This is a genomic window from Nocardia sp. NPDC087230, from assembly GCF_044744725.1.
GTDB classification, from domain to species: Bacteria; Actinomycetota; Actinomycetes; order Mycobacteriales; family Mycobacteriaceae; genus Nocardia; species Nocardia canadensis.
The window spans coordinates 327,935-424,535 of the sequence record NZ_JBIUYV010000006.1; the positions used below are offsets into that span (position 1 = coordinate 327,935).

Sequence of the window (96,601 nt, forward strand, 5' to 3'; positions counted from 1 at the left end):
AGCCCCCCCCCCCCCCGCCGCGGGGGGGGCGCGCCCCCCCCCGCCCCCCCCCCCCCCCCCGGGGGGGGGGGGGCCGCCCCCCCCCCCCCCCCCCCCCCCCCGCCGGTGCTCAGTCGGTCAGCATGCGCCCGATCGTGGCCGCGACCGCCGGGTGCGCGAGGTACTCGGCGATATCGTGCGCCCGCTCCTTGGGGTTCTCGACGGGCAGATCGAGCAGGTCGGGTCCCCATGCCTGGCGCAGCGGGCAGCCGATGGCGATCGGGTCGCCGGCGTACCAGGTGTTGAGCCAGTCGCCGATCCGGTCCGGCCGGTGCGGCCCGCCGGTGAGCAGCTTGCCGTAGACCCCGTCCAGGCCCAGCGGACTGCCCGCGGTGACGAGCAGGCGCACGGTCAGCTCCCTGGGCAGCTGGGTGAGCAGATCCATCGCCACCACCGTGCCCAGACTGTGGCTGACCAGCACGAGCTCACCGCTGGTCGGCATGTCGGCGAGCACGGTGTCGAGTACTCCCTTGCGGACCCTCTCGTCGTCGAGATAGGCCGCGACGTCCTGGAAGATCGCCCCGATGAGCAGCGAGTCCAGGCCACTGCGCGCGGCGATCCAGCCGAGCTGGTCGCGCACCCGGCCGAGGACGACCGAACCGAACCCGAAGCCCTCCTGGGCCATCGGGTCGCCTGCCTGCGCGGCGGTCGGCATGCCGAGGCGCTGGGCGGTCTCGGCGACCAGGCTCTCGTAGAGCTCCGATCCGGTCGCCACGGCCGCTTCGCGGGCGCCCAGGCTCGCGACGAGCTGGTCACCGTAGAAGGGGAAGTGGACGTCGGCGGGATCGATCGGGCTCAGGTCCGCGAGAGTGAGGCCCTTGTTCAGGCCCGCGGTCCAGCTGCGGCGCAGCTCGGCCGGGTCGCGGCCCTCCTGCCTGCGACCGTGCAGGAACACGACGCTGCGGTTGCCACCGAACGCGCTCGGCCTGCCGTGCGGACCGCGCACGATCGTCTCCGCCACCGAATCCGGTGGTGGCGCGGCGGCTGTCGGGTCGACGACCACGGCGTCGGCCGCCAGGCATGCGGCGGGGCCGAGTTCGTCGAGCAGCGCGCGCTGCCCGGGATCGAAGGTGCGGGAGCCGAGATCGCGCAGCAGCACACTCACGCGGATGCCTTCGTTGGCGACCCAGCGGATGGCGTCGTCACCGTCGCCGCCCTGCCACGGCTTGCCGTCCTTGCGCAGTACCCGGCCCTTGTCGTCCTTCTCGGGCACGCCGGCGTGGTGCAGGGCGACGATCTCCCATTGATCGTTGAAGACCGGCGACCCGGAGTTCCCCGGCTCGGTGTCGGAGGTGTAGTGCAGGAAGTCGTCGAGCTGCAGATCGAGCCGGTTGTCGCGGATCGAGATCTCCTTGAGCCTGCCCAGCGGATGACCGACGACGTTCATCGCCTCCCCGATGACGATCTTGCCCGGCTTGGCGATCAGCGGGTTCCAGCCGAAGGTGTTCCCCGGGGCCGTGCCGTCGGCACCGGGCGCCACTCGCACGAGGGTGTAGTCCAGGTGCCGGTCGGTGACGAAGAAGTCGCCCGGCGCGAGATCGAAGCGCACCGTCTGGGTCGGCACATTGTCGATACCGGCTTCCGCCGCGAATTCGATGATCACCGATCCGGCGACATCGACGCTGGGCAGCACATGGTTGTTGGTGAGCAGCAGCTGCGGCGAGACCAGCGACCCGGTGCCGATCGGCACCCGGCGGCCGTGGTCGGACAGCGAGATCCGGGCGACGGCGGCGGCCGCGCGGGTGCCACGGGTCAGGAAGTTGACGGCCTGCAGTTCGTTGGCGAAGCCGATGACCCGTTCCAGTGAGCCGATGCTGTCGAGCGGGTCCTGCCTGCCCAGCTCGATGACCGCCTGGGCGGGCACCTCGCCATTGCCCAGCAGCCGGTCGGCGCGGGCGAGGATCTGTTCCTCGGTGTCGACGACATCGGATTCGGACGCCTCGCGTTTGCGGGTCACCTCGTCGCGCTCGGTCGCGCTGTCGGCGAACCGCCGCGACGCGGCGTTCATCTGCTCGCGCCATGCGGCGGTGCGGGTGTCGCTTTCGGTATCCATGGGTCACCTCGCCCGGAGAAGGATGCAGCTGGTTCCCTCAGCGTGGGCTGGTGATCCGGTGCCGGACACGAGTAGCCGACCACTCGATTTTCGGCCTACCGCGCCCACCGGGAGGAGCAAGGCGGCCGCACCACGAATCCGTTGATCCTGCGGACGCGGGCGACCATACTTCGAGAGTAGGCCGCGCGGCATGTCGCCCGGCCCAGCGTGGGCGCCCGACGTGCATCCGGATCGTCACGATCAGGGAGTTCTCATGACCACCAGCGCATCGTGCGGACGACGGTCCCGGCGGCGCACCGGCATCGTTGTCGCGGTTCTCGCCGCGGCCGCGCTCGCCGGGTGCGGCACCAGTACCGAACCGTCCGATCCGACCCGCCCCACCCCCACCCAGATACCGGAGATCGGCACCGCTGCCGCCGATCAGCTGTGCGACATGCTGCGCGCCGAGATCGACAACTGGCGGCAGCAGGGCACCGCCGTCGCCCGGGTGTCCTACAACGGCACCGTGCACAACTGGGCGTTGCGCAACGGCGCCATCAACACCGCGATCACGCTCAACCGCGGCGCGATCGACACCGTCACCATCCAGCGTTGCCCGGATGTCCGTGACCAGGTGCTGGCCACGCTCGACATCAGCGATCTCGCCTCCGGTCTGGCCGGATTCTGACTCAGACCGCGGCGCCGGTGCCGAACCACTGCTCGGCGAGCTCCGCGGAATCGGTGCCGAGCACGTGCCCGATCGACTCCCAGGACGCGCCCGTCGCGCGGACGAAGCGCACGGCCTCGACGAGCCGCTGACGCGCAGACTCCGAGTCCTGGAACGCCAGCCGCACCGGCATCAGCGCCCGCATCTCGAACTGATGGCACTCCCAGTCGTCGAGGACGAGCCGGGTCAGGGTGGGGTCGAGCCTGCCGGACGGGCTGTGCAGGCGGCGATCGGCGGGCGCGTGGCCGAGCGGATGCGCCGAGCGCCGCCAGGGCCGCCCACGCCATCGGCCGCAGGAACACTGCGCGCGCCAGCCGATCGGGTCGCGCGCGTCGTCGTCGACGATGTCGACGACCCATCCGTGATGACACTCGAACACAGCATTCATACCGACTCCGATGTCGATTCCTACCGACTCGGCCCACAGAATCCGACCGACTGGTGTGTGAGACTGGTCTTCCCAGGTACTCACCATCGACGTCTTCGCGGCACGGCGCAACCACCCCACCCCGATATTGGGACCAATCACACAACCGCGGGACCGGGCATGGGATCACCGGTACGATCCGGTCGCCGCACCGGCGGCACGGCGACCGGCCGCGGGATCAGCGCAGCGTGACGGTGGTCGGCAGCGCGGCGAAGCCCCGGTTGTTCGACGAGTGGATGCGCACCAGGTTGTCGGTGTCGATCTCGTAGTCGGCCACCGCGGCGACGATCTCCTGCAGCGCCACCCGCAGCTCCAGCTGGGCCAGGTTCATGCCCAGACAGTGGTGGCGGCCCGCGCCGAAGGCGAGCGAGGCGCTGGTATCGCGGTCCAGATCGAAGCTGTCGGGGTTGTCGAAGACCGCCTCGTCGCGATGCGCCGAGCCGGTCAGCAGCAGGATGCGGGCCTGGGCCGGGATCTCGACGCCGTGCAGCTCGATCGGCGTCGTGGTGGTGCGCAACTGGGCCTGGGTGGCCGGGTCGTAGCGCATGGACTCCGCGATCCAGTCGTCGACGCGGCCGTCGAAGGCGGCGCGGCGCTGATCGGGGTGCAGCGCGGCGCTGTGCCAGGCGTTGCCGAGGGTCAGCATGACCGTCTCGATGCCCGCCCCGACGAGCAGGATAAGCACCCCGACGATCTCCTCGGGCGTGAGCCGGTCGTCGCCGTCGGCGGCGTCGAGCAGACCCGAGAGCAGATCGTCGCCGCGCTGCTGACTGCGCGCGATGGTCAGCTCCGTGTAGTACCCGACCAGCGCCCCGATCGCGGCCATCGCCTCCGGCCGTAGATCGGTCGACTCGGCGTCGGTGTACATGATCTCCATGCCGAGCTTGCGCAGCAGTTCCCGATCCTGTTCCGGCACACCGACCAGTTCGGAGATGACGTCGGTCGGGAAGGGACCGGCGAACTCGGCGATCAGGTCGAAGCTGCCGCGCTCGAGCAGCGGCCGCAGGGTGCGCCGGGCGATCTCGCGCAGGCGCGGCTCGAGGCTCTGCACCCGGCGCTGGGTGAACGCCCGGACGACGAGTTCGCGCATCCGGGTGTGCTTGGGCGGGTCCATCGCCACGAACGAGAAGAACTTCTCCGCCTGCGGTCCCCAGAACGCCGGCTCCATCCGCAGGCCGTTGGCGCTCGAGAACCGCTCCGAATCGCGCAACGCCGCCCGGACGTCGGCGTGCCGCGACAGGGCCCAGAAGTCGTCGGTGTCGTTGCGGTAGACGGGGGACTCACTGCGCAACCTGGCATAGTACGGATACGGATCGGCATGGACAGCGAAGTCGTAGGGGCTGAACTGCAGGGGCATGGCCGTGCCTTTCGCGGCGGCGGGACCAGCCACGCCACCACCGGTCTCGAGTCGGGCTGACAGGGACGACCGTAGTCGAGAGAAGGGAAGTGCGCCGTGGACTTCGAGGCCGCTGCCGACCGGGTGGACGTCACCAAACCGCACCCTGCCCGCCGGTACGACTACTGGCTGGGCGGCAGCGCCCATTTCGAAGCGGACCGCAAGTCGGCCGACGCCGTCGCCGAGGCGTTCCCCTCCATCCATTTCGCCGTCCTGGAGAACCGCAGTTTCCTTCGTCGCGCGATTCCCTACCTCGTGCAGACGGTGGGCATCCGCCAGTTCCTCGACATCGGCACCGGACTGCCGACCGCGGGCAATGTCCACGAACTCGCCCAGGAGATCGCCCCGGAAGCCCGCGTCGTCTACGTCGACAACGACCCGATCGTCCTCTACCACGCCCGCGACCTGCTCGACAGCTCCCCGAGTGGCGCGACCGCCTACATCGACGCCGACCTGCGCGACCCCGCCTCGATCCTCGAGCATCCGGCTCTACACGGCACCCTCGACCTCGACCGGCCGGTGGCCCTCATGCTCTGCGCGGTGCTGCACTTCCTCACCGACGAGATGCACCCCTACGAGATCGTGCGCGAACTCTGCGCGGCCCTGCCCTCGGGCAGCTACCTCACCATGACCCACGCCACCGACGACCACCTGTCTCCCGAGGACCTCGCGGCGAACGTCGCCGCCAACGAACGCAGCGGCGTCCCGTTCCGGCTCCGCTCGACCGCCGAGTTCACCCGTTTCTTCGACGGCCTCGAGCTCGTCTCACCGGGCATCACCTCGGTGATCGACTGGCGGCCCACCGAATGGCGCCCGCACCCGCGCAAGGAAGCGGTCTCGATGCTGTGCGGGATGGCCCGGATCCCCTAGCTGGCGCGCGAGATCCACGCGAGGAGTTCGTTCTCCACCTCGTCGCGGTTGATCTCGTTGAGGATCTCGTGGCGGGCGTTCGGATAGACGCGATAGGTGACGTCGGTGAGCCCCGCGTCGCGATACCGCTCGACCTGCAGAGCACTCAGTCGCGCACCGACGGTGAGCGGATCGCGGTCACCGACCATGACATACAGCGGCAGGTCGGTCCTGATGCCGCGCGGCCGGGCCAGCCGTTCGGTGCCCGCCCTGGCCAGCAGCGCCATGTTCGCCGCGTCGATTTCGAATCCGCACCACGGGTGGGCCAGGTAGGCGTCGACCTGGGCCTCGTCGCGGCTGAGCCAGTCGGCGGTGGTGCGCACGGGCTGGAATTCCCGGTTGAACAGGCCGAGCAGATCGCCGTCGGCGGCGGCGATCTCGATGAACAGCTCGTCGACCGCGGTGGTGCCGCACAGGACGGCGGCGTCGACGAGCGCGTCGTGATCGAGCAGATACTGCTGGACCGCGAACGAACCGAGGCTGTGCCCGAACAGCACCACGCGGCGCCCGGGATGGGTCTCGCGCAGGATCGTGGTCAGCGCGGCCATGTCCTCGACGAGCAAGTTCCAGCCGTTGTCGCCCAGGTCACCGGGCACCCCGGTCATGCTGTGGCCGTGTCCGCGGTGGTCGGCGGCGTAGACCGCGTAGCCGAGCCCGGCGAGACGCTCGGCGAGATGGCTGTAACGCGCGGCGTACTCGCCCATGCCGTGCGCGATCTGGACCACGCCGGTGACGTCGTCCCCGGCGGGCAGCCAGGAGCGGACGTGGATGGTCGTGCCGTCGCTGCTGGTGTAGGTGAACATGGATCACTCCTGTGTGATGTGCGGGAAATGTGGTGCGGGAGCGGGTTTCACGGCCGGGCGATGGCGCGTTTGAGGATCTTGCCGGTCGGCCCGGTGGGCAGCGCGTCGAGCAGCCACACCTGGCGTGGGTACTTGTAGGCGGCGACCCGGACCCGGACGAACTCCTGGATCTGCGCGCCGGTGCTGGTCGCGCCCTCGCACAAGGCGACCGCGGCCACGATCTCCTCGCCCAGATGCGCGTCGGCGATGCCGATCACCGCCGCCTGGGTGATCTCGGGATGCTCGTAGAGCACCTCTTCGATCTCGCGCGGATAGACGTTGTAGCCGCCGCGAATGATCATGTCCTTCTTGCGGTCGACGATGTAGAGGTAGCCGTCGTCGTCGCGGCGGGCGAGGTCACCGGTGCGGAACCATCCGTCGGGAATCGCGGCGGCGGTGTCGGCGGGGCGGCCCCAGTAGCCGAGCATCACGTTCGGGCCGCGCACCGCGATCTCCCCGACCCCGTCGATCCGATCGACGAGCTCGACCTCCACATCGCGGATCGGCGTACCGATCGATCCCGGCTTGCGCACCCGCCCCGCGTGGTTGAACGCGACGACCGGACTCGTCTCCGACAGCCCGTAGCCTTCGAGAATCACACAGCCGAAACGCTTTTCGAAGGCGTGCAGCAGTTCCATCGGCAACGAGGCGCCACCGGAGACGCAGCGGCGCAGGGTCGACACGTCCGCCGCGGCGGCTCCGGCATCGTGCAGCAGCGCCGAATACATCGTCGGCACACCGGCGAAGACGGTGACGCCGTCGCGGGCGATCGCCTCGAAGACCGCGCCGGGCTCGAAACGCGGCACCAGCGTCAGGCAGGCGCCGCTGCGGATCGCGGTGTTCATCGCGCAGGTCTGGCCGAAGGTGTGGAACAGCGGCAGACACCCGAGGATCACGTCGTCGGCGCCGATGTCGAGCACGGTCACGGCGTAGACGTCGGCGTTGTGGATCAACCCGGCGTGCGACAGCGCGGCGCCCTTGGGCGTCCCGGTGGTGCCGGAGGTGTAGAGGATCACCGCGGGGTCGTCGGCGGCGACCGGGCGATCGTCGCGGTCGGGGGCGTGCCCGGCGAGCAGTTCGGCCAGGCCGTCGGTGTCGATGGTGAGCACCGCCGTCTGCGCCTCGCGCGCCCCCTGCGGCCCCTCCCCCGGACCGCCGGCCCAGTCCAGCAGCAGCACCGCGGCCGAATCCCGCAGGTAATAGGCCACTTCGCGCGCTTTCAGCAGCGGGTTCATCGGCACGACGACCGCGCCGGCGCGCAGGATGCCGTAGTACAGCACGACGAACTCCGGCACGTTCGGCAGCATCAGCGCCACCCGATCCCCCGGGGCGATGCCGCGATCGCGCAGGAACGCGGCCACCAGGGCGGTGCGTTCGGCGAGTTCGTCGTAGGTGAGCACGGTCGCGCCGGCGCGCAGCGCGGGACGGGTCGGATAGCGGTGCGCGCAGCGCAGCAGGTTCTCGCTCAGAGCGGGCGTCGGCATGCGAAAAATCGTCGCACCGCTGTGACGCCGATCCCATGGATCGCCGGACAACATCGCCGCGACACCGTTGTCCGCGGGAACAATCACACCCCCGGTAAGCTGCGGAAATGGTTCGAATCTCGCCTCCGGGCCCGATCGTCGACGTCGCCGCGGCACTGCTCGCGCGTATCGACGATCTCGGGCTGCAGCTGGCCCGGCGCTTCGTCGCCGAACTCGACACCTACCGCGACGAGAACCTGGTGCCGTTCGCGACCATCCACACCTCCTGCACCCGCAATCTGACGCTGATGGTGCAGCACTTCACCACCGACGAGCCGGTGGATCCCGAGCCGCCGAAGGAGACGGGCAGGCTGCGCGCCCAGCAGGGGGTGCCGCTGGCCGAGACCCTGCACGCGTTCCGGATCGGGTTCGAATTCCTGTGGTCGGAGCTGGTCGCCGAGGCCAGGCGGCATCCGGCGGTCACCGACGCGGTGCTGGTCGATCTGGGCGCCGAGGTGTGGGCGCTGGCCGGGGAGTACTCCGTCGCCGTCGCCGCCGCGTACCGGGAGAGGAGCTCGGAGCTCATGCTGCAACGCGAGCACGAGCGCTCGGTACTGGTGGAGGCGCTGTTCACCGGCGTCATCGCCGATCCGGCCACGCTCGGCGAGGCGACCCGCATCCTGGGCCTGCCGCCGCGCGGCCGCTACGTCGTGGTGGCCGCGGAGGTCAGCGCGGCGGGCCGGGAGGCGCTGCCCGGCATCGAGTCGACCCTGCGCCACGCCCGGATCACCTCGGCCTGGCGGCTGCAGCCCGATCAGCAGATCGGCGTACTGGCACTGCCCGCCGACCGCGAGCCTGCCGCGCTGGCCGCCCTGCGCAAACACCGGGCCCGCATCGGCATGAGCCCACCGTACGAATCGCTCACCGAGACCCCGCAGGCGTGGCACTTCGCGCGCTTGGCGCTGGTCGGCCTCGCCGATCGCGCGTCCGGTGTCGCCCGGTTCGACGACAATCCGCTGGGCATGGTGGTCGCGGCCGCGCCGGTGGAGGCCGCGCATATGGTCGACATGCGCCTGCGCGAGGTGCTGGCCCTTCCCAACGACGAACGCGGCCGACTGCTCGAGACCCTCGAAACCTGGTTCGCCGCAGGCGGTTCCGCGACCAGGACCGGCGAACGGCTCTATCTGCACGCCAATACGGTGCGCTATCGTCTGCGGCGCGTCGAGAAGCTCACCGGCCGATCCCTCGCCGATCCCGCCGCCGTCCGCGATCTCGGTGCGGCACTGCAGGCATGGCAGGTCCTGGCGACGGTGCGCGCGCAGCGCTGAGCCGCGCGCTACAGCGCTTCCAGGCGCGCGGGCACGTGCTTGTGCCACGGCGTGCCGGCGAAGGCGTCCTTGTGGGCGGTGCTGGTCAATTCGTTCGGTGACACCCCCGCGCTGGTCGTGGTGCCGTCGCCGGCGGGGAAGTCCAGACCGTGCCCGTTGGGCAGCGCGATATTGCCCGCGCGCATCATGTCGCTGATCTCGACGGTCACGGTGGCCGTTCCGGTCTCGGTGACCAGCCGGGCCCGATCTCCGTCGGACACGCCGGCCGCGGCGGCGTCGTCGGCACTGACGCGCAGGTGCCCCTCGCGGTCGCGGCGGCGCCAGTCCGGGTTGCGCAAGATGGTGTTCGCGGTGAAGGACCGGCGTTCGCCCGCGGCGAGGACCAGCGGGAATTCCGGTGTGGTCCACGCTGTCCGCGCGGTGGGCAGCGCGCGGACCTGGTCGAGCAGGGTGTCGACGTCGAGGGTGAACCGGCGATCCTCGCGTTTGACGTAGTGCCACACGTCGTCCCAGGTGTCCTCGGTGAACACCACCCCCGACGGCGATGCCAGGATCGTGTCGAACAGCTCGTTCCCCGGCGTGAGGCCGCCGCCGGTGAACCCGGCGCGGCCGACGGCCTTCGGATTCGACAGCGCGCACAGCTGGCTCACTCCCCACAGCACCGCGGCGCCGCGCACCGCGGGATCGAGGGTGGCCCCGAGCGTTTCGTAGAGCAGGAACGGCACGACCTTGCCCAGCGCGGGGTCGGCGGCGACGGTCGCCAGGAAACTCGCGCCGAAGGTGGCGCGGCCGGTCTCGGCCGCCCGCCGCAGCCGGGTGATGGTCGCGTCGTCGACCACCCGCAGCCGGCGCAGCAGCCGCGCGTAGATCTCCGGCTCGGGCAGCGTGCCCGCGAGTGGTTCCAGCAGCGGCTTGCGCAGGTGGAAGACGTTGCGCGGGAACTCGAAATTGAAGAACGTGGCCTCGGGCTTCTCGAACTGGCTCGCGGCGGGCAGCACGTAGTCGGCCTGCCTGGCCGTCTCGGTGAACGCCACGTCGATCACGACGGAGAGCTCGGTGGCTCGCATCGCGTCCCGGAAACGCCGCGAGTCCGGCAGCGAATGCGCCGGGTTCGACGAGTCGATCCACAAGGCGCGGAACCGTTTCGGGTGCTCGGTGAGGATCTCGTCGGCGATCGAGTTGCACGGCACCAGCCCGCCGATGATCTTGGCCCCGGTGACGGGTGTGACCCGGTTACCACCGCCGCCGCCACCACCTCCGGCGAGCAGGCCACCCGCCAGCGGCACCACGGCGTCGAGCAGCGCGGACGCGCCCGCCTCGACGCCGGGTCGCAGCGCGCCGACCCGGGCCAGCGCGGGCAGCGTCGTCCCGACCGTGGCCGCGACCGCGGTGACCGCGCGGGCCGTCGCCTTCTTGCGCAGCTTGTCCAGCGCGCTCGGCGGCTTGCGTGGGCCCGACGGCGTCCCCGAGCCGCCGGCCAGCAGCGCGAACGACGAGTGCAGGAACATCGTCCCGGGCCGCCCGAAATTGCCGGTGACGATCCACAGCAGCTTGTTCAGGTAGGAGACCAGGGTGGAGTTGGGTGCCTGCTGGATGCCGAGATCCTCGTAGACGCACACGCTCGACGCGGTCGCGATCCGGCGGGCGGCGGCCCTGATCCGGTCGACCTCGACGCCGCTGATCGTGGCGAAGGCGGGAATGTCGATGTCCAGGAACGCCGCCCGGACCTCGTCGTACCCGGCGGTGTGCGCGGCGACGAACTCGGCGTCGACCAGATCCTCCTGGATGATCACCGCGACCAGCGCCGCCATCAGCCAGGCATCACGACCGGGGGCCACCCGCAGGTGGAAGTCGGCCATGGCGGCGGTCTCGCTGACCCGCGGGTCGATCACCACCATCGACCGCGCCGGGTCGCCCGCGACCTGCTTGAGGATCGGCCGTGCCCGCGGGAAACTGTGCGACTGCCAGGGATTCTTGCCGACGAAGACCAGCACCTCGGCATGCTCGAAATCGCCTTTGGTGTGGCCGCCGTAGAGACGTCCGTCGACCCAGATCTCGCCGGTCTTCTCCTGCGCCAGCGCATTCGAGTGATACCCCGACCCGAGCGCGCCCCGCAGCGCGAGCGCGTTGGCCGAGCCCAGGTGATTGCCCTGTCCCCCGCCACCGTAGAAGAAGATCGTGTCGCCACCGTGCTCGTCGCGCAGTGCGGCCAGCCGCGCGGCGATCTCGTCGAGCGCGGTGTCCCAATCGATCTCGCGGTAGCTGCCGTCGGCCTGCCGCTTCAGCGGGGTGGTCAGGCGATGGGGGCCGTTCTGGTACAGGTCGAGGCGCATCGCCTTCTCGCAGGTGTAGCCCGCCGACGCCGGGTGGGTCTTGTCGCCGCGGATCTTCGTCAGCCTGCGCCCGTCCAGTTCGACGGTGATGCCGCAGTTGCATTCACACAGGACGCACGCGGTCGCCTTCGGCTGCGTTTCCACCATGGGGACATCCTTCGCCGCGGTGACAGAGGTCGCCGTCACACCCGAGTAGTATGCTATGCAACATAACATAGCGGTGGGGCGCTTACCATGACAGTTGCCCGACCCGAGATCGCCGAAGGAGACCGCACCCGTGGGAGCCCGCACCAACACCCGGCAGAAGATGCTCTACAGCGCCGTGGAACTGCTGCGTGAACGCGGTGCGGCCGGGGTGACCGTCGATGCCGTGCTGGCCCGCAGCGGCGCGCCGCGCGGGTCGGTGTATCACCACTTCCCCGGCGGCCGGGCCCAGATCATGACCGAGTCGCTCGCGCTCGCCGGTGACACGATCGGCACGATCATCGATCAGGCGGCGGCGCGCGGATCGCGCACGGCCCTGCGCAGCATCAGCGAGTTCTGGACCTCGATCCTGGCGGCCTCCGATTTCGAGGCGGGCTGCCCGGTGGTCTCCGTGGCGGTGGGCGGCTCCTCCGACGACCGGCATCTGCGCCCGGAGATCGCCGAGATCCTGCGCCGCTGGCATCGCGCGCTGGACGCGGCCCTCGCCGCGGACGGCGTCGAGCCTGCGCGCGCGAGCCGCCTGGCCACGATGGCGATCGCGGCCGTGGAGGGCGCGGTCATCCTCTGCCGGGTCGACCGCTCCACCGAGCCGCTCGACGAGGTCGTCGCCGAGCTCGAGACCATGCTCGGCGCCGCCACCGGCCACGCGCTCTCACAGGTCGAGGACGAGAGTTCCCCCGTCGCACCGTGATACGCACGCGAGAGTCTTGCCCTCGGCGCGCTCGGCGTCGGTGAGCACGGTGTCGCGATGGTCGGGGTCTCCGGCCACCACCCGGACCACGCAGGTCCGGCAGAAGCCCTGACGGCAGGAATAGGGCTGATCGGGCCGGGCGCGCAGAAGGGCGGCGAGCATGGTCTCCTCGGCACCCACGTCGACGACTTCGCCGCTGCCCGCCAGCCGCACGGCGAACGGCCTGCCGTCCACGACGGGCGCGGGCGAGAAACGCTCCGAATGGAATTCGACGCCGTCGCGCTGTCTGACCGCGTTCAGCAGGGCCGCGGTCATCACGGTCGGTCCGCAGCAGTAGACCGCGCTGTCGCCGTCGACGCCGGCGAGCAGTTCCGCGGCGGTGGGGACGCCGTGCTCGGCATCGGTGCGCACCGTGACACGGTCACCGAACTCGGCGATCTCGTCGAGGAACGGCAGGGTCGCGCGGGTGCGGCCGCAGTAGAGCATCGTCCACGGCACGCCGAGCCGGTCGGCGGCCCTGGCCATGGTCAGGATCGGGGTGATGCCGATGCCGCCCGCCACGAAATGCAGTCGGCGCGCGGTGGATCCGCGCCCGGGCGGGGCGAACGGGAAGGCGTTGCGCGGACCACGCACCGTCAGTTCCGCGCCGACCGGCAGCGCGTCGTGCACCTCGATCGACCCGCCACCACCGGTGGGGATGCGGCGCACCGCGATCCGGTAGCCGCCCCGGTCGGCCGGATCGCCACACAGCGAGTACTGCCGGACGCGTCCCGAGGGCAGTTCCAGGTCGATGTGCGCGCCCGGCTGCCAGCGCGGCAGGGCGCGCCCCGACGGTGACTCGAGGCGCAGGCTCACCACGTCGGCGTCGGCCGCGACGATCGTCCGCTCGGTCACCCGCATCGGCAAGCGCCGGTCGTCCACCCCGGATTCGAGCCTGCCCCGGTTGATCAGCGTCGACAGGCCCACCTTCGCGGTGGCGATCCGGTCGATCACTCGTGTGGTCGGATCGTGGGCGTGCTTGCCGTAGAGGTCCGGCGGCAGCGTGGCGGGGACGTCGGGCCGGGTCACCGGTGTGCCGCCCTCGCCGCGGGCGACTTGGCCAGATACGCGATCGCCTGCTCGGTCGACCCGACAGTGTTCGGCGAGTAGCGCGGGTTGAACGTCGACAGCGCGCTGATCGCGAGCGCGCGCAGGCGCGGCAGCGCCCCGCGCCGCATCGCGCCGAGGATCCGCCACAGCAGCATCGGATAGCCGATGTTCGGCATGCCGGGGTCCTGGTTGATCAGGTAGCGGGTGCCGCGCAGGATCAGCACGAGCAGGATCGGGATGACGATCATCATCATCACCGCGCGCCGCAGGTAGCCCGCGCCGAAGTAGATCGCCACATCGTGGGCGACATTGCGGTGTTCGACCTCTTCGGCGCCGTGCCAGCGGAACAGGTCGAGCATGCGCGGATCGGCGTGGTGTTTCTCCAAGTCGGCGTTGAGGATCCAGTCGCCGAGCCAGGCGAAGAAGTGCTCGAGGCTGGCGATGAAGGTCAGCCGCTCCACCATCCGCACCTCGGTCGCGGCGGTGCCCGCGTCCCGGGCGCCGAGGGTGTTGCGGAAGACGAATTCCATCTGCCGCACATACGGCGCGGTGTCGATGCCGTGCGCGGCCAGCACCCCGGCCAGCACCTTCTGGTGGGTCTCGGCGTGCATCGACTCCTGGCCGATGAAGCCGAGCATGTCCTCACGCAGCTTGGCGTCCTTCACATACGGCAGCGCCTCGGTGTAGGCCGCGCAGAACATCCGCTCCCCTTCGGGCAGTAGCAGATTCAGCGAGTTGACGACGTGCGAGGCGACCGGTTCGTCCGGCATCCACCGCAGGGCGGTGTCGGTCCAGTCGAACCGCACGTCGCGCGCGTGCAGCGCGACGTGCGCGGCCGGGGTCCGGCGGCGGCGAGACAACTTCATCGGGACTCCTCCGCGGACGCGGTGCGGGCAGCGGCGCCGGCGCGCAGGAAACTGCCGGTGCCCCAGGCGGTGCCGAGCCCGTCGGCGAGCGCGCCGCGCGCGAACACCCGCTTGCCGCCGACGACGGTGGCCACGACGGCGTCGTCGTTGCGGTTGACCATGCGGTCCAGCCCGAATTCCGGCAGCGGCGCCTCGTGCAGCTCGTGCACCCGGGCGTCGAGACCGGCGGGATCGAGGACGAGCAGGTCGGCGCGGTCGCCTTCGCGCAGGTGACCGGCATCGATGCGGAACCAGTCGGCCAGTTCACCGGTGAGCCGGTGCACGGCCCGCTCCACACTCAGGAACGGCGTGCCCGCTTCCTGCGCGCGCAGCACGCGTTCGAGCAGGCGCAGCGGATAGTTGTAGAAGGCCATGTTGCGCAGGTGCGCGCCCGCGTCGCCGAAGCCCATCTGCACGCCGCTGCTGGCGGCGAGCTTGTTCAGGTAGCCGGGCCGGTCGTTGGCGATGGTGGTGCGCCAGCGCAGCGCCGAGCCGTGTTCGACGACCAGGTCGAGGTAGGCGTCGACCGGATGCAGCCCACGGTCCTTGCCGACCCGGCCGATCGACTTGCCGACTACCGAGGCGTCGGGGCAGGCGATGATCTCGGCGTCGAAGAAGTCGCGGTGCCAGATACGCGGGGTGAACTTGTTGTCGTACTGGCGGCGGAACCAGCGCCGGTAGGACTCCTCGCGCAGCAGCGCGTTGCGCTCGACCTGGTCCTTCAGGTGCAGCGCGGCCGCGCCGGCGCCGAACTCCTCGAAGACCACCAGATCGATGCCGTCGGCGTACACCGTGAACGGCACCGGCAGGTGCTGCCAGCGGAAGTCGGTGCGTGCGAAGCGGTTCAGCAGCGGCGCGACCGTGAGCATGAACCACACCAGCGGCGGATAGGCCTTGGAGTCGGCGGCCGAGAGCAGCGAGGTACGCAGCGGGCGACGGCCGATTCCCGCGCTGGCCAGGAAGAACTTGGCGATGTTCGGGCGCAGGCTCACCGTCGGCGCGCTCTGCAGGATGCGGCGGTGGCGGCGCAGCACCCGAGTGAGCGCGCGCACCTCCTTGCCGCGCGCGTAGGTCGAGGGCAGCGAGCGCGAGCGGTACTCGTCGCCGTCGATCTTGTCGAGCGGGTTCGACATCGACGACAGACCGAGGAAGCCCGCCGCGATCGCCTCGCCGAGCAGTTCCTGCATCCGCTCGATCTCGGCGGCGGTCGGTTCGGTGTCGCGGGTGACGGCGCGACCGAGCCCGAGCACATGGGTGCGCAGATCCGAATGCCCCAGGAACGCCGCGATATTCGGCCCGAGCGGCAGTTCGTCGATCGCCTTGGCGTATTCGGCCGGACCCGACCAGGTCCGGACGCGGTCGAGGGTGTCGTAGACCGCATCGCGCGGCACGGCCTCGACCCGGCTGAAGATGTCGGCGCAGTCGGTGTTGGAGGCCAGCACCGTCGACAGCGAGCAGTTGCCGATGACGACGGTGGTGACACCGTGGCGCAGCGACTCCGACAGTTCCGGCTTGATCAGCACCTCGGCGTCGTAGTGGGTGTGCACGTCGACGAAGCCGGGCAGGACCCATTTGCCGTCGGCGTCGATCACCTCGGTGCCGGGGCCGACGGGCAGCGGCTCGGCCGACACCCGCCGCACCACACCGCCGGTGATGCCGAGGTGGCGCCGTCGCGCGGGCGCTCCGGTGCCGTCGAACCAGGTGCCGCCGGTGATGACGAGATCGAAATCGGTCATGGGAGAACTACTTTCCGGTGTCGATCGAGTGCGCCGTGATGAACTTGTCCGCGTAGTCCGCGATCGCGCCGGGGTCGGCGAAGGGCAGCCAGTGGCCGCGCGGCAGGTCGTGGCGGATCAGTTCGTCGGCCCAGTCCTCGTAGCCGTCGTAGCCGGCCGGGCGCACGGCGATATCGCGGGTGTTGACGATCAGCTGCACGGGCACCGCGGTGCGGCGGTCGCGCGGGGAGAACATCCGGGGCAGGATGTTGGCCTTGTAGAAGCGCAGGCCCGAGACCATGTCGCGGCGCAGGGTCGCGGCCACGGTGACCTGCTCGGGCCGGATGCCCTCGACCAGGCGCAGGAACAGCCGCCACATCCGCGCCGAGCCGGCGACCCGGAAGAACAGGCCGGGCAGCACCGGCAGCATGAAGAACCCGGTGTAGGCCGAGGACAGGCCCTGAGCCAGCGTGTTCCACACCGCGCGCGGGGTCGGCGTGCGCAGCGGCGCCCGCAGGAATTTGCCGAGATGGTCGAGATTGGGGCCGGAGATCGAGGTGAACGAGGCGACGAATTCGTCGGCGCCGTGCTCGCACACCGCCTCCCAGACCTGGACCGAGCCCCAGTCGTGCGCGACGACGTGCACCGGCTGTTCCGGGCTGAGCTGATCGACGACGGCGAAGAAGTCGGTCGCGAGCCGGTCGAGGCGATACGCCGACACCGCGCGCGGCGCGCTGGACTCGCCGTACCCGCGAGTGTCGTAAGCGAGCACGCGGTATCGGTCCGCCAGCAGCGCGATCACGCCGTCCCACAGGTGGTGGGTGTCCGGCCAGCCATGCACCAGTACCACGGGTACACCGTCCGGCGGTCCGTACTCGAAGACGGCGAGTTCGATGTCACCGTTGCCGACCCGATGCTGTCGCCGTGGTTCGGGTCGGACACTGGGCTGATGGTCGAGGTGAGCCGCCATGGGAATTCCTTCTGGACACGTGCGCCACTGCACGATGTACTCCGGGTTCTCTTTCACGGTACCGCCGGTACCGTCGGTGAGTTTCCAGGGCGGGCGGCGGTCCTGTCAAGGACGGCTGTGATCGCGGCGGGGTCGGCGCGGCTGGAACTGCCGGTATGCTGCCGATACGGCATCGGGCGACGCGGAGAGAACAAAGGACATGTCGATGACATCGGGGCGTTCGGCCGCGCGGATCCTCTCGCGCGACGATGTCGTCCGCGGGGCGATCCGCGCCATCGGCCGCGACGGCGCGCAGGTGACGATGGGGGCGATCGCGGCCGAAGTGGGCGTCGCGAAGCCACGGCTGTACCGGATGTTCACCGACAAGTCCGACCTCGACCGGGCGGTCGCGGACTGGCTGGTCGACCAGATCTACCGGGCGGTGGCGCCGGATCTGTCACTGATGATGCAGACCCGCAGGGCGACCGTGCACCAGTTCCTGACCGCCGCCACCGAGGTCGTGCTCACCCACCCGAACGTGTTCCGCTACGTCGCGATCACCCAGAGCATCCCGCCCGGCGACGGCTCGGCCCGCCCGCTCGACGTGGGCAGGCGGCTGTCCGGCGACCTCGCCGAACGCACCAGAACGCTCTTCGCCGCGGTCGGGCTGGACACCGACGGCGTCGATCACCTGGCCCGTGGCATCGTCGGCTTCCTCGTCGCGGTCACCGACCTGTGGCTCGACGTACCGGGCACCCCGGATCCCACCGCCACCCAGGAATTCATCGAGCGCAGCACCGACTCGGTCTGTCAGCTCCTGGACGGCTTTCTGCGCGGCAAGGGCGTCACCGTCGACCCGGATCAGCCCGTCGTCGAAACCCTCGCCGCGATCTCCCAGGGTCTCCCCCAGGCTTGATGCCGCGCTCAGCCGCGCTGGTGGCGGCTCTCGTAGGCGGCGCGCTCGGCGTCGGCGCGGCGGCGTTCGGCCTCGTCGGCCAGTTCCGGATCGAAGCCGTGGCTGACCAGACGGTGACGCCGGTAGACGTAGACCAGGGCGACGGTGAAGTAGACCAGCGGCAGATAGAGCAGGGCCATCATCGACAGCCCCATCCAGAGCGGGCCCGGGACCAGCAGGAACAGGCACAGGATCGGCAGGACGGGCAGCAGGAAGCGCATCAGGTAGCGGCGGGTGGCGCCGGGACCGGTCAGGTCGGCCAGGACCCAGTCCGACATCGAGGGCGGCAGGGTGCCGCCGGTGACGTAGCGCACGCGCTGCCAGAGATTGGGGGTCGAGGCGGTCATTGGTGCTCCCTCACGTCCGATGCGCGTCGCGCGGCCGCGTTGACCCGGCCGAGGACATCGCGCAATTCTTCCAGATCGGCCAGACTCACGCCCAGCCGGTCGACGACGGCGGGCGGGATCTGTTCGGCCTGCCGACGCAGGTCACGACCCGCGTCGGTGAGATCGATGTGCAGCGTCCGCTCGTCGTGCGGATCACGGCGGCGAGTGATGAGACCGGCCGACTCGAGCCGCTTGAGCAGCGGCGACAGCGTCGCCGAGTCGAGCTGGATCGCCTCGGCGACCGCCTTGACCGACATCGGCGCCTCGCCCCACAGGGCCAGCATCACCAAGTACTGCGGATGGGTCAGGCCGAGCGGTTCGAGCAGCGGCCGGTAGACCGCCAGCACCGATCGGTTGGCCACCGCCAGGGCGAAACACACCTGCCGGTCGAGCCGCAACGGGTCGTCGAGCTCCTGCATGGTCCACCGCCTTCCTTCGTCCACACACTATTGTGCCACTAATAGTTAGTGCAATAACTATTAGTGGCGTCACAGACCGTGCGGCCGAGGGCGCTGCTGGTCAGTCCTCGTCGACGAGCGGCTCCCCGGCGGCGGCGCGACGGACCTTCTCGCGGCCGTTGTCCTCCTCGGTGCGACCCTGGCGCCAGTAGCCGGTGAAGGTGATCGCGCGCTTATCGAAACCACGGTCGCGCACGAGGTTGCGCCGAGCGAGCTTCACCAGCTCGGCCTCGCCGGAGATCCACGCGTAGGGCACCGCCGCCGGAAGCTCGGCGGAGCACACCGCGTCCACCAAGGCCGCGCCGTGCGGGCGATCGCCGCGATGCACCCACTGGACGCGCACGTCACCGCGCGTGTCGAACCGCTGCTCGTCGGTCGGTCCGGCGACCTCGATGAACGCGCGCACCGACGCCGCGACGTCGAGGCGTTCGACGATCGCGCCGATGGCCGGAATCGCGGTCTCGTCACCGATCAGCAACTGCCAGGCGGGATCCGGCGGCGGAGCGTAAAGCGCGTGCGGCGGGCACAGCAGCCCGATCTCGTCGCCGGGCGCCGCGGTCGACGCCCAGTCGGAGGCGGGGCCGGCGTGCTCGGCGTGCAGCGCGAAATCGATGTCCAGCTCACCGATCTCGGGTCGTTGCGCCCGGATGGTGTAGGTGCGCATCGGCGGGCGGATCTCGTCGGGCATGGCGAGATACCGCTGATACCAACTCATCACGCTGCCGGAGTCGTCCAGCGGCGGCGGCACGACGGGGCGCGACTGGCCGGGCAGCGGGAAGAACAGCTTCGTGTACTGATCCGGCCCGGTGTCGCCGAGCGCGGCCGGATGCGCACAGCGGAGGGTGATGCGCACCATGCGCGGGGTCAGCCGCACCGTGCGGCACACCCGCAGCGGCGCGTAGACCATGGTCGGACGGGACACAGTCTCGATTGCCATTAGGCAAGGCTAACCTATCAAATGACAACCGGGCACTCCCTAGTCGATCGCGAGCCCCGAGATGAGCTGCTCGATGACCCCGCGAACGGCCGTCATGTCCTCCGCGTCGCCGGAATTCGCGAGGTACTGCGCCGCCTCGTCCAGCGCACCCACCACCACCAGCGCCAGTGGCCGCACCGGCTGCTCGCGGATCCGCCCGGCGGCCATCGCCCCGGCCAGCGCGTTCTCCACCAGCCCGATCGTGTGCCGCAACTCGATCTCGCGCCACCGGCTCCACCCGAGCACCGCGGGCGCGTCCAGCAGCGCGATCCGCTGCACCTCGGAGGTGGTCGAGGCCTGCAACCACGCCAGGCAGCCGACGATCAGGCTCGCGATCGGATCCGCTTCGCGCGCCGCGGCGACCGCGCCGGCGATCACCTCGACCAGACTGCGTTCGAGATCCTCGAAGACCGCTTCGAACAGATCCTTCTTCTCGGCGAACTGGTGATACAGCGCGCCACGACTGACCCCGGCGGCCTCGGCGACCGCGATGGTACTGACCGCGCCATAACCGTACTGCCCGAACAATTCTCGCCCGGCACGGATCACCGCGGCGCGCGTGGCGGCCGAGCGCTCGGCTTGGGTACGGCGATCAGGGTTCATGGCGACGTCGAAGTCTAGGGCAGCACGACGGCGGCGGCCGATCGAGGCCCTTCGCCCCTTGACCGGTCACCCACCGTCCGGGAACATACAGTCATCCTGTTTGTATCTTAGAAGGGGCCGGCCACCATGTCCGATGCCACCAAGGATCTGTTCGAGCGCTACCACGCCTGCTGGGCCGACCGCGACCCCGATCGCATCGTCGCCCTGCACACGACCGATTCGATCTTCCACCTGCATTCCGGCGGCGCGCCTGCGCACGGGCGGGCCGAGATCCGCACCGCCGCGGCACAAACCTTCGCCCTGGTTCCCGATCTGACGTTCACCCAGGTCGATCTCCGGGTCGGCGACGACTTCTGGGTGGTGCGCTGGAAGCTGTCCGGCACCTCCGTCACCGGCGGCACCGTCGAGGTGGACATCGCGGACATGGTGCTGGTCGAGGACGGCGCGGTGAAGGAGAAGCACACCTACGTGGACGGGGTCGCCATGCAGGCCGCTCTGGCCGCACCCGCCGAGATCTCCTGAGCCACGGGGTATTCGCCGGTGGGTCCGCCCCGCCGGCGACACTCGTCAGTGCTGCTGGTTCGCGTGCTCGATCGCCGAAAGCACCGCGGCGGTGACGGTTTCGGGGGCTTCCACCATGACCAGGTGCCCGGCGTCGTCGACGACGATGTCGCGCACCGGCCGCAGCGTCGTGTTCAGCCGCGCGCCCGCGGGGGCCGAGAGTACCCGGTTGCGCGCGCCCCAGACGGTGGTGATCGGCGGGAAGTCCGGCGGCGGGACGAACTCGTCGAGGATGGCCAGGCGCGGGATCTCCCGGGCGATCGCGGCGGTCACCATCAGCCTGCGCGGCTCGGTCCAGCTCGACCGCAGATGCCGGGCGGTCTCGTCGGTGTGCGCGCCGCCCGCGCCGAGTTGCTCGGCCACGATCAGCCCGGCGATCGGGCCGGGGATGCGCACCATCGACAGCAGCGAGTCCAGGCGTACGTGCTTGCCCACCAGCGCCGCCCAGCCGGTCCTGGTCGGTTTCACCGTGGCCGGGGTCAGCGGGCTGCTGAGCACCAGCGACCGCACCAGGTCCGGACGCGCCTGGGTGAACAGCAGCGACAGCGCGCTGCCGAAGCAGTGCCCGACCAGCGTGACCTCGCGCAGATCCAGTGCGACGAAGACCGCCTCGACCATGGCGAGGTAGTTCTCCAGGGTGTAGCCGTCGTCGGGGGCGTCCGATGCGCCGTAGCCGATCAGGTCGATCGCGACGACCCGGTGCGAAGACCGCAAGGCCTCGTACTGCGCCCGCCAGATGGTGCGATCGCCGCCGAGATTGTGCAGGAAGACGATCGCCGGACCCGATCCCGCCACGTCGTAGGCGATCGAGGTTCCACCGATATCGAGACGTGGCATCCGCGATGCCTCCTTCCCCACACCACATCGTCGTGGTGTGGTCACGGTAACTCGAGGCAGACGGCCGATTCGGGCGAACTCTCAGACCGGCAGCAGGCCGTCGGACACCAACTGATCACGGATGGCCTCGGTGAGCTGTTCGGTCAACGGGTCCAGCGGGGTCACCGGCAGCGGCAGCCCGTCCTCCACGCGCGTCTGGACGAGGGCGTGCGCCAGGGCGAGGAACTCCCCGGATCGGACCGTGCCCCAGGTCCTGGCCACGATCGCGCGGGTCGAGGGCGTCGGGTGCACGGGGCGCCGCCGCCACCGGTGCAGGTCGGTGTGAACCGCGGCATTGAGGCGACGGTCGGCCGCGAGGTACTCGACGCGGTGCCGCTCCGCGATCGCCTCGGGCGACACCCGCGGATAGAGGTACTCGCACAGCACGGCGTGGCGGGCGTCCTCGCGCGCGGTATTCCGCAGGGCGGCGACGGTGCGCGGCGACGGTAGCCCACTGCCGTGGACGGCACGCCAGTCGGCGCGCAGATCGTCGAGGATGCGGGCTTCGGCGACGGCCACGCGGCCGGTCAGTTCGGCGGCCTCGGCATCGATGCGGGCAGCGCGGGCGGAGGCCGTGAATTCGGCGCCGCCGAGCCAATTCTCGTGAATTCGGGCCACTTCGGACCGAATATAGGGGTCGATATTCCGGCGCGAGGGCCTCGGCCTGCATTCCTGCGCGGCTCTGTTCCGATGATTCTCCGGTGCGTTCATTGCGATTCCCCAGTAGTGCGTCGATCGATCCGGGAATCACCTTCCCAGGGCTCCACCATCGGTGCCCTCGTCCCGGACCGCACACGGTTCGGTGCAACGCTGTGGGCATTCACAGCGGACCACGCCGGAATTACGGCTTCGGCAGGCCCAGCTGCGCGCAGGCGCGCAGCGCCACCTCGATGTCTAGCCTGCGCTCGGCGAGCGGATGCCCCAGCAGCTCTTCGGCTTTGCGCACCCGGTAGTGCACGGTGTTCTTGTGCACGTGCAGCCGGGCCGCGGCGTCGGTGTAGCTGCCGCGCGCGTCGAGGAACGCCCGGACCGTTTCGCGCAGCCGCGCGGCCGCCTCGTCCTCGGCCATCAGTCCGCCCAGCACCCGGCTCGCCCACTCCTGCACCGCGGGCACGCGGTCGGTGAACAGTGCCGACAGCGCCACGTCGGCGTATCCGGTGAGCCCGTGCGTGCGGGTGGCCAACGCGACGGTGCGGGCCCGCTGCGCGTCCCGGCAGGTCTGGCGGAAGCCCTCCAGGCCGGTGGCCGGATCACCCAGGGCCACCGACAGGTTCGGGTGCGCGCGCAGATCGCGGACCAGGCCCTCGGTGTCGAGCACCGGCTTGCCCGCCGAGGAGATCCAGACCCACCGGCTGTAGTCGTCGACCTCGACGGTCATCGGGGTCTTGCCGGTGGCGGCGGCCACCAGCGCGGTCCCCGCGCGCAGGACCGCGCCGGGGTCACGCGTGCCCGGCGGGGTCCACAGCACCGCGAACTGCTGCCAGCCACGCAGCGAGACGCCCAGCATCTGCTCGGCCGAGGCCACATCCAGATCGTCGGCGTCGAGCACCGCGCGGACCTGAGCGGCGCGGGCGGCATCGGTGCGCGCGTCCCAGCGACGGCGTTCGCTCTCGTAGATGTCGATCAGGCCCTCGATCACCTGATCGATGTAGCCGTTGACGAGGTCGGCGATGCGGGCGGCGGTGGCCAGGGCGACGTCGGTGGGCGGGTTCAGTTCGGTCAGCAGGGTCATCGTCCACTGCACGAACATGTGCTCGCCGAGCCGGTAGGCGCGCAGCAGCGCTTCCAGCGACAGGTCGTGCTGGGCGAAGCGGCGCGCGTATTCGGCGGCGGCGGGCGGCACGGTGATGTCGTCGAGGCCGATGGCCAGGGTGAGCATGTCCAGGATCGCGGCGAGGTTGGACTCGGTGCTGGCCACCATCAGCCTGCGCACCTCGTCGTCGTGCCGGAATTCCGGGATGACCTCGACGAACATCGAGGTCATCGTCGGCGCCAGCCGGTCCAGGTCCGCCTTGATCCGGCCCGCCACCGCACGGACGAGGGGATCGTTGTCGTCGGCCATGGCCGCAGACAGTACCCCCGGCGGCCCACCGGACGGCGCTGTTTGTGCTCGTGGCACAACACCGCGCCGCAATGCTGGGCCGCGGGCCCGTAGGCGGCGCCGGATCCGGCCCCTACCTTGGGACATGTAATCCAGATCACATCCGTCACGGTGAGGAATCATGCGACACATCGCCGAATTGCCCGAGGTCAGAGCCACCACCGATCCGCACGGACACGCCGTGGCCGACGACGCGACCAGCCTGTCGAACGCGCAGTTCCACGCGCGGGTCGAGGCCGCCGCGTCGGTGCTGCACCGGGCGGGTGTGCGGGCCGACGACGTCGTCGCCGTCGTGCTGCCCAACCGGGTGGAACTCGTGGTGATCCTGTTCGCCGCCTGGCGGCTCGGCGCCGCGGTCACGCCCGTCAATCCCGGGCTCACCGATGACGACATCCGGTACCAGATCCAGGATTCGGGCGCCGAGGTCGTGATCGGCGAGCCCGGGCGGGCGGGTATCACCCTCGATGTCGCCGACCTCGCCCGGTCCGCGGGCCCGGTCGCCGTCGCGGCGCCCATCAACAGCCTGGCGTTGATCATCTACACCAGCGGCACCACCGGCAGGCCCAAGGGCGTGCTGCTCGGTCACGAGAACCTCGCCGCCATGTGCACGATGATCATCGGCGCGCTCGGCCTGGACGCGACCGACCACAGCCTGCTGATCCTGCCGCTGTTCCACGTCAACGGCATCGTGGTCAGCGTGCTGTCGCCGCTGCTGGCGGGCGGACGCACCACCATCGCGGGCCGGTTCTCCGCGTCCGGGTTCGTCGACACCGTCGCCCGGATCCGGCCCACCTATTTCTCGGCGGTGCCCGCGATCTACGCGATGCTGGTGGCCCAGCCCGACGGCGAGCACCCCGACACGTCCTCACTGCGGCTGGCGATCTGCGGCGCGGCACCCATGCCGGCCGAGCTCATCGATCGCTTCCAGCGGCGCTACGGCGTGCCGATCGTCGAGGGCTACGGCCTGTCCGAGGGCACCTGCGCGTCCACCCTGAATCCGGTGGTGGGACAGCGCAAACCGGGCACGGTCGGTCTCCCGCTGCCCGGTCAGACGGTGGCGATCATGGATCCCGAGGGCGCGCTGTCGGCACCCGGCGAACCCGGTGAGGTCGTCGTCCGCGGGCCGAATGTCATGCGGGGCTATCTCGGCAAGCCCGCCGAGACCGCGGCCACCGTCGTGGACGGGTGGCTGCGCACCGGCGATGTCGGCTACTTCGACGCCGACGGTTACCTGGTCCTGGTCGACCGGATCAAGGACATGATCATCCGCGGCGGCGAGAACCTGTACCCCAAGGAGATCGAGAACGCCCTCTACCGGCACCCGGCGGTCCACGAGGCCGCGGTCGTCGGGGTGCCCGACCCCGTGCTCGGCGAGGTGCCGGTCGCCCATGTGGTGGCCGCGCCGCGGGCCACCGTCACCGCCGAGGAGCTCACCGAGCACTGCCGGGCGGAGCTGGCCGCGTTCAAGGTGCCCGCCGCGATCGTGCTCACGGCCGAGATGCCGCGTAATCCGGTCGGCAAGATCGACAAGAAGCAGCTGCGGATACTCGCCACGCGCGGCTGAGCGCCACTGCGCCGCAATTCGATTCGAACGAAAGTCGGACTTTCGGTCGCGGTCCGCCGCGCCCGCGAGCAGAAGGAAAGGAACAGCGCCATGGGCTTCAAGACGGGAGATTTCCCGCCGGTGGATACCGAGACATTTCTGGATCTGCCATTGCGCGAACGTGTTCGGACGCTGGCGTTGCACTGGGCCGAATACGGCTTCGGCACGCCGAAGATGATCCACACCATCTACATCATGAAATTGCTGGTGCTCTACATGCTCGGCGGCGTCCTGGTGGCGACCGCGACGTCGGGCACCGGGCCGTTCTGGGATATCGCGCAGTGGTGGAACCAGCCGATCGTCTACCAGAAGCTGGTCCTGTGGACGGTGCTGCTCGAGGCGATCGGTGTCGCCGGTTCCTGGGGGCCGCTGGCGGGCAAGTTCAAGCCGATGACCGGCGGCGCGCTGTATTTCGCCCGGCGCGGCAGCATCAGGCTGCGGCCGTGGCATCGGGTGCCGTTCACCGACGGCAACTCCCGCACCCTGCTCGACGTGGGTCTCTATCTCGGCTTCCTCGCGTCCCTGCTGGTCGCGCTGCTGGCACCGGGCAAGACCACCGCGTCACTGCTGGAAGCCCTGCCGGACAACACGTCCGGGCTGGTGCGGCCCGCCCTGCTGATCGCGCCGATCGTGCTGTACGTGCTGTGCGGCCTGCGCGACAAGACGATCTTCCTGGCGGCCCGGGGCGAGCAGTACCTGCCCGCGCTGCTGTTCTTCGCGGTGCTGCCGTTCACCGACATGATCATCGCGGCGAAGCTGCTGATCGTGATCGTGTGGGTCGGCGCCGGGGTGTCCAAATTCGGCAAGCACTTCACCAATGTGGTGCCGCCGATGGTGTCCAACAGCCCGTCGATGCCGTTCCGGTCGATCAAGCGCGCGCACTACCGCGACTTCCCGCACGACATCCGCCCGTCGGGGCTGGCCTCGTTCATGGCCCACGTCGGCGGCACCACCGTCGAGGTGGTCACCCCGATCGTGCTGCTGTTCACCACCAACCACTGGCTGAACCTGGCCGGCGTCGCGATGATGGTGATCTTCCACCTGTTCATCACCTCGACGTTCCCGCTGGCGGTGCCGCTGGAGTGGAACATCCTGTTCGCCTACCTGACCGTGTTCCTGTTCCTCGGCTTCCCGAACTCGGCGGGCTACGGCGTGTTCGACATGTCCTCGCCGTGGCTGACGGTGGCGATCGCGGCGGGTCTCGCGTTCTTCCCGGTGCTGGGCAATCTGCGGCCGGACCTGGTGTCGTTCCTGCCGTCCATGCGCCAGTACGCGGGCAACTGGGCCTCGGCGCTGTGGGCCTTCTCCCCCGGCGCGGAGGCGAAGCTCAACACCATCGCGCACCGGCCCGCCGACAACCAGATCGACCAGCTGCTGGCCATGGGCTACCCGCCGGAGGTCGCCGAGATCACCATGCAGCAGACCATCGCCTGGCGGTCGATGCACAGTCAGGGCCGCGGCCTGTTCTCGCTGCTGTACAAGCACGTTCCCGCGCTGGACAGCTGGACGGTGCGCGAGGCCGAGTTCGCCTGTAACTCGCTGATCGGCTTCAATTTCGGCGACGGTCACCTGCACAACCTCGATCTGATCGACGCGGTGCAAGCCCGGGTCGGGTTCGCACCGGGAGAATGGATCGTGGTGTGGGTGGAGTCGCAGCCGATCCACCGCGGCACCCAGCAGTACATGGTGGTCGACGCCGCGCTCGGCGTGCTCGAGCGCGGTACCTGGGAGGTCGCCGACGCGGTGGCCGCGCTGCCGTGGCTGCCGGACGGCCCCATCCCGCACCGGGTGACCTGGCGACGCGAAGACGTCACCGGCACGATCACCCCGCAGCACGACACCGCGGCCCAGTCGGCCGAGTAGGAGAGGACGAGTCGATGACGACGGCGACAGTGGTCGGTAGCGGCCCCAACGGGTTGGCCGCGGCCATCACCCTGGCCATGGCCGGGGTGGCGGTGACGGTGCTCGAGGCGGCGGACACGATCGGTGGCGGTACCCGCTCGAGCGAGGCGATCGTGCCCGGTCTGCTGCACGACCACTGCTCGGCCATCCACCCGATGGCCGTGGGGTCGCCGTTCCTGCGGCGGATCGATCTCGAGCGATACGGTCTGCGCTGGGCGTGGGCCGACCTCGACTGCGTACATCCGCTCGACGACGGCAGCGCCGGGGTCCTGCACCGGTCGGTCATCGAGACCGCCGCCGGTCTCGGTGACGACGAACGGCTGTGGCGCGCCCTGTTCGAGCGGACGGTCGCCGGCTACGACGAGACCGGCGCGGACATCATGCGGCCGCTGCTGCGGCTCCCCCGGCATCCGTTCCGGCTGGCGCGCTTCGGCATTCCCGCGACGGCGCCCGCGTCCGTGCTGGCGCGGGCCTTCCGCACCGAACCCGGGCGGGCCCTGTTCGGCGGTGTCGCCGCGCACGCGTTTCATCCGCTCGAACGGCCGCTGAGCGCGAGTATCGGGCTCGGCATTCTGACCGCGGGACACCGCTACGGCTGGGCGGTGGCCGTCGGCGGCTCACAGCGGATCGCCGACGGCATGGTGGCCGTCCTGGCCGATCACGGCGGCAAGGTCGAGACCGGGGTGCGGGTGCGGTCGGCCGCCGACCTGCCCGCCTCCGACATCACCGTCTGGGATGTCGCGCCGACCGCGGTCGCCGAGATCCTCGGCGACCGGCTGCCCGTCCGGGTCGCCCGCGCCTATCGTCGATTCCGGTACGGCCCCGGCGCTTTCAAGGTCGACTTCGCCGTCGAGGGCGGCGTCCCGTGGACGGTCGAGGCGGCCCGCCGGGCGGGCACCGTGCATCTCGGGGGCTCGTTCGCCGAGATCGCGGCGGGCGAGCGCTACATCCACGCGGGCCGGATGCCGCAACGCCCGTTCGTCCTGGTCGGCCAGCAGTACCTCGCCGATCCGCAGCGGTCGGTGGGCTCGGTCCACCCGGTGTGGACCTACGCCCACGTCCCCCGCGGCTACACCGGCGACGCCACCGAGGCGATCATCGCCCAGCTCGAACGCTTCGCCCCCGGTTTCCGCGACCGGGTGGTCGGCTCCACCACCCGCACCACCACGGAGTTCGCCGACTACAACCCCAACTACGTCGGCGGCAACATCATGACCGGCGCCAAGGACATCTCCCAGCTGGTCTTCGGCCCACGAAAAACACTGCAGCCGTACGACATCGGTCTCCCCGGCCACTACCTGTGCTCGGCGGCGACCCCTCCGGGGCCGGGCGCGCACGGCATGTGTGGCGCCAACGCGGCCGAGCGGGCACTGCGCCGCCTCCGCTGACCGCGCGGCACTCCGATCGGCCTCCGGGCACGCCGGCGGCGGCGCAGGCCCCCACCTCCGACGAGTGGTCGGCCCAGTCCGCGGAGCCTTCCTTGTCGGACGATCGACCTGGAGTTCGGCAACCCTGGCGTCGACCGTTTCCGCAGGTGGTAGGTTCGGTTGCCAGCCCATAGCTGGTTGCCGATCCCACTCGGTCAGGAGGTGGTCAGCCGACATGTCCCGCGCATTCGCCGCGCGCTGGGCCGCGCAGCTACTCGCCGCCGCCGACGACACCGCGCCCCCGGAGCGGCTCGTGGCCGAGCTCGCGGCCTGGACCGATCGACTGCTGGCCGCCCTCGCCACCGGGCGTCCCGATCCCGCCGTCGCCGAGCGGGCCGGAGCCGCCGTGCACGACCTCGGCTGCGCCGATCCGGTGGCCATCGCCCGGTCGATGCCGATCCTGCAGGCCATGACCGAGGCGACCGGCGCCGATACGGCGGCGTTCGGCACCCTCGCGGGTGGATTCGGGCAGGGCTTCGCGCGGGCACTGGCACAGGCGGCCACGCCCGCTACCGAGGGGCTGGAGGCGGCGTTCCGGCACGCGTCCATCGCCATCTCCATCGGCGACGCCTACGGCAACATCATCAACGCCAATCCCGCCTTCGAGCGGCTGACCGGCAAGACCCTGGCCGAGCTCCAGGGCACCTCGGGCTTCGATCTGGCCGAGGAGGAGGTGCACCAGGCCAGGGAGCGCGTCCACGGCGAACTCGAACGCTCCGAGACCGGCACCATCCGGATCGAAGGCGAATACGTGCGCCCCGACGGTAGCGAAGGCTGGGCGAACTGGACGGTCACCCGGTGCGTCTCCGCCTCCGGCGGCAGCTACCTGCTCGGCTTCGGCGAGGACACCACCGAGCGGCGTACCACCACCGAACGCCTGCACTGGCAGGCCCACCACGACCCCCTCACCGCCCTGGCCAACCGCAGGCATCTGCTCGCCCAGCTCGACACCCTGATCACCGAGGCGGCGCCGGACGACATCGCCGCGGTGTGCGCGCTGGACATGGACGGCTTCAAGGAGATCAACGACGCCTTCGGGCACGCCGTCGGCGACAGCCTGCTCATCGAGGTCGCCGCGCGCATGCAGGCCTGCCTCGATCCCGAGACCGATGTGCTCGCGCGTATCGGTGGCGACGAGTTCATCGCGGTGCTGCCACCCCCGGCCGACGAGGCACGCATCCAGCGCACCGTCGATCTGCTCCACGCCGCCGTCGACGAACCCTTCGTGGTCGCCGAGCACGAGATCCAGATCACCATCAGCCTCGGCGCGATCTTCGCGCGGATCGCCGGCGCCGAGCCCCGCGACCTGCTGACCGCCGCCGACAACTGCCTCTACGCGGCCAAGGCACTCGGCAAGAACCGCTGGATCCTGCGGCACTGGGATCCGGTCGGCACCGGTTCCTGATCGATCCCCCAGAGGTGGTGCGGCGCAACGGGTCTGCGGGATCCGTCGGCCACACCACCGACACGAACACTATCAATAATGTTGCACAGCAACATAATTCGAGTTCGCGGGAAACGCCTCCCGGCTAGGGGTTCATGCGGTAGGCGCCGGCCAGCGAGCGGGCCTCGGTGAGCACCCGGTCGAAGCGCGCGTCGTCGACGACGGGCCGACGGACCAGGTCGAGCGCGCGGCGCTGCTGGGCGGGCGTCGCGGTGGGCTTGTTGTGCAGCGTCACCGCGTTCGCGGAGAAGGTGCGCACGAAGCCGTCGAAGATCTGGTCGAGCACCGAGGCGTCGGTGCCGTCGATGCGCGCCTGTTCCAGGATCAGCTGAGCGTAGGGCACCGCGGTGAACAACTCGCCGAGGGCGAACAGGAAGTCGACATCCTGGCGCTGCGCGGCCGTCGGCCCCGCCGCGGCCAGCAGGCCCTGCAGCGCGCGCACCTGCTCCAGGAACACCGCCACGTTCGGCACGTCGCGGAAGCCCTCGAAGACCGGCCGCCAGTCGGCGAAGCGGATCCGGCCGAGGCCACTGCTCGGACCCTGGCGGAACAGGAACTCGTCGTCGGCGGGGTCGCGCCGGGTCGGCACCGGAGCGTAGCCGGCACTGGCGAATTCGGCGCGCAGCGGCTTCACCACCGCGCCGAGTCGCGGCGCGAGCTTGCGGCTCGACCAGCTCAGCGCGTTGGTCACCGCCCGCGCGGCACCAGCGGGAGCCACCGCGGCGCCGGGAATCGATTGCAGCGCGGCCAGTCCCGCGTCGGCCGGGTGGAACATGTAGTTGGCCATGAACTTCAGCGACAGCGCCATGTTCACGTGCACGGTGCCCTCGAGCCGCGGCAGGCCGAACATGGCCGTCATCGCGACCGGGAAGTACATGTCGTTCTCGAAACCGCGCGCGGCGATGACGTCGGCGAGATCCTCGATGACGCGCTGCCCCTGCCGGGTCACCGACATCTTCTCGATGGCGTTGAACAGCAGGTAGCGACGATCCTGCGGCGAGGCCGAGCGCATGTAGTCGATCGCACGCTCGCTGTAGAGCTTCATCGCGACGATGCGCGCGTAGGAGTCGGCGATCAGCGAGCGCACCTGCGGAAACTCGGTCACCCTGTGCCCGAACAGGATCCGGTTCTCGGCGTGATCGATCGCCTCGTAGAAGGAGTGCTCACAGGCGCCGATGGCGCCGAAGCCGAGGTTGAACTTGCCGACGTTGACGGTGTTCATCGCCGCGTGGAAGGCGTCCTCACCACGATGCAGGATGTCGGCCTCGGCGACCGGGTAGTTGTCCAGCTCGAAGGCCGCGACGTAGATCTGGCTGTTGACCACGTTGCGCCGCAGCTTGTAGGCCGGGTGCTGGCTGTCGGCGACGAAGAACAGATACCCCTCGTAATCCGCTTCGGTCGGCTTGGCGGTCAGCGCCTCGGCGCTGTCGATGATCGGCTTGTCGGACCGGCGGCCGAACACCGAGACCATCGAAGCCAGGTTGCCGTTGCCGATGTAGTGCTTGGCGCCGGTGGCCGAGTACCCCCCGTCGGGCTGCGGGTCGACGATCATGTCGGTGGAGTACACGTCGGCGCCGTGCTCCTTCTCCGAGAGCCCGAAGGCGAAGATCTCCCCGGAGTCGAGCTGGGCGGCCGCCTTCTTCTTGGCCGCGGCGTTGCCGCTCTGCCAGATCGGCCCGAGGCCCAGGATGGTGACCTGCCAGACGTACCAGTAGGTCATGCCGTAGAAGCCGAAGATCTGGCTGAGCACGGCGTTGCGGCCGGTGTCCCAGCGCTTGTTCGGGTCGCCGTCGGCCTCGGCGGCCGGGGTCAGGAACGTCGCGAACAGGCGCTCGCGCTTGACGAAGTCCACGAAGTCCGCGGGCCAGACCTGTTCCTTGTCGTCCTGGAGCAGCCGGACCTTGCCGCGGGCCTCGAACCAGTCGACGACCGCGTGCAGCAGCCTGCGGGTCTCCGGGTCGAACTGGGCGAAATCGCAGCTCTTCGGGTTGAACAGGACCTGGGGCATCGTCGGCTCCTCGTGCGGGCGTCTAGCGTTGTCGGACGCTTCATTCATGAATGTAGCATTTATCTACACATGTGTAGGAAGCTGTCGGCGATTGCTATCGTGGTGCGATGGGTAGCGAGTCGGCCGTGCGGCGGCGAGAACGGGCGGCACATCTGGGTCCGGAGCGGCGGCGCCCCCAGGTCCTCGACGCCGCGCTGGCGATCGCGGCCGAGCAGGGTATCGCCGCGGTGACCATGGGGGCGATCGCCGAGCACATGGGCGTGACCAGGCCGGTCGTCTACGCCTGCTTCCCGGATCGGGTCCAGCTGATCGACGCGCTGATCGAGCGCGAGGAGGCCTTCCTCGTCTCCGGCGTGCTCGACGTCCTGCCACCGCGCGCGACCGACGCCGACGAGACGGTCTTCGTCGAGGGCTATCGCGCGCTGCTGCACAAGGTGGCGAGCAGGCCCGCCGCGTGGCGACTGCTGTACGGCAATCCCGATCCCGCGGTCGCCGCGTCCTTCGGCCGGGGCCGGACCCTGGCGATCGCGCGCTGCACCGAGTTGCTGCGCCCGACGCTGCACGCCTGGGGCACCGTCGATGCCGAACACAAGCTGCCCGCCCTGGTGGAGCTGTGGGTCTCGGCCGGCGAGGGCGCGGTGCGGACCCTGTTCACCAGCGGATCCGGCTGGGCGCCCGACGAACTCGGGGCCTTCGTCGGCGCGGCCGTCTACCGGGCCATGCGCGCCGCCTGAGCCTCCGCCCGTTCCCGCTCGGCGACCTCGGCCGCCAGCCAGGTGCCCATCATGCGGGCGGTCATCGTGATGGCGTCGGCCCGCTCCGCCGCGGTGACCTCGACCGCGGCGGCGCGCACGACGGCGGCGAACCCGGTGTTGATGAAGACGAAGGCCACCGTGTCGAGGTAGCCGTCGTCGGCGGGACCGAGCCCCTGGATCAGCACTGCACGCCGCCGATCAGGGCGCGCAGCAGCGCGGAATTCGCGACGAGGATGTCGCTGAAGATCCCGAGGATCTCACCGGCCACGCGCGTGCAGTACTCGGCCGAGGCCTCGCTTGCCGAGCCCGAGAATTCGAAAGCCCGGGCGGTGAAGCCGTGTTCGAGATCGGCCAGCAGGCGATCGAGCAGCTCGTCGACGATGACCGAGCGGCCGCGAAGTACCGGTACAGGGTGCCGATGCTGACCCCCGCTTCGGCCGCGATGCGATTGGTCGAGGTCTGCGCGACACCGTGCGAGCCGAACAATTCCGCGGCGGTGTCGAGAATGTGATCCCGAGTCTCTTTCGCGCGATCCTGGGAGGGCTGGCGGCGCGGCTGGCTCGGCTGCTTCCGCCGGCGGGTTGCTTTGGGCGGCATTCACTGACCTCCACATTTCACGCCCGGGACCTGAAGCGCTCCCCAGAATAGGAGAACCGTCCACCGCACGGCGGCGGCTCCGGCTGTTCCACGTGACAGATCGGCCGGGCCGCCATGGTGAATTCGTCCAACTCCCTGTGACGTTTCCCTCCCGCGACAGCCCGCGCCCTAGTGTCTGGACGGTGTTGGAACAGACCACCGACGGCAGCGAGGCCGGGTTCGATTTCGACGTGCTGATCGTCGGCTCCGGGTTCGGCGGCAGCGTCACCGCGCTGCGACTGGTCGAGAAGGGCTACCGGGTCGGGATCGTCGAGGCGGGCCGCCGGTTCGCCGACTCGGACTTCGCCGCGACGAACTGGGACCTGCGCCGCTACCTGTGGGCCCCGCGGCTCGGCTGCTTCGGCATCCAGCGCGTGCACCGCCTGCGCGACTGTTTCATCCTGGCCGGCGCCGGAGTCGGCGGCGGTTCGCTCAACTACGCCAACACCCTCTACAAGCCGGGACCCGCGTTCTTCGGTGACCGGCAGTGGGCCGACATCACCGACTGGGACGCCGAACTCAGCCCGCACTACGACCAGGCCCGCCGGATGCTCGGTGTGGTCACCAATCCGCATCTCACCCCCGCCGACACCGTCATCCGGGAGGTGGCCGAGGAGATGGGCGTCGGCGACACCGTCGTGCCGACGCCGGTCGGCGTCTATTTCGGCGAGCCGGGCCGCACCGTCGCCGACCCCTACTTCGGCGGGGTCGGCCCCGCCCGCACCGGCTGCGTCGCCTGCGGCGAGTGCATGACCGGCTGCCGCCACGGCGCGAAGAACACCCTGGTCAAGAACTATCTCGGACTCGCGGAGCAGGCGGGCGCGCAGGTACTTCCGCTGACCACTGTCGAAGCGATCCGGCCGCAGGCCGATGGCAGCTGGCGCGTCGACACCCACCGCACCGGCGCCTGGATCCGCAAGAACCGCACCACCGTGTCGGCTCGGCAGGTGGTCCTGGCGGCCGGCACCTGGGGTACCCAGAACCTGCTGTTCCGCATGCGCGACAAAGCTGTGCTGCCCGGTCTGTCGGACCGGCTCGGGGTGCTGACCCGCACCAACTCCGAGGCCATCCTCGGCGCGGGCCGGACCACCATCGACCCGGAGCGCGATCTCACCGCGGGCGTGGCGATCACCTCCTCGTTCCATCCGACCCCGGACACCCACGTCGAGCCGGTGCGCTACGGCAAGGGCTCCAACGCGATGGGGCTACTGCAGACCTATCTCGTCGACGGCGGTCACCGCACGCCACGGTGGGCCCGGGTCCTGCTCACCGCCGCGCGGCATCCGGTGCTGACCCCGCGGCTGCTGCGCACCGGCCGATGGAGTGAGCGCACGCTGATCCTGCTGGTGATGCAGAGCCTGGACAACTCGATCACCACCTACACCCGGCGCGGCCTGTTCGGCCGCCGCTTCACCTCCAAACAGGGCTACGGCGAACCGAATCCGTCCTGGATTCCGGCCGGCCACGAGGCCACCCGCCGGGTCGCCGACAAACTCGGCGCGACCGCGGGCAGCACCTGGCCCGACGTGTTCGGTGTTCCGGTCACGGCGCATTTCCTCGGCGGCTGTGTGATCGGAACGGACGCGGACACCGGTGTCATCGATCCGTTCCACCGCGTGCACGGTTATCCCACGCTGAGCATCGTCGACGGGTCGGCCATCTCGGCCAATCTCGGTGTCAATCCCTCGCTGACGATCGCCGCGCAGGCCGAACGCGCGGCGTCGCTGTGGCCCAACAACGGCGAGCCCGACCCGCGCCCACCGATGGGCGTGCCCTACCGGCGGATCGCCCCGGTGGCGCCCGCTCGTCCGGTGGTGCCCGCCACTGCCGCTGCCGCGCTGCGCCTGCCGATCTGGCCGGCGCACTGAATAGCAGCTCCCAGCAACACATTTCGATAGTCCGACACGGCACTGCTAGGGTGTCCGGGATCGCCGGACAGCGCAGGGCAACGAGCTCGGGCAGGAACCGAGTTCGCCCTTGTTCGTCTCGAAGGGTGCAGCGGTACAACCACTTCGGACAATGAGCAGCGGCGACGCGGCTCGCCGGAGAGACCGGCGGGATGCCGGCCACATGGGCTCTTCGGTCGGTGACGACAAAGGAACCGATGACTCCGACAATCGCGGTGCTCTTGTTCTGCCTTGCCACTCTGGTGCTCCTGGGAGCGGTGACGGTCGCGGTCCTGGCGCTGCGGAACGAACGCCGTGTCCGCCACCGCCTGGACGCGGCCGAACGCGAGCTCTACGCCCACGAGGAGGCGATGACGCGGCTGGCCGAGCTCACCCTGCCGCGCATCACCGACGAGATCCGCCGGCACACCGATCCGGTCGTCACCGCGGAAGTCCCGGCGCTGCTCCAGGATTCCCCGTTCGCGCAGAAGCTGGCCAGGATCGCGGTCACCCATGCCGCCGACCTGCGCCAGCTCCGCCAGGACACCACCACGGCCGTGGAACTGGCCGCCGAGGAGCGTGCCACGGCGCGGGTCGAGGCGGCGGAGGCGGCTGCGCGGGCACAGGTGGCGGCCGACGCCAGGGCAGCGACCAACAGCGCGGTCCGCGCGTTCGGCACCACCGTGGTCAGCCTCGGCGCCGATGTCGGCCAGGTGGTCAGCAACGCGTTGCGGGAGAACCGCAACGACGAGGTCTACGCGATCCTGAGCCGGATCGACCACACCGTGCAGCAGATGATCCGGCAGGCGCAGTCCTACGTCATCGTCTCCGGCGGCCTGCCCGGCAGGCGCTGGCCGCAGCAGACCGTCGACGAGGTGATCGGCGGCGCGACCAGCCGCGTGCGCGACTACCTGCGGATCCGGGCCGGCCACTGCGATCAGGTGATCGTCAGCCGGGCCGTCGAACCGCTCGTCCACACCGTGGCCACACTGCTCGACAACGCGCTGCGCTACTCGCCGCCCTCGTCGTTCGTCGACATCACCTTCCAGGAGGGCCACCACGGCGTCACGCTGATCATCGACGACGCGGGCGTGCGGATGAGCCAGGAGCAGATGGAGGAGGCGCGCCAGGTGCTCTCCGGCGAGCGCGTGGTCGACATCAACTCGCTGGGTCCCTCGCCCCGGGTCGGGTTCCCGGGCGTCGCCGCGCTGGCGCGGCGCTACGGCTTCGCGGCCTATGTCGACGGACCGAACATCTACGGCGGCACGCGGGCGATGGTCTTCATCCCGGCGGCCCTGCTCGTCGCCGCCGAGCCCGAGCCGCGCCCGATCGAGGCCGAACCCGTCGCGCGCGAGCAGGTCGCGATCACCGCCGAGGCCGAGTCGACCGGCAGGCACCGGCCCACGGCGGCACTGCCCGCCGCGCCGGCGCCGGACGACCTCGCCGACAGCCGGACCACCGGCGGGCTCCCCAAACGCAGGCGCAGGGACGTCGCCCCACCCGACGACCGCGCGAACGTTGCCGACACCCCGGGCAGGCCGGAACTCGCCGCCGCCTGGCACAGCGGTTCCCGACACGGCCGCGCCGCGGCCGCGCAATCGACGGAAGGGCAGGACATCCGATGAGCACTCCCCTCGCAGACAGCACCAACCGGCTCGCCTGGTTACTCGACGATCTCGAGCTCGACGGTGTGCGCTTCGCGGTGCTGCTGTCCGATGACGGACTGCGCCTGGCCCATTCCGCCGGCATCACCCGCGACGAGGCCGAGCGATTCGCAGCCGCCGCGTCGGGGCTGCGGTCACTGGGCAAGGCGCTCGGCGAGTTCTGCGGCACGGCCGGGAATGCGGTGCGCCAGAACATGACCGAGTACGAGGAAGGCATGGTGCTGATCACCGCGGGTGGCGCGGGTACCCTGCTCGGGGTCGCGACGACCAGCGACGTCGACCTCGCCCTGGTCGCGCACCGGATGAACGAACTGGCGGCACGGGTCGGGCGCGAGCTGGGGACGGCACCGCGGCGCAACGATCGGTCTCCCGCGTGACGGCCGACCCGACCCCCCTGCGCGTGCCATCGAGAGGAGAACACGCCGTGCCGCTCGACCTTCCGCTCGACCTCGATCCCACCCGCTGCCCGGTGTCACCGGACTCGCGGGACGGCCAGGATCGCGTGCCGTTGTACTCCCCGGAATTCGCCGCCGACCCGCAGAGCGCCTATCGCGCCATGCGGCATCGCTACGGGTCGCTGGTGCCGGTCGACCTGGTGCCCGGAGTCCCGGCCACCCTCGTGATCGGATATCGCACGGCGGTCCAGATCCTCAACGATCCCGACCATTTCCCGGCCGATCCGCGGATGTGGCAGCGCGACATCCCCGTGGATTGCCCGGTGTATCCGATGATGCGGTACCGCCCCAACGCGATTCGCACCAGCGGGGCCGAACACGTCCGGTATCGGCAGGTGACCGTGGCCGGTCTGGCCGGCGTCGACCTGTACCGGCTGCATCGCACCGTGGAGCAGATCGCGATGCCGGTGATCAACGGCTTCTGCGCCGACGGCACGGCGGATCTGCTGAGCCAGTATGCCTTTCCGGTGATCTTCGCGACGATCAACGCCATGCTCGGCGTGCCCGAGGAGATCGGCGGGCGGGTCGCCACCGGCATGGCGCAGATGTTCGAGGGCGGTGACACCGCGGTGCGCGGCGCGCAGATGCTCGAGGACGCGCTCTACGACCTGGTCCGGCTCAAGCAGGCCACCCCGGGCGACGACATCACCACCCGGCTCGTGCAGCACCCGCAGCAGCTCAACGACGAAGAGCTGATGAACCAGCTGCTGACGATGTACGGCGCGGGCATCGAGCCGATGCTCAACCTGGTGCTCAACACGATCCGGCTGATGCTCACCGATCACCGCTTCGCGGGCAGCCTGCTGGGCGGCAGCCTGTCCACCCGCGACGCGCTCGACGAAGTGCTCTACACCGATCCGCCGATGGCCAACTTCTGCACCACCTACCCGCGCCAGCCGATCCTGGTCGACGACGTGTGGCTGCCCGCCCATCAGCCGGTGGTGATCAGCATGGCCGCCTGCAACAACGATCCCTCGATCGGCAGCGGCGACTTCCTGGACAACCGGGCGCATCTGGCGTGGAGCACGGGCCCGCACGGCTGCCCGGCCAAGTCCCCCGCCTACCTGATCGCGCAGGAGGCGATCGATCAGCTGCTCGACGCGCTGCCCGAGCTGGAACTGGCGGTACCGGAGGCCGAATTGGTCTGGCGGCCCGGGCCTTTCCACCGCGCGCTGGCGGCACTGCCGGTGCGGTTCCCGAGGACGCCACCGCTCGCGGCGCCGACGCGATGAGCGTGGTCCCTGCTCGGCCGGCCGAGCAGGGACCCCTCGGGGCTACTCGCCGTGCACGCGCACCGGCAGGTGCCGGTGCCCGTTGGAGATGAAGCTGGGCACGGTGCCGAGTTCCTCGACCGGCGCTGCCAGGCTCATCGCCGGGAAGCGGTCGAACAGCGCGGGCAGCGAGACCAGTGCCTCGAGCCGGGCCAGCGGCGCGCCGAGGCAGTGATGCACGCCGTAGCCGAAGGCCATGTGGGACTTGTCGGGCCGGGTCGGATCGAACTCGTCGGCGGTCGCGCCGTGCCGCTTCGGGTCACGGCCCGCGCCGGCGTAGCTCGCCAGGATCGCCTCGCCCTGGCCGATGTGGACGCCGTCGATGTCGATGTCGGACACCGCGAACCGCAGCGGCAGGTGCGCGACCGGCGACTCGTAGCGCAGCGTCTCCTCCACGACGTCGGCCCAGGTGATCGCGCCCGCCCGGACCTCGGCGAGCACCGCGGGCCGGGTGAGCAGGGCGGTGATCGCCTGGTCGAGGAGGTTGACGGTGGTCTCGTGTCCGGCCGAGATGACCAGCAGCAGGGTGCCGATCAGTTCTTCCTCGGTGAGCGCGCCGCCCTCGTCCTCGTCGCGCTGGGAGATGAGCACGCTGGTCATGTCGTCGCCGGGGTGCTCGCGGCGGAAGGCCACCAGCTCACCCAGAATCCGGTACATCTCGAGATAGTTGGCCTGCGACTGTTCCGGGGTGAGGGTGGTGTCGAAGATGCCGTCGACGCACGTGCGCAGGCCCGGGTTCAGCGCCTCCGGCACGCCCATCAGCTCCGAGATCACCTGGATCGGCAGCGGATAGGCGAAGTGCTCCCGCAGATCGACGACCTCGCCGCGCGGGGTCGCGGCCAGCTGGTCGAGCAGATCGGTGGTGATCCGCTCGACCTGTTCCCGCATGGCCTCGGTGCGGCGGGCGGTGAACGCGGGCGCCACCAGGCGGCGCAGCCTGCGATGGTCGGCGCCGTAGGCGGTGAACATGTTCGCCACGGCCACCCACAGATACAGGGGCCAGTCGGCCGGGATCTCGCCGGCGACGAACGGCGGCCAGTGCTGCCCGGCGTCCTTGGAGACCCGTGCATCGGTGAGCAGCTTCTCCAGCAGCGCGACATCGGTGACCGACCACGCCTGCACCCCGCCGGGCAGCTCGACCAGCGTGGCCCGACCCTGCTCCCGGATGCGCGCGATCTCGCCCTGGATGTCCTCTCCCGTTGTATCGATTACCAACCGACTCGTCACCGATTCCACCATGAACCTCTCGATCACCGGTGTTTCCCGGACCCCAATGCAGGCGATCGCATCGAAACATACTGCTGGACTGAATCTTCCGATTCGGTTAGCGATGCTACCGGTCAGCGTGTCAGGTCGCAGGGACTCGGGGACAGCGGCATCGAGGCGACCGCCGGCCGGTCGCGCACGTAGGCAAAGACATTCGCGGGCCCTCCGGCGTCCTCCGCTGCGGGCTGACAGGCCCGCAGCCGGTCCAGCGCCGCGTCGAGGCGGTCGTCGGGGCCGTGCTCGGCCAGCAGCACGACGATCGCCTCCCAGGTGCGCCACCCGGGCTCGGGATCGGCCAGCAACTCGTCCAGATAGCGGTCCGGCTCGAGCAACCGCAGCGCCCGGCGCGCGTACACGTGCACCCGCCGGGGCAGGTCGGCGCGCAACGCCTCGATATCGGACGGGCGCACCTGCTGTCCGTCGACCGCGGGATCGACACGCAGCGACCACGGTTCGGTGAATTCGGCCGGTATGCTCCGCGCGTCGACGAGGCCCGGCCCGGTCGCGTCCGCCAGCATCGTGTGCGCGCGACCCGCCCGCTCATGGCACCAGTTGCCGAACTCCCACCACGCGGTCGGTGTGGCACTCACCTCCAGCCCGAAGCGGACCTCCTGCTGTCCGTCCGTCCAGCTCCGCTGGACCCGGCCGCGGCCGACCGACGCCACCCCACCCGCCGCCACCCGCACCCATCTGGCATCCGATCCATGGAAACCGTACGGCTGCAGCAGCTTTCCCACATCCCGCGTCAACCGGCGCAACGCCGAGTCCAGTCCGACCATCCCGGCAGGGTATCCACACCCACCGACAACCCCCCGTGGTCGTCGACGGCTAGGAGGCCTCCTCGACGAGGCCGGTGACGTCCTGGGCGCTCTCGATGCGCAGGGTGAAGCGGAAACCGCACGAGGATTCCAGCGAGGCGGTCCGGCGGTCGCCGCCGGGCGCGCTGCGGACGTCGATGCCGACGTCGAGATCCTCGAGGCCGACGTGGAAGCGCTCGGCCAGCCAGAATTCGGTGTGCCAGGCCGTCTGCCCGGCGAGGACGTCGCCGGCGCCGGCGTGGAAGTCGGTGCGGCGCGCACAGATCGGGGTGTAGCCGTCGGCGTCGGCGGGGAGGTAGAGGACGACCGGTCCGTGCATGGCGGTCAGCAGTTGCAGCACGTGGCGGGCGTCCTCGGTTGTCTCGATCGCGCGGTGACGGTGGCTCGCGGCACGTACGCGCGGATGCCGTTCACGGCGTCCGGACCCGGCTTGGTAAGGCATGGTGCGCTCCTCGGAGAATCTCGGTTGTCGGGGTCGCCAGACACTATGGGTGGGCAAGGTTGGTCCAGGGTTGGTGCCGATCGAATCTTGCGAAGCCGCGACCCGCCGGTGGAATCCCTCGCGACACGCGGCGTTGACATCGATATGACCCCGACACTCGAGTCGACTCGCCTCTCGATCCTGGATCGTTCCCGCGTCCGGCGCGGGCAGTCCCACGCCGACGCGCTGCGCGAGACCGTCGAGTTCGCCCAGCTCGCCGAGCAGTGGGGATTCCACCGGTTCTGGGTCGCCGAACATCACAGCGTGCCCGGTGTCGCGGGTACCGCCCCGACCGTGCTGGCCGCGGCGGTCGCGGCGGCGACCGACCGGATCCGGGTCGGGACCGGCGGGGTCATGCTGCCCAACCACCAGCCGTTGGTCGTCGCCGAGCAGTTCGGTGTGCTGCAGTCCCTGTTCCCCGGGCGGGTGGACATGGGTCTGGGCCGGTCGGTGGGATTCACCGACGGCGTCCGCCGGGCATTGGCCCACGACCGCGCCGATGCCGAGGATTTCGATGCCGACCTGGTCGAACTGCTCGACTACTTCGGCGCGGGCCGTGCCGGCGTGCACGCCGTGGCGGCGGAGGGCACCCGCCTGCCGACCTTCCTGCTGGCGACGAGTTCGGGCGCCGAGCGCGCGGCCCGGTTCGGGCTGCCGCTGGTCATCGCGCAGGTCGGGGGCAGGGCGGCCATGGTGCGGGCGATCGAGCGCTACCGGGCCGAGTTCCGGCCGTCGGCGTGGGCCGAGCAGCCGTATGTGATCGTCTCGGCGACGGTCATGATCGCCGACTCGGCGGCGCAGGCACACCGACTCCTGCTCCCGGAGGCGTGGTCGAGCGCGTATTCGCGCACCCGCGGGGAATTCCCCGCCCTCGTCTCTCCCGAGGAGGTCGATGCCACGACGATGACCGCCCGGCAGCGCGACCTGTTCGAGCGGGCGCTCGAGGAACAGATCCACGGTGCCGAGACGGAGGTCGCGGACGCATTGGGACACCTGATTACCCAGTCGGGCGCCGATGAAATCCTCGTACACACCAGTACTTTCGATCGCGCGGCACGGCTGGATTCGCATCGACGGCTGGCGCGCCTGGCCGGATTGCGCTCCCCGGCCCACTGACTCAGCCCACCGCGGCCTCGGTCCGGGCCCTGGCCAGGATCTCCTCGACGGTCTTCGCGGTGTCTGTTCGCAGGTGTAACGCCAGAGCCCGAGCCGGGGCGCGTGACAGCGCCGACCGTCGTCGAGGTTCCACCTTCGACGGCGCCCCGGGGCCGCGATGTCGTTCGCGCGGGACCTTTTCCTCTCGCGACAAACTTCACGGCGACCATTGTGCCCCGGCGACAAAAGGTGTGGCCCCGGCGATACATTCCATCCGGAGTTCCTTCGTGAGGTCCCTCACTCCGAAGCCTCGGCAATCCGGCATCCGCCTTGGCCGAGACATCGCGAAGCAGCGATAGCCACCCACTGCCCGTACGCCGTAAATGAATGCATCACCCCTGTACAGCCTCGCTTTTCCGGCGGTAGCCACATATCCAGCACTTCCGGTCACACGTAGGCTCGTCGATGGTTGTTCCTCGAATACCGGGCCCTCAGATCGTTTCCGGGCGAACGCAATAACTCAGGTAGGGTTCCGTCCCACCGACGGTCGGAAATGATCCCAGGCGCACTTACAGACGTTGGAGGAGTTCACGTGTTGCATTCACGTTTCGAGTCGATCGGCGCATATCTTCCGTCGAATATCGTGTCCACCGCGGAATTGATTTCCCGTTTGAAAGTTCCGCCCTCGTTCGACCTGGAGCGGATCACCGGGATCAAGGAACGCCGGGTGCGCGACACCGCGCCCGACCGCATGCAGGACTCGTTCGCACTGGCGATGAACGCCGCGCAGGACTGTCTGACCAGGTCCCGCTACGCCCCAGGCGAATTGGACGTGATCATCTCCTGTTCGATCACCCGCAGCAACCAGGGCACCCGGATGTACATGGAGCCCTCGTTCGCCTCGACGATCGCGCAAGCGCTGGGCGCCGACTCCGCGATCACCTTCGACGTGTCCAACGCCTGCGCCGGAATGCTCACCGGCACCTACATTCTCGACCGGATGATCCGGGCCGGCGTGGTGCGCAACGGCATGGTCGTCAGCGGTGAGTCGATCACCCCGATCGCCGACACCGCCGTGAACGAGATCTCCGAGAAGTACGACCTGCAGTTCGCGTCGCTGTCGGTGGGCGACTCGGGGTGCGCGGTCGTGCTCGACCAGGCCGTCGACGAGGCCGACATGATCCACTACGTCGAATTGTTCACCGCGTCCGAGCATTCCCACCTGTGCCTGGGCATGCCCAGCGACAAGTCGGCGGGCGTCGCGCTCTACACCGACAACCGCAAGATGCACAACGAGGCCCGGTTCATGCTGTGGCCGGACGCGCAGGGCACCTACCTCGAGCAGCGCGGACGCACCTTCGCCGACGAGAAGTTCGACTACATCATCCATCACCAGTTCGGCGCGGCCGCCGTGCCGTACATCAACGGTGTCGCCGCCCGCGAGTTCGGCACCCCGATGCCGCCGGATCTGAACGTGATCGAGAAGTACGGAAACACCTCGACCACCTCGCATTTCATCGTGCTGCACGACCAGCTGTCCGAGCAGAGCATCGAGGCCGGGTCGAAACTCCTCATGGTTCCGGCCGCCTCCGGCGTCGTCGCCGGCTTCCTGTCCACCACCATCTCTTCGCTGAAGGTCTGAGGTTCGTCATGGGCGTGCGTATCCGAGCCACCGGCGCCAGCAAGGCCGCCGACACTCACAGCATCGTCGAGCACAGCGGGCGCGCCGCGCGGCAATGCCTGCAGCGCGCCGAGATCCGGCCCGACCAGGTGGGCGTGCTGATCAACACCGGCATCTTCCGTGACTCCAACACGGTGGAACCCGCGGTCTCCGCGCTGATCCAGAAGGCGGCGGGCATCGGCCTCGACTACACCAGAGACGATCCGCGGACCTTCTCCTTCGACCTGATGAACGGCGCCGTCGGCGTGCTCGACGCCGTCCGCGTCGCCGGGTCGGTGCTGGCGACCGGCAGCACCGAGCATGTGCTGATCGTCGCGGGCGACACCCATCCGTCGCTCACCCGCGGCACCGCCGACGCCGCGTTCCCCTACGCGACCGCCGGCGCCGCGCTGCTGCTCGAACAGGTCGAGGGGCCGGAGGGGTTCGGGCCCGTGCACTCCGCGCGCTCGACAGGCAGTCCCGCCGAGGTCGCCTACGTCGACACCGCGACCATGGGCACGACCGGCCGCAGCCTGATGACCGTGGAACGCGACCCCGATTTCGAGGACCGGATCCTGGCCGTCGCGGACCAAGCGGCCCGCGCCGCCCTCGCCACGGCCGAGATCGACCCGGCCGGGCTGGTCTTGATCGCCTCGACGCCGACTCCGCACTTCCCGAAGCGGCTCGCCGACGCGCTCGGCATCGACCAGGACGCGGTGCGCACCCCCGACCTGACCGACGGCGACCCGCACACCGCCGCGCTGCCGCTGGCCTACGACCGCGCGGTCGCCGAGCGCTCGCTGACCGGCCGCACCCACGTGCTGTTCGTCGCGGCGGGCGCCGGTCCGGCCGCGGCCGCCACCGTGTACCGACTACCCGCGGAGACCACCGCGTGAGGACGGCGACCTACTGGCGGACCATCGACGACTTCCGGCGCTTCGCGCAGGCGGAACCGGACCGGGCCGCGGTGATCTACCCCGACGGGCAGACCGCCGCGGGTCTGCCCGACTACCGGCGGATCACCTACCAGGAGCTGGACCAGTGGTCGGACGCGATCGCCGAGCAGCTCCTGCGGTCCGGCGTCGGCAGTGGGACCAGGACCATCGTGCTGGTGCTGCCCAGCGCGGAGCTGTACGCGATCCTGTTCGCGCTGTTGAAGATCGGCGCGGTGCCGGTGGTGATCGATCCAGGCATGGGCGTGCGCCGGATGGTGCACTGCCTGCGCGCGGTCGAGGCCGAGGCGTTCATCGGCATTCCGCCCGCGCACGCCCTGCGGGTGCTGTTCCCACGCAGCTTCCGTCGCGTGCGCACCACGCTGACGGTGGGACGCCGCTGGTTCTGGGGCGGCCCGACGCTGCGGGCCTGGGGCCGCAGACCCTCGGGCGCCTTGCCCGAGCGGGTGCCCGCCGCACCCGAGGACGTGCTGATCATCGGATTCACCACCGGCAGTACGGGTCCGGCCAAGGCGGTGGAGCTGACGCACGGCAATCTGGCCGCGATGGTCGAGCAGGTGCACGCCGCCCGCGGGCACACCCCGCCGGAGACCTCGCTGATCACCCTGCCGCTGGTCGGTGTGCTCGATCTGCTGCTCGGCGCGCGCTGCGTGCTGCCGCCGCTGATCCCGAGCAAGGTCGGGTCGACCGATCCGGCGCACGTGGTGGACGCGATCGAACGTTTCGACGTCCGAACCATGTTCGCCTCCCCCGCCCTGCTCATTCCGCTGCTCGAACATCTGCGCGCGCATCCGGCCGAACTGAGCACCCTGTCGAGCGTGTTCTCCGGCGGTGCGCCGGTCCCGGACTGGTGCGTCGCGGGGCTGCGTGAGGTGCTGAGCCCCGACGCCGAGATCTACGCGGGCTACGGCTCGACCGAGGCGCTGCCGATGTCGACCATCGAATCCAGGGAACTGCTCGATGGTCTGGTCGAGCGCGCCCACCAGGGCGACGGCACCTGTATCGGCCGCGCGGCCGATCGGGTCGAGGTGCGGCTGCTCGCGATCACCGACGACCCGGTGCCGAACTGGGACGCGGCGGCGTCGCCCGCGGGGGCGCGCGCGGTGGGCGAGATCGTCGTGACCGGCCCGAATGTCAGCACCCGCTACTACTGGCCCGCGGCGGCCAACGCGGCGGGCAAGATCGCCGACGGTGATCGCACCTGGCATCGCACCGGCGACCTGGGCTGGATCGACGAGCAGGGCCGGATCTGGTTCTGCGGACGCAAGAGTCAGCGCGTCGAGACCGCGCGGGGACCGATGTTCACCGTGCAGGTCGAGCAGGTCTTCAACGTGGTGCCCGGCGTCGCGCGGACCGCGCTCGTCGGCCTCGGCACGCGGGGGGTTCAGCGGCCGGTGCTGTGCGTGGAGCTCGAACCGGGCGCCGATCCGGCGGCGACGCTGACCCGATTGCGCACCCGCGCCGTCGAATTCGAGGTCACCGCGCCGGTCACCGAATTCCTCGTCCATCCCCGCTTCCCGGTCGACATCCGGCACAACGCGAAGATCGGCCGCGAGGAGCTCGCGCGGTGGGCGGCGAAGAAACTGGAGGCACGACGATGAAGGTTCTGGTCACCGGCGCGTCCGGCTTCCTCGGCGGCGCGCTCGTGCGCGCGCTGGTCGCCGACGGCGTCCACGACGTGTCGATCCTGGTGCGGCCCACCAGCGTGCTCGACGACCTCGGGTCCGCGCGGGACCGGGTCGCCGTCGTCTACGGCGACCTCGCCGATCCGGCGTCGCTGGCGGCCGCCACCTCAGGCATGGACGTCGTGGTGCACAGCGCGGCCAGGGTCGACGAACGCGGCACCAGGGCCCGCTTCTGGGCGGAGAACGTGGCCGCCACCGAGACACTGCTCGACGCGGCCCGCGACAGCGGCGCGTCCCGATTCGTCTTCGTGTCGAGTCCGAGCGCGCTCATGGACCGGGACGGCGGCGATCAGGTCGACGTCGACGAATCACTGCCCTATCCACACCGCTACCTGAACTTCTACTCCGAGACCAAGGCCGCCGCCGAGCGGACCGTGCTCGCCGCGAACACCGACACCTTCACCACCGTCGCCCTGCGTCCACGGGCGATCTGGGGCGCGGGCGATCGTTCGGGGCCGATCGTGCGGCTGCTCGGCCGGACCGCGACCGGGTCGCTGCCCGATCTGTCCTACGGCCGCACGATCGAAGCCTCGCTGTGTCACGTGGACAACATCGTGCACGCGTGCCGGCTCGCGCTCACGGCGCAATCCGTCGGCGGCAGGGCGTATTTCGTCGCCGACGCCGAGAAGACCGACGTGTGGGGGTTTCTCGGCGCGGTCGCCTCCCGGCTGGGCTACGCACCGCCGTCGCGCAGACCGAATCGCCGTGTTCTCACCGCCGTCGTGGCCGCCGTCGAGACCGTGTGGCGGATTCCCGCCGTGGCGCAGCGCTGGTCGCCGCCGCTGTCGCGCTACGCCGTCGCGCTGATGACGCGCAGCGCCACCTACGACACCGGCGCAGCCCGCCGCGATCTCGGCTACGCGCCGGTCACCGATCGCGATACCGGACTGACCGAATTCCTCACCTGGCTCGACGCCGCGGGCGGCATCGAGACCCTCACCAGGGACCTGCGGTAGTCACCGCACGACCGACGCACCGGAGGCAATCATGAACGGCAGCAGCACCTTCCGCCGCCCGATTTCGACGACCGAGCGCATGTACTTCCCCATGCGCGACCTCGCGCCGCCGTTTCTCATGCAGCTGGTCGTCCCCGGCGACGGCGATCTCGACCCTGACCGGCTGCGCCGCGCGGTCGCCGTGGCCGCCACGGTGACCCCCGGCGCACGATTGGTGCGTCGCGGCGCCGAGTGGGTCGACGCGGGCATCGCGCCCGCCGTCCGGGTGGTGCCGGGTCACGTGCTGCACGAGACCACGCTCGAGGCCGATCCGGTGCTCACCAGCCCGATCGGACCGACGCCGGAAACCACCGTCGAGGTGCTGCTGCTGACGGGCGCGCCGGTGACGCTGGTCTTCCGGGTCTTCCACGGCGTGATGGACGGCATGGGCATGGTGCTGTGGGTGACCAATGTCCTGCGCGCGCTGCGCGGGCAGGACCCGATCCCCCAGCTCGACCCGGTGGCCGATCAGGAGCTCGTGGACCGGGTCGGGGCGCCCGGCAAGCCCGCCGCGATGGTGCCGCGCTATCGCAGCGCGACGGGCCGGGGCAGGCAGCGCCGTGGCGTCGCCCGGCATCTGTTGCGGCACCGGCGCATCGACGCGGCGGGCCCCGGTGCGCTGGCCAGGGTCTGCGCGCTGCTGGCCGCCGAGACACCGGGGACCTCGCGCATCATGATGCCGGTGGACCTGCGCAGGCACGACCCGGCGCTGCGCTCGACCGCCAATCTCGCCCTGCCGCTGTTCCTCGACATCGAGTCCGGACGCGACTGGACGTGGGTCAAGGAGCAGATCAAGACCGGTCTGCGCGAACGGCGCGAACTGAACCAGCTGGCGAACACCCGCATCACCCTGGTGCCCGACCCGGTCAATCGCGGTGTCCTGCACACGACGAACTGGCTCGGCGCCCGCTGGGGCCGGAATCTGGCCTCGGCCACCGTGTCCCACATGGGCCGCTTCACCGCCGACGAGCTGGCCGTGCCCGGTTTCCGGCCGACGGGGCTGTACGTGCTGCCCCAGCACAGCGTCGCGATGCCGCTGCTGTTCGGGCTCACCGAATTCGACGGCCACACCGATCTGACGGTGTCGGCGCGCAACGGCGACGGCGTCGAGGCCCGGCTCGAGGCGCTGCTCGACGGGATCGTGGCGATGCTCGAGACCGAACTGGCCGCGCGTCCCTCGGTGGACCGGCCGCTGTGACGGCGCTGGTTCGCCTGGTCATCGCCCGGCCGCGCGCGGTGCTGGCGGTGATCGTGGCGGTCGTCGGGTTGTGCGCGGCCTTCGGCGCCGATGTCACCCAGCGGCTCAGCGCGGGTGGGTTCGCCGATCAGGGCAGTGAGTCGGCGCTGGTCGATCGGGCGGTCACCGAGCATTTCGGACCGCAGAGTCCCGACGTGATCGCGCTCTACACCGTGCCCGCGGGCCGCACCGTCGACGAGATCGGCCCGCAGATCACCGCGGCGCTGGACCGGATCGATCCGGCCCTGCTCGCGCGACCGGCGCAGAGCTACTGGAACACCGCCGCGCCGCTGCGGAACTTCCTGATCTCGCCGGATCGCCGGCAGGCCGTAGCGGCGGTGTTCACCGCCGGTGACGACACCGCGCGCATCGCCGCCTATCCCGCGATCGCCGACGCGCTGCGCGTGCCCGGCGTCGACACCCGGCTCTCCGGCTACAGCGCGCTCAATTCCGAGATCGTCGCGCGCTCGCAGCGCGATCTCGTGGTGGCGGAGTCGATTTCGCTGCCGCTGACACTGCTGATCCTGGTGCTGGTCTTCGGTGGACTGCTCGCCGGCGCGCTGCCCGTGCTGGTGGGGGCGCTCGCGGTAGCCGGGTCCCTGGGGGTGATCCGGCTGCTCACCGAGACCACGGAGGTCACCACCTTCGCGGTGAACATCGCCTCGCTGCTCGGCCTCGGCATGGCCATCGACTACGGCCTGTTCCTGGTCAACCGGTTTCGCGAGGAATACGCCGAGAGCCGGGACGTGCCAGCGGCCATCGCCCGCACCTACGCGACCGCCGGGCGCACCGTCGCCCTGTCGGCGCTGCTGCTGATGTGTGCGTTCGCGGGCACTTTCGTGTTCCCGCAGCCGGTGCTGCGATCGCTGGGCATCGGCTCCATCGCGGCGGTGGCCCTGGCCGCCGGACTCTCGTCGACCGTCCTGCCCGCCCTGCTGGCGCTGTTCGGCACCCGCATCGGACGAGCGAGGTCGACCACCCGCACCGAGCACTTCTGGACCAGGGTGGTCGACGCCGTGCTGCGCAGGCCCGGGGTCGTCACGGTCGTCGTCGGCGCGATCCTGCTCGCCCTGGCCGCACCGCTGACCGGCATCCGGCTCGGCGACATCGACCATCGCGCCCTGCCACCCGACAGCGAGATGCGCCGCACGGTCGAAGAACTCACCACGACCTTCCCGGCCGCCGCGAGTGGCGCGACCGTGCTGATCCACGGGCTCGACGGTCCACCGCAGACGGCCGCGATCACCGCGGTGCTCGCCGACGTCGACGCGATCGCGGGCGTGCGCGATGTGGTGCAGGTGGGGCGCGCCGACGATGTCGTCGTCCTGCACGCCTTCCTCACCGCCGCCGACCGCAGCGAGGACGCCACCGCCGCCGTTCAGGCCATCCGGGCACTGGCCCCACCGCCGGAAACGACGCTGGCCGTGGGCGGCGACACCGCCGCGACCGTGGACACGGTCGACTCGACGGTGCGGCGCATGCCGCTCATGATCGCGGTGATGGTGCTGGCCACCATGGTGCTGCTCACCGTCGCGTTCCGCTCGATCATGTTGCCGCTCAAGGCTGTCGCGATGGCGTTCCTCAGCCTGGCCGCCACCTTCGGCGTGCTGACGATGATCTTCTACCACGGGTATCTCGCGGGTCCGCTCGGCATCACCGCCGGGCCGATCCCGGCGGGCATGCTGGTGCTGATCATCGCGGTCGTGTTCGGGTTGTCGACCGACTACGAGGTGTTCCTGCTCTCCCGCATGGCCGAGGCGCACCGCGCGGGCGCCGACACCACCACCGCCGTGCGGGTCGGCACGGTCAAGACCGCGCGCGTCATCACCGCCGCCGCCGTCCTGCTCGTCCTCGTCACCGGTGCGTTCGCCCTCTCCCCGTTGACTCCCATGCGCTTCCTCGGCCTCGGCATGATCATCGCCCTGGTCCTGGACGCCACGCTGGTCCGCATGCTGCTCGTCCCCGCCCTCGTACGGTTGATGGGAGAAGCCAACTGGTGGCTGCCCTGGCGGCCGCGGCTGGTCCGGATGCGCACCGGCAGGTCTCGGAGAGCACCATGGACCCGGCAGCCCGACTCCCGAACGAAGGACGACGCCGATGATCGTGACAACCCGCGAGAGGTGGCAGTCGGCCGGTGACCGGCTGCGGATCGGCGCGGAGGTAGTCCACGCCGAGGACGACGAGGCCGCACTGCGCGTTGCCGACGACCTGCCCGCGACGGCCCAGGTGCTGGCGTTGACCACGCCCGAGCTCGGCACGACCGTCGAGAGTGTGCCGGTCGACGCCGTCGAGGAGGTCCGGTGGATGCGACGCGGACCGGACGGACGCCACACCCAGGTGCTGCGGCAGCCGTCGACGGCGGCGACGCTGGACCTGCGACCGCATCCCGAAGGCGGCTGGTATCGCGAGACCTGGCGCAGCGAGCACACTTTCACGCCCGACGGTTATCCGGGCACGCGGGCCGCGGCGACCGGGATCCTGTTCCTGCTGCCGCCCGGCGAACAGTCGATCTGGCACGCGGTGCGTTCCGCCGAGGTGTGGCTGTGGCATCGGGGCGGGCCGCTCGAGCTCGATCTGGGTGGTGACGGCGATCGGCCGGGCACCGCGACGACGGTGACGCTGGGGCCGTTGATCGAAGCCGGTCAGCACGTGCAGTACGTGGTTCCGGCGGGCCACTGGCAGGCCGCGCGGCCCGCCGGCGGTGAGGAGGTCCTGGTGAGCTGTCTGGTCGCGCCGGGCTTCGACTTCGCGGACTTCCGCAGCTGAGGATCTACTCCGTCAGCAGTCGCGGGAGGTGGCCGAGGGTGTCGATGACGTGGATGCCATCGCGGATCACGGTGCCGGAGCGAATGTTCGCGCGATCGAGCCAGCAGGAGCGCAGGCCCGCCTCGTGGGCGCCGACGGCATCGACGAGGTACTTGTCGCCGACGAACGCGACCTCGCGCGGTGCGAGCCCGAGCAGCGCGCAGCCGGCGAGGAAGATGCTGGGTTCCGGCTTCGCCGCACCGTGTTCCTCGCTGCACACCACCCGGTCACCGAAGAAGTCCAGCAGCCCGACGGCCGCGAGCTTGCGCCGCTGCTGGGGCACCGCGGCGTTCGAGACGATGCCGAGGCGGTACCCGGGCGCGAGGTGCCGCAAGACCGGCTCCGCGTCCGGGAACGCCGACCAGGCGGCCCGGCGACGCGCCGCGTATCCGGTGAACCAGGCGGCCGCCTCCGGGTCGGGCACCGCCGACGGCGCGACGCCGCGCAGACGGGAGACGAACGTGCGAGCGCGGGAGAGCTGCTGCTGGGCAAACGTGAGCTCACCGACGACGAAGCGGTGGTATTCGACCTCGGTGATCTCCCGCCACAGCGTCACCGCCGCCGCGGGATCGGCGAAACGGTCGAGCAGTCCGTCCGCCCGCAACTGCGCGAGGAGACCGGCCGCTTCCGAGGACGAGTAGTCGAACAGGGTGTCGTCGACGTCGAAGAGCACACCTCGGATCGGCACGGACATCCCTTTCTCGGTTCCGACGCTGCCGGCGTCGCCTGCCCCGAGCATCGCACACGCCGATCGCGACGACGGTGCCGTCACCGCGCCCGCGAGCCCGGCCGCCGCCGCACCGCCGTCCGCTAGGTGAAGGCGTAGTCGGTGAGAGCGAAATGACCGCTGCGCCAAGCGGCTTCGAGGGTGGAGGCGGGACGCAGGGGCACGTCGCCGTGTTTGTCGAAGTAATAGCTGTTGGCGGTGGCGCAGCTGTCCTGCCAGAACACCTGCCCGCCGCGGCGGGCGAGCATCTCCCGGAAGTAGCGGTCGTTGGCCTCCTCGGTGACCTCGATGCGCTCGGCATCGGTGCTGCGGGCGTGATGCAGACAGCGCAGGATGTGACGAGTCTGGTTCTCGATCAGGGTGAAGTAGGACGCGCCGTTGTAGCCGTAGGGACCGATGATGGAGAAGAAGTTCGGGAAGCCGGGGACGCTGACGCCCTCGTAGGCCTGCAAGCGGTTCTCGTCCCACCAGGTCTCCAGATCGCGGCCACCGACGCCGTGCAGGTCATAGGTCGGCATGTTGCCCGACTCCATCACCTTGAACCCGGTGGCCAGGATCAGCACGTCGGCGCGATGTTCGGCGCCCGCCTCGGTGCGCACACCGGTGGGCGTGATCGCGCTGATCGCCGTGGTCTCCAGGGTCACGTTCGACCGGTTGAAGGTCGACAGATAGTCGTTGGAGAAGCTGGGCCGCTTGCAGCCGAGCGCGTACTTCGGGGTCAGTGCCTCGCGGACCGCCGGGTCCTTCACCTGGCGGCGCAGATGGGCAAGCCCCGCGCGTTCCCCGATCGCGGCGGTCGGCAGGGACCGGTGGTAGTGGGCGGCGAGGGGAAAGGTGAATTCGACATAGGTCTGACTCACCAACCGCGTCAGGGTGCGTCCGCCCGGCACTTTCAGCGCCAAGCGCGCGGGCAGCGGCAGCGGCATGTCGGGTCGGGGCAGGCACCAGATCGGCGTGCGCTGGAACACCGTCAGCTGCGCGACCTCCGGCGCGATCTCGGGAATCACCTGTACGGCCGAGGCGCCGGTGCCGATGATCGCGACCCGCTTGCCACGCAGATCCTGGCGGTGATCCCAGCGCGAGGTGTGCATGGTGATACCGGCGAAGTCCTCGATGCCGGGGATGTCGGGCAGTTTGGGCCGGGTGAGCACGCCGGTCGCGCTGATCACGAACCGCGCCGTCAGATCGGCGCCGTCGGCGGTGTGCAGCACCCAGCGCCGACCCTTCTCGTCGAAGTCGGCCCCGGTGACGGTGGTGCCGAAGCGGATTCGGGGCCGCAGGTCGTATTTGTCCACGCACGACTCGGCGTAGGCCTTGAGTTCGCGGCCCGGCGCGTAGACCCGCGACCAGTCGGTGCGCTGCTCGAACGAGAACTGGTAGCTGAACGACGGGATATCCACGGCGACACCGGGATAGGTATTCCAATGCCAGGTTCCCCCGACGCCGTCGGCTTCGTCGACGATGAGGAAGTCCTCGAATCCGGCGTTGCGCAGTGCGATCGCGGCGCCGATCCCGGAGAATCCGGCGCCGACGATGACGATCTCGTGGTCGATCCCGGTGGTGCTCATGCGATCTCCTTCGTCTCGCCGGCGAATTCGGGCGAGTAGTGGGTGCGGCCGCGACGGGCGAGCGTGCGGACCACGTGTCCGGCGTCCTCGGCGTAGACGATGGTGTCGACCCGGTGCTCGATCCCGTCGACCGTGCGCAGGCCCAGCGGGACCAGGCGCGCGATCGGCCAGGTCACCAGGGAGCAGTGTGGTTGCCGCAGTGTGCGGTAGTAGCCGTTGTGCACGGCGACCCCGGCGTCCTCGTCCGGGGTGAGCCGGTGCCGCAGCCACGAATCCCGCACCTGGACACGCAGATTGATCCGCGCACCCAGGCGGACCACCGGCTCGGGCAGCCGGCGCAGGATCGCGCCGGGCAGCGGTGCGCGCGGCACGATCCACACCGCGTCGGTCTGGAACACCGTCACCCGCACGGCCTCGGCGGCGATGCCGGGCAGCAGGCGCGCGGCCGCGGCCCCGCTGCCGACGATCGCCACCCGCCTGCCGCTGAACTCGTGGCGCGGGACGAAGCTCGTGTGATGGAGCTGGCGGCCGGTGAAGGTCTCGGCGAAACGAAGCGCGGTCATTTCGCCACCGGTTCGTAGGTGAGCTCGTCGGACCAGGACGGCCTGCGGCCCAGCACCCGGATCGGGAACCGGTCGATACAGGCGTTGGACACATCCGCCAGCAGCTGGAACGGCTGTCGCCGGTGAATCGTGGCCTTCCCGTGGGTCTTCACCACGTGATAGAGCGGCACCCGGCGGATGGCGGGGCTGCGTTCGCCGACGTTCTCGTAGCGGCGCACCGCCTGCCACAGCTTCTCCTCGTCGAGGCCCAGGGCGATGATGTTGGTCGACATCCGCGACAGCAGCGGCGCGTACAGCAGGGCGCCGAGCACGAACGACGGACGCACCGCGAAACCGGCCGTCTCGATGGCGATCCGGCGGAGGGGCCCGGCGCCGAGCTGTTCGAGCACCTGGAAACCGACGGCCAGGTGCCGGGACTCGTCGTTGTTGATGTGACGGAAGACCTCGTGGCACACCGGGTCGTCGACCTCGTCCAGCAGGAATTTCACCAGCGCGCCGTCCAGCGCCGTCTCCAGCGAGGGGATGACGGTGCCGAGCACCGGCAGGCTCAGCTGATCGGCGTAGCGGTCGAGCCAGCTGATCACGAGGCGGATGTTCTTGTTGGGCACCGGCATCTCGTCGCCGTCGAGCATTCCCCACCGGCGCATCAGCGCGAGTTCGGCGTTGGCGTGCTTCTGTTCCTCGGCGTGGAAGTAGCGGTAGATCTCGCGCAGCGGGCCCGGCGGCGCCTGGTGCACGAGGGCGGCGAAACCGCGCGCGCCGACGTGTTCGATCCACACCAGATCGGCCATGAAGGTGGCCAGCCGGGGGCGTTGCTCGTCGGTGATGGTGTCGGCACCCGGTGCGTCCCAGTCGATGTCGGCCAGCGCCCACTGCTTGGCGCGCACGGTGGCGAGCATATCGGGATAGGCGAACGTCATTGTTCGATCTCCTTCGGTGATGGATCAGCGCACGACCCGCTCCAGCAGGCCGGCCGAACGGGTGTAGGTCGCCGGCATCCAGCGTTTGGCCTGCCAGAGCACCTTGGCCTCGAGCTGCGGCACCACGTAGAGCTCGCCGTGGTCGACGGCATCGAGGGTGGCGCGCGCGATGGTCGCCGGTGCGCGACCGGTCCACCGCAGGAGCAGACCGCCCAGGCGCTCGGCGGTCTCGTCCATCGGCGAATCGGCCTGCATGATGTTGGTTTTCACGCCGGTCGGGCACAACACCGTCACGCCGACGCCGGTGCCTGCCAGCTCCGCCGACAGGGTCTCCGACAGCGCGAGCACGCCCGCCTTGCTGACGTTGTAGGCGGCCATCCGGGGCGCCGCGCCGAACGCGGCCGCCGAGGCGACATTGACGATCGCCCCGCGCCCCGCCGCCCGCAGGATCGGCGCGAAGACATGACAGCCGTGAATCACACCCCACAGGTTGACGCCGAGGGTGCGCTGCCAATCGTCGAGGGCGAATTCCCCGATCACCGGTCCGCCCGCGCCGATACCCGCGTTGTTGATCACGACCGTCGGCGCGTCGCCGAACCAGTCCTGGGCGGTGGCGGCGAGCCGGGTGACCTCGGCGATCGCGGTGACGTCGCAGGCGGTGCCGATCGCCTTCCCGCCCGCGGCCTCGACGAGTCCCGCGGTCTCGGCCGCGCGGTCGGGATCGAGGTCGGAGCACACGACGCGGCCACCGCGCCTGCCCAGCTCCACGGCGAAGGCCCGCCCGATGCCGCTGCCCGCGCCGGTCACCACGGCATCGGCGCTCGTGGTCCGGCGGCGTCCGCCGAAGGGAAACAGTCGCATGGCAACTCCCGGGTCGACCCGGTACGACTCGAATTGGTGGCATCTGCCACCATTGGCCGCACCTGACACCAATTAGGCTCGCGGCGGAGTACTTTGTCAACCATGGATGTGCGCGCACCGGCACGAACCTGGGGCGGACTGACCGCCGACCAGCGCAGGGCGCAACGACGCGCCGGCCTGGTCGACGCCGCCCTGACCATCTGGCTGGAGCACGGCTGGGCCGCGGTGACCATGCGGGGCGTCTGCCAGCGGACCTCGCTCAACGACCGCTACTTCTACGAACACTTCGCCGACCGCGACGAACTGCTGGCGGCGGTGTGGGACGAGGTGTGTGCCGAGGTCTTCGCCGACCTGGCCTGCGTGCTCGCCGAGACCGCGGATCGCACGCCACTCGAGGTCATGCGCGCGGCGATCACCCGCGCGGTCGAGCTCCAGGCCGACCCGCGCGGGCGCGCCCGCATCCTGCTCGCCGATCACGCGGGCAGCGCCGTGCTCGAGCAGCGCCGCAAGACCATGCTCACCGACGCCACCGACCTGCTCATCGCCGCCGCCTGGCCCTACCTGCGCGCCGGCGTCGACGAGACCGACATCCGGATGAGCACCCTGACCGGCATCGGCGGCTTCATCGAACTGCTGTCGGCTTGGCGCACCGGCGTCCTCGACGTCGACGCCGACCGCATCATCGACCACACCAGTGCCATCGCCGCCCAGCTCGCGACGATGTTCCTACCCCCGGAGATCATCGGCGACCGATAGCCCGTCGCGGAAGGGCTTCGCCGAGCGGGATCGGTGGGGCGGGCGAACTCGGTGGGCTCGCGCTCGACTACGACCGGGTGTGCTGACCGCTCGGCAAGGCGGCGACACCGAGGTCGCGCAGGGCGTCGGTCAGGAACTCGTCGACGGCGTCGGTGCGTTCGAGCTGCACCAGGTGGCCCGCGCCCGGGACCTGCACCACCGCGCGCAGATCCGGGACGTTCGCGCGCAGCACGGCCAGCGGGTCGCGGCCGCTGAAGCCCTCCATGTCGGGGTCGTTCTCGCCGTAGAGGAAGTAGGTGGGTACCGACACCCGCGCGTCCGCGAGGGCTTCGGTGAGCGCCCAGTTGCGGTCGAGATTGCGATACCAGTTCAGGCCACCGGTGAAGCCGGTACGTTCGAACTCCGTTGCCAGGGTGTCGAATTCGTCCTCGCTCAGCCACGACCAGGGCAGGTCGGGGGCTTGCGGCAGGACATCGAGGTAGCCCAGGCCCGGCGGGTTCTTCCAGGTGTCGAGGTAGTGGTAGTCGCCGGAGAGCGAGTAGTAGACCCTGGCCAGGAATTCACGGGGTCGCGCGGCCAGTTCGGCGTCGGCTACGCCCGGCTCCTGGAAGTAGGCCAGGTGCAGGAAGTGCCGCTGGGCAGCCTTGGTCCAGTACTCCGAAGGGGCGCGCGGCGGGCGCGGGGAGAACGGATTGTTGAGCACGACAACGGCATCCACGCGTTCAGGGGCGCGCAACGCCAGTTCCCACACGAGCTGGGCACCGAAGTCGAGGCCGACGAACACCGCCTTCGCCGCGCCGATGTCGTCGAGCAGCGCCAGCAGATCACCGATCACCGCCTCGTTGGTGTATGCCGCGACGTCGGCGGGGACGTCGGTGCGGCCGTAGCCGCGCAGGTCCGGGGCGATGGCCCGGAAACCCGCGCCGGCCACGGCCGCGAGCTGGCGGTGCCACACGAAACCGGTGTGCGGGAAGCCATGGCAGAAGACGACCGGATACCCCTGCCCCTGCTCGGTGACGTGCATCCGGATGCCGCCGGTGTCCAGGAATCGATGGGTCAGCTCCACTACCGTCTCCGTTTCTAGAACGTGTTCTTATTTTGACGGTAGTGTCTGGAGGCCATGAGCGGAACACCCAAGATTCTCGCCGGCCGGGTCGCGGTGGTGACCGGCGCCAGCCGTGGCATCGGCAAGGGCATCGCCCAGGAACTCGGCGCGGCCGGGGCCACCGTGTACGTCACCGGCCGCACCACCACAGCGGGCCGACTGCCGGGGACCGTGCACGCGACCGCCGAGGAGGTCACCGCGCTGGGCGGTCACGGCGTGGCGGTCGTGTGTGACCACGCCGACGACACCGCCGTCGAGAAGCTGTTCGCGCAGGTCCGCGACGAGCAGGGCCGCCTCGATGTGCTGGTGAACAACGTCTACAACTCCCCCGCGGCGGCGCGCTGGCTCGGGCGCAAGTTCTGGGACGTCCCACCGAAGGCCTGGGACGAGACCTTCGACATCGGCGTCCGCTCGCACTACGTGGCCAGCGTGTTCGCCGCGCCGCTGCTGATCGAGTCGGCCGGGCTGATCGTCAACGTCTCTTCCCCCGGCTCCCAGCGCTACATGCACAATGCCGTCTACGGCGTCGCCAAGACCGCACTGGACCGGCTCACCGCCGACCTGGCCCACGACCTGCTCGGCACCGGCGCGACCGCGGTCTCGATCTGGCCCGGCATCGTGGATACCGAACTGCTACAGATGGTTCCGGCCGACGAGAACGGGCGCCGCGAGGTGACCCTGCCCGGCGAGGGCACCTTCGATCTCAATGCCGCCGAAACGCCGCGGTTCCCCGGCCGCGCGGTCGTGGCACTGGCCGCCGACCCCGATCGATCGACCCGCGGCGGCGGGGCCTGGAAGGTCGCCGACCTCGCCGTCGACTACGGATTCACCGACGTCGACGGCCGAATTCCACGCGCCGATTGATCGCGGAGTTCACCCCTGGATTTAGGTGAGACAGTGCGTTACATTCAAATCAGGGAGAGTCGGCTCGACGACGATCCCTGTGACGATGGAGAGAAACAATGACGTTCTCGAAGACCGCTGCCGCCGATCCGGACTACACCGACGCCCTGCTCACCCTGTCGGAGGGCTCGGTACACCGCAGGTTCGATCCCTTCCTCGATATCGACTGGGAAGCACCGGAATTCGCCATCGATCGGGACGACCCGCGCTGGGTTCTCTCGGCCGAACTCGATCCGCTGGGCGCCACCGCGTGGTATCAATCGCTGCCGCTCGAGCGCCGCATCGAGATCGGCCGCTGGCGGCAGGCCAATGCCGCCAAGGTTGGGCTGGCCTTCGAGTCCATCCTCATCCGCGGGATGATGCAGTACGCGATGGCCCTGCCCAACGGGTCGCCCGAGTTTCGGTACTGCCTCCACGAGATGACCGAGGAGTGCAACCACATCCAGATGTTCCAGGAGCTGGTGAACCGCATCGGTGACGACGTGCCGGGCATGCGGCCGCTGTTCCGGGTCGCCTCGCCGTTCATCGGCGTCGCGGGCGGCTACTTCTGGGCCATCCTGTTCATCGGCATCCTCGGTGGCGAGGAGCCGATCGACCACTATCAGAAGGCCCTGATCCGGTCCGGCACCGCGACCCAGCCGACGCTGCTGCGGATCATGGAGATCCACATCGCCGAGGAAGCGCGCCACATCTCCTTCGCCAACGAGTTCCTGCGCAACCACCTCGCGCGGATGAACCCGGTGAGCACCGCGGTCTGCGCCGTGGCGTTCCCGATCGCCATGCGCTGGCTCGCCGACGAACTGGTCAAGCCGTCGAAGTCGTTCGCCACCAAGTTCGACATTCCCGACGAGGTGTTCGAGGACGCCTTCTGGCGCAGCCCGACCTCCCGCAAGATCCTCAGCGGGTTCTTCGGCGACATGCGCGCTCTGGCCGGCGAACTCGGTCTGCTGAACCCGGTGACCAGGCCGCTGTGGAAGCTGCTCAAGATCGACGGTGGTCAGGCCCGCTACCGCAGCGAGCCCGACCGCCGCACCGCTCAGGCGCGGTAGCCGTCGGCGCCCGCGCGGGACATGACGATCGTCGGCACCACCGCGCGGGCCGACAACCGCAGCAGCGAGTCGACCATCTCGACGATGTCGTTCACCGCCAGCATCCGCTCGGGCGGGATCCGGTCGTGGATCCAGGCGCTCATGTCGGTGTCGACATAGGCGGGCGCGATGGCGGTGGCGGTGACACCGTTGCCGGACTCCTCGGCGTTGAGCGTGGCCAGCAGCGAGATCATCGCCGCCTTGGCCGCGCCGTAGACCGCCAGGCCCGCCTCGGCGTACACGCCGGTGATCGAGGACAGCGCGATGACCTTGGCGCCGTGGTCCGGATCGGCGGCGGCCCCCGCCCGCAGCATCGGCAGCGCGCCCTGGATCAGTTGCAGCGGGGCGCGCAGATTCACCGCGATGGTCTTGTCGAACCGCTTCATCGAGGACTCGGCGAGCGTGCCCGCGGTACCGACACCGGCGTTGAGGATCAGCGCGGACAGGGTCGCGTACCGGTCGGCGTGCTCGGCGAGCAGGCGGGCGATCCCGTCCTCGTCGGCCATGTCGGCGGCGACGGCGACCACGTCGGGGGCGCCGAGAGCGCGCAGCTCGGTGGCGACAGCGGCGAGCCGGTCGGCGTCGCGGGCGGTGATCGTCAGCGAATAGCCCTGCCGAGCAAGCCGATTCGCGATGCCCAGGCCGATGCCACGGGAGGCTCCGCTGATCAGTGCGGACTTGGTCGCGGTCATTTCCGGTGTCCTTTCAATGCGCGCAGGCCGGCGGCCATGAACTCCGGGGTGGCCTCCGCGGCACGCTCCGCGGCGGCTCCCGCGCCGGAGCCACGCAGCGCCCGGTGGGTGATGCCCTCCCCGATCACGCCGAGTTTGAAGTTGGCCAGCGCGAGGTAGAAGCCCCAGTCGCCGAGGTCACGGCCGGAGGCGTCGGCGTAGGACTGAGCGAGGGCGTCGGCGCTGGGCATGCGGTCGCTGGTCCATGCGGCCGACGAGCCGAGCACCAGGTCGAAGATCGGCGACCGGTACACGCACATCAGCGCGACATCGGTGAGCGGATCACCGAGGGTCGACATCTCCCAGTCGACCACGGCACGCACCCGGCTCGGATCGGCAGCGTCGAGGATGGTGTTGTCGATGCGGAAGTCGCCGTGCACGATCGAGGACGCCGACGTGCTCGGCACCGCCTCGGACAGGGCCGCGTGCAGCACCGCGACATCGGCGAGCTCCCGGGTCTTCACCCGATCCCATTGCGACGCCCACAGATTCACCTGCCGTTCGACGAAACCGGCCGGGCGGCCGAACGTGCCGAGCCCCACCGCCTCCGGGTCGACGGCGTGCAGCCGGGCCAGCACGTCGACCAGCTCGGTCGCGCTCGCGGCGACCTGGTCGTCGGTGAGTGCGGCGAGGTCGTCCTGGTCGCGGATCACCCGCCCGTCGACGTACTCGACCACGGTCATCGGCGCGCCGAGGGCGGATCCCCGCTCGTCGAAGGCGACCGTGCGCGCGACCGGCACCGCCGAGCCCTGCAACGCGGCGGTGACGGTGAACTCACGCGCCATGTCGTGCGCGGACGGGGTGAGCCCGGCGACGGGTGGGCGCCGCACCACCCAGGTGGACGCGTCGTCGGCGGCCTTGAACGTCAGATTGGAGCGACCGCCGCTGATCAGTTCCACGCGCAGTTCGCCGCGCACCTCGACGCCGCCGGCCCGCAAGAACCGCTCCAGCGCGGCGACATCCATTCCGGGAAGGCTCATTCGGCGGCCCGATGCGCTCGTTCGGCCGCGCGCACCGCGCGCTTGGCGATGGCCCACCGGTGGACCTCGGAGGGACCGTCGTAGATCCGGAACGGCCGGACCTCGCGCGACAGGCGCGCCAGCGGCAGGTCCGCCGCGACGCCGAGGCCGCCGCACATCTGCATGCTGCGGTCGATGATCCGGAAGATCGCCTCGGCGGCGTAGGTCTTCGCGATGGAGGTCGCGTCGGCCGCGGACTCGCCGCGATCGAGTTCCCAGCAGGCACGAGTCAGCAGCGCGCGGGTGGCCGCGATGTCGATCTCGTTGTCGGCGATCATCTGCTGGATCATGCCGAGATCGCCCAGGCGCGAACCGAATCCGCGCCGCTGCGCCACCCGGTCCACCGCCACGTCGTGGCCGCGGCGCGCGGCGCCGAGCCAGCGCATCACATGGGTCATCCGGGCGGGGCCGAGCCGCACCTGGGCGTACTCGAAGCCGCGGTCGACCGCACCGAGCACCGCCGCATCGGGGACGAGCAGATCCTCGAAGAACACCTCGCAGTGGCCGCCGAGCATCGACCGGTCCAGGGTGTCGATATGCCTGCCGACCCGGATGCCGGGGGTGTCGGCGGGGGCGAGGAACATCGTCGCGCCGCCGCGATCGCCGGGTTCGCCCGAGGTGCGGGCCATGATGATGAACAAGCCCGCGCCGTCGGCACCGGTGATGAACCACTTGTGGCCGTTGATGCGCCAGCCGCCCTCGGCACGCACCGCCCGGGTGGCCAGGGCGGCGGGGTCCGAGCCGGCGCCGGGCGCCGGCTCGGTCATCGCGAAGGCCGAACGGATGTCGCCGCGCGCGAGCGGCGCCAGGAACCGCTGCTTCTGTTCCGGATCGGCGATGTGGGCGAGCATGTGCACATTGCCCTCGTCCGGGGCGGCGATGTTCAGCGCCGTCGGCCCGAACAGGGAGTACCCGGCTTCCTCGAAGATGGGGGCGCGATCCGACATCCCCAGGCCGTGCCCGCCGAATTCGATCGGCGCGTGCGGGGCGAACACGCCGGCCTCGCGCGCCTCGCGCTGCAACTCCACGCGCAGGGCATCGCCGCCCGCGGCGGTGATGTCGCCGTCATGGGTGTCGTCGAGCGGAAGCACCCGGTCACGAATGAAGGCGCGGGTGCGCTCGGCCAGCCGCTGTACCTCGGGCGGATGGGACAGGTCGATCGCCACGGGCTTCACTCCTCCACACACTTGCCGAACGTTCGCTCGGCACCGGACACCTACGACAGTGACATGACCCGATAACTGCTGTCAATCGACGGATTCCCGAGGGGGCAATGTTCAGCTATTCTGAACATCATGAACACCTCCGACGGCGGGCTCGGCGCCCGCCTGCGACAGGCGAGGACCGCGGCCGGCCTGTCGCTGCGGGAGACCGCGCGCCGCATCGAGGTCAGCGCCGCCACGCTGAGCGCCATCGAGACCGGCAAGACCGGCATCTCGGTCCCGCGCCTGCGGTCGCTGGCCACCGAACTCGACACGACGACCCAGTGGCTGATCGGCGAGGAGTCCGCGCGGGCACCGCAACCGCGGCCGCGCGGCGCCGCCCCCGCGGCCGACACCGCCCGCGCCTGGCGCCGATTCCCGCCGCTGGACATCGATCCCGTCCTCGCCGCCGCGATCGACTCCTTCGTCGAGACCGGCTACCACGGCGCCACCATGCGCTCGATCGCCCAGCGCGCGGGGATGAGCGTGCCCGGCGTCTACCACCACTACCGCGACAAGCAGGACCTGCTGGTGCGCGCGCTCGACCTCACGATGGACGAGCTGCACTGGCGGGTCGACGCGGCGCGTCACGAGGCGAGCACTGGTCGCGACCGGGTGACGCGGGTCGTCGAGGCGCTGGCACTGTTCCATACCCACCGGCGCGAGCTCGCCTTCATCGGCGCCAGTGAGATGCGCAGCCTCGAACCCGCCAACCGGCGCCGGATCACCGACTCCCGCAACGAGATCCAGTATCTGCTCGACGCGGATATCGACGCCGCGCTCACCGAGAACCAGCGCAGCACCGAACACGCGCGCGCCGCGGGCCGCGCGATCGCCACCATGTGCACGGCCCTGCCGCAGTGGTTCCGCCTCGACGGCCCGGCCACGCCCGAACAGATCGCCACCGACTACGCCGACTTCGCCCTCGGCGTCCTGGGCATCCCCCGCTGACGGTGCGGCCCGCCCCGAAACTCTCGGGGCGGGCCCTTCCCCATGCACCATGCGGCGCCGCCACGTCGCACGGCAGGGTCCATCGTAGACGGACCGACCTCATCTCTCCCGCAACCACACCCGGACTGCCGAGGACAACATGCCGGACCCCGGGTTGTCCGCAGATCTCACTATCGATTTCGCCCCGCACGATGCCGAGACGGGGATCGGGCCGGGCGAGCCGGCCTCAGGACGTGACCGCTTCCGCGCCCAGCGCGGCGAACCAAGCGAGGTAGTCGGCGGTGACGGCGCGCAGGCGGGCGACGGGCCAGTCGTCGGGATGGAGTTCGGCGGGCAGGACGGGGTCGGTGGTGAGGTGATCCAGCCCGGCGCAAACAGCGGCGAATCTGGCTGTGGGGTCGGGGGTTTCGATGGCTGCCAGCAGCGCGTGACCGCGGGCGGACCAGTCGGCCAACGGCCAGAGCCGGGCGGCGAGGTCGGCGGGGTCGGCGACCGGGCGGGTGCGCAGGCGGAAAACGGTGTCGTCGAGGTCAGCGGGCCAGGCGCGGTCGAGGTTGGCCGGACGCATCCAGACACCCTCGCGCAGTTCGGCCAGCCGCAGCGAGAGCAGGCGCGCGCGCAGGGCGGCACGGTCGGTGGCGGGGCGGCCGGTGGTGGTGACGACGACCTGTTCCCAGTCGCCGGTCCACGGGAGCGTCGCCGGTTCGGCGAGTTCGGTGCGGCGGGCGCGCAACGCGGGAGCGAGGGTGTAGGCGCGGTTCTCCCGCATCAGCTCGCCCGCGGCGACCATGCGGGACACGGCGACGCGGACGGTCGCCTCCGGGTAGCCGAGGGTGGTGGTGGCGGCGCAGATCTCGCGTGAGGTCATCGTCGGCGAATCGGCAGCGATGAGAATCCGGACCAGCGCCGAGCGGGCCGATACCGGGCGGACCTCGGTATCGGGGCCGGTCACAGGGGGTTGCACGGATCGAGTCTACATATTTCACTATTGCCACGGCCATCATAAATATGTAACGTTGCCGACCATCAGCCGCCTCTCCGGCGTCGCCGACGACAAGGAGCCTCGCCCATGACCGCTACCCACCCGCTCGCCGGGCGCACGATGATCATGTCCGGTGGCAGCCGTGGCATCGGGCTGGCGATCGCCGTCGCCGCCGCTCGCCAGGGCGCCAATATCGTGCTGCTGGCCAAGACCGACGTGCCGGATCCGCGCCTGCCCGGCACCATCCACACCGCGGCCGCCGAGATCGAGGAAGCGGGCGGTCAGGCGCTGGCCGTGGTGGGCGACGTCCGGGACGAGGCCTCGGTGGCGAACGCGGTCGACCAGGCGGTGGAGCGTTTCGGCGGCATCGACTACTGCGTCAACAACGCCTCGGCGATCGCGCTGGCCTCCACCGAGGAACTGCCCATCAAGCGCTTCGATCTCATGCAGCAGATCCAGCTGCGCGGCACCTACCTGCTCTCCCGCGCCTGCCTGCCACACCTGCGCAACAGCGAGAACGCGCACATCCTGAGCCTGTCGCCGCCGCTGAACATGGCCCCGCACTGGCTCGGCGGACATCCGGCCTACATGGTCGCCAAGTACGGCATGTCGCTGCTCACGCTCGGCTGGGCGGCCGAGTACGCCGAACACGGCGTCGCGGCGAACTGCCTGTGGCCGCAGACGCTGATCGCGACCGCCGCGGTGCAGAACCTGCTCGGCGGCGACGAGGCCATCGCCAAGGCCCGCACCCCGGAGATCGTGGCCGACGCCGCCGTCGCCATCCTGGGCCGCGACGCCCGCACCACCACCGGCAACACCTACCTCGACGTCGATGTCCTGGCGGCCGAGGGCATCACCGATCTGTCCGGCTACGGCGGCTCGGGCACCCTCGAGTACGACATCTTCGTCGACCCGCCGCAGTCCTGACCCGGTGCGCTGGATCAGCTCTCCGCCACCGCGGTGATCTGATCCAGCGACACGCCCTTGGTCTCGGGCACCCGGCGGTAGCAGAACACCAGCGACACCGCCGAGATCGCCGCGAAGAGGAAGAACATCGTCGAGGCGCCCCACAGCTCGCCCAGCGGCGGGAACACCAGGGAGACCAGGAAATTGCCCGCCCAGATGAGGAACGTGGTGATACTCATCGCGGTGGCCCGGATCGGGGCGGGGAAGATCTCCGACAGCAGCAACCAGGTGGGCACGCCGACGCCGACCTGGAACGAGGAGATGTAGACGATCATCAGCGCCAGCAGCAGATAGCCGGTCGCGGTGTCCTGGGTCATCCGCTCGACCAGCGCCATGCCGACCAGCGCGACCACCATCACCGACAGGCCGATGAACATCAGCGGCCGCCTGCCGATCCGGTCGATCAGACTCATCCCGATGATCACGCCGATCACCGCGCCGACCCCGATCCCGATCGACGAGGTGATGGCCGCGTTGTCGCCCATGCCCGCCTGGGCCAGCGTGGACGGCGCGTAGTAGATGACGGTGTTCACCCCGACGAATTGCTGGATCAAGGCCAGCCCGACGCCGGTGACGAACAACGCGCGCACCTTCGGCTTCCGCAATTGATCCCGCAAACTGTCTTTGACGGCGGCATCGGCGGCTTCGGTTTTCTCGATGTCCTGAATTGTCGGCTCGACATTTTCCGGATAGTAGGACTGCCGCAGGACTTTCCTGGCGTCGTCCTCGCGGCCCTGTTCCAGATACCAGCGCGGTGAATCCGGCATGAAATACATACCGATGACCAAGGCGGCCGCGGGAATCGCCGCCATCGCCAGCATCAGCCGCCAGTTCCCGGTGGGAGCCAGCAGCGCGTTGACGATATAGGCCAGTAGCTGACCGCTGGCGATCATCAGGCTGTTCATCGAGACGAGCCTGCCGCGATAGGTCGGCGGCGCGATCTCGGAGACATACATCGGCACCACCAGCGACGCGGTGCCGACCGCGACACCGAGGATCAGGCGGGTGACGATCATGACGTTCGCGTCCGGCGCCAGCGCCTGCGCCAGCGCGCCGACGAAGAACAGCCCCCCGGCCAGCAGCAGGGTCAGCCTGCGACCCCACCGATCGGCCAGCCAGCCGCCGGCGATCGAGCCGATCGCGGCGCCGACCAGCAGCGAGCTGGTGACGATGCCGACCTGGGCCTGCGTGAGGCCGAAGTCCGGAGTCAGGTAGACCAGCACACCCGAGATGACGCCGGTGTCGTAGCCGAACAGCGCGCCACCGAGCGCCGCGATGATGACGACGGTGAGCACGAACTTCTTGATCCTGGCCCGCATGGCCGCCCGTTCGGGCGTCTCGGCGCCGACAGGCGGTTCGGTCACCGGTGACACCAGCACCCGCCCGGTGTCGTCCTGAACCGTGCGCGACATCCGGACGGGGGTGTCGGAGTTCGGTTCGATGAGGTGGTCGGCGGGCCCACGCCCGCCGACCACCGGCGGGGTGAGCACACCTCCCGGCCCCTCGGGTTCCCGCTCGGTGGATCCACGCTGAGAATCGGTCATGTCCACACCTCCGCCGAAAGGGTCGGTCGATTCCTGCACCCTAATGGAGCGTCGAACATTTCCGGAAGCTCGAAATGATTCCGGAAGTATCGGCAGCCCTCGGCGGAGTTCCGTTTCGGTCGGCCGAATTACCCCGGACAACTGCCTGACGCCGTGACGTGGAATTGTGGCCAGCGCACCGGCGCGTGGCGGTGATGCGGACGGGCCCGCGTCGAGCCGGGTTCCCCGAAAGGGACTAGTGGCGGTGCAGAGATCGCACGACGCCCGCGCCCCACAGCGCCAGCCACGCCGCGGCCCCCATGTACAGGACGTAGGCCAGCACGACGAGCTCGGGGCCGTAGCTTCCCGCCCAGTCCCCCAGACGCAGCAGCGCGACGATGCCGAGGCCGAGCAGGGCGAGACCCAGGATCAATCCGGGCATCCCCAGCGGGCCGACCGACGCTTCGGTGGGCGCGGTGACCCGACCATCGCGGCCGGTAACTGACAGATTGCTATTCGATTCGAAGTAGATGCTGCTCATCACACTGAGCCCCCTTCCGGGTGGCCGTCCCGACACGGCCGGTTGCTGATCCATCCTGGATCTTTCGAGGCCCGCGACACCGAAGCGGGCAGGCAGGGCGTTTGTGACGAAAGGTCCGCGTCGACCCTGTCGTTGATCACAAACGGTTAACGTTCAGCAATTACGAGCGTGCCACCATCGGTAGCCGAATGGCAGTTGATGTGATCTGCATCACATCGAACAGACGTGCGACACGATGCGATAACGCGCGTTACATATCCGGCAAACACCCCTCGGAACTGGCGAAACCCGTCCACAACTGGACATTTGCTCAATAGGCCGACACTGCTGTGATTTATCGAACCGTTACGGCCCTGACGTGCGAAAACAGGCCGTGAGCAAACTGCGACACGGCTGCTACCCGTGCCGAGACCTCGGCCCCGTACCGGACGGACCGGACACCGACGGCGGTACGCGACGCACCGGAACCGACACGCCCGGAACGGTTTTCGGGTATCACCGACAGGGACAGCATGCCGACACGCCGTCGTTCTCCTACGATGGGCGGCGGCACACACCGATAACAGCGTGGAAGGTCGTCGACGATGAGCGACAACGCGAATGTGATCGACCAGTCGAGTCCGAGCATCGCCCGGGTCTACGACTATCTACTCGGCGGCAAGGACAACTACGAGGTCGACCGCGCGATCGGCGATCATTTCAAGCTGAACCTGCCCGGTTCGGTGGCGATCGCGTTCACCAATCGGCAGGCCCTCACCCGCGCGGTGCGTGAGATGGCCGAGGCGGGCCTGACCCAGTTCCTCGACTTCGGCAGCGGCCTGCCCACCGCCGACAACGTGCACCAGGTCGCGCAGCGGGTGAACCCCGACACGCGGGTCGTCTATGTCGACAACGACCCGATCGTGCTGGCCCACGGGCGCGCGCTGCTGGCGACCAACGACAACACCACCGTCGTGCACGCCGATGTCCGTGACTCCGTCGGCATCCGCGCCAACGAGGAGGTGAACCGGCTCATCGATTTCGACAAGCCGGTCGGCCTGATCTTCAGCGCGATCCTGCACCATCTCAACGACGACGAGGACCCGCGCGCCGTCGTCGAATACTGGACCGGGCAGATTCCCGTCGGCAGCAGCGTGTTCATCTCCCACTTCCGCTCCGGCGACAACGCCGAGACCATCGAGGCCGAGGCCAAGCTGCAGTCCACCTTCGGCCGCGGCCGCTGGCGCACCGATGCCGAGATCGTCGCGCTGTTCGGCGACCTGCGACTGCGGGAGCCCGGCGTGGCCGCGGCCGCCCGCTGGCACCAGGACGTGCCCACCGACGACAACGATTCGGCCCGCATCGGCTCGCCCGACCGGGAGCTCTCGGTCTGGGAGGAACTCATCGTGGCGGCCATCGCCGACAAGGTCTAGGGCGGTTCGTCCGGGTCGGTGACACCGGGCGAAATTCGGGCCACGACATCTCGTCCGTTCGCGCGGGTGAACGCGTCACGTTCGGCTATCTTGTGCATCTAGTTTTTCTCGATGCTGCTGGATCGTTCGTGTCGCTTCGCCGCAAGCACGTGTCGCGTGAGATCCACGCCTCGTGTTTTCGGCGACCCTCATCAGACGAAGGACGCCGGTCACCATGCCCGCACCCGTTATCCTCCACGGCCGCATCGCACGGCTGGAACCCCTTGCACCCCACCATGTTCCCGGATTGACCGCAGCCTCGGTCGCACTCGGTCCGGCCGGGTTCACCGTCGTCCCGCACGGTGAGCAGGAGGCACGCACCTACGTCTTCCAGGCCGAGTCCGCCCAGCTGGCCGGCACCGCCCTGGCCTTCGCGATCGTCACCGTGGACGACGACTGCGTGGTCGGGGCGACCAGGTTCACCCGGCTCGACTACTGGCAGGGCCCGCTGAGCTGGCCGCTGGCCGCCGAGCCCGTCACCGCGCTGCCCGGCGGCTCGATCCCCGACGCCGTCGAGATCGGCAACACCTGGCTGACGCCCGCGGCGCGCGGCGGCGTGGTGAACCTCGAGTGCAAACTGCTGATGTTGACCCACGCCTTCGACGCCTGGGGCGTGCGCCGGGTGACCCTGCGCGCCGACGCCCGCAATCTGCGATCGCGCGCCGCGATCGAACGGCTCGGCGCGGTGAGCGACGGTGTGCGCCGGGCCCATTCGCGGGGACTCGACGGCGCGGTGCGCGACACCGCGTTCTACTCGATCCTGCACGACGAATGGGCGGGTGTGCGGCTGCGGATCACCGAGCAGCTCGCCGCCCGCACCATGCTGCCGCGCGCGCCGCTGATCCCCGCCACCGCCGAGTCGTTGCGGCCCTTGGCTTCTCCGATCGGCTGAGGCTCAGCTCCGGACGGTAGCGATCCGCTCCACGATCAGCTCGGCCAGCTCCCGCGGACGCTCCTCGGGCAGCCAGTGCGAGGCGCCGTCCAAGACGGCCAGGCGGTAGTCGCCGGTGACATAGTTCTCGGTCAGCTCGGCGCCGCGGCGTGACAGCGCCGAGTCACCGGAGCTCCAGACATGGGTCACCGGCACCCGCACCGGCGCCGAGATCGCGCGCTGGCCCAGCAGCAGGATCGCCCGGTACCAGTTCAGTGCCCCGGTGAGGGCGCCGGAATCGACGATCTCGGTGTGCACCCGGGCGATCATCTCCGGCGTCATCCCGGTGCCTGCCAGCACCCGGTCGAGCAGCTCGGGACGGGCGGTCAGCACCCGCTCGGGCAGCACCGGCAGCTGGAACAGACCCATGTAATACGAGCGGGCGAGCTGATCGCTGCTGATCAGCGAACGGCGGAAGGCGCCGGGGTGCGGTACCGATACGGTCACCAGGGTGCGCACCAGGTCGGGCCGGGCCGCGGCGACCGACCAGGCGACCATGGCACCCCAGTCGTGGCCGACCAGATGTACCGGCCCACGGTCGATCTCGCGGATCAGCGCGAGGATGTCGTCGATGAGTTCGGTGATCCGGTAGGCGAAGCGGCCGCGCGGCCGCGCACCCGGCGAGTAACCGCGCTGATTCGGGGCGATGGTGCGGTAGCCGCGCGCGTTGAGCAGCGCGCAGAGTTCGGTCAGCGAGCTGGCGGTCTGCGGAAAACCGTGCAGCGCGAGGATGACCGGGCCGTCGATCGGACCGGAGTCCACCACATCGAAGCGGAGTCCGGCGCGGGTGTAGGAGGTCAGTCGGTTGCTCAAGGGACTCTCCGGTCGATCGACGGCCTAATTGACTGATGGGTAAATTACCTGGCGTTCAGTTGGCCGTCAACCATCCCGTCACCGGCCCGTTCCACCGTGCACGACGGCGACCTCGGTGCCGCCGAGGTCGAAGGCCCGGTGCAACACCCGCACCGCCTCGTCCAGGTCGGTGTCGCGGACCAGGACCGAGATCCGGATCTGCGAGGTGGCGATCAGATCGAGATTGATGCCCGCCTCGGCCAGTGCCTCGCAGAACGTCGCGGTGACGCCGGGATGGTTCTTCATACCGGCGCCGATCAGCGAGACCTTGCCGACACGATCGTCGTAGCGCACATCGGTGAACCCGATCTCGGCGCGCCGCTTCCGTAGCAGCGCCACCGCACGGGCGCCGTCGGCCGCGGGCAAGGTGAAAGTGATGTCGGTGCGGCCGGTGCCGGTGTTCTGCACGACCATGTCGATGGGGATCTCGGCGTCGGCGACCGCGCGGAACACCTGGGCGGCGTAACCGGGTTCGTCGGGCAGGCCGACGACGGTCACCTTCGCCTCGGTGCGGTCGTGGGCGACGCCGGTGAGCACCGCCTGATCGGCGGGAATGTCGGCCATCGAGCCGAACACGGTGGTGCCGATCGCATCGGTGTAGGACGACCGCACATGCACCGGAACGTGATAGCGGCGCGCGTATTCCACACAGCGCAGCATCAGCACCTTCGAGCCGCAGGCAGCCATCTCCAGCATCTCCTCGTAGGAGATCTGGTCGAGTTTCTGCGCGTCCGGCACGATACGCGGGTCGGCGGTGAACACGCCGTCGACGTCGGTGTAGATCTCGCACACATCGGCGCCCAGTGCCGCAGCCAGCGCCACGGCGGTGGTGTCGGACCCGCCGCGGCCCAGCGTGGTGACGTCGCGGCTGTCCTGGCTGACACCCTGGAACCCGGCGACGAGCACCACCTCGCCGTCGTCGAGCGCGCGCCGGACCCGGTCCGGGTCCACCTCGATGATCTTGGCGTTGCCGTGCGCGCCGGTGGTGATCACCCCCGCCTGCGAACCGGTCAGCGACCGGGCCTCCGCGCCGAGCGCGTGGATCGCCATGGCCACCAGCGCGTTCGAGATCCGCTCGCCGGAGGTGAGCAGCATGTCCATCTCGCGCGGCGGCGGCGCGGGCGCCACCTGGCCCGCCAGGTCCAGCAGTTCGTCGGTGGTGTCGCCCATGGCCGAGCACACCACCACCACATCGTGACCCTGCTTCTTCGTCTCCACGATCCGCTCGGCGACCCGCCGGATCCGTTCGGCGTCCGCCACCGACGATCCGCCGAATTTCTGCACAACCAGGGCCATCCCTCGTCCTCTCCCCTGCTCGCCCACGCGTGACCCGCGGGTAACCCCTCCGAGTATCCCGGCATTTCTGGCACGGCTGTCCTGATTCGTGGTGAAAACGACTGCCGCCGAGGTGATTCGGCCGCGATACTGGCTGGACGGGGGTGACGTCCGCGGCGTTCGTTCCCGGCTCGACATCTCTCGGCGGTAAGGCGAATTCCCATGACCGATCAGCTCTTTCGTTCCCCACGTGCCTCGTTCGGGGTCGCCGTTCTCGGCACCGGAGCACTCGCCGCCGAGGTCGTGCGGATCCTGCGCGACACGGGCGGCGATTTGCGGGAACGCGCCGGTGCGGACCTGGTCCTCGCCGAGACCGCGGAGCTGGTGGTGGACGCGACCGAGCACCTCGGTGCGGCGCACGCGGTGCTCGACGCGCTGCGCGCGGGACGGTCGGTGATCACCGCGAACACCGCGCTGATCGCCGAGTACGGGCACCGGCTGGCCGCGACCGCCGAGCAGCACGGTGCCGACCTGTTCTTCGAAGCGGCGGTGGCGGGCGGTGTTCCGGTGGTGCGGCCACTGACCCAATCACTCTCGGGCGACCGGGTGAACCAGGTGCTCGGCGTCTTTCCCCCCGAGCACAGCAGGCACGCGGCCGCGCAGGCGGCGATCCTGGCGACGCTGGCCTTCCACACTCGGGTGGAGGTCGGCGACGTGCAGTTCGAGGAGTCCGGGCCTGCGGCGGCGCCCGACCTCGCCGCCGCCGAGGCGTTGGGTCTGCGTCTGCGCACCCTCACCGTCTGCACCAGGATCGCCGAAGACGGTGGCAAGGAACAGGTCTCGGTCCGCGTCCACCCCGCGCTGCTCCCGGCGACCGACCCGCTCGCCCGCGTCGACGCGCCGTCCAGCGCGGTCGCCGTCGACGCCGCGGGTGCGGGCAGGCTGATGTTCTACGGTGACGGCGCCACCACGGCGACCGCGTCGGCCCTGCTCGGCGACCTCATCACCGCCGCCCGCAACCGCGTCCACGGCGGCCGCGCCCCGCGCGCTTCCTACTACGCCCAGCTCCCCATCGCCCCGCTCGGCGACACGCCCACCCGCTCCTACCTCAACCTGCGCGTCACCGACCACGCCGGCGCCCTCGCCCAGGTCGCCGCGGTGTTCGCCGACAACGGCGTGAGCATCGCGCGCGTACGCCAGGAGCACCAGGGCACCGACGCCCACCTGATCGTCCTCACCCACCGAGCCCGCGAGTCCGCACTCACCGACACGATCGACGCCCTCACCGACGCCCCCTGCGTCCGCGAGGTGCGGACCCGCTGGCGAATCGAAGGCACCGACGACTAGGCGCGTCGTGTCGCTGACCGCCGCTACAGGCTGAAGGCGATCGCGCGCAGGATCAGCACGGCGATGAATACCAGGGTGAAGGCCAGATCGATGCCCAGGCCGCCCATCCGCAGCGGCGGCAGGATACGTCGCACGGGTGCGATCACCGGTTCGGTCGCGGCATGGGTGAACGACCGCGCCTTGCCGACCCAGTCCGGACCCTTTCCTGCCAAGGCCAGCCAATCGAGCACCATCCGCGCGAGCAGCACGAACATGAACACCGTCAGCGCGTAGCCGACCACGGTTCCGATGAGACTCATAACGCCACTCCTTAGGAAGCCGCACTGGACCTCGTACCCGATCAACGCCGACCACCGCGCCGAAGTGTCCTTCCCGGATGGTTCTCAGCCGATTATCAGCCCTGGCTCGTCGTGGCCGAGGCTCCGCCGCGCACCGCCGCCGGGAGCAGTCCGGAGACAGCGCGAGCCCCGGGCGGTCGACCCGGGGCTCGCGTGGTGACGATCTACTTCTTGCGTTCCTTCTTCTCGCGCACGCGCACCGAGATGCGTACCGGCGAGCCGTCGAAGCCGAACTCCTCGCGCAGACGGCGCTCCAGGAAGCGGCGGTAGCCCGCCTCGAGGAAGCCGGTGGTGAACAGCACGAACGTCGGCGGGCGGGTGCCCGCCTGGGTGGCGAACAGGACGCGGGGCTGGCGGCCGCCGCGCATCGGCGGCGGGGTGGCCGCGATGACTTCCTTGAGCCAGGTGTTCAGGCGGCCGGTGGAGATGCGCTTGTCCCAGGACTCGAGCGCGGTCTCCATCTGCGGCACCAGCTTCTGCACGGCGCGGCCGGTGTGGGCGGAGATGTTGACCCGCTGGGCCCACGGCACCCGCACCAGATCGCGGTCGATCTCGCGCTCGAGCATGTAACGGCGGTCCTCGTCGACCAGGTCCCACTTGTTGAACGCCAGCACCAGCGCGCGACCGGAGTCGGCGACCAGGCTGATCACGCGCAGGTCCTGTTCGGTGATCGGCACCGAGGCGTCGATCAGCATGATCGCGACCTCGGAGGCCTCCAGCGCCGACTTGGTCCGCAGCGAGGCGTAGAACTCGGTACCGGTGGCATTGGACACCTTGCGGCGCAGACCGGCGGTATCGACGAACTTCCAGGTCTTGCCGCCCAATTCGACCAGCGAGTCGACCGGGTCGACCGTGGTGCCCGCGACATCGTGGACGACCGAGCGCTCGTCGCCGGAGAGCTTGTTGAGCAGACTGGACTTGCCGACGTTCGGCTTGCCGACCAGCGCCACCCGACGCGGTCCGGCGGCGCCGGTGCCCTCGCGCGGGGTCTCGGGCAGCGCGCCGAGCACGTCGTCGAGCAGATCGCCGGTGCCACGGCCGTGCGCGGCCGAGACCATGCGCGGCTCACCCAGACCCAGCGACCACAGGCTCGCCGCCTCGATCTCGACCTTCTGGTCGTCGACCTTGTTGGCCACCAGGATCACCGGGATCTTGGAACGGCGCAGCTTGCGCACCGCGGCCTCGTCGGTGGCGGTGGCGCCGACAGTCGCGTCGACGACGAGCAGGATCGCGTCGGCGGTCTCCATCGCCACCTCGGCCTGCCGGGCCACGTGCTGCTGCAGACCCTTGGCGTCGGGCTCCCAGCCGCCGGTGTCCTGCACCAGGAATCGGCGTCCGGCCCAGCTGGCCTCGTAGGAGATGCGGTCGCGGGTGACGCCGGGGATGTCCTCGACGACGGCCTCGCGGCGGCCGAGGATGCGGTTCACCAGGGTCGACTTGCCCACGTTCGGACGGCCGACGACCGCGACGGTGGGCATCACGAGGTGTTCGTCACCCTCGTGCTCACCTTCGAGATCGGCGATCTCCCAGTCGGATTCGTCCGACCACGTGCCGTCTCCGACCAGTACCTCTTCGTCGATCATCGCGACCCTCCTGTCGTGGCCGAAAGCTGCTGGGCCACCACGCGGTAGAGCTCGTCGATGGTCTCGTCCATCGTCAGGTCGCTGGTGTCGACGAGCACCGCGTCGGCTGCGGGGCGCAGCGGCGACACCGTGCGGGTGGAGTCGAGGGTGTCGCGGCGCTGCACGTCGGCCAGCACGGCCGCGTAGTCGTCGCCGCGGCCCTCGCGGATGTTCTGGGCATTGCGCCGCTGGGCGCGCGCCTCCGCGGAGGCGGTGAGGTAGATCTTGGCGTCGGCGCCGGTGAGCACGACGGTGCCGATATCGCGGCCCTCGACCACGATGCGCCCGGACACGGCCGCGATCTCACGCTGCAGCGCGACGAGCTGCTCGCGCACCTCGGCGACCGCGGACACCGCGGACACGGCCTTGGTGACGGCATCGCCGCGGATCTCGGCGGAGACGTCCTCGCCGTCGAGCTCGATCACCTCGTGGCTGGGATCGGTGCCGATCGACAACGGCAGCGCCGCGACAGTGTCCGCGATGGCGGCGACGTCGGTCAGGTCGACCCCGGCACGCAGCACGCGCAGCGTCGCGACCCGGTACATGGCGCCGGTGTCGAGGTAGCGGGCGCCCAGGCGGGTCGCCAGCCGACGCGACACACTGGACTTGCCGGTGCCGGACGGGCCGTCCATCGCGACGACGAGCGTGCCGTCACCGGTCATCCGGTCGCCCGAGATCTCCACCGAGAAATCCACTCCGTTCACAGCTGCACCGCCTCGTAGAGTTTGCCGATCTCGTCGCGGCCGAGCACGCGCAGCGTGCCGGGACGCTGGTCGCCCAGCGCCACCGGGCCGATGTGGGTGCGCACCAGCCGGATCACCGGGTGGCCGACCTCGTCGAGCAGCCTACGCACGATGTGCTTGCGGCCCTCGTGCAACACGAGCTTGACCAGCGAGCGACCCTCGTAGGCCTCGAGCAGCATGAACTTGTCGACCTTGGCCGGACCGTCCTCGAGCTCGACGCCCTCGCGCAGCCGCTTGCCGACCAGGCGGTAGTTGACCTCGCCGTTGACGGTGGCCAGGTAGGTCTTGGGCACCTCGAACGACGGATGCATCAGGCGATGCGCCATCTCGCCGTCGTTGGTGAGCAGCAGCAGGCCCTCGGTGTCGGCGTCGAGACGGCCGACATGGAACAGGCGCTGCCCGGCGGCGATCCGCTCGGCGACGATGTCACCGACGCAGGGACGGCCCAGATCGTCGGACATGGTGGACTGCCAGCCCTTGGGCTTGTTCAGCACCAGGTGCACCAGCTCGTCGCGGACGACGACACGGGTGCCGTCGACGCGCACGACCGCGTTCTCCGGATCGACGCGCAGACCCTGCTCGCGCACGATCCGGCCGTCGACCTCGACGCGACCGGCGGCGATCATGTCCTCGGCCGCGCGGCGCGAGGCCACACCGGCCTTGGCGAGCACCTTCTGCAACCGTTCGCCTTCGCCCCAGGGCAGCTTCTTCGGGCCCTCGGTGTTCTCGGCGTGCTGGTGCCGGGCCGGCTTGGCGTTGTTCAGGATCGTCGGGGCGACGACCTTGCGCTGCGGCTTGGCGTTCTTGGTCTTGCGCACGGGCGCCTGCGACGTCGCGGGACGGGCGGTGCCGCCCGCGCGCTGGGTCCCCCGTGCCGGGCTGCCCGCCGAGCCGCGCTGGTAGCCACCCTCCCGGCGGTCGTCGCCGCCGCGCTGGTAACCGCCGCGACGGTCGTCGCCGCCGCGCTCGTAGCCGCCCGCGGAACCGCCGCGCCGATCGTCGGTGGCGCCACGCTGGTAGCCGCGTCCCGCCGCGCCGCGCCGATCGTCGGTGCCCCGGGTGAACCCACCCGAGGAGGGGCGGCGGCCGGTCGACTCACCGCGCTCGTACCCGCCGGTGCCGCGGCGGCCGCCGGCCTCCCCGCGGCTGCCCGACTGCCCGGTGCGCGCGGTGCCGCCGCGGGTTCCCGCGGTTCGGTTCGCGCCGCTACGGGGCTGGTCGTTGCGTTTTCTTCGGTCCGGTGTGCCATCTCGGCGAGCGGAATTATTCATCTGTCCTGTCAATCGTCGGTGCCGAGGTCCATGTCGGACTCGGCCGGTTTCTGCAGCCTGGTGAACCGTGGATCGGTCTCCAGGCTCTCGCTGATCTCGTCGATCAGGTCGACGCCGGGAAGCAGCGGCGCCAGCGGTGGCAGGTCGCCCAGTGAGGCGAGCCCGATCCGTTCGAGGAACAACTCGGTGGTGCGGTACAACGTGCCGTTGGTGTCGGGATCCTGACCCGCTTCCGCGATCAAGCCCCTGGCCAGCAGTGTGCGCATCACTCCGTCGACGTTCACCCCGCGAACCGCGCTGACCCTCGTCCGGGTCACCGGCTGGCGGTAGGCGATCACCGCCAAGGTCTCCAAGGCGGCCCGGGTGAGCTTCGTCCGGGCCCCGTCGAGCAGTACCCGCTCGACATAGGGCGCGTACTCCTGTCGAGTATAGAAGCGCCAGCCGTCACCGACGAAACGCAGGTCGATGCCACTGCCCCGGGCCGTCAGCTCCGCGGCCATCGCGCGCAGGGTGGCCTCGACCCGCTCGGAGGTGTCGTCCAGGGCCGCGGCCAGCTGTTCTACCGGCGCGGGAGCATCGACGACGAGCAACATCGCCTCGAGCGCCGAGCGCAGTTCCGCGTCCTCGAGCGGCTCGGAAGTGAACTCCGCCACTGCCTCGGTCATGCTGTGCCCTGCGGCCGCCGCCTGCGGGCCTGACCCGATCATCCGTAGTCCTCCTCGAACGTCAACGCCGCCGCTTCGGCGTCCGGATCCAGCTCCCCGAGCCAGCTCACGGCCAGCGGCCCGAGCGGATCGGGCTGGTCGAACGCGATGGTCTTGCCGCGATACAGCTCCAGCAACGCCAGGAACCGGGCGACGATTTCCACCGGGACGGTGCAATCGGCCACCAGTTCGGCGAAGGTCGTCCAGCCGCCGGGCCCGCGTTCCTTGAGCCGGGCCAGCACCAGCTCGGCCTGCTCGGCGACCGAGATGGTGTGCATGTGCAGATGCCCCAGACCGACCTGCGGAATCGGGCGCGGCCGGAACGCCGCCGCCGCGATCTCGGCGAACGCGCCGATGTCGACGCCGAGGGTCACCTCGGGCAACAGCCCCTCGAACTGTTCCTCGAGCGCCACCGAGCGCGGATACCGGCGCAGCGCGGCGGCTTCCAGCTCGGCGAGCAGTTCGGCCACCTGCTTGAACGCCCGGTACTGCAGCAGGCGGGCGAACAGCAGGTCGCGGGCGTCGAGCAGTTCCAGATCGTCGGCGTCGGTCATCTCGCCCGAGGGCAGCAGCCGGGCCGCCTTCAGGTCGAGCAGCGTGGCCGCGACGACGAGGAACTCGGTGGTCTGGTCGAGGATCTTGTCCGCGCGCAGCTTGGTGTTCTCGGCGAGCTCGGCGGTCAACGCTTTCGTGTAGGCGATGAACTCGTCGGTGACCTGATGCAGCGCGACCTCGGTGACATCGAGCTTGCGCGAGCTGATCAACGTCAGCAGCAGGTCGAACGGGCCTTCGAAGTTCTTCAGCCGCAGGTGGAACCCGGTGTTCTCGGCGGCGGGCGCCGCTTCTTGCTGAGCCTCGTGCACCTCGGGTATTGCGTCGATCACCGGCCCGACCGGTGGATGACTTCGCGTGCCATCGCCCGATACGACTCCGCGCCCGCCGATTTCGGGGCCCAGGTGGTGATCGGCTCGCCGGCGACGCTGGCGTCGGGGAACCGCACGGTGCGCGAGATCGCGGTGTCGTAGACCAGGTCACCGAAGACCTCCACCACGCGCGACATCACCTGACGGGAGTGCAGCAACCGGGCGTCGAACATGGTGACCACGATGCCGTACAGGCTCAGGCGCGGGTTGAGCCGGTCGCGCACCTTCTCGACGGTGTCGTTGAGCAGCGCGAGCCCACGCAGCGAGAAGTACTCGCATTCCATCGGGATGATCACCCCGTCGGAGCAGGCCAGCGCGTTGACGGTGAGCAGGCCGAGCGAGGGCTGGCAGTCGATGAGGATGTAGTCGTAGCGATCGCGCACACCCGCGAGCGCCCGGCCCAGCGACTGCTCGCGGCCCACCTCGTTGACCAGCTGGATCTCGGCCGCGGACAGGTCGATGTTGCTGGGTAACAGGTCCATCCCGTCGACCTTGGTGGTCTGCAGGACGTCGTCGACGCCTGCCTTCCCGCCGATCAGCAGGTTGTGCACGGTGAGGTCGAGATCGTGGTGGGCCACCCCGAGGCCCGCCGAGAGCGCGCCCTGCGGGTCGAGGTCGACGAGGAGCACGCGGCGGCCGTATTCGGCCAGGGCCGCACCGAGATTGATGGTCGAGGTGGTCTTGCCGACCCCGCCCTTCTGATTGCACATGGCCACCACCAGCGCGTCACCGTGACGCTGCACCTGCGGCGGTTCGGGTACCAGTCGCAGCGGGCGCCCGGTCGGGCCCATCTCGACGGCCTCGGCGACCTGATCCGGTCCACCGTCCCACGGTGTTTCCGCTGTCGTCACGATCCGCTGCTCCTTATACGTTTCCTACCGGTAACCCCTGTCGAGGGTAGCGAGGCCGATTCGGGACCGGCTCGCTTTCGTACGGTCCAGCTCTGGTGGTAGACGCTACCGCTCGGACCGGTGAGGTACAGCATGGCAACGCCGGGCGTGTTCGCACGATACCCGCCCGGCACGACCGCGCGGTGCCGGTTCACCTGGCCCGCGGATGGGCGGTGGCCCAGACCTCGCGCAGCGCGCTCACCGTCACGAGGGTGTAGATCTGCGTCGTCGTGACCGAGGCGTGCCCGAGCAGTTCCTGCACGACGCGCACATCGGCGCCGCCGTCGAGCAGGTGGGTGGCGAAGGAGTGCCGCAGGGTGTGCGGCGACACCGTCGCCCCGATCCCGGCGCGTTCGGCGGCGGTCTGCAACACCTGCCAGGCGCTCTGCCGGGACAGCCTGCCCCCGCGCGCGTTGAGGAAAAGGGCCCCGCCGGAACCCTTTCCGGCGGCGGCCAGGGACGGACGACCGCGCACCAGGTAGGCGTCGACCGCGGCGAGCGCCGGCCTGCCGATCGGCACGAGCCGCTGCTTGCCGCCCTTGCCGTGCAGTACCACGCACCGCTGCTCGGCGTCGAGGTCGTCGACGTCGAGACCGACCATCTCCGAGATCCGCGCCCCGGTGGAGTACAGCAGTTCCAGCAGCGCGCGGTCGCGCAGGCCACGCGGACCACCGTCGGCACCGCCCGAATCACCGTCGCCGCCCGCGGCTTCGAGAACGCGCAGCACCTGGTCGTAGGGCAGCGCCTTCGGCAGCCGCCGACCCGGCGCGGGCGGTTTCACCGCGTGCGCCACGTCGGTCTCGGTGATGCCCTCGGCGGCGGCGAACCGGTGCAGGCCACGCACCGCGATCAAGGCCCTGGCCACGGACCCGGCGGCCAGCGGCGGATGATCCGGCCCACCCGACCGCAACGCCATGGTGAACTCCGCGACGTCGCCCTGCGCGACCGCACCGAGATCGGCGATGCCGCGACCGGACAGGAAGATGCGGTAGCGAGCCAGGTCGCGCCGGTAGGCGCCGAGGGTGTTGCGCGCGGCTCCGCGCTCGACCGCCAAGTGGTCGAGGTAGGCGTCGATCTCCCGCGCGAGCACGCCCGATGCCGCCTAGTCCCCGCCGACCACCGGGGCGGGCAACGTCGTGGTCCTCACGCGCCGCTCCCGGACCGCGCCTCGGCGGCCTTGCGCCGCAGGAACGCGGTCGGCTGACCCGGCCACGGCGCGTCGGCAGGACGCAACGGCACCGCGCTCGCCGTGGCCGCCGCGTAGGCGAGCACCCCGGCGACCGCGGTCGCGTTCACGATCTCCCCGGCCAGCGCCGCCCGGACCGCCTCGGCGACCGGCATCCTGACCAGTTCGAGATCGGCTTCCTCGTGCTCGGGCTCCGGCCGATCGGTCGCGGTGAGCCCGGTCGCGCAGAACACCCGCAGCGCCTCGTCGGTGAACCCCGGCGACAACGCGACGTCCACCAGCACCGACCACTCGGCGGCGGCCAGGCCCGTCTCCTCGGCCAGCTCACGCTTGGCCGCGGTGAGCGGGTCCTCGCCGTCGATGTCGAGCAGCCCGGCGGGCAGTTCCAGCAGCCGGGTCCGGATCGGATGCCGGTACTGGCGGATCAGGACGATGTTGCCGTCGTCGTCGAGGGCGAGCACCGCGACCGCGCCGTGGTGCTCGATGACCTCGCGCTCGGCGACCCGCCCGTCCGGCATCGCGACCTGATCCTGGCGCAGGGCCAGGATCGCGCCGCTGTAGAGCACCCGGCTGGAGACCGTCTCGAAGTCATGACTACCGGGCTGGCTCACGTCGCTGCTCTCCCGCTCAGAGATCCGCGGCCTGCTCCGCGAGCTCTTCCTCCGGGAAGTCTACGGGAAGGCGTTCGGCCAGTTTGTATTTCAACGCCGCGTTGATCAGCGCGGCGAAGAGCGGATGCGGCCTGGTCGGACGGCTCTTGAGCTCCGGGTGCGCTTGGGTGGCGACGAAGAACGGATGCACCGAGGCCGGGTACTCGACGAACTCCACCAGGTGCCCGTCGGGCGAGGTGCCCGAGAACACCAGACCGCTCTTGGCGATGGCGTCGCGGTAGGCGTTGTTCACCTCGAACCGGTGCCGATGCCGCTCGGAGACGTGCTCGGAGCCGTACGCCTGCGCGACGACCGAGCCCTTCTGCAGGGTGGCCGGGTAGGCGCCGAGGCGCATGGTGCCGCCCAGATCGGCCTCGCCGGCGACGACGTCTTCCTGGTCGGCCATGGTGGAGATGACCGGGTTCTTCGTGTCGGGCTCGAACTCGGCCGAGTTGGCGTCGTCGATACCGACCGAGCGCGCGGCCTCGATGACCACGCACTGCAGACCGAGGCACAGGCCCAGCAGCGGGATGCCGCGGTGGCGGGCGTAGCGGATGGCGCCGAGTTTGCCCTCGATGCCGCGGATGCCGAACCCACCGGGGATCAACACGGCGTCGACGTCACGCAGCGCAGCCTGGGCGCCCGCCTCGGTCTCGCACTCGTCGGAGGGCACCCAGCGGATGTTCACCTTCGCGCGGTGCGCGAAGCCACCGGCGCGCAGCGCCTCGGTCACCGACAGGTAGGCGTCGGGGAGGTCGACGTACTTGCCGACCAGCGCCACCTCGACGGTCTCGCGCGGGGAGTGCACGCGATCGAGCAGGTCGCCCCACACGGCCCAGTCCACGTCGCGGAACGGCAGGCCGAGCTTGCGCACCACGTAGGCGTCGAGGCCCTCGCTGTGCAGCACCTTCGGGATGTCGTAGATCGACGGCGCGTCCGGGGTGGAGATGCACGCCTCCACGTCGACGTCGCACATCAGCGCGATCTTGTTCTTGAGCCCCTGCGGCACCTCACGGTCGCAGCGCAGGATCAGCGCGTCGGGCTGGATACCGATGTTGCGCAGCGCGGCCACCGAGTGCTGCGTCGGCTTGGTCTTGAGCTCACCCGAGGGCGCCAGGTACGGCACCAGCGACACGTGCAGGAAGAACACGTTGTCGCGGCCCACGTCGTGGCGGATCTGGCGCGCCGCCTCGAGGAACGGCTGCGACTCGATGTCGCCGACGGTGCCACCGATCTCGGTGATCACCACGTCCGGCACATGCCCCTCGAGATCGGGACCCTGCATCGCCAGGATGCGGTTCTTGATCTCGTCGGTGATGTGCGGGATGACCTGCACCGTGTCGCCCAGGTACTCGCCGCGGCGCTCCTTGGCGATGACCGTCGAATAGATCTGCCCGGTGGTCACGTTCGCGTCCTTGGACAGATCGCGATCGAGGAACCGCTCGTAGTGGCCGACATCCAGGTCGGTCTCGGCGCCGTCTTCGGTGACGAACACCTCGCCGTGCTGGAACGGGTTCATGGTGCCCGGATCGACGTTCAGATACGGGTCGAGCTTCTGCATCGTCACCCGCATGCCGCGCGCGGTCAGCAACTGACCGAGGCTGGAAGCGGTGAGACCCTTACCCAAAGAGGAGGCGACGCCACCGCTCACGAAGATGTGCTTGGTGGCATTTCGAGCCTGATTCCGTGTTTGACCCACGGAACTCCAGAGTAACAGGCACCCGCCTCTCCGCGTATTTTGCGGGTCGTTTGCGGCGGAGCGTGTTGCGCGCCGGACCGGCGGCCGGGTGCTCGGCGGGCGCGGGACGGGCCTGGCGGGTCACCCGGGTACTCGGGTGACCGGTCGTCCGGCACGACCGCGGAGGGAAACCTCAGCGAGGCATGGCGACCATGGTCAGCGAGGTCGCGGTTGGCCCGGTTCCATAGCGGCCCGCGCCGCCGGAAAGCTGTTCGGTGAAGGCGAGAGCCGTTGTCACCCTGCCGATTTCGCGGTCGGCATTGTCGACCGTGGTGACCGTCGTCGCCAGCGGTGCCTGGGCCCGGACATGGGCGATGGCGCCGTTGCCCTCGGCGGCCCCGGCACGCCCCGCGAGCACCGTGCCCGCCGCCCGCGCCCGGACCGCTCCGGTGAAGCGGGCGATAGTCGCGCCCTGTCCACTGTCGGATGCGACACCGTTGCCGGTGACCACGACGGCCAGTTGCGCGGGTCGCACCGGCGTATCGCCGTAGGCGAGGAATCCGCCGCCGCGCAACGTCTCGAGGACCAGCGCGAGCTCGGGGGCGGTGCTGCGCGGCTGATTGGTCGCCGGGTCGAGCAGCAGGGTCAGGCCGAGCAGGTCGCCCGCCATGCTGCCCTGGTCCACGGCGCCGGTCCGCAACTGCGCGCCCGCGGGGACGATATTGGTCAGCGCCGAGCGCATCCGGTCGCCCTCCCCCGCGTCGACGAAGGAATCGGTGAGCGCGATCCGGCCGGTCACCTGCGCACCGGCGGTCTCGAGCGCCTTGCTCACCCCGTCGATGTCGCCGGGATCGGCGTCGGGGGTGGTGAAGACGACGACGCTGCGGTCGGTCAGGGTGCCGCCGAGCAGCTTGCCCGACGAGTCGGCGATGAAGCGGTCCGCGGCGTCGAGGCGAGCGGTGAGCTGTTCGTTCTGCGCGCTCAGCGCGTCGACCTGGCCGCGCAGGTCGTTCTTGTCCGAACGCAGCCCGGACAGCATGTCCGAGGCCAGGGTCTGTGAGCCGAGCACCACCCCGACGGCCAGCGCGAGGAAGATCGCGGCGATCGAGATGGCATGGTGACGCACCGAGATCACAGCAGACCACGCACCCACAGGACGAAGCGGTTCCAGTACTCGATCGCCCAGTCCAGCACCTCGGATCCGTTGTGCGAGGCCAGGATCACCACCACGATCGCGACCAGCGCCGCCAGCACCACCAGCGCCAGCGCGGCGCCGGAGGAGCGCTGCCGGTACAGCGTCGAGACCGCCTTGGCGTCGACGAGTTTCGCGCCGACCTTGAGCCGGGTCAGGAAGGTCGCCGGATTGCTGTCGCGACGGCCGCGGTCGAAGAAGTCCTCCAGCGAGGCGGGCGCGCCGGCCAGCACGATCAGCGACGCGCCGTGGTGATCGGCCAGCATCAGCGCCAGATCGGTAGGTGAGCCCGACGACGGGAAGGTGGTGGCGCCGATGCCGAGGTCCTGGATGCGCTCGAGACCCTTGGCGTGTCCGTCGGTGTCGGCGGGCAGGATCATCTCGGCGCCGGATCGCAGTGTCTCGGTGCTGATCTCGTCGGGATCGCCGACGATCAGGTCCGGCTTGTACTTGAGCTTGCGCAAGGTGTCGGCACCCCGGCCCACGCCGATCAGGATCGGCGCGTACTCCTTGATGAACGGCTTGAGCCGCTGCAGTTCCTCCTGGTGCCCCGACCCGTCGGCGACGACGACCACGTGCCGGTTGCGCAGTTCGAGGTCGATGTCGGGGACCCCGATCCCGTCGATGAGCAGCGCGCTCTCGGTGCGGACGAACTCGGTGGTGTTGCCGGCGAACGCGTCGAGGTGGTCGGCCAGCCCGTTGCGAGCCTCGATCATCCGGTCGGCGATGGCCGACTCGTCGAACTCGATGCCCTCGACCAGGACCTCGGGTTCCTTCTTGGTCAGCTTGTCCGCGTAGACGATGCCCTCGTCGATGCGGACCTTCATGCCGTCCTTGATCTTGCCGAACGCGTCGGCCGAGACGGCGTCCATCAACACGATCCCGTTGGCCACCAGCACTTCCGGGCCCAGATTGGGATAGCGGCCGGAGATGGACGGCGAGGTGTTGATCACCGCGACGACGCCCGCCTCGACCAGCCGATCGGCGGTGTGGCGGTCCAGATCGGTCTCGTCGAGGACCACGACATCCCCGGGTCCGACGCGCCGCAACAAGCGCCGGGTGTTGCGATCCACCCGGGCGATCCCGGTGACACCGGGCAGCGTTTCCGTGTTCCGCGACAACAACGCCGGCATCTTCATGTGGCCGATGATGCGGGCAAACCCTCAACCTTTGGTGGAGGCGCGCCGAATCACCGGTCACATTCGTCACTGTGATCCCGCGCGCACAGCAACCCGCGGGCCATCACCTCCGACCGCGCCGAACGGTCGCCGACGCTAGGACTCGTCGTCCTGCCGCAACTTCGCCGCGACCTCGAGCGAGGTCGCGTGCAGGCGCTCGAACAGGTCTAGCACCAGGGCGAGCTGATCGTCGGAGTAGTCGTCGAGCGCGGCGGCGAAGCTGCGCGCGAGTAGTTCGTAGTGCGGGGCGATCTCATCGATCCGGGCCGGGATCGCGGTCACGATCACCCGCCGCCGATCCGCGACGTCGTGTTCGCGGCGCACATATCCCGCGGCCAGCAGCCGGTCGACCATCTTGGTCACCGCGCCGGTGGTGAGCGCGGTCTGCGCGGCCAGCTCCCCCGCGGTCGCCGGGCCGCCCAGCCGCAGCATGTTCAGGCAGCGCAGATCGGTGACGTGCAGACCGAGCTTGTCGGCGACGGCCTGATGCAACATGACGCCATCGGTCGCGCTGCGCTGTGCGGCGACCGTCAACGCTGCCGCGAGCTCGGCCCTCCTGTCGGACATCCCTTGACACCTTCCGCTCCGGCCGGGATTATCTTCCTAAGTCAGATTATTACTGAAGACACTACTTCCCGGATCGACCTCTGACCGATCGATCCTAGTTTTCCGGAGGGCGCCATGACCGATCCCCAGTCCGACGAACACGCGATCCGCGCCCTGTTCACGGCGATCAGCGATGCCTGGGCGGCCGGCGACGCGCGCGCGTTCGCCGCCGCGTTCACCGACGACGCCGAATACGTCACCTGGTTCGGCCGCCACTACACCGGCCGCGCGGCCATCGAGGCCTGTCACGCCGGGCTGTTCGCGAAATACCTGAAGAACACCCGCCTCGACGGCGAGATCACCCGGCTGCGCTTCCTCACCCCCGACGTCGCGGTCGTCGACGGCCGCGGCGCGGTGGTCAAGGGCAAGCGCACGCGCACCCGGCGCAACACCAAGGACAACATCTACGTCGCGGTCCGTCACGACGGCCAATGGCGCTTCGCCGCCTTCCACAACACGAAATACCACTGGTTCTTCGATGCGATGACGGCCAGGTCGGAACGCGGATGACAACTACCCGTATGCTGCGGGTCACAGATACCTCGGACAGGAGACAATCCATGCCCCGCAGCACCGTCGAGACGGTTTTCGACGCACCTCGCGACATCGTCTACCGCCTTTTCACCGAGCGTGAGGCCGTCAGCCCCTACCTGCCGATCCAGGTCAAGCTCATCAAGCAGGGCGACCCGGCCACCGGCGTGGGCGCGCAGCACATCCTCGGCTTCGGCAAAGCCGGTGTCATCGAGGAGATCACCGCGCTGGTTCCCGGCGAGCGGATGGAGTACAAGATCGTCAAGGGCGCGCCGGTCAAGCGCCACGTCGGCATCATCACCTTCGCCGACACCAGCTCCGGCGGCACCCGCGTGGTCTACACGATGGAGTCCGAGCCGTCGCTGCCCGTGCCCGCGCCGGTCCTCGAATTCGGCCTTCGCCAGCTGACCAACCAGCTCATCGGCGGCGTCCGCAAAGCCCTGAAGTAGGCGCGTCGACGTCGCCCGCGGTCCGCGCGGGCGACGTCACCCGCGTGGTCAGGCCGGAGCGCGCTCGGCCCGCGCGGTTTCCAGCAGTTCCTCCGCGTGCGCGCGGCCGGTCTCGGTGTCGTCGAGGCCCGCGAGCATGCGCGCCAGTTCGACCACCCGCTCCTCATCGGTCAGCGTGCGAACTCCGCTGTCCACCTTGCCTTTTCCATCATCGGACTTGTTCACCACCAGGTGCGTGTCGGCGAAGGCCGCCACCTGCGGCAGATGGGTCACCACGATCACCTGATGGGTGCGGGCCAGCCGCGCCAGCCGCTTGCCGATCTCCACCGCCGCCCGGCCGCCGACGCCGGCGTCGACCTCGTCGAACACCATCGTCGCGCCGTGATCCGATCCGGCGAGGACCACTTCGAGCGCCAGCATCACCCGGGAGAGCTCACCGCCGGAGGCGCTCTTGCTCAACGGCAGCGACTGCGCGCCGGAATGGGCCGAGAGCCGGAACTCCACCTCGTCGACACCGTGCGACCCGGCGTGCAGCTGCGCGCCGTCGATCTCGATCGGCGCCGAGTCCTGCGCGTTGGCCTGCATCGGCCGCACCTGCACCTCGAGCCGGGCCTTGCCCATCGCGAGCCCACCGAGCTCGGTGCTCACCGCCGAAGCCAGCTTGCCCGCCGCCTTCGCGCGGGCGGCACTGAGCTTGCGGGCGGCCTCGCGGACCTTGCCCGCCGCGGTCTCCACCTCACCGGCGAGTTTGGCCAGCGCGTCCTCGGACACGTCCAGCGAATCCAGGCGCGCGCGCGACTCGTCGGCCCAGGCGATCACGCCGTCGATATCGGGCGCGTACTTGCGGGTCAGCGACTTCAGCTCGGCCTGCCGGTTGAGCATCGAGTCCAGGGCGCCGGGGTCCGAGGGCAGTTCCGAGAGGTAGCCGCTGAGTTCGGTGGTCACGTCGACGACCACCGCGATCGCCTCGCCCAGCCGCGGCGCCAGCCCGGTCAGCCCGGGGTCGTCGGCGGAGTCCAGCCGGGCCCGCGCGCCGCCGAGCAGATCGAGCACGCCGCCGCCATCGGCGGCGGAGTCGGTGGGACCGGACAGCGCCTCGTGCGCGGCGACCGCGGCCTCGCGCAGCGAATCCAGATCGCTGAGCCTGCGGATCTCGGCGACGAGCCGGGTGTCCTCACCGGGTTCGGGCGCGATGCCGTCGATCTCGGCCAACGAGTGCTTGAGCCGGTCCGCCTCGAGCGCCAGCTCCCGGCTGCGCGCCGTCCGCTCCAGCAGCTCCGAGCGCGCGTCGAGCCACGTCCGGCGATGCACCTGGTATTTGCGCAGCAGCCCGGCGACCCCGTCACCGGCGAACTGGTCGAGCGCGGCGAGCTGCTGTTCGGGCCGCTGCAGCCGCAGCTGGTCGTTCTGGCCGTGCACGGTCAGCAGCCGGGAGGTGAACTCGCCGAGCACCGCGGCGGGCACACCCCGGCCGCCCAGGTGCGCGCGGGAGCGTCCGTCGCTGTTGACGGTGCGGACCGCGATCACGCTGCCGTCCTCGTCGGCCTCGGCGGCGGCCGACTCCAGCACTTCGCCGACGGCCGCGCGGGCCGCGTCGTTGACGTCGTCGATGACGAACCGCCCCTCGACCACGGCCTTCGCCGCGCCGAGCCGAACCCGCCCGGCGTCGGCGCGGGCGCCGCTGAGCAGATGCAGGCTGGTGACCACCATCGTCTTGCCCGCACCGGTCTCACCGGTGAGGACGGTCAGGCCCGCATGGAACTGCGCGGTGGCCGTCGAGATGACGCCGAGTCCGTCAATCCTGATCTCTGTCAGCATCGCGGCTGTTCTCCGTTCGCTGTCTACCCCGCCAGCCGGTGACCGGCAGCTGGAACTTCCGCACCATCCGGTCGGCGAACGGCGCGGAATCCAGCCGCACCCACCGCACCGGTCGTTCGCCGCGCACCACTTCGGCGCGGCCGCCGCGCGGCAACGCCAGGGTCCGCCGACCATCCAGGAACACGATCGCGTCGTGCCCGGTCGCCACCGTCTCGACCGCGATCCGCGATTCCGGGCTGGTCACCAGCGGCCGCGCGAATAGGGCGTGCGCGTTGCTCGGGATGACCAGCATCGCTTCGAGTTCCGGCCACACCACCGGACCGCCCGCCGAGAAGGCGTAGGCGGTCGACCCGGTCGGGGTGGAGATGAGGATGCCGTCGCAGCCGAACGACGACACGGGCCTGCCGTCGACCTCGAGCACCACTTCGAGCACGCCCATGCGCTGGGCGTTCTCCAGGCTGGCCTCGTTGAGCGCCCATCCACGTTCGACGACGGTGTCGTCGACCCGGACGGTGACGTCGATGGTCATCCGGTCTTCCACGCGGTAGTCCCGGTCGACCACCTGGGCCAGCGCCTCGTCGAGATGCTCGGCCTCGGCCTCGGTGAGAAAACCGATGCGGCCCAGGTTGATTCCGAGCACCGGCACCCCGGACGGCCGGCCGAGTTCGGCCGCGCGCAGGAAGGTGCCGTCGCCGCCGAGGGCGAGCACCATCTCGCAGCCCAGCGCCGCGGACGGGCTGTGCGGCACCACCCGGACCGGATAGCCGGCGGGTTCGTCCTCGAACCGCGTGCTGTCGGCCTCGTCGGCCAGCACCCGCAGGCAGATGCCCGCCTCGGCGAAGATCTTCGCCACCCGGTGCGCGGTCTCGATGATCTCCGCGCGGCCGGGGTGGGCGACGAGCAGGATCTCCCTGCCGCCCTCGTGCGTGTTCACTGCGGACCCTCCTCGACGGCGCGGGCGACCAGCGCTTCCACTTCCGCGGCGTCGTAGTCGAACGGGCCGACCTTGCGCAGCCACAGGAAGTACTCGACATTGCCCGACGGACCGGGCAGCGGACTGGCGACGACACCCTGGGTCCGCAACCCGAGCGCGCCCGCCGCGGCGGCCACCTCGCGCACCACTTCGGCGCGCAGCGCCGGGTCGCGCACCACGCCACCGGATCCGACCCGCTCCTTGCCGACCTCGAACTGCGGCTTCACCATCGGCAGCAGATCGGCGCCGTCGGCGGCACACGCGGCAAGCGCGGGCAGTACCAGTCCCAGTGAGATGAACGACAGGTCACCGACGACGGATTCGACTGTGCCGCCGATGGTTTCGGGGGTGATGTTGCGCACGTTGGTGCGGTCGTACACCTGGACCCGATCGTCGTTCTGCAACCGCCAGATCAGCTGGCCGTACCCGACGTCGACCGCGGCCACCTCCTTCGCGCCGCGCGCGAGCAGCACATCGGTGAACCCACCGGTCGACGCGCCCGCGTCCAGGCAGCGCTTGCCCGCGACGCTGAGACCCTGCGGTTCGAACGCCTCGAGCGCGCCGAGCAGTTTGTGCGCCCCGCGCGAGGCCCAGGACACCTCGTCGGGTTCCTCCCGCACGATCAGCGGGGTGCCGGTCTCCACCGCCGTCGCCGGTTTCACGGCCACGGTGCCGGCAATCAGGACGCGGCCCGCGCTGATCAGCTCGACCGCGTGTTCTCGCGATCGCGCCAATCCGCGGCGAACCAGTTCGGCGTCCACACGCGCTCGCCTGGCCACCTCAGATCTTGTCCACTGTCGCCAGGGCGTCCACCAGCACATCGTGCGCCTGCTCGAGAATGCGCGCACGCCGGGTGATGTCGGCTCCCGTCTCGGTGTTCTCGGCCGGTCCGGTCACCGCAGGCGCCGCGCCGAGTTCGGCCAGCAACGCATCGACTTCGGCCTTGATCCGATGCGGGTCGGCCGGTTCCTGCCGCGCCTGACCACCCGGCAGGTGAGTGCCGGGCAGGGGAATCCCTGGGCGGGGTGGCTGCGGCGCGCCGGGCGGCGGTGAACTCGGAGTACTCATCGTGCCGTCAACGCTATCGGATTTCCGAATCGGCTGCGCGCACGCGTACCGCCCGGCCGGGGTGCTGTCGCAACAGTTCCGCGACCTCCGCGGGGGCGACGGCATCCGGCACGATCTCGTCGTTGAGCGCGTCGAGCGAGCCGGCGACGAAGGTGGGCACCTGGGCCGGTGGCGCGAGCAGGACATCTTCGAGGGTGCTGACGCCGGTGAGCACCAGCAGCGAGTCGAGCCCGAGCCCGTTGGCGCCCTCGATATCGGTGTCGATCCGATCGCCGACCACCAGCGCGGCGCGGGCGCCCGCTCGCGCGAGCGCGTCTTCCATCAGCGGCGCGAACGGCTTGCCCGCGACCAGCGGCTCGCGATCGGAGGCGGTCCGCAACGCGGCGACCATCGATCCGTTGCCCGGCGCCAGACCGCGCTCGTTGGGCAGCGTGCGATCGGTGTTGGCGGCGACCCACAACGCGCCCGCGCGCAGCGCGTAGGCGGCTTCGGCGAGGTCCGGCCAGGCCGTGGCGGGCGAGTGCCCCTGCACGACCGCGTCGGGCGGCGTGTCGCCGAATCGGCGGATCGGCACGAGGCCGACCGCGGTGATCTCGGCGGCCAGGTCGTCGGTACCGACGACGAGCACCCGGGAACCGGGGGCCAGCCGGTGCGCCAGCATGCCCGCCGCGGCCTGCGCGCTGGTCACCACGTCATCGGCCGTGGCCGGATAACCCAGCTCGGCCAGATGCTCGGCCACCGGACCGGGGCCACGGGCCGCGTTGTTGGTGACATAGACCAGCCGCTGCGCCGAATCACCGTCTGGGGCGAGCGCTTTCGGACCGCCGTCGATCACCTCGGGACCGCGGTACAGCGTCCCGTCCAGATCGAGCAGCAAAGCGTCGTATTGATCGCGTAGCCGGTTCACACACCCTCACTCCGTCGTCACTGCCGGGTCGAGCACCTGCGCCGACCCTAGGCGAGGGCACCGACAGTCCCGCGTCCACGGAACCACCGAATCGCACTCGCACTCTTCATGATCGAGCATGCGGAAACCGTCCGTGCACGGTGTACCCGCTTTTCGCAGCCCGCTTTCGCGCGCGTCGCGGCGCTCGGTGACACAGGTCACCACCCCGCCAGGAAGTAAACGGACTGCGGTCCGGTTATTACCGATCGAACTGCCGCACCGGCGCAGTCGTCATCCTTCGCACGGAGAGGTCCACGCAATGGACATCGTTTTCTTGGTCGGCCGCATCCTGCTCGCGGTGATCTTCGCCTTCTCGGCCATCGGCCACTTCACTCAGGCCGACGGGATGGCCCAGTACGCGGCCGCCAAGGGGGTGCCCGCGGCCAAAGCGGGCGTCATCGTCAGTGGCGTCGTCGCGCTAGTGGCCGCGCTGTCGCTGATCCTCGGTGTCTGGCTCGATCTCGGCGCACTGCTGCTCGTGGCGTTCCTGGTTCCGGTGAGCCTGTTCATGCACCCGTTCTGGAAGGAAACCGACCCGCAGGCCAAGCAGACCGAGATGATCGGGTTCAACAAGAACCTCGCCATCGTCGGTGGTGCGCTGATCCTGTTCTACCTGGTCAACACCACCCAGCAGGTGCCGCTCGGCCTCACCGGCCCGCTGTTCGGCGCCTTCTGATCCCTCGACGCACAACGGCCGCAGGCCGGGAACCCGCTATCGGTTCCCGGACTGCGGCCGTTGCTTGCTGAACTACGCGTCGCCGGTGAGTTCCGCGGCGCGGTCCTCGGCGTCGGTCTCGCCGTCGAGATCGGCGGCAGCGGCATTGAGGAACCACTGCAGGCCGTCGTCGGTGCGGCCGGCCGCGACCAGCGCGTCGGCGTAGGCGTAGAACAGGCGCGCGGCGGCCGAACCGGTGCGCGCCGGATCCAGATCGGGAGTCTGCAGCGTCACCACGGCCTGGTCGAACTGACCCAGATCCATCCGCGCGCCGGCGACCACGATCCGCAGCTCGGTGGCCTCGTCACCGCTGAGCGCCTGTGCCTCTTCGCTGCGGCCGAGCTCGATGGCCCGTTCCGGCCTGCCCAGACCGCGCTCGCAGTCCGCCATCACGGCCAGCAGCCCGGAGCCGCCGGACATGCGGCGCGCGGTGCGCAGCTCGGAGAGCGCCTCCGCCCATTCCTCGGCGTGGTAGGCCACCACACCGGCGGTCTCGCGCACGACGGCGATCCGGCCCGCCCGCTGCCGTGCGGCCCGTGCGTGGGCCAGCGCGAGCCGGGGATCGTCCTCGAGCAGTTCGACGGCCATCACCATGTGCCGGGCGACAGTCTCGGCGTTGTTCTTGTCCAGGCTCAGCAGATCGCGGCGCACCGCCGGATCGAGATCGGAGGCTTGCACGTCTTCGGGCAGGTCCGGCTCGTCGGGACGCGCGGCGCGCCGATCGGTGGACCGCCCGCCCGCTGACCTGGCGCCTTCGCCGCCGCGACGGCGGTCGTCACGGTCGTCGCCGCCACGGGCGCCGTAGCCGGCGTCGGCCCGACGATCCGCGCGGTCTGCCGCCTCGTCGCGAGGATCGGGCTCGGCGGTCGGCGACACGGTGCGATCGCCGTCGTCGCCGCGTTCGGTGTCGTCGGCCTCGGCGCGATCGGCGGACCGGGTCCGACCCGCATCGTCGCCGGACTCGGCGCGATCGGCGTCGTCCGCCGACTCCGCTCGACCGTTGTCGTCGACGTCCTCGGCACGCTTGGTGCTCGACGAGGTGTCGTCGGACTGCTCAGTGGACGCGGTCTCCTCACTCACCGGCGAATCGAGGTCGGCCGATGCGAGATCGGTCGACTCGCTCTCGGCGGCATCGGCATTCGCGGCGGCCGAGGACACGACGCCGAGGACATCGCCCTCGCGCTCGCGCCGCTTCTCGCGGTAGGTGCCGTCCAGCGGCGCGCCGTCCTCACCGACGTAACGGTTGCCACCGCCGGAGCCGCCACCACGCTTGAAGCCACCGCGCCCGCGATCGTCGTCACGACGGGGGCCGCGATCGTTGTCGTCACGCCGCTGGTAGCCGCCGCGATCGGAGCTCTCGCTCCGGCGGAAGCCACCGCGATCGGAGGACCCGCGCGAACGGTCGTCGTTGTCGTTGCGACGGAACCCGCCACGATCGCCCGAGCCACCACGGCCCGCGTCGTCACGACGCTGGTAACCACCACGGTCGCCACTGTCACGCCGCTGGTACCCGCCGCGATCGCCACCACGGTCGGAGCCACCACGCGAACGGTCATCGCCCTCGCTGCGCCGGAACCCGCCGCGATCCGAACTGCCACGCGAACGGTCGTCACCCTCGTTCCGGCGGAAGCCGCCACGATCCGAGGACCCGCGCGAACGGTCATCGTTGTCGTCGCGACGGAACCCGCCACGATCGCCCGAGCCACCACGGCCCGCGTCGTCACGACGCTGGTAACCACCACGGTCGCCACTGTCACGCCGCTGGTACCCGCCGCGATCGCCACCGCGATCGGACCCACCACGCGAACGGTCATCGCCTTCGTTCCTGCGGAAGCCGGAGCCACCGCGCGGACGGTCGTCGTTGTCACGACGGAACCCGCCACGATCGCTCCCACCGCGCGAGCGATCGTCGCCCTCGTTGCGACGGAAACCACCGCCGGCGCCACCCCGATCCGAGCCGCCACGGGGACGGTCGTCATCGTTGCGACGATACCCGCCACGGTCGCCACCGCGATCGAAACCACCTGTGGGACGGTCGGATTCGCCACGGCGGAAGCCGCCACGGTCGCCGGAGCCACCGCGGCCGGCGTCGTCACGACGCTGGTAACCACCACGGTCACCACTGTCGGAGCGCCGGAAACCGCCGCGGTCGTTGTCGTCACGCCGCTGGTAACCGCCACGGCCGGCGTCGTCACGACGCTGATAGCCGCCGCGGTCGCCACCACGGTCGGAGCCGCCACGGGGGCGATCGTCATCATTACGGCGGTACCCGCCACGGTCGCCGGAGCCACCACGGCCGGCGTCGTCACGACGCTGGTAACCACCACGGTCACCACTGTCGGAGCGCCGGAAACCGCCGCGGTCACCGCCGCGATCGTCGCGGTTGAACCCGCCACGCTGGCCCTCGGAACGGTCGGAACCGCCACGGCCACCACGATTGTCGTCGTTGCGGCGGAATCCGCCGCCTTCGCCACGGTTGTCACCGTGTCCGCCACGGGGGCGATCGGTCGGTTCGCCGCGCCGGCCGAAACCGCGGGCGTCTCCGTCCCGGCGGAAAGGCTTCCGTCCGTCGTTGTGTTCCGACACGGCGATCCCTTTCTAGATTCCCCGGCCTCGGGGAGTGTTGTCGTGGCCCCGCCTACAAGAATTCAACCACGGGCGGAGGACGGGGCATCGTCCGCCTGGCGTGCCGGGGCATGGCAGCCCCACAAACGCCGATAGGGGACCCAATTCTGGGTCCCCTATCGCGAAGGATGTTCCGGCGGTGTCCTACTCTCCCACACCCTGTCGAGTGCAGTACCATCGGCGCAGGTGGCCTTAGCTTCCGGGTTCGGAATGGGACCGGGC

91 protein-coding genes and 1 rRNA gene are annotated in these 96,601 nt (G+C 70.2%); 34 read left to right on the forward strand and 58 right to left on the reverse strand.

The window, feature by feature from the left end; all coding sequences use genetic code 11:
* Positions 1–109: 109 nt before the first annotated feature.
* Positions 110–2,092 carry a trypsin-like serine peptidase gene (locus tag ACIO52_RS22465; protein ID WP_402646455.1) on the reverse strand — a complete coding sequence of 661 codons (1,983 nt, stop codon included), beginning with the start codon at positions 2,090–2,092 and terminating at the stop codon, positions 110–112.
* Between the two features lie 253 nt (positions 2,093–2,345).
* On the opposite strand from ACIO52_RS22465, the gene ACIO52_RS22470 reads away from it, so the two are divergent.
* Positions 2,346–2,759, forward strand: coding sequence for a hypothetical protein (locus ACIO52_RS22470; RefSeq protein WP_218721007.1), 414 nt, complete (start codon positions 2,346–2,348; stop codon positions 2,757–2,759).
* Position 2,760: 1 nt separating this feature from the next.
* Here ACIO52_RS22470 and ACIO52_RS22475 read toward each other — a convergent pair whose 3' ends face one another.
* Together ACIO52_RS22475 and ACIO52_RS22480 are read right to left on the reverse strand one after the other, a co-directional pair.
* Positions 2,761–3,186, reverse strand: coding sequence for a hypothetical protein (locus tag ACIO52_RS22475; RefSeq protein WP_316574180.1), 426 nt, complete (start codon positions 3,184–3,186; stop codon positions 2,761–2,763).
* A gap of 217 nt (positions 3,187–3,403) precedes the next feature.
* The gene (locus ACIO52_RS22480; RefSeq protein WP_342801820.1) at positions 3,404–4,582 is read right to left on the reverse strand and encodes a cytochrome P450; all 1,179 of its coding nucleotides are present in this window, start codon (positions 4,580–4,582) and stop codon (positions 3,404–3,406) included.
* A 96-nt stretch (positions 4,583–4,678) separates the two neighbouring features.
* On the opposite strand from ACIO52_RS22480, the gene ACIO52_RS22485 reads away from it, so the two are divergent.
* Positions 4,679–5,491, forward strand: a complete 813-nt coding sequence (locus ACIO52_RS22485) for an SAM-dependent methyltransferase (protein WP_308248633.1) — start codon at positions 4,679–4,681, stop codon at positions 5,489–5,491.
* Here ACIO52_RS22485 and ACIO52_RS22490 read toward each other — a convergent pair.
* Both ACIO52_RS22490 and ACIO52_RS22495 read right to left on the reverse strand, forming a co-directional pair.
* Positions 5,488–6,333: an alpha/beta fold hydrolase gene (locus ACIO52_RS22490; RefSeq protein ID WP_218721004.1), complete on the reverse strand. Its 846-nt coding sequence runs from the start codon at positions 6,331–6,333 to the stop codon at positions 5,488–5,490. The two genes, ACIO52_RS22485 and ACIO52_RS22490, sit on opposite strands and share 4 nt — an antisense overlap.
* 47 nt (positions 6,334–6,380) lie before the next feature.
* The gene (locus ACIO52_RS22495; RefSeq protein WP_218721003.1) at positions 6,381–7,856 is read right to left on the reverse strand and encodes a long-chain fatty acid--CoA ligase; all 1,476 of its coding nucleotides are present in this window, start codon (positions 7,854–7,856) and stop codon (positions 6,381–6,383) included.
* A 107-nt stretch (positions 7,857–7,963) separates the two neighbouring features.
* Here ACIO52_RS22495 and ACIO52_RS22500 point away from each other — a divergent pair, with 107 nt between their 5' ends.
* On the forward strand, positions 7,964–9,163 hold the full coding sequence (locus ACIO52_RS22500) for a PucR family transcriptional regulator (protein WP_402646461.1): 1,200 nt from the start codon (positions 7,964–7,966) through the stop codon (positions 9,161–9,163).
* Between the two features lie 8 nt (positions 9,164–9,171).
* Here ACIO52_RS22500 and ACIO52_RS22505 read toward each other — a convergent pair whose 3' ends face one another.
* Positions 9,172–11,643 carry a molybdopterin-dependent oxidoreductase gene (locus ACIO52_RS22505; RefSeq protein ID WP_402646462.1) on the reverse strand — a complete coding sequence of 824 codons (2,472 nt, stop codon included), beginning with the start codon at positions 11,641–11,643 and terminating at the stop codon, positions 9,172–9,174.
* 160 nt (positions 11,644–11,803) lie between these two features.
* Here ACIO52_RS22505 and ACIO52_RS22510 point away from each other — a divergent pair, with 160 nt between their 5' ends.
* Positions 11,804–12,391 carry a TetR/AcrR family transcriptional regulator gene (locus ACIO52_RS22510; protein WP_218717908.1) on the forward strand — a complete coding sequence of 196 codons (588 nt, stop codon included), beginning with the start codon at positions 11,804–11,806 and terminating at the stop codon, positions 12,389–12,391.
* On the opposite strand, the gene ACIO52_RS22515 is transcribed toward ACIO52_RS22510, so the two are convergent.
* From ACIO52_RS22515 to ACIO52_RS22530, 4 genes are read right to left on the reverse strand one after another with little or no spacing between them, the layout of a single operon-like run.
* Positions 12,353–13,459, reverse strand: coding sequence for a PDR/VanB family oxidoreductase (locus ACIO52_RS22515; protein WP_402646465.1), 1,107 nt, complete (start codon positions 13,457–13,459; stop codon positions 12,353–12,355). The genes ACIO52_RS22510 and ACIO52_RS22515 overlap by 39 nt on opposite strands.
* Complete coding sequence (locus ACIO52_RS22520) at positions 13,456–14,346, reverse strand: metal-dependent hydrolase (RefSeq protein WP_402646468.1); 891 nt, start codon at positions 14,344–14,346, stop codon at positions 13,456–13,458. Before ACIO52_RS22520 ends, ACIO52_RS22515 begins: the two co-directional genes overlap by 4 nt.
* The gene (locus ACIO52_RS22525; RefSeq protein WP_402646471.1) at positions 14,343–16,121 is read right to left on the reverse strand and encodes an amidohydrolase family protein; all 1,779 of its coding nucleotides are present in this window, start codon (positions 16,119–16,121) and stop codon (positions 14,343–14,345) included. The genes ACIO52_RS22520 and ACIO52_RS22525 overlap by 4 nt, the downstream gene beginning before the upstream one ends.
* A 7-nt stretch (positions 16,122–16,128) precedes the next feature.
* Positions 16,129–17,070 (reverse strand): alpha/beta fold hydrolase, encoded by a 942-nt coding sequence (locus tag ACIO52_RS22530; RefSeq protein WP_218717859.1) that lies wholly within the window; start codon positions 17,068–17,070, stop codon positions 16,129–16,131.
* 205 nt (positions 17,071–17,275) lie between these two features.
* Between ACIO52_RS22530 and ACIO52_RS22535 the strand changes: the two genes are divergently transcribed.
* The gene (locus ACIO52_RS22535) at positions 17,276–17,965 is read left to right on the forward strand and encodes a TetR/AcrR family transcriptional regulator (RefSeq protein ID WP_218717860.1); all 690 of its coding nucleotides are present in this window, start codon (positions 17,276–17,278) and stop codon (positions 17,963–17,965) included.
* 8 nt (positions 17,966–17,973) lie between these two features.
* On the opposite strand, the gene ACIO52_RS22540 is transcribed toward ACIO52_RS22535, so the two are convergent.
* From ACIO52_RS22540 to ACIO52_RS22555, 4 genes are all read right to left on the reverse strand, one after another.
* Positions 17,974–18,351, reverse strand: coding sequence for a DUF5313 family protein (locus ACIO52_RS22540; protein ID WP_218717861.1), 378 nt, complete (start codon positions 18,349–18,351; stop codon positions 17,974–17,976).
* Positions 18,348–18,809 (reverse strand): MarR family winged helix-turn-helix transcriptional regulator, encoded by a 462-nt coding sequence (locus tag ACIO52_RS22545; RefSeq protein WP_218717862.1) that lies wholly within the window; start codon positions 18,807–18,809, stop codon positions 18,348–18,350. The genes ACIO52_RS22540 and ACIO52_RS22545 overlap by 4 nt, the downstream gene beginning before the upstream one ends.
* 100 nt (positions 18,810–18,909) lie before the next feature.
* The gene (locus ACIO52_RS22550) at positions 18,910–19,785 is read right to left on the reverse strand and encodes a siderophore-interacting protein (RefSeq protein WP_342801611.1); all 876 of its coding nucleotides are present in this window, start codon (positions 19,783–19,785) and stop codon (positions 18,910–18,912) included.
* A gap of 39 nt (positions 19,786–19,824) precedes the next feature.
* The gene (locus ACIO52_RS22555) at positions 19,825–20,427 is read right to left on the reverse strand and encodes a TetR/AcrR family transcriptional regulator (RefSeq protein WP_342801612.1); all 603 of its coding nucleotides are present in this window, start codon (positions 20,425–20,427) and stop codon (positions 19,825–19,827) included.
* A gap of 126 nt (positions 20,428–20,553) precedes the next feature.
* On the opposite strand from ACIO52_RS22555, the gene ACIO52_RS22560 reads away from it, so the two are divergent.
* A complete protein-coding gene (locus tag ACIO52_RS22560; protein ID WP_402646476.1) occupies positions 20,554–20,949 on the forward strand; it encodes a nuclear transport factor 2 family protein in 396 nt (131 codons plus the stop codon).
* A gap of 45 nt (positions 20,950–20,994) precedes the next feature.
* On the opposite strand, the gene ACIO52_RS22565 is transcribed toward ACIO52_RS22560, so the two are convergent.
* The 3 genes from ACIO52_RS22565 to ACIO52_RS22575 all read right to left on the reverse strand — a co-directional run bounded on the left by ACIO52_RS22565 (position 20,995) and on the right by ACIO52_RS22575 (position 23,926).
* Positions 20,995–21,825, reverse strand: coding sequence for an alpha/beta fold hydrolase (locus ACIO52_RS22565; RefSeq protein WP_402646479.1), 831 nt, complete (start codon positions 21,823–21,825; stop codon positions 20,995–20,997).
* Between the two features lie 81 nt (positions 21,826–21,906).
* Positions 21,907–22,482 carry a hypothetical protein gene (locus ACIO52_RS22570; protein ID WP_402646482.1) on the reverse strand — a complete coding sequence of 192 codons (576 nt, stop codon included), beginning with the start codon at positions 22,480–22,482 and terminating at the stop codon, positions 21,907–21,909.
* A gap of 223 nt (positions 22,483–22,705) precedes the next feature.
* Positions 22,706–23,926 (reverse strand): CdaR family transcriptional regulator, encoded by a 1,221-nt coding sequence (locus ACIO52_RS22575; RefSeq protein ID WP_218717867.1) that lies wholly within the window; start codon positions 23,924–23,926, stop codon positions 22,706–22,708.
* Positions 23,927–24,086: 160 nt separating this feature from the next.
* Between ACIO52_RS22575 and ACIO52_RS22580 the strand changes: the two genes are divergently transcribed.
* From ACIO52_RS22580 to ACIO52_RS22595, 4 genes are all read left to right on the forward strand, one after another.
* The gene (locus tag ACIO52_RS22580; protein ID WP_218717868.1) at positions 24,087–25,529 is read left to right on the forward strand and encodes a class I adenylate-forming enzyme family protein; all 1,443 of its coding nucleotides are present in this window, start codon (positions 24,087–24,089) and stop codon (positions 25,527–25,529) included.
* A gap of 90 nt (positions 25,530–25,619) precedes the next feature.
* Positions 25,620–27,431, forward strand: a complete 1,812-nt coding sequence (locus ACIO52_RS22585) for a DUF3556 domain-containing protein (protein ID WP_218717869.1) — start codon at positions 25,620–25,622, stop codon at positions 27,429–27,431.
* Positions 27,432–27,445: 14 nt separating this feature from the next.
* Positions 27,446–28,858: a phytoene desaturase family protein gene (locus tag ACIO52_RS22590; RefSeq protein WP_402646486.1), complete on the forward strand. Its 1,413-nt coding sequence runs from the start codon at positions 27,446–27,448 to the stop codon at positions 28,856–28,858.
* Positions 28,859–29,072: 214 nt separating this feature from the next.
* Positions 29,073–30,302: a diguanylate cyclase domain-containing protein gene (locus ACIO52_RS22595; protein WP_402646489.1), complete on the forward strand. Its 1,230-nt coding sequence runs from the start codon at positions 29,073–29,075 to the stop codon at positions 30,300–30,302.
* 124 nt (positions 30,303–30,426) lie between these two features.
* Here the strand turns inward: ACIO52_RS22595 and ACIO52_RS22600 are convergent, their stop codons facing one another.
* Positions 30,427–32,349, reverse strand: coding sequence for an acyl-CoA dehydrogenase family protein (locus tag ACIO52_RS22600; protein WP_342801617.1), 1,923 nt, complete (start codon positions 32,347–32,349; stop codon positions 30,427–30,429).
* 107 nt (positions 32,350–32,456) lie between these two features.
* On the opposite strand from ACIO52_RS22600, the gene ACIO52_RS22605 reads away from it, so the two are divergent.
* Positions 32,457–33,083, forward strand: coding sequence for a TetR/AcrR family transcriptional regulator (locus ACIO52_RS22605; protein WP_218717873.1), 627 nt, complete (start codon positions 32,457–32,459; stop codon positions 33,081–33,083).
* Here the strand turns inward: ACIO52_RS22605 and ACIO52_RS22610 are convergent.
* Together ACIO52_RS22610 and ACIO52_RS22615 are read right to left on the reverse strand one after the other, a co-directional pair.
* Positions 33,059–33,289, reverse strand: coding sequence for a hypothetical protein (locus ACIO52_RS22610; protein ID WP_402646493.1), 231 nt, complete (start codon positions 33,287–33,289; stop codon positions 33,059–33,061). The two genes, ACIO52_RS22605 and ACIO52_RS22610, sit on opposite strands and share 25 nt — an antisense overlap.
* Before the next feature lie 13 nt (positions 33,290–33,302).
* A complete protein-coding gene (locus ACIO52_RS22615; protein ID WP_402646495.1) occupies positions 33,303–33,701 on the reverse strand; it encodes a TetR/AcrR family transcriptional regulator in 399 nt (132 codons plus the stop codon).
* A 182-nt stretch (positions 33,702–33,883) separates the two neighbouring features.
* Between ACIO52_RS22615 and ACIO52_RS22620 the strand changes: the two genes are divergently transcribed.
* The 4 genes from ACIO52_RS22620 (at position 33,884) to ACIO52_RS22635 (ending at position 38,977) form a co-directional block, all read left to right on the forward strand.
* The gene (locus ACIO52_RS22620; RefSeq protein ID WP_402646498.1) at positions 33,884–35,608 is read left to right on the forward strand and encodes a GMC oxidoreductase; all 1,725 of its coding nucleotides are present in this window, start codon (positions 33,884–33,886) and stop codon (positions 35,606–35,608) included.
* 236 nt (positions 35,609–35,844) lie between these two features.
* Positions 35,845–37,251, forward strand: a complete 1,407-nt coding sequence (locus ACIO52_RS22625; RefSeq protein WP_218717876.1) for an ATP-binding protein — start codon at positions 35,845–35,847, stop codon at positions 37,249–37,251.
* Positions 37,248–37,667, forward strand: a complete 420-nt coding sequence (locus tag ACIO52_RS22630) for a roadblock/LC7 domain-containing protein (RefSeq protein ID WP_316574163.1) — start codon at positions 37,248–37,250, stop codon at positions 37,665–37,667. The genes ACIO52_RS22625 and ACIO52_RS22630 overlap by 4 nt, the downstream gene beginning before the upstream one ends.
* Before the next feature lie 47 nt (positions 37,668–37,714).
* Positions 37,715–38,977 (forward strand): cytochrome P450, encoded by a 1,263-nt coding sequence (locus ACIO52_RS22635; protein WP_394358683.1) that lies wholly within the window; start codon positions 37,715–37,717, stop codon positions 38,975–38,977.
* 42 nt (positions 38,978–39,019) lie between these two features.
* Here ACIO52_RS22635 and ACIO52_RS22640 read toward each other — a convergent pair whose 3' ends face one another.
* From ACIO52_RS22640 to ACIO52_RS22650, 3 genes are all read right to left on the reverse strand, one after another.
* Positions 39,020–40,255, reverse strand: coding sequence for a cytochrome P450 (locus tag ACIO52_RS22640; protein ID WP_218717911.1), 1,236 nt, complete (start codon positions 40,253–40,255; stop codon positions 39,020–39,022).
* Between the two features lie 101 nt (positions 40,256–40,356).
* On the reverse strand, positions 40,357–41,061 hold the full coding sequence (locus ACIO52_RS22645; protein WP_402646502.1) for a hypothetical protein: 705 nt from the start codon (positions 41,059–41,061) through the stop codon (positions 40,357–40,359).
* A gap of 49 nt (positions 41,062–41,110) precedes the next feature.
* On the reverse strand, positions 41,111–41,542 hold the full coding sequence (locus tag ACIO52_RS22650; RefSeq protein WP_402646505.1) for a DUF779 domain-containing protein: 432 nt from the start codon (positions 41,540–41,542) through the stop codon (positions 41,111–41,113).
* Between the two features lie 144 nt (positions 41,543–41,686).
* On the opposite strand from ACIO52_RS22650, the gene ACIO52_RS22655 reads away from it, so the two are divergent.
* The 8 genes from ACIO52_RS22655 to ACIO52_RS22690 all read left to right on the forward strand — a co-directional run bounded on the left by ACIO52_RS22655 (position 41,687) and on the right by ACIO52_RS22690 (position 51,972).
* On the forward strand, positions 41,687–42,697 hold the full coding sequence (locus tag ACIO52_RS22655) for an LLM class flavin-dependent oxidoreductase (RefSeq protein WP_402646508.1): 1,011 nt from the start codon (positions 41,687–41,689) through the stop codon (positions 42,695–42,697).
* A 571-nt stretch (positions 42,698–43,268) separates the two neighbouring features.
* A complete protein-coding gene (locus ACIO52_RS22660) occupies positions 43,269–44,318 on the forward strand; it encodes a 3-oxoacyl-[acyl-carrier-protein] synthase III C-terminal domain-containing protein (RefSeq protein ID WP_316574159.1) in 1,050 nt (349 codons plus the stop codon).
* An 8-nt stretch (positions 44,319–44,326) separates the two neighbouring features.
* Positions 44,327–45,232 carry a hypothetical protein gene (locus ACIO52_RS22665; protein WP_218717882.1) on the forward strand — a complete coding sequence of 302 codons (906 nt, stop codon included), beginning with the start codon at positions 44,327–44,329 and terminating at the stop codon, positions 45,230–45,232.
* A complete protein-coding gene (locus ACIO52_RS22670; protein WP_316574158.1) occupies positions 45,229–46,890 on the forward strand; it encodes a fatty acid CoA ligase family protein in 1,662 nt (553 codons plus the stop codon). The genes ACIO52_RS22665 and ACIO52_RS22670 overlap by 4 nt, the downstream gene beginning before the upstream one ends.
* Entirely contained in the window at positions 46,887–47,930 is a 1,044-nt protein-coding gene (locus ACIO52_RS22675) for an NAD-dependent epimerase/dehydratase family protein (RefSeq protein ID WP_402646512.1), read from the forward strand. Before ACIO52_RS22670 ends, ACIO52_RS22675 begins: the two co-directional genes overlap by 4 nt.
* Positions 47,931–47,961: 31 nt before the next feature.
* Positions 47,962–49,167, forward strand: a complete 1,206-nt coding sequence (locus ACIO52_RS22680) for a peptide synthetase (protein ID WP_402646514.1) — start codon at positions 47,962–47,964, stop codon at positions 49,165–49,167.
* A complete protein-coding gene (locus ACIO52_RS22685) occupies positions 49,164–51,344 on the forward strand; it encodes an MMPL family transporter (RefSeq protein ID WP_402646517.1) in 2,181 nt (726 codons plus the stop codon). The genes ACIO52_RS22680 and ACIO52_RS22685 overlap by 4 nt, the downstream gene beginning before the upstream one ends.
* Positions 51,345–51,510: 166 nt before the next feature.
* Positions 51,511–51,972, forward strand: a complete 462-nt coding sequence (locus ACIO52_RS22690) for a cupin domain-containing protein (protein WP_316574184.1) — start codon at positions 51,511–51,513, stop codon at positions 51,970–51,972.
* Positions 51,973–51,976: 4 nt separating this feature from the next.
* Here ACIO52_RS22690 and ACIO52_RS22695 read toward each other — a convergent pair whose 3' ends face one another.
* The 5 genes from ACIO52_RS22695 to ACIO52_RS22715 form a co-directional block, all read right to left on the reverse strand.
* Entirely contained in the window at positions 51,977–52,699 is a 723-nt protein-coding gene (locus ACIO52_RS22695) for an HAD family hydrolase (protein WP_402646520.1), read from the reverse strand.
* 122 nt (positions 52,700–52,821) lie between these two features.
* Positions 52,822–54,306, reverse strand: a complete 1,485-nt coding sequence (locus ACIO52_RS22700) for an NAD(P)/FAD-dependent oxidoreductase (protein ID WP_218717888.1) — start codon at positions 54,304–54,306, stop codon at positions 52,822–52,824.
* The gene (locus ACIO52_RS22705) at positions 54,303–54,869 is read right to left on the reverse strand and encodes an NAD(P)/FAD-dependent oxidoreductase (RefSeq protein WP_316574153.1); all 567 of its coding nucleotides are present in this window, start codon (positions 54,867–54,869) and stop codon (positions 54,303–54,305) included. Before ACIO52_RS22705 ends, ACIO52_RS22700 begins: the two co-directional genes overlap by 4 nt.
* On the reverse strand, positions 54,866–55,789 hold the full coding sequence (locus tag ACIO52_RS22710) for a ferritin-like domain-containing protein (protein WP_402646524.1): 924 nt from the start codon (positions 55,787–55,789) through the stop codon (positions 54,866–54,868). Before ACIO52_RS22710 ends, ACIO52_RS22705 begins: the two co-directional genes overlap by 4 nt.
* Positions 55,790–55,813: 24 nt before the next feature.
* Positions 55,814–56,650 carry an SDR family oxidoreductase gene (locus tag ACIO52_RS22715; protein ID WP_218717891.1) on the reverse strand — a complete coding sequence of 279 codons (837 nt, stop codon included), beginning with the start codon at positions 56,648–56,650 and terminating at the stop codon, positions 55,814–55,816.
* A 102-nt stretch (positions 56,651–56,752) separates the two neighbouring features.
* Between ACIO52_RS22715 and ACIO52_RS22720 the strand changes: the two genes are divergently transcribed.
* A complete protein-coding gene (locus ACIO52_RS22720) occupies positions 56,753–57,406 on the forward strand; it encodes a TetR/AcrR family transcriptional regulator (RefSeq protein ID WP_218717892.1) in 654 nt (217 codons plus the stop codon).
* 67 nt (positions 57,407–57,473) lie between these two features.
* On the opposite strand, the gene ACIO52_RS22725 is transcribed toward ACIO52_RS22720, so the two are convergent.
* Positions 57,474–58,472 carry an alpha/beta fold hydrolase gene (locus tag ACIO52_RS22725; protein ID WP_402646527.1) on the reverse strand — a complete coding sequence of 333 codons (999 nt, stop codon included), beginning with the start codon at positions 58,470–58,472 and terminating at the stop codon, positions 57,474–57,476.
* A 54-nt stretch (positions 58,473–58,526) separates the two neighbouring features.
* Here ACIO52_RS22725 and ACIO52_RS22730 point away from each other — a divergent pair, with 54 nt between their 5' ends.
* Together ACIO52_RS22730 and ACIO52_RS22735 are read left to right on the forward strand one after the other, a co-directional pair.
* Positions 58,527–59,375: an SDR family NAD(P)-dependent oxidoreductase gene (locus ACIO52_RS22730; RefSeq protein WP_316574150.1), complete on the forward strand. Its 849-nt coding sequence runs from the start codon at positions 58,527–58,529 to the stop codon at positions 59,373–59,375.
* 98 nt (positions 59,376–59,473) lie between these two features.
* Positions 59,474–60,463, forward strand: coding sequence for a diiron oxygenase (locus tag ACIO52_RS22735; protein ID WP_402646529.1), 990 nt, complete (start codon positions 59,474–59,476; stop codon positions 60,461–60,463).
* Here ACIO52_RS22735 and ACIO52_RS22740 read toward each other — a convergent pair.
* The 3 genes from ACIO52_RS22740 to ACIO52_RS22750 are packed head-to-tail and all read right to left on the reverse strand — an operon-like array spanning position 60,451 to position 63,418.
* On the reverse strand, positions 60,451–61,194 hold the full coding sequence (locus tag ACIO52_RS22740; protein WP_218717895.1) for an SDR family NAD(P)-dependent oxidoreductase: 744 nt from the start codon (positions 61,192–61,194) through the stop codon (positions 60,451–60,453). The two genes, ACIO52_RS22735 and ACIO52_RS22740, sit on opposite strands and share 13 nt — an antisense overlap.
* Positions 61,191–62,198, reverse strand: a complete 1,008-nt coding sequence (locus ACIO52_RS22745) for a phosphotransferase family protein (RefSeq protein ID WP_218717896.1) — start codon at positions 62,196–62,198, stop codon at positions 61,191–61,193. Before ACIO52_RS22745 ends, ACIO52_RS22740 begins: the two co-directional genes overlap by 4 nt.
* Before the next feature lie 11 nt (positions 62,199–62,209).
* Positions 62,210–63,418: an acyl-CoA dehydrogenase family protein gene (locus ACIO52_RS22750; RefSeq protein WP_218717897.1), complete on the reverse strand. Its 1,209-nt coding sequence runs from the start codon at positions 63,416–63,418 to the stop codon at positions 62,210–62,212.
* A gap of 129 nt (positions 63,419–63,547) precedes the next feature.
* On the opposite strand from ACIO52_RS22750, the gene ACIO52_RS22755 reads away from it, so the two are divergent.
* The gene (locus ACIO52_RS22755; protein ID WP_218717898.1) at positions 63,548–64,405 is read left to right on the forward strand and encodes a TetR family transcriptional regulator; all 858 of its coding nucleotides are present in this window, start codon (positions 63,548–63,550) and stop codon (positions 64,403–64,405) included.
* A 226-nt stretch (positions 64,406–64,631) separates the two neighbouring features.
* On the opposite strand, the gene ACIO52_RS22760 is transcribed toward ACIO52_RS22755, so the two are convergent.
* Positions 64,632–65,369 carry a PaaX domain-containing protein, C- domain protein gene (locus ACIO52_RS22760; RefSeq protein ID WP_402646533.1) on the reverse strand — a complete coding sequence of 246 codons (738 nt, stop codon included), beginning with the start codon at positions 65,367–65,369 and terminating at the stop codon, positions 64,632–64,634.
* Positions 65,370–65,474: 105 nt separating this feature from the next.
* Between ACIO52_RS22760 and ACIO52_RS22765 the strand changes: the two genes are divergently transcribed.
* Positions 65,475–66,314 (forward strand): SDR family oxidoreductase, encoded by an 840-nt coding sequence (locus ACIO52_RS22765; RefSeq protein WP_402646536.1) that lies wholly within the window; start codon positions 65,475–65,477, stop codon positions 66,312–66,314.
* A gap of 14 nt (positions 66,315–66,328) precedes the next feature.
* On the opposite strand, the gene ACIO52_RS22770 is transcribed toward ACIO52_RS22765, so the two are convergent.
* Together ACIO52_RS22770 and ACIO52_RS22775 are read right to left on the reverse strand one after the other, a co-directional pair.
* The gene (locus ACIO52_RS22770; protein ID WP_402646539.1) at positions 66,329–67,897 is read right to left on the reverse strand and encodes a sugar porter family MFS transporter; all 1,569 of its coding nucleotides are present in this window, start codon (positions 67,895–67,897) and stop codon (positions 66,329–66,331) included.
* A 235-nt stretch (positions 67,898–68,132) separates the two neighbouring features.
* Positions 68,133–68,417, reverse strand: coding sequence for a hypothetical protein (locus tag ACIO52_RS22775; protein ID WP_218717900.1), 285 nt, complete (start codon positions 68,415–68,417; stop codon positions 68,133–68,135).
* Between the two features lie 584 nt (positions 68,418–69,001).
* On the opposite strand from ACIO52_RS22775, the gene ACIO52_RS22780 reads away from it, so the two are divergent.
* Both ACIO52_RS22780 and ACIO52_RS22785 read left to right on the forward strand, forming a co-directional pair.
* Positions 69,002–69,829, forward strand: coding sequence for an SAM-dependent methyltransferase (locus tag ACIO52_RS22780; protein ID WP_218717901.1), 828 nt, complete (start codon positions 69,002–69,004; stop codon positions 69,827–69,829).
* Between the two features lie 214 nt (positions 69,830–70,043).
* On the forward strand, positions 70,044–70,760 hold the full coding sequence (locus ACIO52_RS22785) for a GNAT family N-acetyltransferase (protein WP_218717902.1): 717 nt from the start codon (positions 70,044–70,046) through the stop codon (positions 70,758–70,760).
* Positions 70,761–70,763: 3 nt separating this feature from the next.
* Here ACIO52_RS22785 and ACIO52_RS22790 read toward each other — a convergent pair whose 3' ends face one another.
* Both ACIO52_RS22790 and ACIO52_RS22795 read right to left on the reverse strand, forming a co-directional pair.
* Entirely contained in the window at positions 70,764–71,612 is an 849-nt protein-coding gene (locus tag ACIO52_RS22790; protein ID WP_218717903.1) for an alpha/beta fold hydrolase, read from the reverse strand.
* 78 nt (positions 71,613–71,690) lie between these two features.
* A complete protein-coding gene (locus ACIO52_RS22795) occupies positions 71,691–72,947 on the reverse strand; it encodes an aspartate kinase (protein ID WP_316574146.1) in 1,257 nt (418 codons plus the stop codon).
* A 201-nt stretch (positions 72,948–73,148) separates the two neighbouring features.
* Here ACIO52_RS22795 and ACIO52_RS22800 point away from each other — a divergent pair, with 201 nt between their 5' ends.
* On the forward strand, positions 73,149–74,273 hold the full coding sequence (locus ACIO52_RS22800) for an ACT domain-containing protein (protein WP_402646543.1): 1,125 nt from the start codon (positions 73,149–73,151) through the stop codon (positions 74,271–74,273).
* 23 nt (positions 74,274–74,296) lie between these two features.
* Here the strand turns inward: ACIO52_RS22800 and ACIO52_RS22805 are convergent, their stop codons facing one another.
* From ACIO52_RS22805 to ACIO52_RS22865, 13 genes are all read right to left on the reverse strand, one after another.
* On the reverse strand, positions 74,297–74,572 hold the full coding sequence (locus tag ACIO52_RS22805) for a YggT family protein (RefSeq protein ID WP_316574144.1): 276 nt from the start codon (positions 74,570–74,572) through the stop codon (positions 74,297–74,299).
* Positions 74,573–74,775: 203 nt separating this feature from the next.
* Entirely contained in the window at positions 74,776–76,194 is a 1,419-nt protein-coding gene (der, locus tag ACIO52_RS22810; RefSeq protein WP_402646547.1) for a ribosome biogenesis GTPase Der, read from the reverse strand.
* Entirely contained in the window at positions 76,191–76,895 is a 705-nt protein-coding gene (gene cmk, locus ACIO52_RS22815) for a (d)CMP kinase (RefSeq protein ID WP_218717916.1), read from the reverse strand. Before cmk ends, der begins: the two co-directional genes overlap by 4 nt.
* Positions 76,896–76,933: 38 nt before the next feature.
* On the reverse strand, positions 76,934–78,247 hold the full coding sequence (locus ACIO52_RS22820; protein ID WP_316574143.1) for a pseudouridine synthase: 1,314 nt from the start codon (positions 78,245–78,247) through the stop codon (positions 76,934–76,936).
* An 8-nt stretch (positions 78,248–78,255) separates the two neighbouring features.
* Positions 78,256–78,912, reverse strand: coding sequence for an SMC-Scp complex subunit ScpB (gene scpB, locus ACIO52_RS22825; protein ID WP_218716048.1), 657 nt, complete (start codon positions 78,910–78,912; stop codon positions 78,256–78,258).
* A gap of 38 nt (positions 78,913–78,950) precedes the next feature.
* Positions 78,951–79,835: a ScpA family protein gene (locus tag ACIO52_RS22830; protein WP_374104815.1), complete on the reverse strand. Its 885-nt coding sequence runs from the start codon at positions 79,833–79,835 to the stop codon at positions 78,951–78,953.
* Positions 79,832–80,665, reverse strand: coding sequence for a ParA family protein (locus tag ACIO52_RS22835; RefSeq protein ID WP_255586654.1), 834 nt, complete (start codon positions 80,663–80,665; stop codon positions 79,832–79,834). Before ACIO52_RS22835 ends, ACIO52_RS22830 begins: the two co-directional genes overlap by 4 nt.
* Positions 80,666–80,915: 250 nt before the next feature.
* Positions 80,916–81,854 (reverse strand): site-specific tyrosine recombinase XerD, encoded by a 939-nt coding sequence (gene xerD / locus ACIO52_RS22840; RefSeq protein WP_402646551.1) that lies wholly within the window; start codon positions 81,852–81,854, stop codon positions 80,916–80,918.
* Positions 81,855–81,907: 53 nt separating this feature from the next.
* Positions 81,908–82,561 (reverse strand): NUDIX hydrolase, encoded by a 654-nt coding sequence (locus tag ACIO52_RS22845; protein WP_316574141.1) that lies wholly within the window; start codon positions 82,559–82,561, stop codon positions 81,908–81,910.
* A 16-nt stretch (positions 82,562–82,577) separates the two neighbouring features.
* The gene (locus ACIO52_RS22850; protein WP_218716052.1) at positions 82,578–84,299 is read right to left on the reverse strand and encodes a CTP synthase; all 1,722 of its coding nucleotides are present in this window, start codon (positions 84,297–84,299) and stop codon (positions 82,578–82,580) included.
* Positions 84,300–84,471: 172 nt separating this feature from the next.
* Complete coding sequence (locus ACIO52_RS22855) at positions 84,472–85,413, reverse strand: copper transporter (protein ID WP_402646555.1); 942 nt, start codon at positions 85,411–85,413, stop codon at positions 84,472–84,474.
* The gene (gene steA, locus ACIO52_RS22860; RefSeq protein ID WP_316574139.1) at positions 85,410–86,609 is read right to left on the reverse strand and encodes a putative cytokinetic ring protein SteA; all 1,200 of its coding nucleotides are present in this window, start codon (positions 86,607–86,609) and stop codon (positions 85,410–85,412) included. The genes ACIO52_RS22855 and steA overlap by 4 nt, the downstream gene beginning before the upstream one ends.
* 135 nt (positions 86,610–86,744) lie before the next feature.
* Positions 86,745–87,215: a MarR family winged helix-turn-helix transcriptional regulator gene (locus ACIO52_RS22865; protein ID WP_402646558.1), complete on the reverse strand. Its 471-nt coding sequence runs from the start codon at positions 87,213–87,215 to the stop codon at positions 86,745–86,747.
* A 114-nt stretch (positions 87,216–87,329) separates the two neighbouring features.
* On the opposite strand from ACIO52_RS22865, the gene ACIO52_RS22870 reads away from it, so the two are divergent.
* Positions 87,330–87,764 (forward strand): SgcJ/EcaC family oxidoreductase, encoded by a 435-nt coding sequence (locus ACIO52_RS22870; RefSeq protein WP_402646561.1) that lies wholly within the window; start codon positions 87,330–87,332, stop codon positions 87,762–87,764.
* 50 nt (positions 87,765–87,814) lie between these two features.
* Positions 87,815–88,234, forward strand: coding sequence for an SRPBCC family protein (locus tag ACIO52_RS22875; protein ID WP_218716057.1), 420 nt, complete (start codon positions 87,815–87,817; stop codon positions 88,232–88,234).
* 48 nt (positions 88,235–88,282) lie between these two features.
* Here the strand turns inward: ACIO52_RS22875 and recN are convergent, their stop codons facing one another.
* Genes recN through ACIO52_RS22900 form a run of 5 tightly spaced genes read right to left on the reverse strand, consistent with a single transcriptional unit; the run spans position 88,283 to position 93,000 of the window.
* Positions 88,283–90,052, reverse strand: a complete 1,770-nt coding sequence (gene recN, locus ACIO52_RS22880; RefSeq protein WP_402646565.1) for a DNA repair protein RecN — start codon at positions 90,050–90,052, stop codon at positions 88,283–88,285.
* Positions 90,030–90,986: an NAD kinase gene (locus ACIO52_RS22885; RefSeq protein WP_218716059.1), complete on the reverse strand. Its 957-nt coding sequence runs from the start codon at positions 90,984–90,986 to the stop codon at positions 90,030–90,032. Before ACIO52_RS22885 ends, recN begins: the two co-directional genes overlap by 23 nt.
* Positions 90,983–91,804 (reverse strand): TlyA family RNA methyltransferase, encoded by an 822-nt coding sequence (locus ACIO52_RS22890; RefSeq protein WP_342802009.1) that lies wholly within the window; start codon positions 91,802–91,804, stop codon positions 90,983–90,985. Before ACIO52_RS22890 ends, ACIO52_RS22885 begins: the two co-directional genes overlap by 4 nt.
* 1 nt (position 91,805) lies before the next feature.
* Positions 91,806–92,093 carry a hypothetical protein gene (locus tag ACIO52_RS22895; protein ID WP_218716061.1) on the reverse strand — a complete coding sequence of 96 codons (288 nt, stop codon included), beginning with the start codon at positions 92,091–92,093 and terminating at the stop codon, positions 91,806–91,808.
* A 13-nt stretch (positions 92,094–92,106) separates the two neighbouring features.
* On the reverse strand, positions 92,107–93,000 hold the full coding sequence (locus tag ACIO52_RS22900) for an HAD-IIA family hydrolase (RefSeq protein ID WP_402646569.1): 894 nt from the start codon (positions 92,998–93,000) through the stop codon (positions 92,107–92,109).
* 298 nt (positions 93,001–93,298) lie between these two features.
* Here ACIO52_RS22900 and ACIO52_RS22905 point away from each other — a divergent pair, with 298 nt between their 5' ends.
* Complete coding sequence (locus ACIO52_RS22905) at positions 93,299–93,715, forward strand: DoxX family protein (protein WP_218716063.1); 417 nt, start codon at positions 93,299–93,301, stop codon at positions 93,713–93,715.
* A gap of 72 nt (positions 93,716–93,787) precedes the next feature.
* Here ACIO52_RS22905 and ACIO52_RS22910 read toward each other — a convergent pair whose 3' ends face one another.
* From ACIO52_RS22910 to rrf, 3 genes are all read right to left on the reverse strand, one after another.
* The gene (locus tag ACIO52_RS22910) at positions 93,788–94,834 is read right to left on the reverse strand and encodes a hypothetical protein (protein WP_402646573.1); all 1,047 of its coding nucleotides are present in this window, start codon (positions 94,832–94,834) and stop codon (positions 93,788–93,790) included.
* Complete coding sequence (locus tag ACIO52_RS22915) at positions 94,831–96,228, reverse strand: hypothetical protein (RefSeq protein WP_402646576.1); 1,398 nt, start codon at positions 96,226–96,228, stop codon at positions 94,831–94,833. The genes ACIO52_RS22910 and ACIO52_RS22915 overlap by 4 nt, the downstream gene beginning before the upstream one ends.
* A 282-nt stretch (positions 96,229–96,510) precedes the next feature.
* A 5S ribosomal RNA gene (rrf, locus tag ACIO52_RS22920) occupies positions 96,511–96,601 on the reverse strand; the annotation flags it as partial.

Excerpts from the sequence above, each read along its gene's own strand:
- steA (WP_316574139.1), bottom strand. The coding sequence starts at position 86,609 with ATGAAGATGCCGGCGTTGTTGTCGCGGAACACGGAAACGCTGCCCGGT.
- ACIO52_RS22795 (WP_316574146.1), bottom strand. The coding sequence starts at position 72,947 with ATGGCCCTGGTTGTGCAGAAATTCGGCGGATCGTCGGTGGCGGACGCC.
- ACIO52_RS22805 (WP_316574144.1), bottom strand. The coding sequence starts at position 74,572 with ATGAGTCTCATCGGAACCGTGGTCGGCTACGCGCTGACGGTGTTCATG.
- der (WP_402646547.1), bottom strand. The coding sequence starts at position 76,194 with ATGATCGACGAAGAGGTACTGGTCGGAGACGGCACGTGGTCGGACGAA.
- ACIO52_RS22495 (WP_218721003.1), bottom strand. The coding sequence starts at position 7,856 with ATGCCGACGCCCGCTCTGAGCGAGAACCTGCTGCGCTGCGCGCACCGC.
- ACIO52_RS22505 (WP_402646462.1), bottom strand. The coding sequence starts at position 11,643 with ATGGTGGAAACGCAGCCGAAGGCGACCGCGTGCGTCCTGTGTGAATGC.
- ACIO52_RS22530 (WP_218717859.1), bottom strand. The coding sequence starts at position 17,070 with ATGGCGGCTCACCTCGACCATCAGCCCAGTGTCCGACCCGAACCACGG.
- ACIO52_RS22500 (WP_402646461.1), top strand. The coding sequence starts at position 7,964 with ATGGTTCGAATCTCGCCTCCGGGCCCGATCGTCGACGTCGCCGCGGCA.
- ACIO52_RS22680 (WP_402646514.1), top strand. The coding sequence starts at position 47,962 with ATGAACGGCAGCAGCACCTTCCGCCGCCCGATTTCGACGACCGAGCGC.
- recN (WP_402646565.1), bottom strand. The coding sequence starts at position 90,052 with ATGCTGACAGAGATCAGGATTGACGGACTCGGCGTCATCTCGACGGCC.
- ACIO52_RS22480 (WP_342801820.1), bottom strand. The coding sequence starts at position 4,582 with ATGCCCCTGCAGTTCAGCCCCTACGACTTCGCTGTCCATGCCGATCCG.
- ACIO52_RS22565 (WP_402646479.1), bottom strand. The coding sequence starts at position 21,825 with ATGCCACGTCTCGATATCGGTGGAACCTCGATCGCCTACGACGTGGCG.
- ACIO52_RS22905 (WP_218716063.1), top strand. The coding sequence starts at position 93,299 with ATGGACATCGTTTTCTTGGTCGGCCGCATCCTGCTCGCGGTGATCTTC.
- ACIO52_RS22740 (WP_218717895.1), bottom strand. The coding sequence starts at position 61,194 with ATGACCGCGACCAAGTCCGCACTGATCAGCGGAGCCTCCCGTGGCATC.
- ACIO52_RS22615 (WP_402646495.1), bottom strand. The coding sequence starts at position 33,701 with ATGCCGCCCAAAGCAACCCGCCGGCGGAAGCAGCCGAGCCAGCCGCGC.
- ACIO52_RS22590 (WP_402646486.1), top strand. The coding sequence starts at position 27,446 with ATGACGACGGCGACAGTGGTCGGTAGCGGCCCCAACGGGTTGGCCGCG.
- ACIO52_RS22710 (WP_402646524.1), bottom strand. The coding sequence starts at position 55,789 with ATGACGTTCGCCTATCCCGATATGCTCGCCACCGTGCGCGCCAAGCAG.
- ACIO52_RS22545 (WP_218717862.1), bottom strand. The coding sequence starts at position 18,809 with ATGCAGGAGCTCGACGACCCGTTGCGGCTCGACCGGCAGGTGTGTTTC.
- ACIO52_RS22585 (WP_218717869.1), top strand. The coding sequence starts at position 25,620 with ATGGGCTTCAAGACGGGAGATTTCCCGCCGGTGGATACCGAGACATTT.
- ACIO52_RS22735 (WP_402646529.1), top strand. The coding sequence starts at position 59,474 with ATGACGTTCTCGAAGACCGCTGCCGCCGATCCGGACTACACCGACGCC.
- ACIO52_RS22630 (WP_316574163.1), top strand. The coding sequence starts at position 37,248 with ATGAGCACTCCCCTCGCAGACAGCACCAACCGGCTCGCCTGGTTACTC.
- ACIO52_RS22550 (WP_342801611.1), bottom strand. The coding sequence starts at position 19,785 with ATGGCAATCGAGACTGTGTCCCGTCCGACCATGGTCTACGCGCCGCTG.
- ACIO52_RS22690 (WP_316574184.1), top strand. The coding sequence starts at position 51,511 with ATGCGACGCGGACCGGACGGACGCCACACCCAGGTGCTGCGGCAGCCG.
- ACIO52_RS22765 (WP_402646536.1), top strand. The coding sequence starts at position 65,475 with ATGACCGCTACCCACCCGCTCGCCGGGCGCACGATGATCATGTCCGGT.
- ACIO52_RS22700 (WP_218717888.1), bottom strand. The coding sequence starts at position 54,306 with ATGAGCACCACCGGGATCGACCACGAGATCGTCATCGTCGGCGCCGGA.
- ACIO52_RS22835 (WP_255586654.1), bottom strand. The coding sequence starts at position 80,665 with ATGGGCCCGACCGGGCGCCCGCTGCGACTGGTACCCGAACCGCCGCAG.
- ACIO52_RS22640 (WP_218717911.1), bottom strand. The coding sequence starts at position 40,255 with ATGGTGGAATCGGTGACGAGTCGGTTGGTAATCGATACAACGGGAGAG.
- scpB (WP_218716048.1), bottom strand. The coding sequence starts at position 78,912 with ATGACCGAGGCAGTGGCGGAGTTCACTTCCGAGCCGCTCGAGGACGCG.
- ACIO52_RS22650 (WP_402646505.1), bottom strand. The coding sequence starts at position 41,542 with ATGCCTTACCAAGCCGGGTCCGGACGCCGTGAACGGCATCCGCGCGTA.
- ACIO52_RS22820 (WP_316574143.1), bottom strand. The coding sequence starts at position 78,247 with ATGAATAATTCCGCTCGCCGAGATGGCACACCGGACCGAAGAAAACGC.
- ACIO52_RS22770 (WP_402646539.1), bottom strand. The coding sequence starts at position 67,897 with ATGACCGATTCTCAGCGTGGATCCACCGAGCGGGAACCCGAGGGGCCG.
- ACIO52_RS22605 (WP_218717873.1), top strand. The coding sequence starts at position 32,457 with ATGGGTAGCGAGTCGGCCGTGCGGCGGCGAGAACGGGCGGCACATCTG.
- ACIO52_RS22525 (WP_402646471.1), bottom strand. The coding sequence starts at position 16,121 with ATGACCGATTTCGATCTCGTCATCACCGGCGGCACCTGGTTCGACGGC.
- cmk (WP_218717916.1), bottom strand. The coding sequence starts at position 76,895 with ATGACCGGTGACGGCACGCTCGTCGTCGCGATGGACGGCCCGTCCGGC.
- ACIO52_RS22475 (WP_316574180.1), bottom strand. The coding sequence starts at position 3,186 with ATGAATGCTGTGTTCGAGTGTCATCACGGATGGGTCGTCGACATCGTC.
- ACIO52_RS22465 (WP_402646455.1), bottom strand. The coding sequence starts at position 2,092 with ATGGATACCGAAAGCGACACCCGCACCGCCGCATGGCGCGAGCAGATG.
- ACIO52_RS22675 (WP_402646512.1), top strand. The coding sequence starts at position 46,887 with ATGAAGGTTCTGGTCACCGGCGCGTCCGGCTTCCTCGGCGGCGCGCTC.
- ACIO52_RS22715 (WP_218717891.1), bottom strand. The coding sequence starts at position 56,650 with ATGCGACTGTTTCCCTTCGGCGGACGCCGCCGGACCACGAGCGCCGAT.
- ACIO52_RS22745 (WP_218717896.1), bottom strand. The coding sequence starts at position 62,198 with ATGGATGTCGCCGCGCTGGAGCGGTTCTTGCGGGCCGGCGGCGTCGAG.
- ACIO52_RS22645 (WP_402646502.1), bottom strand. The coding sequence starts at position 41,061 with ATGGTCGGACTGGACTCGGCGTTGCGCCGGTTGACGCGGGATGTGGGA.
- ACIO52_RS22555 (WP_342801612.1), bottom strand. The coding sequence starts at position 20,427 with ATGAACCCTGATCGCCGTACCCAAGCCGAGCGCTCGGCCGCCACGCGC.
- ACIO52_RS22875 (WP_218716057.1), top strand. The coding sequence starts at position 87,815 with ATGCCCCGCAGCACCGTCGAGACGGTTTTCGACGCACCTCGCGACATC.
- ACIO52_RS22625 (WP_218717876.1), top strand. The coding sequence starts at position 35,845 with ATGACTCCGACAATCGCGGTGCTCTTGTTCTGCCTTGCCACTCTGGTG.
- ACIO52_RS22895 (WP_218716061.1), bottom strand. The coding sequence starts at position 92,093 with ATGAGTACTCCGAGTTCACCGCCGCCCGGCGCGCCGCAGCCACCCCGC.
- ACIO52_RS22730 (WP_316574150.1), top strand. The coding sequence starts at position 58,527 with ATGAGCGGAACACCCAAGATTCTCGCCGGCCGGGTCGCGGTGGTGACC.
- ACIO52_RS22720 (WP_218717892.1), top strand. The coding sequence starts at position 56,753 with ATGGATGTGCGCGCACCGGCACGAACCTGGGGCGGACTGACCGCCGAC.
- ACIO52_RS22665 (WP_218717882.1), top strand. The coding sequence starts at position 44,327 with ATGGGCGTGCGTATCCGAGCCACCGGCGCCAGCAAGGCCGCCGACACT.
- ACIO52_RS22490 (WP_218721004.1), bottom strand. The coding sequence starts at position 6,333 with ATGTTCACCTACACCAGCAGCGACGGCACGACCATCCACGTCCGCTCC.
- ACIO52_RS22600 (WP_342801617.1), bottom strand. The coding sequence starts at position 32,349 with ATGCCCCAGGTCCTGTTCAACCCGAAGAGCTGCGATTTCGCCCAGTTC.
- ACIO52_RS22755 (WP_218717898.1), top strand. The coding sequence starts at position 63,548 with ATGAACACCTCCGACGGCGGGCTCGGCGCCCGCCTGCGACAGGCGAGG.
- ACIO52_RS22575 (WP_218717867.1), bottom strand. The coding sequence starts at position 23,926 with ATGGCCGACGACAACGATCCCCTCGTCCGTGCGGTGGCGGGCCGGATC.
- ACIO52_RS22655 (WP_402646508.1), top strand. The coding sequence starts at position 41,687 with ATGACCCCGACACTCGAGTCGACTCGCCTCTCGATCCTGGATCGTTCC.
- ACIO52_RS22540 (WP_218717861.1), bottom strand. The coding sequence starts at position 18,351 with ATGACCGCCTCGACCCCCAATCTCTGGCAGCGCGTGCGCTACGTCACC.
- ACIO52_RS22580 (WP_218717868.1), top strand. The coding sequence starts at position 24,087 with ATGCGACACATCGCCGAATTGCCCGAGGTCAGAGCCACCACCGATCCG.
- ACIO52_RS22510 (WP_218717908.1), top strand. The coding sequence starts at position 11,804 with ATGCTCTACAGCGCCGTGGAACTGCTGCGTGAACGCGGTGCGGCCGGG.
- ACIO52_RS22800 (WP_402646543.1), top strand. The coding sequence starts at position 73,149 with ATGACCGATCAGCTCTTTCGTTCCCCACGTGCCTCGTTCGGGGTCGCC.
- ACIO52_RS22775 (WP_218717900.1), bottom strand. The coding sequence starts at position 68,417 with ATGAGCAGCATCTACTTCGAATCGAATAGCAATCTGTCAGTTACCGGC.
- ACIO52_RS22595 (WP_402646489.1), top strand. The coding sequence starts at position 29,073 with ATGTCCCGCGCATTCGCCGCGCGCTGGGCCGCGCAGCTACTCGCCGCC.
- ACIO52_RS22535 (WP_218717860.1), top strand. The coding sequence starts at position 17,276 with ATGACATCGGGGCGTTCGGCCGCGCGGATCCTCTCGCGCGACGATGTC.
- ACIO52_RS22470 (WP_218721007.1), top strand. The coding sequence starts at position 2,346 with ATGACCACCAGCGCATCGTGCGGACGACGGTCCCGGCGGCGCACCGGC.
- ACIO52_RS22870 (WP_402646561.1), top strand. The coding sequence starts at position 87,330 with ATGACCGATCCCCAGTCCGACGAACACGCGATCCGCGCCCTGTTCACG.
- ACIO52_RS22520 (WP_402646468.1), bottom strand. The coding sequence starts at position 14,346 with ATGAAGTTGTCTCGCCGCCGCCGGACCCCGGCCGCGCACGTCGCGCTG.
- ACIO52_RS22705 (WP_316574153.1), bottom strand. The coding sequence starts at position 54,869 with ATGACCGCGCTTCGTTTCGCCGAGACCTTCACCGGCCGCCAGCTCCAT.
- ACIO52_RS22865 (WP_402646558.1), bottom strand. The coding sequence starts at position 87,215 with ATGTCCGACAGGAGGGCCGAGCTCGCGGCAGCGTTGACGGTCGCCGCA.
- ACIO52_RS22560 (WP_402646476.1), top strand. The coding sequence starts at position 20,554 with ATGTCCGATGCCACCAAGGATCTGTTCGAGCGCTACCACGCCTGCTGG.
- ACIO52_RS22780 (WP_218717901.1), top strand. The coding sequence starts at position 69,002 with ATGAGCGACAACGCGAATGTGATCGACCAGTCGAGTCCGAGCATCGCC.
- ACIO52_RS22785 (WP_218717902.1), top strand. The coding sequence starts at position 70,044 with ATGCCCGCACCCGTTATCCTCCACGGCCGCATCGCACGGCTGGAACCC.